General features: G+C 72.0%; 70 protein-coding genes and 4 pseudogenes (1 of these 74 only partly in view). 38 read left to right on the forward strand and 36 right to left on the reverse strand.

Annotated features, from left to right (window positions below):
• Positions 1–207: 207 nt before the first annotated feature.
• From ABGA99_RS10825 to ABGA99_RS10840, 4 genes are all read right to left on the reverse strand, one after another.
• Positions 208–726 (reverse strand): transposase family protein, encoded by a 519-nt coding sequence (locus ABGA99_RS10825; RefSeq protein ID WP_347582536.1) that lies wholly within the window; start codon positions 724–726, stop codon positions 208–210.
• A 268-nt stretch (positions 727–994) separates the two neighbouring features.
• Positions 995–2,290 (reverse strand): BNR-4 repeat-containing protein, encoded by a 1,296-nt coding sequence (locus tag ABGA99_RS10830; protein ID WP_347577153.1) that lies wholly within the window; start codon positions 2,288–2,290, stop codon positions 995–997.
• Positions 2,291–2,887: 597 nt separating this feature from the next.
• Positions 2,888–3,862 (reverse strand): NADP-dependent oxidoreductase, encoded by a 975-nt coding sequence (locus ABGA99_RS10835; RefSeq protein WP_347577154.1) that lies wholly within the window; start codon positions 3,860–3,862, stop codon positions 2,888–2,890.
• Positions 3,859–4,116 (reverse strand): ester cyclase, encoded by a 258-nt coding sequence (locus tag ABGA99_RS10840; protein ID WP_347577155.1) that lies wholly within the window; start codon positions 4,114–4,116, stop codon positions 3,859–3,861. The genes ABGA99_RS10835 and ABGA99_RS10840 overlap by 4 nt, the downstream gene beginning before the upstream one ends.
• Positions 4,117–5,289: 1,173 nt before the next feature.
• Between ABGA99_RS10840 and ABGA99_RS10845 the strand changes: the two genes are divergently transcribed.
• Positions 5,290–6,534, forward strand: coding sequence for a SpoIIE family protein phosphatase (locus ABGA99_RS10845; RefSeq protein ID WP_347577156.1), 1,245 nt, complete (start codon positions 5,290–5,292; stop codon positions 6,532–6,534).
• A gap of 956 nt (positions 6,535–7,490) precedes the next feature.
• Positions 7,491–7,549: pseudogene (locus ABGA99_RS10850) on the forward strand (hypothetical protein); the annotation flags it as partial.
• A 292-nt stretch (positions 7,550–7,841) separates the two neighbouring features.
• Here ABGA99_RS10850 and ABGA99_RS10855 read toward each other — a convergent pair.
• The 10 genes from ABGA99_RS10855 to ABGA99_RS10900 all read right to left on the reverse strand — a co-directional run bounded on the left by ABGA99_RS10855 (position 7,842) and on the right by ABGA99_RS10900 (position 43,014).
• Positions 7,842–9,113, reverse strand: a complete 1,272-nt coding sequence (locus tag ABGA99_RS10855) for an MFS transporter (protein WP_347577158.1) — start codon at positions 9,111–9,113, stop codon at positions 7,842–7,844.
• A 43-nt stretch (positions 9,114–9,156) separates the two neighbouring features.
• On the reverse strand, positions 9,157–10,350 hold the full coding sequence (locus ABGA99_RS10860; protein WP_347577159.1) for a cytochrome P450: 1,194 nt from the start codon (positions 10,348–10,350) through the stop codon (positions 9,157–9,159).
• Positions 10,351–10,417: 67 nt separating this feature from the next.
• Entirely contained in the window at positions 10,418–19,729 is a 9,312-nt protein-coding gene (locus tag ABGA99_RS10865) for an amino acid adenylation domain-containing protein (protein WP_347582537.1), read from the reverse strand.
• A gap of 309 nt (positions 19,730–20,038) precedes the next feature.
• Positions 20,039–20,797, reverse strand: a complete 759-nt coding sequence (locus ABGA99_RS10870) for an alpha/beta fold hydrolase (RefSeq protein WP_347582538.1) — start codon at positions 20,795–20,797, stop codon at positions 20,039–20,041.
• 49 nt (positions 20,798–20,846) lie between these two features.
• A complete protein-coding gene (locus ABGA99_RS10875; protein WP_347577162.1) occupies positions 20,847–21,041 on the reverse strand; it encodes a ferredoxin in 195 nt (64 codons plus the stop codon).
• Positions 21,042–21,093: 52 nt separating this feature from the next.
• Positions 21,094–21,843, reverse strand: coding sequence for a 3-oxoacyl-ACP reductase FabG (gene fabG, locus ABGA99_RS10880; RefSeq protein WP_347582539.1), 750 nt, complete (start codon positions 21,841–21,843; stop codon positions 21,094–21,096).
• Positions 21,844–21,906: 63 nt separating this feature from the next.
• Complete coding sequence (locus ABGA99_RS10885; protein WP_347582540.1) at positions 21,907–27,681, reverse strand: SDR family NAD(P)-dependent oxidoreductase; 5,775 nt, start codon at positions 27,679–27,681, stop codon at positions 21,907–21,909.
• Between the two features lie 5 nt (positions 27,682–27,686).
• Entirely contained in the window at positions 27,687–31,019 is a 3,333-nt protein-coding gene (locus ABGA99_RS10890; RefSeq protein ID WP_347582541.1) for an amino acid adenylation domain-containing protein, read from the reverse strand.
• On the reverse strand, positions 31,016–34,321 hold the full coding sequence (locus tag ABGA99_RS10895) for a beta-ketoacyl synthase N-terminal-like domain-containing protein (RefSeq protein ID WP_347577166.1): 3,306 nt from the start codon (positions 34,319–34,321) through the stop codon (positions 31,016–31,018). Before ABGA99_RS10895 ends, ABGA99_RS10890 begins: the two co-directional genes overlap by 4 nt.
• A complete protein-coding gene (locus ABGA99_RS10900) occupies positions 34,318–43,014 on the reverse strand; it encodes an SDR family NAD(P)-dependent oxidoreductase (RefSeq protein ID WP_347582542.1) in 8,697 nt (2,898 codons plus the stop codon). The genes ABGA99_RS10895 and ABGA99_RS10900 overlap by 4 nt, the downstream gene beginning before the upstream one ends.
• A gap of 539 nt (positions 43,015–43,553) precedes the next feature.
• Here ABGA99_RS10900 and ccrA point away from each other — a divergent pair.
• Positions 43,554–44,903, forward strand: a complete 1,350-nt coding sequence (gene ccrA / locus ABGA99_RS10905; protein WP_347577168.1) for a crotonyl-CoA carboxylase/reductase — start codon at positions 43,554–43,556, stop codon at positions 44,901–44,903.
• Positions 44,904–44,969: 66 nt separating this feature from the next.
• Here the strand turns inward: ccrA and ABGA99_RS10910 are convergent, their stop codons facing one another.
• The 3 genes from ABGA99_RS10910 to ABGA99_RS10920 form a co-directional block, all read right to left on the reverse strand.
• Positions 44,970–45,191 (reverse strand): MbtH family protein, encoded by a 222-nt coding sequence (locus tag ABGA99_RS10910; RefSeq protein WP_347577169.1) that lies wholly within the window; start codon positions 45,189–45,191, stop codon positions 44,970–44,972.
• A gap of 47 nt (positions 45,192–45,238) precedes the next feature.
• The gene (locus ABGA99_RS10915; protein ID WP_347582543.1) at positions 45,239–46,132 is read right to left on the reverse strand and encodes a hypothetical protein; all 894 of its coding nucleotides are present in this window, start codon (positions 46,130–46,132) and stop codon (positions 45,239–45,241) included.
• 783 nt (positions 46,133–46,915) lie between these two features.
• Positions 46,916–47,155 carry a hypothetical protein gene (locus tag ABGA99_RS10920; protein WP_347577171.1) on the reverse strand — a complete coding sequence of 80 codons (240 nt, stop codon included), beginning with the start codon at positions 47,153–47,155 and terminating at the stop codon, positions 46,916–46,918.
• A gap of 230 nt (positions 47,156–47,385) precedes the next feature.
• Here ABGA99_RS10920 and ABGA99_RS10925 point away from each other — a divergent pair, with 230 nt between their 5' ends.
• Entirely contained in the window at positions 47,386–47,616 is a 231-nt protein-coding gene (locus ABGA99_RS10925) for a hypothetical protein (protein WP_347582544.1), read from the forward strand.
• Positions 47,617–47,674: 58 nt separating this feature from the next.
• Here ABGA99_RS10925 and ABGA99_RS10930 read toward each other — a convergent pair whose 3' ends face one another.
• Positions 47,675–48,856, reverse strand: coding sequence for a zinc-dependent alcohol dehydrogenase (locus tag ABGA99_RS10930; protein WP_347582545.1), 1,182 nt, complete (start codon positions 48,854–48,856; stop codon positions 47,675–47,677).
• A 54-nt stretch (positions 48,857–48,910) separates the two neighbouring features.
• On the reverse strand, positions 48,911–49,285 hold the full coding sequence (locus ABGA99_RS10935; RefSeq protein ID WP_347577174.1) for a VOC family protein: 375 nt from the start codon (positions 49,283–49,285) through the stop codon (positions 48,911–48,913).
• A gap of 171 nt (positions 49,286–49,456) precedes the next feature.
• On the opposite strand from ABGA99_RS10935, the gene ABGA99_RS10940 reads away from it, so the two are divergent.
• Positions 49,457–49,978: a GAF domain-containing protein gene (locus tag ABGA99_RS10940; RefSeq protein ID WP_347577175.1), complete on the forward strand. Its 522-nt coding sequence runs from the start codon at positions 49,457–49,459 to the stop codon at positions 49,976–49,978.
• 16 nt (positions 49,979–49,994) lie between these two features.
• Here the strand turns inward: ABGA99_RS10940 and ABGA99_RS10945 are convergent, their stop codons facing one another.
• From ABGA99_RS10945 to ABGA99_RS10965, 5 genes are all read right to left on the reverse strand, one after another.
• Positions 49,995–50,159: a hypothetical protein gene (locus tag ABGA99_RS10945; protein ID WP_347582546.1), complete on the reverse strand. Its 165-nt coding sequence runs from the start codon at positions 50,157–50,159 to the stop codon at positions 49,995–49,997.
• Complete coding sequence (locus tag ABGA99_RS10950; protein WP_347582547.1) at positions 50,152–50,652, reverse strand: hypothetical protein; 501 nt, start codon at positions 50,650–50,652, stop codon at positions 50,152–50,154. The genes ABGA99_RS10945 and ABGA99_RS10950 overlap by 8 nt, the downstream gene beginning before the upstream one ends.
• Positions 50,649–51,164 carry a hypothetical protein gene (locus tag ABGA99_RS10955; RefSeq protein ID WP_347582548.1) on the reverse strand — a complete coding sequence of 172 codons (516 nt, stop codon included), beginning with the start codon at positions 51,162–51,164 and terminating at the stop codon, positions 50,649–50,651. Before ABGA99_RS10955 ends, ABGA99_RS10950 begins: the two co-directional genes overlap by 4 nt.
• 211 nt (positions 51,165–51,375) lie before the next feature.
• Entirely contained in the window at positions 51,376–51,579 is a 204-nt protein-coding gene (locus ABGA99_RS10960) for a CDGSH iron-sulfur domain-containing protein (RefSeq protein WP_347577178.1), read from the reverse strand.
• A 107-nt stretch (positions 51,580–51,686) separates the two neighbouring features.
• On the reverse strand, positions 51,687–52,679 hold the full coding sequence (locus tag ABGA99_RS10965; protein WP_347577179.1) for an iron-containing redox enzyme family protein: 993 nt from the start codon (positions 52,677–52,679) through the stop codon (positions 51,687–51,689).
• A gap of 179 nt (positions 52,680–52,858) precedes the next feature.
• Here ABGA99_RS10965 and ABGA99_RS10970 point away from each other — a divergent pair, with 179 nt between their 5' ends.
• The 3 genes from ABGA99_RS10970 to ABGA99_RS10980 all read left to right on the forward strand — a co-directional run bounded on the left by ABGA99_RS10970 (position 52,859) and on the right by ABGA99_RS10980 (position 56,029).
• Positions 52,859–53,269 carry a DUF2795 domain-containing protein gene (locus tag ABGA99_RS10970; protein ID WP_347577180.1) on the forward strand — a complete coding sequence of 137 codons (411 nt, stop codon included), beginning with the start codon at positions 52,859–52,861 and terminating at the stop codon, positions 53,267–53,269.
• 694 nt (positions 53,270–53,963) lie between these two features.
• Positions 53,964–55,481 (forward strand): FAD-dependent oxidoreductase, encoded by a 1,518-nt coding sequence (locus ABGA99_RS10975; RefSeq protein ID WP_347582585.1) that lies wholly within the window; start codon positions 53,964–53,966, stop codon positions 55,479–55,481.
• Positions 55,482–55,681: 200 nt separating this feature from the next.
• On the forward strand, positions 55,682–56,029 hold the full coding sequence (locus tag ABGA99_RS10980) for an aromatic acid exporter family protein (RefSeq protein WP_347582549.1): 348 nt from the start codon (positions 55,682–55,684) through the stop codon (positions 56,027–56,029).
• A 371-nt stretch (positions 56,030–56,400) separates the two neighbouring features.
• Here the strand turns inward: ABGA99_RS10980 and ABGA99_RS10985 are convergent, their stop codons facing one another.
• Entirely contained in the window at positions 56,401–56,634 is a 234-nt protein-coding gene (locus ABGA99_RS10985) for a DUF6480 family protein (RefSeq protein WP_347577182.1), read from the reverse strand.
• A 554-nt stretch (positions 56,635–57,188) separates the two neighbouring features.
• Between ABGA99_RS10985 and ABGA99_RS10990 the strand changes: the two genes are divergently transcribed.
• The 5 genes from ABGA99_RS10990 (at position 57,189) to ABGA99_RS11010 (ending at position 62,606) form a co-directional block, all read left to right on the forward strand.
• Complete coding sequence (locus tag ABGA99_RS10990) at positions 57,189–57,995, forward strand: SigB/SigF/SigG family RNA polymerase sigma factor (RefSeq protein WP_347582550.1); 807 nt, start codon at positions 57,189–57,191, stop codon at positions 57,993–57,995.
• Between the two features lie 594 nt (positions 57,996–58,589).
• Positions 58,590–59,087 carry an SRPBCC family protein gene (locus ABGA99_RS10995; protein WP_347582551.1) on the forward strand — a complete coding sequence of 166 codons (498 nt, stop codon included), beginning with the start codon at positions 58,590–58,592 and terminating at the stop codon, positions 59,085–59,087.
• On the forward strand, positions 59,080–60,726 hold the full coding sequence (locus tag ABGA99_RS11000; RefSeq protein ID WP_347582552.1) for an NAD(P)/FAD-dependent oxidoreductase: 1,647 nt from the start codon (positions 59,080–59,082) through the stop codon (positions 60,724–60,726). Before ABGA99_RS10995 ends, ABGA99_RS11000 begins: the two co-directional genes overlap by 8 nt.
• 10 nt (positions 60,727–60,736) lie before the next feature.
• A complete protein-coding gene (locus tag ABGA99_RS11005; protein ID WP_347582553.1) occupies positions 60,737–61,642 on the forward strand; it encodes a short-chain dehydrogenase/reductase in 906 nt (301 codons plus the stop codon).
• A 601-nt stretch (positions 61,643–62,243) separates the two neighbouring features.
• Positions 62,244–62,606 (forward strand): ANTAR domain-containing protein, encoded by a 363-nt coding sequence (locus ABGA99_RS11010; RefSeq protein WP_347582586.1) that lies wholly within the window; start codon positions 62,244–62,246, stop codon positions 62,604–62,606.
• Positions 62,607–63,081: 475 nt separating this feature from the next.
• Here the strand turns inward: ABGA99_RS11010 and ABGA99_RS11015 are convergent, their stop codons facing one another.
• On the reverse strand, positions 63,082–64,287 hold the full coding sequence (locus tag ABGA99_RS11015; protein ID WP_347582554.1) for an aromatic ring-hydroxylating dioxygenase subunit alpha: 1,206 nt from the start codon (positions 64,285–64,287) through the stop codon (positions 63,082–63,084).
• Between the two features lie 506 nt (positions 64,288–64,793).
• Between ABGA99_RS11015 and ABGA99_RS11020 the strand changes: the two are divergent.
• From ABGA99_RS11020 to ABGA99_RS11040, 5 genes and pseudogenes are all read left to right on the forward strand, one after another.
• Positions 64,794–65,020: pseudogene (locus tag ABGA99_RS11020) on the forward strand (transposase); the annotation flags it as partial.
• A gap of 731 nt (positions 65,021–65,751) precedes the next feature.
• Positions 65,752–67,002, forward strand: a complete 1,251-nt coding sequence (locus ABGA99_RS11025; protein WP_347582555.1) for a SpoIIE family protein phosphatase — start codon at positions 65,752–65,754, stop codon at positions 67,000–67,002.
• A 194-nt stretch (positions 67,003–67,196) separates the two neighbouring features.
• Positions 67,197–67,604 carry a hypothetical protein gene (locus tag ABGA99_RS11030; protein ID WP_347582556.1) on the forward strand — a complete coding sequence of 136 codons (408 nt, stop codon included), beginning with the start codon at positions 67,197–67,199 and terminating at the stop codon, positions 67,602–67,604.
• A gap of 466 nt (positions 67,605–68,070) precedes the next feature.
• Positions 68,071–69,150, forward strand: a complete 1,080-nt coding sequence (locus ABGA99_RS11035) for an acyl-CoA dehydrogenase family protein (RefSeq protein WP_347577190.1) — start codon at positions 68,071–68,073, stop codon at positions 69,148–69,150.
• Entirely contained in the window at positions 69,147–70,670 is a 1,524-nt protein-coding gene (locus ABGA99_RS11040) for an amino acid adenylation domain-containing protein (protein ID WP_347577191.1), read from the forward strand. Before ABGA99_RS11035 ends, ABGA99_RS11040 begins: the two co-directional genes overlap by 4 nt.
• A 43-nt stretch (positions 70,671–70,713) precedes the next feature.
• Here ABGA99_RS11040 and ABGA99_RS11045 read toward each other — a convergent pair whose 3' ends face one another.
• The 5 genes and pseudogenes from ABGA99_RS11045 to ABGA99_RS11065 form a co-directional block, all read right to left on the reverse strand.
• Positions 70,714–71,403, reverse strand: a complete 690-nt coding sequence (locus tag ABGA99_RS11045) for a response regulator transcription factor (protein WP_347577192.1) — start codon at positions 71,401–71,403, stop codon at positions 70,714–70,716.
• A 239-nt stretch (positions 71,404–71,642) separates the two neighbouring features.
• Positions 71,643–72,227, reverse strand: a complete 585-nt coding sequence (locus ABGA99_RS11050; protein ID WP_347577193.1) for a TetR family transcriptional regulator — start codon at positions 72,225–72,227, stop codon at positions 71,643–71,645.
• A gap of 118 nt (positions 72,228–72,345) precedes the next feature.
• Positions 72,346–73,471: pseudogene (locus ABGA99_RS11055) on the reverse strand (IS630 family transposase).
• A gap of 41 nt (positions 73,472–73,512) precedes the next feature.
• Positions 73,513–74,247, reverse strand: coding sequence for an ABC transporter permease (locus tag ABGA99_RS11060; protein ID WP_347577194.1), 735 nt, complete (start codon positions 74,245–74,247; stop codon positions 73,513–73,515).
• Complete coding sequence (locus tag ABGA99_RS11065) at positions 74,248–74,988, reverse strand: ABC transporter ATP-binding protein (protein ID WP_347582557.1); 741 nt, start codon at positions 74,986–74,988, stop codon at positions 74,248–74,250.
• Between the two features lie 348 nt (positions 74,989–75,336).
• Between ABGA99_RS11065 and ABGA99_RS11070 the strand changes: the two genes are divergently transcribed.
• The 7 genes from ABGA99_RS11070 (at position 75,337) to ABGA99_RS11100 (ending at position 91,241) form a co-directional block, all read left to right on the forward strand.
• Positions 75,337–75,642, forward strand: a complete 306-nt coding sequence (locus ABGA99_RS11070) for an acyl carrier protein (protein WP_347577196.1) — start codon at positions 75,337–75,339, stop codon at positions 75,640–75,642.
• A gap of 36 nt (positions 75,643–75,678) precedes the next feature.
• A complete protein-coding gene (locus tag ABGA99_RS11075) occupies positions 75,679–77,025 on the forward strand; it encodes an NAD(P)/FAD-dependent oxidoreductase (protein WP_347577197.1) in 1,347 nt (448 codons plus the stop codon).
• Entirely contained in the window at positions 77,022–85,730 is an 8,709-nt protein-coding gene (locus tag ABGA99_RS11080) for a beta-ketoacyl synthase N-terminal-like domain-containing protein (protein ID WP_347582558.1), read from the forward strand. The genes ABGA99_RS11075 and ABGA99_RS11080 overlap by 4 nt, the downstream gene beginning before the upstream one ends.
• 113 nt (positions 85,731–85,843) lie before the next feature.
• Positions 85,844–87,595: a fatty acyl-AMP ligase gene (locus tag ABGA99_RS11085; protein WP_347577199.1), complete on the forward strand. Its 1,752-nt coding sequence runs from the start codon at positions 85,844–85,846 to the stop codon at positions 87,593–87,595.
• Between the two features lie 43 nt (positions 87,596–87,638).
• Positions 87,639–89,213: an acyl-CoA carboxylase subunit beta gene (locus ABGA99_RS11090; RefSeq protein WP_347577200.1), complete on the forward strand. Its 1,575-nt coding sequence runs from the start codon at positions 87,639–87,641 to the stop codon at positions 89,211–89,213.
• Positions 89,210–89,428, forward strand: coding sequence for an acyl-CoA carboxylase epsilon subunit (locus tag ABGA99_RS11095; protein ID WP_347582559.1), 219 nt, complete (start codon positions 89,210–89,212; stop codon positions 89,426–89,428). Before ABGA99_RS11090 ends, ABGA99_RS11095 begins: the two co-directional genes overlap by 4 nt.
• Before the next feature lie 22 nt (positions 89,429–89,450).
• Positions 89,451–91,241, forward strand: coding sequence for a biotin carboxylase N-terminal domain-containing protein (locus ABGA99_RS11100; RefSeq protein WP_347577202.1), 1,791 nt, complete (start codon positions 89,451–89,453; stop codon positions 91,239–91,241).
• Here the strand turns inward: ABGA99_RS11100 and ABGA99_RS11105 are convergent.
• Positions 91,231–91,989: an alpha/beta fold hydrolase gene (locus tag ABGA99_RS11105; RefSeq protein ID WP_347582560.1), complete on the reverse strand. Its 759-nt coding sequence runs from the start codon at positions 91,987–91,989 to the stop codon at positions 91,231–91,233. The two genes, ABGA99_RS11100 and ABGA99_RS11105, sit on opposite strands and share 11 nt — an antisense overlap.
• Before the next feature lie 267 nt (positions 91,990–92,256).
• Between ABGA99_RS11105 and ABGA99_RS11110 the strand changes: the two genes are divergently transcribed.
• From ABGA99_RS11110 to ABGA99_RS11130, 5 genes and pseudogenes are all read left to right on the forward strand, one after another.
• Positions 92,257–93,516 (forward strand): cytochrome P450, encoded by a 1,260-nt coding sequence (locus tag ABGA99_RS11110; protein ID WP_347582561.1) that lies wholly within the window; start codon positions 92,257–92,259, stop codon positions 93,514–93,516.
• Between the two features lie 38 nt (positions 93,517–93,554).
• Entirely contained in the window at positions 93,555–93,950 is a 396-nt protein-coding gene (locus ABGA99_RS11115) for an SCP2 sterol-binding domain-containing protein (protein ID WP_347577205.1), read from the forward strand.
• Positions 93,951–93,959: 9 nt separating this feature from the next.
• Complete coding sequence (locus ABGA99_RS11120) at positions 93,960–98,681, forward strand: type I polyketide synthase (protein WP_347582562.1); 4,722 nt, start codon at positions 93,960–93,962, stop codon at positions 98,679–98,681.
• Positions 98,668–100,317: a hypothetical protein gene (locus ABGA99_RS11125; RefSeq protein ID WP_347577207.1), complete on the forward strand. Its 1,650-nt coding sequence runs from the start codon at positions 98,668–98,670 to the stop codon at positions 100,315–100,317. The genes ABGA99_RS11120 and ABGA99_RS11125 overlap by 14 nt, the downstream gene beginning before the upstream one ends.
• Positions 100,318–100,601: 284 nt before the next feature.
• Positions 100,602–101,249 (forward strand): annotated as a pseudogene (locus ABGA99_RS11130) (transposase); the annotation flags it as partial.
• A gap of 281 nt (positions 101,250–101,530) precedes the next feature.
• Here ABGA99_RS11130 and ABGA99_RS11135 read toward each other — a convergent pair.
• The 3 genes from ABGA99_RS11135 to ABGA99_RS11145 all read right to left on the reverse strand — a co-directional run bounded on the left by ABGA99_RS11135 (position 101,531) and on the right by ABGA99_RS11145 (position 105,136).
• Complete coding sequence (locus ABGA99_RS11135; protein ID WP_347577208.1) at positions 101,531–101,845, reverse strand: 4'-phosphopantetheinyl transferase superfamily protein; 315 nt, start codon at positions 101,843–101,845, stop codon at positions 101,531–101,533.
• 355 nt (positions 101,846–102,200) lie between these two features.
• Positions 102,201–103,538 carry a cation:proton antiporter gene (locus tag ABGA99_RS11140; protein ID WP_347582563.1) on the reverse strand — a complete coding sequence of 446 codons (1,338 nt, stop codon included), beginning with the start codon at positions 103,536–103,538 and terminating at the stop codon, positions 102,201–102,203.
• 833 nt (positions 103,539–104,371) lie between these two features.
• Positions 104,372–105,136, reverse strand: a complete 765-nt coding sequence (locus tag ABGA99_RS11145) for an FCD domain-containing protein (protein ID WP_347582564.1) — start codon at positions 105,134–105,136, stop codon at positions 104,372–104,374.
• 271 nt (positions 105,137–105,407) lie between these two features.
• Here ABGA99_RS11145 and ABGA99_RS11150 point away from each other — a divergent pair, with 271 nt between their 5' ends.
• The 7 genes from ABGA99_RS11150 to ABGA99_RS11180 all read left to right on the forward strand — a co-directional run bounded on the left by ABGA99_RS11150 (position 105,408) and on the right by ABGA99_RS11180 (position 113,670).
• Positions 105,408–107,198 (forward strand): L-lactate permease, encoded by a 1,791-nt coding sequence (locus tag ABGA99_RS11150; protein ID WP_347582565.1) that lies wholly within the window; start codon positions 105,408–105,410, stop codon positions 107,196–107,198.
• 562 nt (positions 107,199–107,760) lie between these two features.
• Entirely contained in the window at positions 107,761–108,576 is an 816-nt protein-coding gene (locus ABGA99_RS11155) for a CoA-transferase (protein ID WP_347577212.1), read from the forward strand.
• Entirely contained in the window at positions 108,573–109,337 is a 765-nt protein-coding gene (locus ABGA99_RS11160) for a CoA-transferase subunit beta (RefSeq protein WP_347582566.1), read from the forward strand. Before ABGA99_RS11155 ends, ABGA99_RS11160 begins: the two co-directional genes overlap by 4 nt.
• 325 nt (positions 109,338–109,662) lie before the next feature.
• Entirely contained in the window at positions 109,663–110,433 is a 771-nt protein-coding gene (gene pcaH, locus ABGA99_RS11165) for a protocatechuate 3,4-dioxygenase subunit beta (RefSeq protein ID WP_347582567.1), read from the forward strand.
• The gene (pcaG, locus tag ABGA99_RS11170) at positions 110,433–110,984 is read left to right on the forward strand and encodes a protocatechuate 3,4-dioxygenase subunit alpha (RefSeq protein WP_347577215.1); all 552 of its coding nucleotides are present in this window, start codon (positions 110,433–110,435) and stop codon (positions 110,982–110,984) included. Before pcaH ends, pcaG begins: the two co-directional genes overlap by 1 nt.
• A 143-nt stretch (positions 110,985–111,127) precedes the next feature.
• The gene (pcaC, locus tag ABGA99_RS11175; protein WP_347582568.1) at positions 111,128–112,495 is read left to right on the forward strand and encodes a 4-carboxymuconolactone decarboxylase; all 1,368 of its coding nucleotides are present in this window, start codon (positions 111,128–111,130) and stop codon (positions 112,493–112,495) included.
• Positions 112,495–113,670 (forward strand): 4-hydroxybenzoate 3-monooxygenase, encoded by a 1,176-nt coding sequence (locus ABGA99_RS11180; RefSeq protein ID WP_347582569.1) that lies wholly within the window; start codon positions 112,495–112,497, stop codon positions 113,668–113,670. Before pcaC ends, ABGA99_RS11180 begins: the two co-directional genes overlap by 1 nt.
• 17 nt (positions 113,671–113,687) lie before the next feature.
• On the opposite strand, the gene ABGA99_RS11185 is transcribed toward ABGA99_RS11180, so the two are convergent.
• On the reverse strand, positions 113,688–114,557 hold the full coding sequence (locus tag ABGA99_RS11185) for a PaaX family transcriptional regulator C-terminal domain-containing protein (RefSeq protein ID WP_347577218.1): 870 nt from the start codon (positions 114,555–114,557) through the stop codon (positions 113,688–113,690).
• A gap of 227 nt (positions 114,558–114,784) precedes the next feature.
• Here ABGA99_RS11185 and ABGA99_RS11190 point away from each other — a divergent pair, with 227 nt between their 5' ends.
• A protein-coding gene (locus tag ABGA99_RS11190; RefSeq protein ID WP_347582570.1) for an ABC transporter substrate-binding protein crosses the window boundary here: on the forward strand, positions 114,785–115,343 show its 5' end (the start). The gene runs 629 nt beyond the window's last position; only the first 559 of its 1,188 coding nucleotides appear in the window; the start codon lies at positions 114,785–114,787; its stop codon lies beyond the right edge, outside the window.

Genomic DNA, 115,343 nt, shown 5'->3' on the forward strand with positions numbered 1-115,343 from the left:
CCAGGACCTGGCCGGGCCGGTCCGCCTTCCCTGGCGCCCCCGTTCCGCATGCGGGTATCCCGCGGGGCGGGGGCGCCGCGTGCGTTTCGCTGCGGTGGCCACCCGTGGTGGCCGGCCCTGATCATCGCGATCACCCGGGATGTGCCGATCCGTCGGGTGGATGCTCCTGAGCTTGTTCCGCTTTGACGGACACCATCGGTGTGGTGGTCAGGCTGGGAGCTTGACCAGCCCTGACTGGCGGGCGTGGGTGATGTCCGCCTGGCAGGCGGGTCTGGTCGGGCTGCAGAACAGCATCCGGCCGTCCGCGTCGGTGAGCACCATGGTCTTGACGGCCTTCTGCTTGCTCTTGCCGGAGATGAACTTGTCCCGGTCCTTGTGTCCGACGGCCGACCGCCGGACCCGGATCTCGGTGCCGTCGACGATCCCGGTCCTTTTGCTGCCACCGAGGTGGTCAACGACCTCGGCCAGAGTGCGCAGTCGAAGGCCAGGGCTCACCGTGCGTCCTCGTTCGGCGAGCAGCGGTCGTACCTCGCCGATGGCGCGGGTGACGGTGGCGCGGTCCACGTCGAACCAGCAGGTCAGCACGTCGTGCGCGACCCCGTGTCGCAGCTGTACGAGAGTGGCCAGGAGCCGGTCGACGAAGACCGGCCGGTGCTTCGCGCCGGCACCCGGGGTGCACTTCCGCGGCCTGGACGCAAGCCTGGCCTGGTGCCGTTCGTGCCACAACGGGCCCAACGCAGAATGGAGTTCAGCGACCACGTCAGCCGACAGGCCCGTGATCCTCCGGTCGCTGAAGATCGCTGCACGAGACGCGTTCCCCACCACACGACCGTGATCGACGATCAGGACCCGACGCCTCACCGCCAACCATGCACGAGCTCGTGAGGTGTGCCGGGCCGGGTCGAAGCCCTGCTCCGTGATCTCAGCGGCCCACCACAGGTCGCGTACTTCTTCCGTCCTGCCCTGCCCGGAAAGGCACGGAGGCGGAGCGGGTCTAGTCGTTGCGGCCGTAGAAGAGCCGCCCGCCCGCCGTGTCCACCAGGTACAGCACGTCCTGCCCGCTCGCGTTGCGGCGGACCGCGAGGCGGTCGACCGGCAGGCCGGGGGCGACGGTCGCGGCGGTCCATGCGCCGCCCGACTCGGTGGCGACGAACGCGCGGTCGGCGCCGGACTCGGTGACGTAGTAGACACGCTTGCCCTCGTCCGCGTCCCAGGTGATGCCGAGCGCCGCACGGGTCCCGGATCCGCGGTGCACTGTCTGGCGGGCCCATGCGGTGCCCTGGGGGTAGGCGTAGCGGACCTGGAAGCTGCCCCCGTCCGTCGGCCGGTAGCGGTACGCGACCCTGGGCGCCGCGCCGTTGAGGGTGAGCTTCGCGCTCTGCACGGCCGGCCCGGTGTAGGTGTTGTCGCTGCTGTAGACCTCGCCGGGGCCGAGGGGCTGGAGCACGTCGGCGGTGGCTGGGGAGACGGGCGCGGTGACGGCGGCACCCCGGGAGTCGGTGAACGCGCCGGTGGCCGGGGTGTACTTCAGGTACGACAGCTCGTGCCGGAACGCCGAGGACGGGAAGCGGCTCCACTCGAAGAGCAGGTGTACGTTCCCGGCCGTGTCGAACTGCAGGTCGTCCGGGTAGACGGCGCGGTCCGCTGCGCCGGCGAAGAGCGCGGCCCTGCTCCACCGCGACTCGGCGTCGTGCCACCGGTAGAGCCTGCCGGTGCGGCGGTCCGCCTCGTCGATCCGGGCGATCAGCCACACGTCGCCGTCGGGGGCCGTCGCCACCACCGGATACGTGACTCCGGCGCCCTGGTCGGGCAGGTCGGCGGAGTGGTCGACGGGGGCGGAGCCGGTGGTGTCCGAGCGGAAGTACCGCCAGGGGTTGTTGTGCATCGAGGCGAAGACGTGGAACCTGCCGCTGCCGTCCCGGGCGATCGACGGCTGGTTGTGGCCGACGTCGTCCGTGAACTCGGCCTGTGCGCCGCCCCGCATGACCGGGATGCGGGTCCACTGCCCCGCCGGGTCGCGGCGGGCGATCGCGACCTTGTGCGTGCCCGCGGAGGAGCCCGGCTCGTCGAAGGCGAGGTACGTGTACTCACCGGCACCGCGGTAGGTGGCGACCGGCGTCCACCAGGCGGCCTGGTTGGAGGAGTCCATCGGATACGGCACCAGGACCGGGGCGGTGGGGGCTGCGGGGGCGGCCTGCGCGCGGGCCGCAGGGCCGAGGAGCGCGGCGGCCGGGGCAAGCGCAGCGGCGGTCAGCAGGCGGCGTCGGCCCGCGATGAATGAGGCATCCATATTGCGGGAGGGTCACGCACAGAGTGGATGCCGTCAAGGGTCAGGGCCGGGGGGAGCGCGATCGACCGATTGCGGGCCGGTGGTGGCCGAGTCCATGGCCAGCCCCCTCCTCTCGCTGCTTACAGAAGCCCCGCACATTCCAGCATCGCTAACTCGAACCACTATTCGATACGATAGGCAACTTCTGATGGACTTTCGTGGCGCCTTCCTCCGTATCTACTGCCCTGGGTTCAGCGGCGCGGCCGGGTGCTGTCGCGTATCACGCGCTCCGGCACGTAGATCAGGTGTCTGGCCCGTCCTTCGTCCCGGACATCGGCCTTCCCCGGATGAGCAGATCCATCGTCATATTGCTGATCGGCACGGGCGGGTGGCGCGCGGTAGTCGGAGGGACCGCCGTCGTCTCCACGAGCGGGTCGTCCTCACCGACGGCCGCGGTGTCCCGCGGTGCGCGGAGACCGAAGGGGACAGCAGCTCGTGCAGGATGCCCCCTGCGATCATGTGGTTTCCCACGTGACGGCGTCGCGAGGGTCTTGTGGTGCGGTTGAGCGCCCTGGGCACGGTGGCTGTGGACGCCCGGGACACGATCGGCGCGAGGCATCAGGGGGAAACGCGCAGGACGAGCTTGCCGCGGGTGCGGCCTGTTTCGGCGCGGCGGTGTGCCTCGGCGGCCTGCGCCAGTGGCATGACGTCCTCGACCTCGACCGATACCTCTCCGGTGTCGATGAGCCCGCCGATCCGGCCCATCGCGTGGCCGTCTGGCTCGACCAGGAACCCGGTGGCGCGCAGGCCGCGGGATTGCGCCTGTGCCAGCAGCCCGGGGTCAACGCCGGAGGGCACGGCGACGAGCAGGCCGCCGGGCCGCAGTACCGGCAGGGAGCGGGTGCTGGTTGCGTCGTGGCCGTCACCGACAAGGTCGATGACGACATCGACGCTGTCGTGGTCGATGGCGTCCTCGAAGCGCTCCCGGGTGTAGTCCACCAGTTCATCCGCGCCGAGGCTGCGCAGCCAGTCGTGCTTGGCAGCGCTCGCGGTGCCGACGACGTAGGCGCCCAGGTGCCTGGCGAACTGCACGGCGAAGTGCCCGACGCCGCCGGCCGCGGCATGGATGAGTACTCGCTGCCCGGCCTGCACATCGGCGGTGTCGACCAGGGTCTGCCAGGCCGTCAGGGCCGCGAGCGGGACGGCCGCGGCCGTGTCGTGGCTGAGTGTGGTCGGCTTGCGGGCGAACTGCCGCGACGGGGCGGTGACGTACTCCGCGTAGGCGCCTGCCTGCCGCGGGAACCACGGCATTCCGTACACCTCGTCGCCCACGGCCAGGGTGGTGACGCCGAAACCGGTCTCCTCCACGATGCCGGACACGTCCCAGCCCAGGATCACGGGCGGCGGACCCAGCGTTCCCGGCATCCCGCCGTTTGCGCGGGTCTTGTAGTCCACCGGATTCACTCCGGCCGACGCGACGCGCACCAGCACTTCGGTGGGCAGCGGCTGCGGCCGCGCGATCTCCACGGTGTGCAGCACCTCGGGTCCGCCGAACTCGTCCAGCCCGATCGCACGCATGGTGGGGGTGGTCATACTGCTTCTCCTGTTCCCGGGCCGTTCACGGCGCCGATCTGCTGCTGGAAAGTCAGGTTGTCCTCAAGGTGCCAGTCCTCGGTGATCCTTTCGGTGCCGACGCGCTGGACGTCCATGGCGATGAAGCCGGCCTCCCGGCCCCGGCCGCGCACTCCGTCGTAGCCGCCGGTGAAGTGGCCCTTGAACTCCAGCCGGACGGTGACCTGTCGCCGACGACGAGCATGTCGTGGTGGGGCGGAGAACCTCTGCCCCACCCGGCCGCTTCGAGCATGCGCACGTGACTCGCCGAACTCCCGGCATCCGCAGGCAACGCCCCGCCCCCACAGGCGCGGAAGCGGCCGATCCGCACAGCCGCCTGGTGGACGGCTGTGCGGATCGACTGGTGCCGAAGGCGGTCGTCATGCGGGTCCTTGCCAGCCGTCAGCGTCGTTGGCGCGGGGGAAGACGATGTTCGCAGCGGCGGAGTCGGCGGTGTTACCGGGCCGTGCGGTCCTCGTCGCGAGCCGCGGGGGTCGTGGACGGGCGCAGCGTGGGCTGCGGAGGCGGGCGTGGGATTCTGCGGGCGCGGATGCGCCATCTCAAGGCGCGGGTGGGACTTCCGTAGCGTCGAAGAGGAAGGTTCCCCTGGCGCCGTGGGGTCGAGACGCAATCTGTCCCGGACACCGGCCCTAGGTGTGCTGTCCCGGGACGTTGGTGACGGGCGACGGGGTGGCCCGCGCCCCTGAGCGGTGGTCATCGCGATGAGGAGCACGCTCCACCGGGCAGCCGGTCCAGCCGTCAGTCCACTGCGCGGGCCGCCCCACGCCGGTTTCGCCGGCAGTCGCCTCCGCCGTCCCCGCGGTGACCGCCCGGGCTCCGGCGGCCACTGCGGCCGCGCCGGTGGTACGCAGCAGACCCGGACGGCTGACGCGCCGGGGCGCGGTGTGCTCCACGGTGACCCATATCCGAGCCGGTCAAGTTAGATGTACGCACATAGGCTAGGAGGCAGGCCACGCCGGGCTGTCCCCTCCACGGCACATGCCGGAACAACCGAAACGAGGCCTTCAAGAGTCCGCAACAGTCGTCTACGGTGAGCGGCCATCATGCCGATGACGGCAACCCGGCTGTGTCATACAGACGGGAGGAAACTCGGCGTAGTTCACCGTTATCCAAGCGCCGGTGAAGCGGCGCATTTCCCTGGTCGGAGCCTTTCCGATGGAGAAGCGAGCCCGTGCGGGCCGCAGCGATGCGTTGGAGACGGCCAGACCCGGAGAGGTGAAAGAGAGGTCGGTGGCCGTGTCGTGCGGGCCGCCGAGGTGGTCGTTGCGCTCGCGGACGCACACGTTGACCGCCGGTTGGCGGGTCACGACGGGGGCGGACACTGTGCCTGGTTTAGATTTGCGGCAGGGCGGCAGTCCCCGGTGATCGGAAAGGGCTGGCACGGACCTGTGACCTCGCAGATCGATTACAAGGCGCTGTTCATGGCCACGCCCAGTCCGAACCTGGTGCTGGGCCCGGATCTGGTGATCGTCGACGTCAACGAGGCGTACTTGCAGACGACCGGCCGGAGCCGGGAAGACCTGATCGGCCAGTACCTGTTCGACGCCTTCCCGCGCAATCCGGCGGACCCGCACTCCTCCGGGATGCAGGACCTGGACGCCTCGCTGCACCGTGCCCTGCGCACGAAGGAACCGGACACGATGCCGCTGCTGAAGTACGACATCCCCCGCCCCGGCCGGCCAGGGGCCTTCGAGGAGCGGTGGTGGTCTCCGATCAACACGCCCGTCCTCGGGCCGGACGGACAGGTCGCCTGGATCATCCACCGGGTGGAGGACGTGACCGCGTTCATCCTGGCCCGCGCGGGCCAGCCGGCCGAAAGCGGCGGCGGGCCGCTCAGCAAACGCGAAGCGATGGACGCCGAGCTGTACGTGCGGGCGCGAGAGCTGCAGCGGCTGAACGAGGAACTGCGCCGTGCCCACGCCAGGGAACGGCAGGTCGCCTTGACCTTGCAGGAGGCCATGCTCCACTCACCGGATCTGGCACACCACCAGCACATCACGGTGCGCTACCTACCCGCCGCGGGGTCCCTGAACGTCTGCGGCGACTGGTACGACGTGGTCGACCTTCCGGACAACGGCTTCGCCGTCGCCGTCGGCGACGTCGTCGGGCACGGCCTTCAAGCCGCAGCCGCCATGGGCATGCTGCGCAGCGCACTGTCCGCCGCCGTCCGGGCGCTACACGAACCGGCCAGGGCGCTGGATGTCCTGGACCTGTACTCCCACGCCGTGAACGGGGCGCTGGCCACCACCGCCGCCAAGGCCGTCATCGACCCCGCCGGCCGACGGATCACCTACAGCAGCGCCGGCCACCCCCCGCCGATCCTGCTGCACCCCGACGGCACCTGCGACCTGCTGGACAAGGCCACCGACCCGCCGCTGGGCGCACGCCCCCGACACCTCGCGCGGCCCCAGGCCAGCCTGCCCTACCGCACCGGCGACACCCTCGTCCTGTACACCGACGGCCTCATCGAGCGACGCGGCGAAGACATCGACGCCGGCCTGCACCGGCTGACAGACACACTCGCCCGCTACAGCACCTTCGGCACCGAACGCCTCGCCGACACCTTGCTCGCCCGCCTCGGCGTAGCCGGTGGCGCCCGCGACGACATCGCCCTCATCATCGTGCGCCTGTGAACCCGTCCGGGCTCAGTACGCGCCAGCGTCGACGCCACCAACGCGCGCGCGTCGGCGACGCGCTGGTCGGGCCCGAGCTGCGAGGCGGCCTCGTACTCCGCCCCTGCGAAGGCCCGCAGGGCGGAGAGCGCCAGGGGTGGCCCGCCCCAAAAGGTGGCCAAGACCTTTTGCGCCGTCAGTGCGAGGATGTCGGCGCCCCGCTCCATCCGGTCCCGGTCGCCGTCGGCCGACGCCGCGTCGGACTCGGCAGGCGCCAGCACCAGCAGCGCAGAGGAGGACTTCGGGTGCTCTTCCCCGAAGAGTGCGCCCACCTGCCGTGCGAGGGCCTCCAGTTCGTCGAGGAGTAAGACGCCGTTTCGTCTGGTGCTGACGGTGCCCGATGGGTGGGGGCATGGAGGCCAGGCGCCGGCCGCGATCGCATGGGGTACAGGCAGCGCGGTTGAGGGCCGCACTCCGCGCTGGGGCGCGGCCCTCGGTGCGTGTGGCTACGAGGTCCAGCCGCCGAAGTGCTCGGCCTTACGTTCGTAGGGGCGGTGCAAGCGGCGGCATCCGGCCAGCCAGGCGGTTGGGCCGGCCGCGCGGCGAGGTGCTCGCCGAGAGGCGAGTCCTGTTCCGCGCGGCCTCCCGCCGAACCGGACATGACGGTTTCCCTGTCATCCGGCTCTCCCGTGACTACTGCGTGAGTGGTCTGGCCGGCCGTTCCGTGGCCCCGGGCCGGCCGCGCTGGAGACCGTGCTGACCCTCCATGACGCCGCGCGCATCGCGAGCCCCCGGGCGACCTGGGGGTCGTCCACGGCAACCCCGTCCACGACGACGTACGCGCGATCGCCGAGGCCACCGGCGTGACGTACGTCCTGGACGTCGTCCTCAACCGGGACCAGGAGATCGTGTCGGCCTTCGGCGGGGACCTGCTGCCCATGCACGCCGCGGCCACCGCCACCGCCGGACGGCTGGCCATGCGGCCGGTGCCGCGGCCCTTCGACGTCGTGGTGACCACCAACTCCGGCTTCCGGCTGGACCAGAACCTCTACCAGGCGGTGAAGGGGCATGTCGGCGGCGTACCAGGTGATCTGCCCCGGCGGCACCATCGTGTGCGCCGCCGAGTGCCGCGACGGCTTCCCCGACCACGGCTCGTACCGGGCCGTCCTCGCCTCCGAGCCCTCCCCGCAACGCTGCTGGAGACGATCGAGGCCCGATCGGCCGGGGAGACGGTGCCGGACCAGTGGCAGCTCCGGATCCAGGCCCGCATCGAGGCGCGCGTGCCGGCCTTCCGCCGCTTCCGCTCACAGGTCGCCGCGCTGGGCACATCACCGGGTACGTCCGTTCGCCGAACCGTCGAACGCTCCCCCGCCGGGGGCCCGGCGCGGGTCGGCCGCCGGGTGGCGGACCAGGCTCAGCAGTACCAGCGCGCACAGGGTCGCTCCCACCGCGACCGCCGCGAGTACGGTGCCCACCGCGAGGTGCTCGAAGAGCACGCCCGCCGTCCCGTAGGCGATCGGGCTGGCCACGAAGACGGCGGCGCCGAACAGAGGAATCACGTGCGGGCGCAGGTCTTCCGGTGGTCGCAGCGTCAGCAGCGCGACGGCGGGTGCGGTCACTCCGGGCAGGAACATGCAGCCTGCTCCGATCGTGAGGGCCGCCGTCACGGCCGGCTGGTCCCACGGCAGCAGCCACAGCATGACTGCGGCGCCCACGCCGCCGCACGCCGCGAAGTGCACCGGTGGGATCCGGCCTGCCAGCCGGGCGACGACGACGGTGCCCACCGCGGTTCCCCCGCCCCATGCGGCCATCAGCCAGCCGACGACGTGCGGATCGGAGTCGTAGCGGCTCTTGGCCATCACCGGCAGTGCGAGCAGCACCACGGGCATGAGCAGGCCGTATCCGAACGCGGCGAGTGACATCCGCCTCAGCACCGGGTCCCGGAGGACGAAGGACAGGCCCTCCCCCATCTTGCTCACCGACATCGGCTCCGGAGTCCGCTTGCGGCGCGGCAGCCCGAGCAGGAGCACCGCCGAGACCGCGAACGTGGCGGCGTCCACCCACAGCACGTGGAGCGGGCCGAACCCGGCGATCAGGAAACCGGCGACCGCCGGGCCGACCAGCCGCGCCGTCGAGGTCGCCGTCTCGAACAGGGCGTTGGCCGCGGTGACGACCCGCTCGTCCGACCCGAGGGTCTCGACCAGCAGCATCCGCTGGGAAGGCAGGTAGGCCGACGCGACGCAGCCGAGGAGGGCCACGATGACCAGCAATGCCCAGAACGGCAGCGCCCCCGCCATGTACAGCGTGGGCACCGCCGCGATCAGAACCGCGCCGACGGCGTCGCCCACGATGGACACGCGGCGGGCACCCCACCGGGCCACCAGCAGACCGGCAGGCATGCTCAGCAGCGGCACCGGCAGGATCTGGATGACGAACACCAGCCCCATCCGCGCCGGCGAGCCGGTGGTCGTCAAGACGAACCACGGCAGCGCCAGTGTCGTCATCTGGGTGCCGATCGAGGAGACGAACTCCGCGACGATGACCCTGCGGAACTGCCCGCTCCGCATGGGCGAGCGCTTCGCCGGCGCGGTCGTGGTCACCGGGCGGCCCGTACCGGGCCGCCGGGGCCGCCGCGGCCGGCCGTCACCACGCCACCGGCAGCCGGTGCACGCCGTAGACGGTCATGTCCGAGCGCGTCGGGATCTCGTCCGGCTCCGCGGCCAGCCGCAGGCCCGGGAACCGCCGGAGCAGCGTGGTGTAGCCGATGCGCAGCTCCAGGCGGGCCAGTTGCTGCCCGAGGCACTGGTGGATGCCGTGGCTGAAGGTGAGGTGGCCGATCTCGCCCTGAGTGACGTCGAGGCGGTCCGGGTCCGGGAACTGGTGGGGATCGCGGTTCACGCTGGGCAGATGGATCAGCACCGTGTCCCCCTTGCGCAGGCTCAGCCCGTCGAGTTCGACGTCCTCGGTGGCGGTGCGCTGCACGCCCACGTGCACGACGGTGAGGTAGCGGAGCAGTTCCTCGACCGCACCCTCCATCAGCGACTCGTCAGCGCGCAGCATTTCCGTCTGGTCCGGATTGCTCAGCAGCGCGTACGTGCCGAGCGACAGCATGTTCGCGGTGGTCTCGTGCCCGGCGACGAGCAGCAGCAGTGTGGCGCCGACCGACTCCGGCAGGCTGATCTCCTCCCCCGACACCAGCACGCTCAGCACGTCGTCCGCCGGCTCGGCCTTCTTCCGTGCGAGCAGCTCACCGGTCAGCTCGACGAGGTCGCCCAATGCCTGCTGCACCTCCTGCGGCTCGACGTCGAGACTCAGCAGCTTCTCCGAGTCGGCCTCGAAGCGGTCCCGGTCGGCGACCGGCACACCCAGCAGTTCGCAGATCACCTGCGAGGACACCGGCACCGCGTAGTCCGCGACCAGGTCCGCGGGCGCCCCCTTGGCGAGCATCGCGTCGGCGTAGTGAGCGGCGATCTCCTCGATCCGCGGCGTGAGCAGGCGCATCCGGCGAAGGGTGAACTGACCGGCGAGCTGCCGCCGGAAGCGGGTGTGGTCCGGCGGGTCCATGTGCTCGAACAGGCCGGGGATATCGGCCTCCAGGTCCGCCGCGCGGTTGGACGGGAACGCCAGGTGCTTGTTCGTCGGGGCCGAGCTGAACCGCTTGTCGGAGAGGATCGACCGGCCCAGCTTGTAGCTGGTGACGAGCCAGCCCTCGTACCCGTCGGGGAAGGTCATCCGGGAGACCGGGGCTTGGGCGCGCAGCGCCTCCGGCGGGTCGAACGGCCGCTCCCGGAGCGTGGGCAGCCCGTTGGAGAGGGGGCACGTCGCGTCGTCAGTCATCTCTGCCTTCAATCCGCCGTCGGTCTGACGGCTCCGATGGATGGGTGTCGAGCCGGTCGGATGGCACCTACCGGTCGCCGGACCCCTCGCTCTCGCCGGCCCGCACCCGGTCGCGGAGCTGCGAGACGGTGAGCTCCGGGTGCCGCGTGACGAGCTCCAGTACCCGTGGCCACTGCCGCACCAGCGCGCCCATGACCGGCGGCGCGATGCAGTCCGGCGAGTACACCCACAGGCCACGCAGTTCGCCGTCCACCTCGCGGGCCACGAGGTAGAGGTCGACGTTGTGCGGCTCGATGGCGGCTATCAGCTCGGGAAGCGGGGTTTCGTCGCCGATCCGCACGTCCAGCGGTGTCACGTCGAGTCCGTCCAGAGCCAGTGTGGTGCTGGGTACGCCGAGCAGGTTGAGCATCACGCGCAGGGGCAACTGGTTGCCGTCCCCGATGACGCCGTCGTGGATCAGCGCACGCATCGGCACGTTCTGGTGCGCGTACGCGTCGAGCTCGGCCTGCAGGACCTGCTGGGCCAGCTCGCGGAAGGTCGGGTCGTCCGCCATCCGGGACCTGTTGAGGATGACGTTGATGAACGGGCCGACCATCGACTTGGTCTCCGGTCGTTCTCGGCCGGCGAGGGGGTGGCTGACCGCGATGTCCGTCGCGTCCGAGTAGCTGTGCAGCAGTACGTGGAACGCGGACATCAGCATCATGAACAGGGTCACGCCCTCGCGGCGGGCGGCCTCCCGCACCGCCGCCATGGCCTCCGCGCCGATCACGGTGGTGTGGGTGTAACCCTCGACGGGGTCGTCGAGTTGCTGCGTCGGCGCGTCGAAGACGAACCTGCGCGCCACGCCGTCAAGTTCCCTTCGCCAGTGCTCGATGTGCTCGCCGAGTGCGCCGGAGGCCAGCAGGTCCTGCTCCCACGCCGCGTAGTCCAGGTGCTGGACGACCACCTCGGGGAGTTTCGGCTGCCGCCCGGAGGTGTGGGCCGCGTACAGCTCCGACAGCTCGTCGACGATCACGATGAAGCCCCAGTGGTCCACCAGGATGTGGTGGGCCACGAGTACCAGCGCGTGCTCCCGGTCGGTCAGGCGCACGAGCAGACCGCGGACGAGGTTCCCGCCGTCGATACGGAAGGGCCGCTCCGTCTCCGCGGTGAGCAGTTCGCGGAGCTTCTCGTCCTGGGCCTTCCCCCGGTGCGCACGCAGGTCGACGCTGTCGATGGGCCACGCGGGCGTGCCGTCGGCGAACTGCCGCGTCGCCGTGCCCTGCCGGACGTACCGGGTGCGCAGGATGTCGTGCCGCCGCACCAGGTCGTCGAGACCGCGCCGCAGCGCGGCGACGTCCAGCTCGCCGCGTACCCGCCATGCGGTGATGACGCCGTGATGCGGGTGGTCGGGACCCACCGGCTGGAGCAGGAACTCCAGTTGCCCGAAGGACAGTCCGGCACCATCGCCGCGGTCTGCCCTGGGAATGGGCGCGTAGAGCAGGTCGGCCGCGTCGGCGGCGGTGGCGCGTTCTCCGTCCTCCAGGACCGGCTCGACCGCGCCGTCCGCGACCGCACGGGCGCACCGGGCGACGGCGCGTAGTGCGTCGAACCAGGTGTCCGCCAGTTCGCGTACCTCGTCCTCGGTGAGGAGCGAACCCGCCCAGCTCCAGTCGGCCACCAGCTCGGGGCCGTCCGGGCCGTCCTGCGTGACGGCGTTGACCTCCAGGGGATGGAGCAGCGGCCGGACGGCGGTGGTGGTACCGCCCGTGCTGTCCTCGCGCAGCGGCATCCACGGCTTCGGCTCGTCGGTGACGGGCACGCGGCCGAGGTAGTTGAAGAGCACCTGCGGCGCAGGCAGTCCGGCAAGTGCCGGCGCGGTGTCCGCGTCGAGATAGCGCAGCAGCCCGTAGCCGAGGCCGCTGTCCGGGATCGATCTCAACTGCCTGCCGGCTTCCGCGACCGCGGCCGCCAGCCCGCTGCCCGCCTCGGTCGCCTCAGCCCAGGTCAGCCGGCCGAAGTCGAGACGGACGGGGTGGACGCTGGTGAACCAGCCCACCGTACGGGACAGGTCGGTGCCCTCGACGAGGTGCTCGTGCCTGCCGTGGCTCTCCACGTCCAGCACCACCGGACCGTCGCCCGCGTCCGTCCTGCGGGCGCGCCACCGCCGGAGGGCGAGCCCGAAGGCGGTCAGCAGCACGTCCTGGATGCCGCGGCGGAACACCGCGGGCGCCTGACCGACCAGCGTCGCGGTGTCCTCGGCCGGCAGGGTCACCGACAGCCGCCCCTCCGTGCCGGTGACGTCGCGGTCCGCGTCCAGATCCCCGGCCACCAGCGGCGCGGCGTCCCGCAGGACGCCCTCCCACACGGGGAGCTCGGCACGGTGCCGTGTCGTGCTCGCGGTGGAGACGACCCGGGCCGCCCAGCCGCGCAGCGACGTCGCCACGGGAGCGAGGTCCGGCTCGCGGCCTGCGGCCACTGCGTTCCAGGCCGCGGCGAGGTCGGTCAGCAGGATCCGCCACGACACTCCGTCGACCGCGAAGTGGTGCACGGCGAGCAGGAGCCGGCCCGGTCGATCGGCTCCGGCGTCGAACCACACGGGCTGGAGCATGGCGCCCGCGGCGGGGTCGAGCCGGCGTCTGGCGGCGGCGGTCTCCTCGGCGATGAGCGCATGGGCCTCGGCGTCCGTCAGCCCGCCGGTGCCGACGCGGCGCAGCACGTCCGCGACCCGTACGGCGCCGGGTTCGTCCGCGTACAGGGACCATTGCCCGTCGGGGCCGGTCACCAGCCGGGTGCGCAACGCGTCGTGCCGGTCGACGACCGCCTGCAGCACCGCGGTCAGCCGCTCCTCGTCCACGTCCACCGGCAGGCCGACGGTTGCGGACAGGTCGAAGCCGGCCACCGAGCCGCCGAGTTGCCGCTGCCGTTCCATCACGGGCAGCAGCGGGACGTCGCCGGTGCCGACGTCCGCGGCGCTCACGCCGGCGTCCTCGCCGACCGGCCGGGCCACCTGCGCGATGCCGGCCACCGTCTGGTGCACGAACACGTCCCGGACGGTGAACACCAGTCCGGCCGTGCGGGCCTGCGCGACCAGTTGGGTGGCCTGGATGCTGTCCCCGCCCAGGTCGAAGAAGCCGGCTTCGGCGCCGACCCCGGGAACTCCCAGGACCTCGGCGTACACCGAGGCGAGCGTCCGCTCGACCGGCGTCTCCGCCGCTCGGGATCCGCTGCGCGCGCCGAGGTCCGGTGCGGGCAGCGCGCGGCGGTCGAGCTTGCCGTTGCTCGTCATCGGGAAGGCGTCGAGGACCACTACCGCGACAGGCACCATGTACTGGGGCAGCCGCTCGGCCACGAACGCCCGCAACTCGGCGGGCTCGGCGCGGGTCCCCCGGGCGGGTACGACGTAGCCGACCAGGTCCTTTCCCCCGGCGGGCTTCTCCCGTACGACCACCGCTGCGCCCGCCACGGCGGGGTGCGCGTCGAGGGCCTGCTCGATCTCGCCCGGTTCGATGCGGAAGCCGCGGATCTTCACCTGGTCGTCGGTCCGGCCGAGGTACACGATCCGCCCGTCCGCGTCACGGCGGACCAGGTCACCGGTCCGGTACATGCGAGAGCCCGGTGCGCCATACGGGCAGGCGACGAAGCGCACGGCCGTCAGCCCGGGTTGTCCGAGGTAGCCGCGGGCCAGGCCCGTTCCGGCGAGGTACAACTCGCCGGGGACGCCGGGCGGCACCGGCCGGAGCCGTTCGTCGAGCACGTACGCCCGGGTGTCGTCCATCGGCGTGCCGATCGGCACGATGCCGTCGACCACCTCGCGGGTGGTCTGCCGGACGGCGAAGGTCGTCGCTTCCGTGGGCCCGTACACGTGCGTGAGCGAGGTCCGCGGCCAGGCCGCCAGCGCCTTCGTGAACGCAAGGGGCGAGTGGGCCTCGCCGCCGGTCCACACCTCTGCCACGCCGGCCAGCGCAGCGGGATCGCGTTCTACCAGCAGGTTGAAGAGCGCGGTCGTGAGGAACACGGCGGTGACGCGGCGTTCGCCGATGGTACGCACCAGGGTGTCGGGATCGAGTTCACCGGCCGGTGCGACGACCACCTCACCGCCGGACAGCAGCGGCACCCACAGCTCGTAGGTGGAGGCGTCGAACGCGGCCGGGGAATGCATCAGAACGCGCGAGTGGTTGCCGCCGCGCCACGCGCGGTCGGCGGCCAGGCTCGCCACGTTCCGGTGGGTGACCGCCACGCCCTTCGGCCGCCCGGTGGACCCGGAGGTGTACATCACGTAGGCCACCCGGTCGGGACCGCCCGCGGGCACGAGGCCGACGGCGCCCCGCGCACCGCCCTCCCCGGCGGGCGGTTCTGCGGCCACGTCGACCACACGCACCCCGGCGGGGACGTCGTGTTCCGGCCCCTCCCCGTCCACGAGGAGCACACGTGCCCCGGTGTCGGCCATGATCAGCCGCATGCGCGACCCGGGAAAGCGGGGGTCCAGCGGCACGTACACGCCGCCGGCCTTGACCACGGCGAGGATCGCCACGGGCAGCCGCACGGAGCGCTCCATCAGCAGGCACACCGCGTCCTCTGCGCCGCCGGCGCCGATCCCCAGCTCGCGCAACCGCACGGCGAGCCGGTCCGCGGCGGCGGCCAGTTCCGCGTAGGTCAGCCGCTCCTCGCCGTGGCGGACCGCGACGGCGTTCGGAGTACGGGCCACCTGCGCCTCGAACAGCTCGGGCAGGGTGGCCACGGGCTCCTCGCCGACCGGGCCGTTCCACTCTTCGAGCACGCGGTGCCGCTCGGCCGGGGTGAGCACGTCGACATCGCCGATCGGCCGGTCCGGGTCGCCGATCATGGCCACCAGCACCTGGCGCAGCCGGTGCGCCATGGTGCGTATCGTCTCCTGGTCGAAGACGTCGGCGTTGTACTCGATGCCGCCGTCGATGCCGTCCGGCTTCCCGTCGGCCGCGAGGCGCTCGTGCAGCAGGAAGACCAGGTCCATCCTCGCCGTGCCGGTGCCCCTCACCATCGGCGTCACCTCGACCCCGGGCAGCCCGGGGCCCTCACCGGTCACGCTCTGCCAGGAGAGCATGACCTGCACGAGCGGGTGGTGGGCCATCGACCGGGCCGGCCGCAGACTGTCGACGAGGGCCTCGAACGGGATGTCCCGGTGCGCGAGCGCGTCGAGGGTCCGTTCCCGTACCGCACCGAGCAGTTCCCGGAAGGTCTGGCGGTCGGAGAGCTGTGTGCGCAGCACGAGGGTGTTGGCGAAGAAGCCGACGAGGTTCTCGGTGGCCTGGTCGTCCCTGCCCGCGGTGGCCACGCCGACGGGGATGTCCGCCCCGGCGCCGAGGCGGCGGAGGAGCACCGCCAGCGCCGCGTTGAGGACCATGAACATGCTGACGTCGCAGCCGCGCGCCAGACGGGCCAGGCCCTCGTGCAGGTCCACGTCCCACCGAAAGGTGAGCGTGTCCCCGTCGTGCGACGCCTCGGCCGGGTGCGGCCGGTCGACCGGGAGGGCGATCCGCTCGGGCAGGCCGTCCAGTGCACCGCGCCAGTGGTCGAGCTGGTTCGACCACGTGCTCCCGGGATCGTCATGCGCGCCCAGGTACTCACGCTGCCACAGGGTGTAGTCGGCGTACTGCACGGGCAGCGGCGCCCATTCGGGCGCGTGACCGGCCAGCCGCGCGCGGTAGGCGACTGCCAGGTCGTACCGCAGCGGCGCCAGCGACCAGCCGTCGGCCGCGATGTGGTGGACGACGACGACCAGCACGTGCGTGCCCGTGCCGGCGGTGAACAGCTCGGCGTGCAGCGGGATCTCCGCCGTCAGGTCGAACGGATGCCGTACCGCCGCCGCCACCGCGTCGTTCAGGTCCCCGGCGTCGACCTCGGTCACCGGCAGCGCGGGCCGCGCCTGTTCGGGAGCCAGGACGTGCTGGCACGGCACCGCTCCCTCGTCCGGGAAGACGGTGCGCAGTGACTCGTGGCGCGCGACCACGTCGGCGAGCGCGGCCCGCAGGCAGTCCACGTCCAGCGTGCCGGTGAGGCGCAGCACCACCGGAAGGTTGTACGTAGGTGAAGGGCCTTCCATCTGGTGCAGGAACCACAGCCGGCGCTGGGCGAACGACTGCGGCAGCGGGTCGGGCCGTGTCATGGGGACCAGCGCAGGCCGCGCGTCGGCGCCGCCCTGCCGCAGTACCTCGGCCAGCCGGGCCACGGTCGGCTTCTCGAAGAGGCCGCGCACCGGCACTTCGACGCCGAGCACCCCGCGGATCCTCGCCACCAGGCGGGTGGCCAGCAGCGAGTGCCCGCCGAGGTCGAAGAAGTTGTCGTCGATGCCGACCTCGGACAGGTTCAGCACCTGGGCGAACAGCGCGCACAGAGCCTTCTCCTCGGCGTCGCGGGGCGCCGCGTACGCGGTGGCCGCGCGGGCCCGGCCCGGCTCGGGTGCGGGGAGCGCGCCGCGGTCGGTCTTGCCGCTGGGGGTGCGCGGCAGCGCGTCGAGGAACACGAACGCGGACGGAACCATGTAGGCGGGCAGCTTGTCGTTCAGCGCGCCCCGCAGACGGCGGGTCAGCTCCTCGACGGGGCCGGCCGCCGGGTCCGCAACCAGGTAGGCGACCAGGCGCTGGTCACCGGGCCGGTCCTCGCGGACCACCACCACCGATTCCTTCACCTGCCCCTGCCACATCAGCACGGTCTCGATCTCGCCGAGTTCGATCCGGTAGCCGCGCAGCTTGACCTGATGGTCCAGCCTGCCGAGGTAGTCGACTCTGCCGTCCACCCGGCGCCGCACCAGATCACCGGTCCGGTACAGGCGGTCATCGGGGCCGGACGAGAACGGGTTGCGGACGAACTGCTTCGCCGTCAGCTCCGGCCGGTCGAGATATCCACGCGCCAGCCCGTCCCCGCCGATGCACAGCTCGCCGGGGACCCCCGGCGGCACCGGGCGGCCTTCGGGGTCGAGGATGTGCACCTCGGTGTTGGCGATCGGCCCGCCGATGGTGATCGTGTCGTCCACGATCCGGGTGCCCAGCGAGTAGATGGTGGTCTCGCTCGGCCCGTACATGTTCCACAGGTCCACGCCCTTGGCCAGCAGCCGGCGCGCCAGGTCCGGCGGCAGCGCCTCGCCGCAGATCAGCCCGCGCAGCCCCGGTCTGCCCGGCCAGCCGGCGTCGACCAGCATCCGCCACGTGGAGGGGGTCGCCTGCATCATGGTCGCGCCGGTGGTGGCCATCTCCTCGGCCAGCAGCCTGCCGTCGGTGGCCACCTCCCGGGTGGCGAGCACCACCCGGGCGCCTTCGACCAGTGGGAGCAGCAGTTCCAGGGTCGCGATGTCGAACGACAGCGTGGTGACCGCCAGCAGGCTGTCGCCGGCGTCGATTCCCGGCCACTGCTTCATGGCCCAGAAGAGGTTGCGCAACGCGCGGTGCGGGAGTTGGACGCCTTTGGGGCGGCCGGTCGAGCCGGAGGTGTAGATCACGTAGGCGAGGTCCGCGCCCGCGACCGGCTCGCCGAGCACCTCGGCGGGCTCGGCGGCGATCTCGTCGCGCAGTTCGTCCAGGCACAGTGTGACGGCTCCGGACTCCGGCAGGGCCGGTACCACGGAGCGCTGGGTGATCAGGACGGGCAGCCCGGCGTCCTCGATCACGAACGCGATGCGGTCGCGGGGCAGCTCCGGGTCGATCGGCACGTAGGCGCCGCCGGCCTTGAGCACGGCCAGCACCGCGACGACCATGTCGAGGGAGCGCTCCAGACAGATCCCCACCCTCACGTCGCGCCCGACACCGAGGCGTTTCAGCCTGCGGGCGAGCTGGTTCGCGGACGCATCGAGCTGGGCGTAGGTGAGGGTCTCGCCCCGGCAGTACACCGCCTCGGCGTGCGGCCGCAGCGCCGCCTGCTGCTCGATGCGCTGGTGGGTGAGCAGTCGGTCGGGCCACTCGCTGCGGGTGTCCGCCCGCTCCCTGCGCTGCTCGCGTTCCTCCTCCCCGGTCAGCAGCGCGACGTCCAGGACCGGCTGCTCCGGGTCGGCGAGCAGGTTGTCCAGCAGCACCTTCAGATGGCCGGCCATGCGGTCGATGGTGGCGGCGTCGAACAACTCGGTGTTGTACTCGAACCAGCCGGTGAGCGCGTCTCCCTGCTCGAACACCTGCAGTTCGAGGTCGAACCGCGCGGTGGAGCCGGGCACCTCCATCAGCTCCAGGCGCAGCCCGCCGGCCTCGAACTCGGGCATCGGGATGTTCTGGAAGACGAACGACACCTGGAAGACCGGCGACCGGGACAGGTCCCGCTCCGGCTGCAACTCCTCCACCAGCCGCTCGAACGGCACCTCCTGGTGGGCGAAGGCACCGAGAGCCGCGCCTCGGACCCGGCCGAGCAACTCGGTGAAGGACGGGTTTCCAGAGACGTCGCTGCGGATCGCGAGCGTGTTGACGAAGTAGCCGATGAGCCGCTCGACCTCAGGCTGCCCACGGTTGGCCACGGGCACACCGACGACGACGTCCTCCTGCCTGCTGTACCGGTGCAGCAGTACGACGTAGGCCGCGAGCAGGGTCATGAACGGGGTCACGCCGGCGCTGCGGCTGAGTTCGCGCACGCCGTTCATCACGGCGGCGGACAGGTGGAAGGGCCGGGAGCCGCCGGCCGTGCCCAGCACGGCGGGCCGCGGCCGGTCGGTGGGGAGCTCCAGGATCGGTGCGGCTCCCTGGAGCTCCCCCTTCCAGTACGCCAAGTCGGCGGCCGTACCGGAGCCCGCCAGCTTCTTGCGCTGCCAGGCCGCGTAGTCGGCGTACTGGACGGGCAGCTCCGGCAGTTTCGCTTCTGTGCCGGTGAGATAGCCCTGGTAGAGGGCGACCAGTTCCCCGAAGAGCACCGAGGTCGACCACAGGTCGGCGACGATGTGGTGCATCGTGAGCAGCAGGATGTGCTCGTCCGCGGACAGCCGCAGGAACCTCATCCGCATGAGCGGCCCGCTGCCGAGGTCGAAGGGCCGGGCGAACTCCTGGCGCGCCAGCTCCTCGATGCCCGCCTCGCCGCCGGGGCCGCGCAGGCGTCCGCACTCCTCGACGGTCAGTTCCAGCTCACCGGCGTCGTGCACGACCTGCACCGGCTCGCCGTCGACCTCGTCGAAGGTGGTGCGCAACGACTCGTGCCTGCGGACGATCTCGGCCAGGCAACGACGCCAGATCTCCACGTCCAGCGGGCCGTGCACGCGCACCGCCGCCGGGATGTTGTAGGCGGCGCTGCCCGGGTTGAGCTGGTCCAGGAACCACATCCGCTGCTGGGGGAACGATGCGGCGAAGCGCCGCGGCCGCGGCGACGGGCGACCGCCGTCCTTGCGGCGCAGCCGCTCCGCCAGGAGTTTGCGCTTCTGCTCCGCCGTGAGGCTGGTCAGGTCGATCTCGGTCATGCGCGAATCTCCTGATCGTTGGTCTCGGCGGCGGAACAGTCGAATGCGAAGTACCGGTGGGGGGGGAATCGCGTGCTCAGGGTTTTTCCTGTTCTGCGATCGCCTCGCCGCGTAAGGGAATTGCGAGCGCGCGATGCATGCTGGCACCAGGTGAAGCGGCCAGTCCACCGTCGTCATACACCGCGGTCCGAGCGAAGACCGGGTGTTCAACTGTCCGCTGCGGCCAGTTGAACGCGTTTCTGCCGCCACCGGCGGACGGTGGGTTGTTCTCTGCCGTTCCGGATCCCTCGGCCGGGAGGAATTACCGGGTCAGGGAGTTCGGGTGGCAGGCACGGGAATGCCGACCACTTCTGCAATGACGGCCATGACGTCGCCGGCGGGTCGAAGGAAGAAATGTCCCCCCGGCAGGAGGCGCAGGCCGGCATCCCCGTCGGTCTGACGGCGCCAGCCCTCCAGATCGGGTACGGGCACGAGCGGGTCGTCGGCGCCGCCGAGCACGGTGAGGGGGACCGGCAGCGGCGGCTCGGGACTGTACCGGTAGTTCTCCAGCACCGAGAAGTCGGCCCGGATCGTGGGCAGCATCAGCCTCATCAGCTCCTCGTCTTCGAGCAGCTCGCGCGGGGTGCCGCCGAGTGTGCGCAGTTCGACGACGACATCGGCGTCGGACGCCTGGTGCACCGAGGGCCGGGTGCGGGGGACGTCGGGCGCGGCGGTGGCGGACACGAACAGGTGGGCGGGCAGCGGCCGTCTGCGGCGGCGCAGGGTCCTGGTCAGTTCGAAGGCGAGCAGGCCGCCCATGCTGTGGCCGAACACCGCGAAGGGCCGGTCCAGGTGGGGGGCCAGTACTTCGGCCAATGCCCCGGCGAGCTGGGGCAGCCTGGTCATGGGCGGCTCAAGGATGCGGCCGCCGCGGCCGGGCAGTTCAAGCGGACAGATCTGGATGCCGCGGGGCGCCAGGTCGTGCCAGTCACGGTAGGCGGCGGCGCTGCCGCCTGCGTAGGGCAGACAGAACAGCCGGACCGCGGCCTCCTGTCCGGGCTCGCTGCGGCCGAACCACGGGTTGCGCACCTTTCCGTCCTCCTTCGTCTCGCGGCCGGGGGGCCGGGCGGACCGCCGTTCAGTCCGTCAGGCTCAGGGCGCCCGAAGGACAGCGACGCACCGCGTCCTCGGCGTCCTTCAACTGCACGTCCGTCGGTACGGAGTTCAGCAGCACGACTGTTCCGTCCCTGTCCGACTGGTCGAACAGCTCGGGTGTGGTCAGGGCGCACATACCCGAGCCGACACAGGTGTCGGTGTCGGCTTCGATGCGCATGGTCGGCATCCTCCGATTCACGAGGGGCGGGGGGCGGCGCCGGGGCGGCGGGTCAGGTTGCCATGCCGCCGTCGATGGTGAAGGTGGCGCCCGTGAGGTAGCCGGCCCGCTCCGAGATCAGGAACGACACGAGGTCGGCGACCTCTTCCGGGCGGCCGAGCCGGCCGAGAGCGATGCGCTGCGCGAACCGCTCGCGGATGTCGGGTTCGAGGGCGAGGACGGGGTCGGTGGCGATGAAGCCCGGGGCGACCGTGTTGGCCCGGATGCCGTACCGGCCGACCTCGCGGGCCAGGGACTTGGTGAAGCCGACGATCCCGGCCTTGGAGGCGGCGTAGTTGGTCTGTCCCGCGTTGCCGTGCAGACCGGCGACGGAGGAGAGGGTGACGATCGCCCCGCGACGGCGTTCGACCATGTCCCCGACGACGGCGCGGCAGACGTGGAACACGCCGTCGAGATTGGTGCGCAGCACGTCGTGCCAGTCCTCGTCCTCCATCAGCTTCAGGGGCTGGTCGCGCAGCACGGCCGCGGAGGTGACGGCGGCACGCACGGGCCCGAGGGTGTCCTCGACGGCGTCGACGAACGCCTCGACGGCGTCGGGGTCGGCGACGTCGGTGCGCCGGACGAGGGCACGGCGGCCGGTGGCGGAGATCTCCTTCTCCACCTCGCGGGCGGCGGAGTCGTCGGACGCGTAGCAGACGGCGACGTCGTAGCCGTCCTGGGCGAGTCGCAGGGCGACGGCCCGTCCGATGCCGCGTGAGCCTCCCGCCACCAGTGCGACGGGGGGCGGGGAACGGTCACTCATTCGCGCTCTTCCGGGTCGGGGCGCCGGTGACGCCGTCGTGTCGGTCGGGGGCACGGGATCCGCTCACGCCTCGCCCCCCTCCGCGGCGAGCAGTTCGCGCAGCCGGGCCTCCACCTCGTCGTCGGTGAGGTGTCCGAGCTCGTCGAGGTCCGCGCCGTCGGCGTCGTCCCGGGCCAGGACTTCGATCGCGTCGTCCGGGCCGCCGGTCGGGACGTCCGCGCGGGAGTCCAGGACCTCGACCGTGTGGGCGACGGTGGGCCGTTCGAAGAAGGCCCGCAGGTCGAGTTCGGTGCCGAGACGGGACTTCAGCCGGGTGCCGATCTGCACGGCGGCCAGGGAGTGGCCGCCCAGGGCGAAGAAGTCGTCGTCGACGCCGACCCGGTCCAGGCCCAGCACCTCCTGCCACACGTCGGCGACGGCCTGTTCACGGGGCGTGCGGGGGGCCGCGTAGGGGGTCGGCAGGTGGGGGCGCGGATGGGTGGCGCCCGGCAGCGCCAGCTCGTCCATCTCCCGGGCCAGCAGCGCGGGGGTCAGGGAGCGGGCCAGGTCGCGGACGGCGGTGAAGTCGCGGTGGGAGACGACGAGGTGGCCGGGCAGGTCCGGGGCGGCGAGGATGCGGGCGAAGGCGTCCTTGCCCTGCTGCTCGGTGATGCCCTCGGCCAGGGTGCGCAGGACGCCGGCGCCGGCCGGCTCGTCGGCGCCGTCCCCGTCGGTGCCGTGGCCGGGTGCGGACGGCTCGGCGGCACGGGCGATCTGGTCGCGCAGACCGTCCAGGTCGTTGATGCGCTTGATGGTGAAGTCGCCGATGCGGACGAGGACCCGGCCGTCGGGGTCGAGGATCTCGATGTCGCACGTGCTGGTCTCGCCCATGGCGTCGGCGGACTCCTTCAGCTCGACATGGGCGTGGACGGTGCCGGTCAGGCCGTGATGAAAGCGCAGGCTCCGGTAGCTGAACGGCAGATAGTAGGTGTCGGGCGCGTGCACGCGGGCGGTGCCGCCGGCCGCGTCGAGCAGCGCCGGGTGCAGGAGGTAGCGGTCGAGGTCGCCGTGGAACTCCTCGTCCAGTCGCAGCGTGGCCATGACCCGCCGCGGGCCGACCTGGATCTCGCGCATGCAGTTCCAGCGCGGCCCGAAGGAGAACTCGATGGGCCCGCCCTTCTGGAACCGGTCCAGGCCGAGGCCGAGAGTGATCGACTCCTGGGTGTCGAGGACCTCCTTCACCTCGCAGGCGGCGCGGAGTTCGGCGAGGTCGCGCACGGTGTCGGGTACGCGGTCCGGGAAGCGGACGGTGCCGCTGGCATGATCGTGCCAGGCTGCGGCCCCTGGCTCGCCGGTCCGGCTGCGTACGAGGAAGTGCCAGTGGCCGTCGCGCTCCTCGACGGTGGTGAAGACCTCGCGGGTCTGCCCGTCCGGCACGACGACGGGGATCGTGTACTGCACGTCGCCGATCTCGATGTCTCTCCCGGCGGCCTGCTCGGCCACGGCGGCCCGGACCAGTTCCAGGTAGGCGGTGCCCGGAACGAGCCCGTGTTCCTGGATGCGGTGGTCCCGGACGATCCAGCTGTCGGCGGTGCTGAAGACCGTGGCGTATGTACGGGACGTGGGGGTGCTGCGGACCAGGCGCTGGATCAGTGGGTGGCCGCCGGCCGAGGCGCCGGGTCCGGCGCCGAAGCGGGCGCCGAGGTCGGCGGCCATACCGACCTCGTGCCAGGTGTCCCAGCCGATGGCCGTGACCGGGACGGCGGTCTCGCGGCGCTTCCACTGGGCGAACGCGTCGAGGAAGGCGTTGGCCGCGGCGTAGTCGCTCTGGCCGGGCCCGCCGAGGACGCCGGTCACCGAAGAGCACAGCAGCATGAAGTCCAGGTCGTCGTCGCGGCAGACACTGTCCAGCACGAGCAGGCCGTGGGTCTTGGCTGCGAGCACGTGGTCGGCGTCGGCCGGGGACTTCGTGACGATGACCCCCCGGGAGGGGCTGCCGGCGGCGTGCACGACGCCGTTCAGCGGTCCCGAGGCCGCGCGGAGTTCGCGTACGGCTCGCTGAGTCTGCTCCTCGTCGGTGATGTCGGCGCGGAGGAGGTGCACGCGGGCACCGAGGTCCTGGATGCGGCGCAGTCGCAGGATGCGCAGGCTGACGGGGTCGTTCTCGCCGTGGGCGGCGAGGTGGGCGTCCCAGTCGCCGGGCGCGGGGAATGCGGACCGGCCGAGCAGGGCGAGTACGGGCTGGTCGGCGGTGGCGGCGATGTGTTCGGCCATGGCCAGGCCGAGGCCGCCGAGCCCGCCGGTGATCAGATAGACGCCGCCGTCGCGCAGGCCGGTGCCCTCGGCCCTGAGGGGGGCGGCGGCGAAGGTACGGCGCCACCAGTGACGGCCGCGCAGGGCGAGTTCGGGTTCCTCCGCCGTCCAGGTCAGGGCCGTGAGCAGGGCGCGTACAGCTGCGTCATGGGGGGCGCGGGGGTCGGTGCCGGTGACGTCCAGGACACGGCAGGCGGTGTCGGCGGTCTCCTGGGGGATGACGGTGGCGGCGCCGAGCAGCAGGGCGTGCTCGGGCCGCAGCGTCTCCTCGCCGGTGACGTCGTACACGCCGCGGCAGACCACGTCGACGGTGACGGGCACGGCGGGGCGCTCGCCGGACGACAGTGCCTGCGCGAGTGCCAGGAGGCTGTCGAAGCCGGTGCGGCGGGCGGCCTCCAGCCGCTCGGGGGTGGGCGGCTCCCCCGGCGGCGGATCGCCGGCGGGGTCTGCCGCGGTGCTCCACAGGTGGACGAAGCGCAGGCGGGCCTCGTCTTTGGCTGCGGCGAGCCGCCCGGCGAGGGAGGAGACGAGCGCGGTCAGGTCGTCCCTGTCGGCCGGGTCCACGGTCCACGCGTCGCCGGCTCCTGCCAGGCCCCCGCCAGCGGTGACCCGGACGACGTGGTCGCCGGCGGCGGCCAGGCGGTCGGCGAGGGCGTCGCCGAGAGCGAGGCCGGCGCCGAGTACCACCCAGACGTCGCCGCTGGGCCCGGTCGCGCGCCGGGCGGGCAGGGTGAGCCGCTGCCAGCCGGGGGCGTGGAACCAGTCGTCCGCGGTGGTGGCAGCAGGTTGGCTGCCGCGGGATGTCCCGGCGGGTTCGACCCAGAACCGGCGGCGCTGGAAGGCGTAGCCGGGCAGCCGGAGCGCGGGGTGCCGGTCGTCTCCCTGGACAGCGGCCCAGTCCACTGCGGCCCCCGCGCTCCACACGGCGCCGAGGTTCGTCATCAGGTGCTCGTCGTCACGGGTGTCCTGCCCGGGGTGCCGCAGTGACCCGGCGGCGGTACGGCCAGGAGTCCAGGACCGGTGGGCACGCGCGAAGTCGGCGAGGGTCCGGCCCGGTCCGGCCTCCAGCAGCACCAGCGCGGGGTCGGCGAGCAGGACGTCGAGGGCGTCCCGGAACCGTACCGGCTGCCGCAGGTGGCCGCCCCAGTAGTCGGGGCTGGTGGCCTGCTCGTCGGTGATCCAGGTCCCGGTGACGTCGGAGACGAACGGAATCGCCGGGGGATGCAGGGGGACGCGGCGCACCTCGTCGGTGAAGGGCTGCACGGCCGGATCCATCGCCGGTGAGTGGAAGGCGTGTGAGGTGTGCAGTCGGCGGCACCCCACGCCTTCGGCCGTGAGCCGTCGTTCGAGGTCGTCGACGGCCTCGGGGATCCCGGCGACCACGCAGAGCGCGGTGGAGTTGACGGCGGCGAGGGACAGGCCGTCGCCGAGCCGGGCCGTGGTCTCCCGCTCGGGCAGGAAGACGCTGAGCATGGCGCCGCCCGGCGTCTTCTGGACGAGCCGGCCGCGGGCGGCGACGAGGCGTACGGCGTCCTCCAGCGAGAACACCCCCGCGAGGCAGGCGGCGACGTACTCGCCGACGCTGTGTCCTGCCATGGCGCGCGGCTGGACGCCCCAGGACTGCCACAGCCGGGCGAGGGCGTACTCGACGCAGAACAGCGCGGGCTGGGCGAAGCCGGTCAGCCGCAACCGTTCGCCGGCGTCCTGCTCGGTCCGCGGGCCGTCGTCCGGGGCGAGGACGAGGGCGCGCAAGTCCTCCTCCAGGTACGGGGCGAACAGGGCCGCACAGCGGTCGAACTCGGCGGCGAAGACCGGTTCGCGGTCGTGGAGACCGCGGGCCATGCCGGGGTACTGGGCGCCCTGCCCGGGGAAGAGAAACGCCACCGGGGCGCTGTCGGGCGCGGCGACGGCGGAGTCCGCATCGACCGCGAGCAGCCGCAGCGCGGTGACGGCCTCCTCGGTGGTGCGGGCGACGGCGGCGGTGCGGTGGGGAAAGCGGGCACGGCGGCGGGCCAGGGTGTGGGCCACGGCGTCGAGCGGGGTGCCGGGGTGGGCTTCGAGATGGTCGGCCAGGCGTCCCGCGGCTTCGGCGAGCGCGGGCGCGGACTTCGCGGACAGCGGCAGCAGTCGCGCCGGGGGCTCGGCGGTGGCGGGGCCGGTCGGCCGGTTGCCGTCGGCGTCGCCGGCCGGCCGGTCGACAGGGGCCTCTTCGAGGACGACGTGGACGTTGGTGCCACCGATACCGAAGGAGCTGACGCCGGCCCGCCGCGGCTCGGCCCGGCGCGGCCAGGCCCGCAGGTCGGTGTTGACGTAGAAGGGGCTGGTCTCCAGTTCCAGGGCGGGGTTGGGCCGCTGGTAGTGCGGAGTCGGCGGGATGGCCTCGTGTTTGAGGGCGAGTACGGTCTTGATCAGGCCGGTGACGCCGGCGGCGGCGTCGAGGTGGCCGACGTTGCTCTTGACCGAGCCGATGGCGCAGAAGCCCCGGTCCTGCGTGCCGGGGCGGAAGGCGCGCGTGAGGGCGGCGATCTCGATGGGGTCGCCGAGCGGGGTGCCGGTGCCGTGTGCCTCCACGAAGCCGACGGTGGCCGGGTCGATATCGGCCAGCGCCAGCGCCTCGGCCACGACGTCGGCCTGGCCGTCGACGCTCGGCGCGGTGTATCCGGCCTTCAGGGAGCCGTCATTGTTCACCGCGGTGGCCAGGATCACCGCGTCGACGCCGTCGCCGTCGGCGCGCGCGTCCGTGAGCCGGCGCAGGACGACGATGCCGGCGCCGTTGCCGGCGACGGTTCCGGAGGCGTCGGCGTCGAAGGCGCGGCACGTGCCGTCCGGGGACAGGATGCCGCCGGGCTCGTAGGCGTAACCGGCGCGCAGGGGCGCCGAGACCGAGACGCCGCCGGCCAGCGCGATGTCGCACTCGCCGTTGACCAGGCTCTGGCAGGCCAGATGTACCGCGGTCAGCGAGGTGGAGCAGGCGGTCTGGACGGTGACGGCCGGCCCGGTGAGATCCAGTTTGTACGCCACTCGGGTGGCCAGGAAGTCCTTGTCGGAGGCGAGCAGCACCTGGTACATGCCGGCCGCGTCGCGGACCTGCTCGTTGTTCATGAGGTTGAACAGCAGGTACGAATTGAGTCCGGCGCCGGCGAACACGCCGATGCGGCCGTCGAATCCGCCGGGGTCGACCCCGGCGGATTCCAGGGCCTGCCAGGCGCATTCGAGGAAGACCCGGTGCTGGGGGTCGAGGAGTTCGGCCTCGCGGGGGCTGTATCCGAAGAATCCCTCGTCGAACAGGTCCGCATCCTCCAGCACCCCCTTCGCCTTGACATAGCCGTCCTGGGCCAGAAGCGCCGGGTCGACGCCGGAAGCGGCCAGTTCCTCGTCCGAGAAGGCGGTGATGCCCACCCGGCCCTGGGCGAGGTCGGCCCAGAACGTCTCCACGTCGCCGGCGCCCGGGAAGCGGCCGGCCATACCGATGACGGCGACGCGGTCGAGGTCCTGACCCCGGTCCCCGCCGGGTGCGCGGGTCGGGTCCTGCTGTGGCTGTGACACTTCGATCACCTGTCTCCGCGGGAGGAAGCCCGGCGCTCGGCCGCCTGTTGCCGCCGGCTGCGGGACTGACGACGGTTTTCCGCACGCTGCCTGGCTCCGTGCCCGGCGCTCTCGGACCCGGTGCGGGGGCCGCCGAGGTACGCGGCCAGAGATCCGACGGTGGGGTGCTGGAACAGCTCGACCATCGTCAGCTCGTGATCGAGGGTGGCCAGCAGGCGGGTGCGGAACTCGGCCATGAGCAGGGAGTGGCCGCCCAGATCGAAGAAGTTGTCCCGCGCTCCGACACGCTCGACGCCGAGCAGGCCGCGCCACATCTCGGCGAGCGCGTGCTCCAGGCCGTCCTCGGGTGCGACGAACCGGGCTTCGAGGTCGGGGCGGCCGGTACGCGGCTCGGGGAGGGCCTTGCGGTCGGCCTTGCCGCTGGCGGTGAGGGGCAGTGCGTCGAGCACGGTGAAGGAGGCCGGGACCATGTACTCGGGCAGATACTCCCGCAGGTGGGCGGCGAGATCACCGGGGGTGGGCACCGCAGCGCCCGCGGCGGTGACGTAGGCGGCGAGGCGGACGTCACCGGAGGCGTGCTCGCGGGCGACCACGACGGCTTCGCGTACGGTGCCGTGCCGGGCCAGGACCGCCTCGATCTCACCGAGCTCGATGCGCTGGCCACGGAGCTTGACCTGGTGGTCGAGGCGGCCGAGGAACTCCAGCGCGCCGTCGGCGCGGTGCCGGGCGAGGTCGCCGGTGCGGTAGATGCGGGCGCCGGGCACGAAGGGATCGTCGGTGAAGCGCTCGGCGGTCAGGTCCGGTCGGTTGAGGTAGCCGCGGGCCAGACCCCGGCCGCCGATGCACAGTTCGCCGGGCACCCCGGCCGGGACGGGACGGCCCCGGCGGTCCAGGACGTACATGCGGGTGTTGGCGATGGGGTGGCCGATGGGCACCGGCCGGGGATCCGCTCCCGGACGGCAGTGCCAGGCGGTGACGTCGATGGCGGCCTCGGTCGGTCCGTACAGGTTGTGCAGCTCGGCCCGGTGGAGGCTCAGGAAGCGGTCGTGCAGGGCGCGGGGCAGTTCCTCGCCGCTGCAGAAGACGCGGCGCAGCCCGGCGGACTTCTCCGGGGGCTCCGTGAGGAAGAGCTGGAGCATGGACGGCACGAAGTGGACGGTGGTGATCCGGTCGGCGGCGATGGTGTCGGCGAGGTAGGCGCTGTCACGGTGCCCGCCGGGCCGGGCCACGACGAGGGTCGCGCCGGCCATCAGCGGCCAGAAGAACTCCCACACCGACACGTCGAAGGAGAACGGCGTCTTCTGCAGCACCCGGTCGGTGGCGTCCAGGCCGTAGGCGTCCTGCATCCACAGCAGCCGGTTGCGCAGGGCGGCGTGGACGTTCATCACGCCCTTGGGGCGGCCCGTCGAGCCGGAGGTGAAGATGACGTACGCCAGATCCTCGCCGTCCACCGCGACACCGGGGTCGTCCGGGGACTGCGCGGCCAGTTCCGCGGCGAGATCCTCCATGCGCAGCACGGGGCAGTCGAGCGCGGGCAGCCGGTCCGCGAGGGCACCTTGGGTGAGGACCACGGGCGGCCGGGCGTCGTCGGCGATGGCGGCGAGCCGGGCGGGCGGCAACTCGGTGTCGAACGGCACGTACGCGGCACCGGCCTTGAGGACGGCGAGCAGCGCGACGACGAGGTCGAGGGAGCGCTCCATGGCGACGCCGACCAGGGCGTCGCGGCCCACACCGCGGGCCCGCAGGAAGTGCGCGAGGCGGTTGGCGCGCCGGTTCAGCTCCGCGTACGTGAGGGAGGCGCCGGCGTACCGGACGGCCTCGGCTTCGGGGGTCCTGCGCGCCTGCTCCTCGACACACTCGTGGACCAGGCCGTGGGGCCATGTCCTGTCGGTGGCGTTCCACTCGGTGAGGAGGCGATGTCGTTCCCTCTCGTCGAGGAGGTCCAGGTCGTCGACGGGAGTACCGGGCCGGGCGACGACCTGCTCGACCAGGCGGTGGAAATGGCCGGCGAGGCGGACGATGGTGGACTCGTCGAACAGGTCGCGGTCGTACTCGAACCAGCCGGTGACCCCGCCGTCGGTGTCGAACGCCTGCAACTCCAGGTCGAAGCGGGCGCCTTCGCTCCTGACCTGGAGCCGGGTGAGGCGGGCACCGGCCATCGCGAGGGTGGGCACGGGCTCTCGGCCGTAGCTGAAGCTGACCTGATAGACGGGGGGCCGGCTGAGGTCGCGGGGGATGTTGAGATCGGCGACGATCAGCTCGAAGGGAACGTCCTGGTGGGCGTACGCGCCCAGGCACGCGTCCCGGACGCGGGTGAGGACCCGCGTGAAGCCGGGGTTACCGGACAGGTCGGCCCTGAGGGGCAGGGTGTTGACGAAGTAGCCGATCAGCGGCTCGACTTCGGCGCGACCGCGCAGGGCGGTGGGCACACCGACCACGATGTCCTCCTGGCCGGTGTAGCGGTGCAGCAGGATGTGGAAGACGGCCAGGAGCGCCATGTACGGGGTGGCGCCGTGCCGGCCGGCCAGCGCGGCCAGTTCGCGGATCAGGGCCGGCGGCAGGTCGACGGGGACGGAGCCCCCGTTGAAGCCCTGGGCGGCGGGCCGGGGGCGGTCGGTGGGCAGGTCGAGCACGGTGGGCGCGCCGGCCAGGGCCCCGCGCCAGTACGCCAGATCCTGCTGCCAACCGCCGCCGTCGAGCTGCTGGTGCTGCCAGGCGGCGAAGTCCCCGTACTGGATGGCGAGGTCGGGCAGCGGCGAAGGCGCGCCGGCGGCGAACGCCTCGTACAGCTCGGACAGTTCGGCGAGGAAGACCTCGGTGGACCAGCGGTCGGAGACGAGGTGGTGCATCGCGACGACGAGCACGGACCGCTCAGGTCCTGTGCGCAGCAGCCGGACGCGCAGCAGCGGGCCGGTGTCGATGTCGAAGGGTTCGGCGAGGGCGTCGTCGATCCACTTCCGGCGGTCGGCGTCGGTGTACCCGGTGCCGCCGAGGTCGGTGTCCGGGATGTCGACGGCCGGACCGGGGTGGACGACCTGGACGGGGGTGCCGTTGCGGAGCTGGAAGGTGGTGCGCAGGGCCTCGTGGCGGCGGACGATCTCGTCGACCGCCGCGCGCAGCACGCCGGTGTCGAGGTGGCCCTCGATACGGACCGCGCCGGGCACGATGTAACCCGGGTTGCGGGGCCGGAGCTGTTCGAGGAACCAGGTGCCGCGCTGCAGGACCGCGAGGGGGAAGGTGTCCTCGGCAGGTGTCCGCTCGGCGAGCAGGGCGTCGAAGCGGGCGCGCTGCTCGGGAGTGAGGGCGGCCAGCTTCCGGGTCAGCTCGTCGTCGGTCACTGCCGTCCCTCCGGGCCGGAGTTCTGTGCGGCGGAACCCTGGGGCGGACCGGTGAACTCGGCGAGCAGGGCGGCGGCCGTGTCGGCCGCCCGGGGCACGCGCCGGATCGCGGTCGGTGCCCCGGAGCGGTCGTGCGGTGTATCCGTCTCGGAGTCGCCGCCGGTCGCAGCCAGCTCCTTGACCAGGCGCTCGGCGACGCTGCGGATGGTCGCGCCGCCGAGGAAGTCGGTGATCTGCAGGGTGAGGCCGAGCCTGTCCTGGATCTCGTTGCGCAGTTCGACGGCCATCAGGGAGTCCAGGCCGAACCCGGTCAGCGGCTCGTCCAGGCCGACGTCGCCGGAGGCGGAGCCGAGGACGTCCTTGACGCTCAGCACGAACCGGGCGGCCAGGGTGTCCAGTTGCTCGGGCTCGGCCAGTCCCCGGAGTTCGGTGGCGGTGGGGATACGGCTCGGGCGGCGCCGGTTGCGCGAGCGCCGGGAGGACCGGGCGGGGCGGGTGTGGGAGTCGTCCCCCGCCTCGGCGGTGCTCCCGGTGGCGGGCGCGGCCGGCCGGTCGCCGTGCCAGGGCCGGGCCGGCTCCCAGCAGCGGGTCGGTTCGAAGGGGTAGGTGGGCAGCGCGGCCCTGGCGCGGGTGTAGTCGCCGTCGAACCCGTGCCAGTCGATGTCGACACCGGCCGCGTACAGCTCGGCGACCGTCTCCAGCAGCACCTCCCAGTCGTCGTGCTTGGGGCGCAGGCTGGGCAGCAGCAGGTCGTCATGGCCGGGCGGCAGGGCGTCGCTGACGACGCCGAGCAGGGTCGGAGCGGGGCCGACCTCGACGAAGGTGTGGTGGCCCAGGTCGCGCAGGGTCTGTACGCCGTTCGCGAAGCGCACCGTGTCCCGGACGTGCCGGCCCCAGTAGTCGGCGCCGGGGACCTGCTCCCATGGCCACAGCTCGCCGCTGACGTTGGAGACGAGGGGGATGCGGGGAGCGGCGAACGCGATCTTGTCCGCTGCGCGGCGCAGCGGCTCGACGGCGGGCTCCATCAGCGGCGAGTGGCCGGCGGAGGCGATGTGCAGGGGCTTGGCCTTGACGCCGCGGGCGGCGAAGGCGGCGCAGACGGTCTCGACCAGGTCGCGTTCGCCGGAGATGGTGGTGCTGGCCGGACCGTTGACCGCGGCGACGGCGATCCGGTCCGGGTGCGCGGCGATCTCGGCGGCCACTTCTTCCTCGGGAGCGAAGACCGCGGCCATGGTGCCCGGCAGCGAGTGCTCCTGGATGACGCGGGCGCGTTGCACCGTGAACGCCAGGCCGTCCGCCGGCGACATCACGCCCGCGACGCATGCGGCGACGCACTCGCCGAAGCTGTGGCCGAGTACCGCCGCGGGGGTCACCCCCCAGGAGCGCCACAGCTCGGCCATCGCGTACTCCACCGCGAAGGTCGCGGGCTGGGCGTACGCCGTCTCGTTGATCTGCCGGTCCTCGGGGTCGCCGGGGAAGAGCACCGACAGCAGCGGGCGGTCGAGCAGCGGTTCGAGGATCCGCGCGCACTCGTCGATGCTGCGCCGGAAAGTGGGCTGGGTGTCGTAGAGGACACGGGCCATGCCGGGGCGCTGGGCGCCCTGCCCGGTGAACAGGAACACCACGTCGGAACCGCGGGCCTCGCCCAGCGCCAGGCCGGGTCCGGTCTCGCCGCGGAGGAAGCCGGCGAGGTGGCCGGCGACTTCCTTGCGGGTGGCGCCGACGGCGGCGAGGCGGTGACGGAAGTGGGTGCGGCCGGTGGCGGCGGAGTGGCACAGGTCGGCCAGCGGCGTGCCGTCGCCGTCGGCGAGCCGGTCGGCGTACCGGCGGGCGAGAGCGGTCAGCGCCGTCTCGGTACGGGCGGACAGGGCCAGGACGTCGGCCGGACGCCGGTGGTCCGCGGGCACCGGCGCGGCCGACGGCGCCTGTTCCAGGATCATGTGCACGTTCGTCCCGCTGAGGCCGAAGCTGCTCACGGCGGCGGTGCGCGGGCCCTCGGTCTCCGGCCAGGGGGTGACGCGGGTGGGTACGTCGAAGGTGGTGCCCTCGAAGGAGATGTTGGAGTTAAGCCGGGTGAAGTGCAGGTTGGGCGGGATGGCTCCGTGCGAGACGCACAGCGCGGCCTTGATCAGCCCGGCGATACCCGCCGCGGCCTCCAGGTGGCCGATGTTGGTCTTGACGGCGCCGAGGTATACGGGCGCGCCGTGGTCGCGCCCGTACACCTCGGCGAGGGCCCCCGCCTCGATCGGGTCGCCGAGGCGGGTGCCGGTGCCGTGTGTCTCGATGTACCCGACGTGCTCGGGCCGGACCCCGCCGGCTGCCAGGGCGCGGCGGTACACCCCCACCTGCGCCGCGCCGTTGGGCGCGGTGATGCCGGCGCTGCGCCCGTCCTGGTTGACCGCGCCGCCGCGTACGACGGCGAGGATCCGGTCCCGGTCGCGTACGGCGTCCGAGAGCCGCTTGAGCACGACGACACCGCAGCCCTCGCCACGTACGTAGCCGTCGGCGGCGTCGGAGAAGGTCATCGCCCGCCCCTGCCGGGACACCGAGCCGAACTGCGACTGGGAGATCAGCAGGACCGGGGACAGCACCACGTTGACGCCACCGGCCAGCGCCATGTCGCATTCACCCGTACGCAGGCTCTGGCATGCCTGGTGGACGGCGAGCAGGGAGGAGGAGCACGCCGTGTCGACGGCGAGGTTGGGGCCGCGCAGGTCGAGGAGGTAGGAGATGCGGGCCGGGACGAAGCTGGCAGCGGCGCCCGAGCTGGTGTACGCGGTGACGTCCTCGGGGCGGCGGATCCGGGAGGTGACGTGGTCCGAGCTGGCGGTGCCCATGAACACGCCGGTGTCGCTGCCGGCCAGACCGGAGGGCGCCTGGCCGGCATCCTCCAGGGCCTCCCAGCACACTTCGAGGGTCAGGCGCTGGTGGGGGTCCATCGCCAGCGCCTCGCGCCGGGAGATCCCGAAGAAGTCGTGGTCGAACCGGTCGAGACCGTCGATGAACGCGCCGGAGCGGGTGTAGATCTTGCCCGGCTTGCCGGCCTCCTCGTCGTAGAAGGCGTCGTGGTCCCACCGGTCGGCGGGGATGTCGCCGACGGCGTCGACGCCGTCGGTGAGCATCCGCCAGTACGTGGCGGTGTCGGTGACGCCGCCGGGGAAGCGGCAGCCGACGCCGACGACGGCGACGGGCTCGGTGCGCGCCCGCTCGTACTCCTCGATCCGGCCCTGCAGGCGCTCCATCGCCAGGTAGGCGTTCTTGAGCGTGTCGGCCGACACCAGGGTGCGTTCCGGTGACGTCATCGCCGATCCCCTTCGTCGATCTGCTTCGTCTTGGCCAGCAGGAGCGCCTCGAGGTCGGTGGTGGACATCGCGTCGAGGTCGGGCGGGGCGCTCGTCAGGAGCGCGCCGGCGCTCCCCTGGTCACCGGGGAGCGGAGCGGGTGGATCGGACACGACCTTCCCGGCGGTGCGTTCGGGGGCCGTTCGGCCAGGTTCCAGCTGGACGTCCATGCGCTCGGCCAGATACGGCACCAGGGCGTCGATGGTCGGAAAGCGCCAGGCGATGGTCGAGGGCAGCTCCACCCGGAGTGAGGAGACCAGCGAGTTGCGCAGTTCCAGGGAGAGCAGCGAGTCGAACCCCATGCTGTTCATGGGGGCGCTGGTGTCGATCCTGCCGGGCTCGGCGCCCACCACGCGGGCCGCGACGGCCCGGCAGTGCTCGGTCAGGAGGGCCCGGCGGCGGCGACCCGGCTCGACGGCGAGGAGCCGGCGGCGCACCTCGCTCGTGGCCGGCCTGCTGGCCGGGGACTCCCCGTGCGCGTCCCCGAGCAGGGTGCCGAGGAGACCGCCTCCGGGGTGGTCGCGCAGCTTGTCCCGGTCCAGGGGCAGGACGCAGACCTGGGCGGCGTCGGTGCGCAGCAGCCGGTCGAGGGTCGCTATGCCGTCGCCGGGGCTGATGCTCTGGATGCCGCGGGCGGCGAGGACACCGCCGCGGTCGGGGCGGGCGGCGAGGCCGATGTCCGACCAAGGGCCCCAGTCGATGCTGAGCGCGGGCAGTCCGCGGGCACGCCGGTGGTGGGCGAGGGTGTCGAGGAGGGCGCTGGCGGCGGCGTAGTTGCCCTGGCTGGCCGAGCCGAGCACGGCGGCGGCCGAGGAGTACAGCACGAAGAAGTCCAGTTCGCGGTCCGAGGTGGCGTGGTGCAGGTGCCAGGCGGCGGTGGCCTTGGGTGCGGCGACCGAGCGGAACCGCTCCCGGTCCAGGCCGGTCAGCAGGCCGTCGTCGAGGACTCCGGCGGCGTGCACGACGCCGGCCAGCGGCGGCATGGTGGCGTCGATGCGGGCGAGGACCTGGTCGAGGCCGGCACGCTGGGACACGTCGGCACTGACGACGGATACCTCCGCGCGGTCGCGCAGCTCGGCGACGGCCCGTTCGGCGGCGGCCGAGGGGGCGTTGCGGCCGGCCAGCACTAGGTGGCGGGCGCCCTCCCCGGCCAGGTAGCGGGCGGTCTCCAGGCCCAGCGCGCCGAGCCCGCCGGTGATCAGGTAGGTGCCGTCCGGCCGTACGGGAGCCGCGTCCGGAGCGGTGGTGACCCGCTCGTGGGGATCGGGCCGCAGCACCAGCTTGCCGGTGTGACGCGCCTGCGCCATGGCGCTGAAGGCGGCCGGCGCGTCGGAGAAGGGGTGGGTGGAGACCGGCAGAGCGGTGAACTCGCCGCCGTCGAAGCCCTGGACGATGTCGGCGAGCAGCTCGGCGATTTCCTCGGGCCGCTCGCGGATGGTGCGTTCGAGGTCCACGGCGAAGAAGGCGCGGTTGTCCTTGAAGAGTTCCAGCCCGACATGGCTGTTTCCGTAGACGTCCCGCTTGCCGATCTCGACGAACCGGCCGCCCGGCGCCAGCAGCCGCAGGCTGCGCACCAGGGCCTCGCCCGTGGCGGAGTTGAGCACGACGTCGACGCCACGCCCGCCGGTGCGTTCGGTGATCTCGTCGGCGAAGGCGAGAGTGCGCGAGTCCATGGCGTGCTCCACGCCGAGGCCGCGCAGCAGTTCGCGCTTCTCCTCCGTACCGGCCGTGGCGTAGACGCGGGCGCCGTGGCGCCGGGCGACCTGCAGCGCGGCCAGTCCGACCCCGCCGGTCGCGGAGTGGACGAGCACGGTCTCGCCCCGGCGAAGCCGGGCCAGGCGCTCCAGGGCGTGGACGGCGGTGAGGAAGGCGACGGGCACGGCGGCGGCCTCGTCCTCGCCGAGGGAGAGCGGCGCGGGGGCCACCAGTTCCTCGACGACTGTGGTGAACGCCGCCATGCTGTGCGCGCCGACCGCGATCACCCGGTCGCCGACGCGGTGACGGGTCACACCCTCGCCGACGGCGACGACGCGGCCGGCGCACTCGGCGCCGAGCGGGACGACGCCCTTCGCACCGGGGTAGGTCTCCAGGGCCTTCAGGACGTCGCTGAAGTTCAGGCCGGCGGCGGCGACCTCGATCTCCACCTGGCCGGGTCCCGGCGGCGTACGGTGCCACCAGGTGGCTCCGACGCTGGTGAGGCGGCCGGGGTGGGCCGCGAGCAGCCGGTGGTTGCCGTCGCGCCCCGCGTCGAAGACCCAGGCGGGCTTGGCCTCCGGGGCCGCTTCGGCGGGCGTCCACCGCTGGAGTGCGGGCGTCAGGCGCTCGCCGTGGCGCAGGGCGACCTGGTCGTCGTCGCCTGCGCGCAGCACCTCGGCCAGGAGCAGGTCCGCTTCGCCGGCGGGGCGGGCGGGGTCCAGGTCGACGACGGTGGGGCGCAGTTCGGCGTGCTCGGCGCCGATCACGCGGGCCAGTCCCCACAGCGGCGCCTGGCCGACCGACAGTTCGTCGCCCGCGGCGGCCCGCTGGGCGCCGCGGGTGAGCAGCACCAGTCGAGGTGCGGGGTCCTGTCCGGTGCGGGCGATCTCCTGGACCAGGTGCAGGGCGGGCACGGTGGCGGCGTCCTGGACGGCGAGCAGTCGTGCGGGGCTGTCGTCCTCGGCGAGCGCGGCGTCGAGGGCCCAGGCGTGCACGATGCCGTCGGGGCGGACGCCGCCAGCGGTCAGGCCGGCCAGAAGCCTGGCGACGTCCTCGCGCCGCGCGGGGTCCAGCACGTAGTGGTCCGGGGCCGGTTCGGCGTAGCCGGGGCCGGGGGTGACGGTGACGCAGGTGCCGCCGCGGGCACGCAGTCCAGTGACGAGCGCGTCGCAGGTGCCGCCGGCGTCGGCGAACACCAGCCAGGTGCCGGGCTCCGCACCGGCCTCGGCCTCGGCGGGGGTCTGCCGCCAGTCGATGTCGTACAGGGCCTCCGCGAGCGGGTCGGCGGAGGTGTCGTCGTCCAGGCGTTTGAGGGCGATGCCCGTGACCTCGCCGACCGGTGCGCCGGATGCGTCGTAGAGCAGGACGGTGGCGCCGGTGATCTCCTCGGCACCGGGTTCCGGTGCGGTGGCCGCGGCGTACGCCCAGCAGGGTTCGGCCCGCTCGGCGTAGAGGGCGAATCCGCCGACGCGTACCGGCAGATAGGTGCTCGTGACGGCGTCGACCGGGCCGGTGGGCGGCGCCAGGGCGGCCATGAGTGTCTGCAGCGCGCTGTCGAGCACGGCCGGGTGCACCGGGTGCTCGCCGCGGTCCGATGTCAGGGCGGCCCGATCGCGCAGCCGGGCCACGGCCTCGCCGGGGCCGCACCACAGCTCCTCGACGCCCTGGAAGGCCGGCCCGTACGCCAGCCCCGCCCGGTGCAGCGCGGCGTAGTGGGCGTCGGTGTCGACCGGGGTGGCGCAGCGTTCGCGTACGGCGGCCAGCGGTTCGCCGCCGGGGTCGGGCGTGCCGCGGCGGAAGGCGCCGTGGGCGGCCTCGGCCCATTCGTCGTCGCCCGTGGCTCGGGTGAACAGCCGCAGCGAGCCGGTATCGGCGGTCTCGGGGACGAGGACGAGTTGCAGCGTGGCGTCCTCGGCGTGCTCGGGTACCACGGTCAGCCGGGTGAAGTGGACGTCCGCGAGAGCGGCCGGGCCGCCGAGGTACTCGCGCGCCGCCGCGAGGCCGGCGTCCAGGACGAGCGCGCCGGGCAGGGTGGGGCTGCCGCCGACCTGGTGGTCAATCAGATAGCCGAAGTCGTCCAGGGCGACCGGCGCGGACCAGTGGGCGGCGTACGGGGGCAGGGCGGAGCGCACGGCGGTGCGGAGGACGGGGTGCCCGCGGGGCTCGGGCCGGTAGCGGGTGTGCTCGGCGAACCAGAAGCGGGAGCGCTGCCAGGGGTAGGTGGGAAGGTCGGCCATGGGCGCGGCCGGGCCGTACACCCGGGCCCAGTCGACGTGGAAACCGGCGGTATAGAGCCGGCCGAGTTCCGCACGGACGGTGGCGCGACCCGGCCGGTCACTGCGCAGGGACGAGACGGCTACCGTGTGGCCGTACGACGAGAGGCGCTCGGTGACGGCGTCGGTGAGCATCGGGTGCGGCGACATCTCGACGAAGACGTCGTGGCCGGACTCGGCCAGCGCGCCGACCGCGGTGTCGAACAGCACCGGCCGGGTGAGGTTGGACGCCCAGTACTCGGCGTCCAACCGGGCGCCGTCGACGGGCTGTCCGGTGACGGTGGAGATCATGGGGAGGGTGCCGGCACGCGGACGCAGGTCCGACAGCAACCCCCACAGTTCCTGTGCGACGGGCTCCATCAGCGGGCAGTGGGAGGCGAATTCGACCGACTCCAGGACGCGACAGTACAGGCCCTCTTTCTGAAGGGCCTCGGCGAGCGTCTCCAGGGCGGTGGTCTCCCCCGAGTAGACGGTGGATCCGGGGCTGTTGCCCGCCGCGATCCACACCTGTCCGGGACGTCGTTCGGCGAGGATCTCCCCCGCCCGTTCCAGACCGACGCCGACGACCGCCATCCTGCCCCTGCCGATGGCGCTGTGCAGGGCGGTGCCCCGGTGCAGCGCGATGGCGAGGGCGTCCTCCAGCGCGATCGCACCCGACAGGTGTGCCGCGGCGATCTCACCGACGCTGTGGCCGACGACGGCGGCCGGTTCGACGCCCCAGGAACGCCAGAGGGCGGCGAGCGCGATCTGCACGGCGGTGAGGGCGGGCTGGCCGACGGCGGTGTCCTGCAGGCGGGATCCGGCGGGGTCGGCGGTGAGCTGGTCCAGCAGTGACCAGTCGGTGTGCCGGCGCAGCAGGGCGTCGCCACGTTCGACGACCGCGCGGAACACCGGCTCCCCGTCGAGCAGGTCTGCCGCCAGGGGCCACCACCGCGGCCCCTGGCCGGAGAAGACGAACACGGGCTTGGGGTGCCAGCCCACCCGCCGGACGCCGCTGGACAGGCCGGGGGCGTCCTCGCCGCGGCCGAACGCGAAGAGAGAGGTGCGCAGTTCGTCCGCCGACGAGCCGGTGCAGGCCAGCCGGTGTTCGTGGTGGGTGCGGCGGACCGCCGCGGCGGCGGCGAAGCCGCCCAGGTCGAGGCCGGGCGCGGCGAGCTTGTCGGCGTAGTCAGCGGCGAGGTCGCGCAGGGCGTGTTCGTCGCGGGCCGAGACGGTCAGCAGGACGGTGTCGTCCGCCGGGTCCTGCCGGGGCGCGGGGCCGGCGGCCGGGGGTTGCTCCAGCACCAGGTGGGCGTTGGTGCCGCCGAAGCCGAACGAACTCACTCCGGCCCGTGCGACGCCGTCCTCGCCGGCCGGCCAGGGCTGGAGGGTGTGGGCGACCCGAAGGGCGAGAGCGTCGAAGGGAATGTGCGGATTCGGCTCGCGGTAGTGCATGGTCGCCGGCACGGTGCGGTGGCGGACCGCCAGTGCCGCCTTGATCAGCCCGCCGATCCCCGCGGCGGCCTCCATGTGCCCCAGGTTGGACTTCACCGAGCCGATCAGGCACGGCCGGCCGGGATCACGGCCCTCCCCGAGGACGGCACCGAGCGCCTTGGCCTCGATCGGGTCGCCGAGCGCCGTACCGGTGCCGTGGGCCTCGACGTACCCGATGTCCGCGCCCCGCACGCCGGCGTTGCGGAAGGCGGCACGCAGTACCCCTTCCTGGGCCTGCGGATTGGGCGCCATGAGGCCGTTGCTGGCGCCGTCCTGGTTGACGGCGCCGCCGCGGATCACGGCGTACACGGGGTCTTTGTCGGCCAGCGCGCGGCTGAGCGGTTTGAGTACGACGACACCGGCGCCCTCGGAGCGCACGTATCCGTCGGCTCGGGAGTCGAACGGCTTGCACCGGCCGTCCGCGGACATCGCGCCGGCCTTGCTGAAGTTGATGGCGAAGGCCGGAGAGAGTACGAGGTTGACACCGCCGGCGAGGGCCAGTTCGCAGTCACCACGCTCCAGGCTCGCGCAGGCCTGGAGGACCGCGACGAGCGAGGAGGAGCACGCGGTGTCCACCGCGAGGCTGGGGCCGCGCAGGTCCAGCAGATACGACAGGCGGTTCGCGGCGATGCTCAGGGCGCTGCCGGTGCCGGTGTAGGGGTCGATGGCGTCGAGGTCACGCAACTGGCCGGTGGCGTAGTCGAAGGTGGAGATGCCGACGAACACGCCGGTGGGCGATCCGGCCAGCCGGTCGGAGGGCATCCCGGCGTTCTCCAGCGCCTCGAACGCCACTTCGGCGAGGAGACGCTGTTGCGGGTCCATGCGGGTGGCTTCCTGCCGCGAGATGCCGAAGAAGCCTGCGTCGAACCGGTCGACGCCGTCGAGGAATCCACCCCAGCGGCTGGTGGTACGGCCGGGGGCGGCGGGGTCGTCGGAGGTGTACTGCTCGGCGTCCCAGCGGTCCGCGGGCACCTCCGTCACCGCGTCCCGGCCCTCGGTCAGCAGCCGCCAGAAGTCATCCGGGCCGTCCACGCCGCCGGGAAAGCGGCAGCCGATGCCGACGATCGCGACGGGGTCGGGCGCGGTGGCGGGGCGGGCGCCGGGCTCGGTGCGGCCGGCGGGCCGCTCGTCCGTTGCGGCCGGCGGCGCGGAAGGCGCCGCCGGGACACCGCCGGCCAGGTGGTCGGCGAGCTTGGCGGGGGTGGGATGCTCCCATACCACGGTCGGCGCGAGCGGCACTCCGAGCCGTTGCTCGAGGTCGCCGACCATGGTGACCATGTCGACCGACCGCAGTCCGTATCCGGCGAACGGAAGCCCGGGGTCGACGGCTTCGGCCCGGCCGCCGGTCGTGGCGGCGAGCATCTCCCGCAGCCACCGCTCGATCTCGGCCGCCCCCGGGGCGGGCCGCCCGGTGCCGTTCGCACCGGCCGGACCGTCCGGAGACCCGGGAGCGCCCGCCCGGCCGTCCCGGTCCGCTTCGTCCGCCCGCCACTGGGCCAGCGGCTTCAGGGTCCCGCCGAGCACCGCGTCCAGGCACGCCTGGCGCTGGAGCTTCCCGCTGGAGGTCTTCGGTACGGTCCCGGGGCGTGCCAGCGCGACAAGGAACGCCTCCAGGCCGTGCTCGCGGGCGATCTCCGCCCGGATGCCGGCGATGATCCGGGCGCGGTCCTCCGGCGAACGGCTCCCCCGGTACTCCTGGACGACGATCAGCCGCTCCTCGCCGTCGAGGTCACGGGCGCCCGCCACACCGCAGCCCGACCGCAGGCCGTCGTCGACGGCCTCGACGGTGCGCTCGATGTCGTGCGGGTAGTGGTTGCGGCCCTCCATGATGATGACGTCCTTGATACGGCCGGTGACGTAGATCTCGTCGCCGTCGGTGAAGCCCAGGTCGCCGGTGCGCAGGAACGGGCCATCGCCGCTGCCGGTGAGCCGGGCGCCGAAGGTCTCTTCGGTCTCCCGCGTACGCCGCCAGTAGCCGCCGGCGACGCTCCGCCCGGCTACCCACAGCTCCCCGATCCGGCCGTCGGGCAGCGCGGCGCAGGTCTCCGGGTCCACTGCGACGACCCGCTGGTCGGGCAGCGAGGTGCCGCAGCCCGGCAGTGTCCGCGCGGCCTCGCCGCGTCCGGCGTCCTCGGCGGCGCCGGACAGCAGTCCGCTCACCCGTAGCGTTCTGCTGGGCGGTTCGGCGCGGGGGTCGCCGGTGGAGACCAGCAGGGTGCCCTCTGCCAGGCCGTAGGAGGGGGCGTGCGCCGACGGCCGGAAGCCGCAGTCGGCGAACGTGCGGGAGAAGCGCTCCATGGTCTGCTGCCGGACCGGCTCGGCGCCGTTCGCGGCAACGCGCCAGGTGCTCAGGTCCAGGGTGCGCCGCTCCTCCTCGGTCACCTTCCGGACGGCGAGGTCGTAGGCGAAGTTGGGCGCCGCGCACGCGGTGCCGCCGGCTTCCGAGATCGCCCGCAGCCAGCGCAGCGGGCGCTTGAGGAAGGAGAACGGCGACATGAACGTTACCGGGAAGCCGGCGTAGGCGGGGGTGAGCAGGCCGAAGATCAGCCCCATGTCGTGGAACGGCGGCAGCCAGCTCACCATGTGCTGTTCCGGATCGTCGGCGAAGAACCGGCGGTTCATCCCCGCGATGTTGTGCAGCAGGTTGCCGTGGCTGACCATGACGCCCTTGGGGCGGCTGGTCGAACCCGAGGTGTACTGCAGGAAGGCAACGTCGTCGCGGACCGATCCGGGGTGGCGCCAGTCGTCGGCGGCGGCCGGGTCGAGATCGTCGACGGTCAGCCAGGCGATGTCCCGCAGCGCGGGGGCGTGTTCGGCGAAGCGGTCGGCCAGGGCGACGGTCTCGGCCGGGGCGAGGATCACTCCGGGATCGGCGTCCTCGATGACCCCGGTCAGCCTCGGCAGGGTACGCATCAGGAAGGCCGGGTCGGGCGGGTAGACGGGCACGGCGAGGACACCGGCGTACAGGCAGGCGAAGAAGGAGGTCACGTAGTCCAGGCCCGCCGGGCACATGATCAACGCCCGCGCACCGGCGGGAACGCGCTCACGGAGCGCCGCGGCGATCGCCCGGACCCGTAGGTCGAACGCGCCGTTGGCCAGGGACTCCGGCTCGCCCTCGCCATCCACGAGGAACCGGAAGATCCGTTGCTCCGGGTTCTCCTCGAAGACCGTCCGGAAATGGTCGACAAGCGACTCGGAATCGCGTCTCAGCATCCGACTGCCCTCTCACATGCTCGACTCAGGCGCGCCTGCCCGCGGAGCGAGTACGGGCCTGCGGCGCGAAATCACCGTGCTCCCGCATGGTCGTTCCGAAAAGAGCGAGCACGATCCAAAGCATCACAGCCGCCGCTTACTCAGCGGCTGATGAATAAATCCGGCCGGACGGCCGGTACATTTCCCAGGGGGCTCCCATGACTGGCGATTCAGCTTCCAGGAAGCCTCTGGGCCCGTCAAGAAATGGCGAGCATGGGTCTACGCGCGGAGCGTTCAACTGCCATAGCCGGTCAGTTGAACACCTCGTCGGCCGCCTCGGGATCCATGGACGCACCGGTTCCGGACGCCGGTCCGGCGACCTGGGCGGCTGGACTGCCCCGACCGCCGGATGCCAGCATGAACCGCGCACTTGCCCTGACAATTCGGCAGGGCCACAGCGAAACGGACATCCGTAGCGGCTCGAATATTTCCCCACGGGCACCTCGCCTCACCCGCGTTCTGCGGTACTGGTGGAGCAAGCCGGAAAGAGGGCTGGAGTCATGCAGGAGATTCTCGACGCGATCACCGTGGGCGCATCCGGTGAAGTAGGGCGCCTGCCGGTGCCCGACTTCTACCGGGGCGTCACCCTCCACGCCGACGAAGTGACGATGTTCGACGGGGTCGCGAGCGGCGACAAGGATCCGCGCAAGTCCCTGCACCTGGAGGAGGTGCCGACGCCGCAGCCGGCCCCCGGTGAGGTCCTGGTCGCGGTGCTGGCCAGCGGAATCAACCACAACACGGTGTGGTCGTCGATCTTCGAACCGCTGCCGACATTCCGGTTCCTGTCCCGCTACGGCAAGGCTTCACCGCACGGCGCGCGGCACGACCTGCCCTACCACGTCCTCGGCTCGGACCTCGCGGGGGTGGTGCTGCGCTGCGGCGAGGGAGTGACGCCGTGGCGGCCGGGGGACGAGGTGGTGGCCCACTGCCTGTCGGTCGAGTTGTCGCACCCCGACGGGCACGCGGACACCATGCTCGATCCGGAGCAACGGATCTGGGGGTTCGAGACGAACTTCGGCGGCCTGGCCGAGCTGGCGCTGGTCAAGGCCAACCAGCTCATGCCCAAGCCCGGGCATCTGACCTGGGAGGAGGCCGCCGCCTCCGGGCTGGTGAACTCCACCGCGTACCGCCAGCTCGTGTCGGCCAACGGCGCCCGGCTCAAGCAGGGTGACACCGTGCTGATCTGGGGTGCGTCCGGCGGCCTCGGCTCGTATGCCACGCAGCTTGTGCTCAACGGCGGGGCGACCCCGGTGTGCGTCGTATCCAGCCCCGAGAAGGCCGAGGCGTGCCGCAGGATGGGCGCGGAGCTGATCATCGACCGGAACGCGGAGGGCTACCGGTTCTGGAAGGACGAGCACACGCAGGACCAGCGCGAGTGGCGGCGGTTCGGCACCCGGCTCAGGGAACTGACCGGTGGCGAGGACCCGGACATCGTGTTCGAGCACCCGGGGCGGGAGACCTTCGGCGCCAGCGTGTACGTGGCCCGCCGCGGCGGCACGATCGTCAGCTGCGCTTCCACCTCGGGCTTCGAGCACACCTACGACAACCGCTACCTCTGGATGCACCTCAAGCGGATCGTCGGAACGCACTTCGCCAACTACCGCGAGGCGTGGGAGGCCAACCGGCTCATCGCCCAGGGACGGATCCACCCCACGTTGTCGGAGGTGGTGCCGCTGGAGCAGACGGCGCAGGCCGTGCACATCGTCCACCGCAACCTGCACCAGGGCAAGGTCGGCGTCCTGTGCCTGGCGCCCCGTGAGGGGCTCGGGGTCAGGGACCCGGAGCTGCGCGCGCGCCACGAGACGGCGATCAACCGGTTCCGCGCCGGGCTGATGCCGGCGGTCGGGTGAGTGCGGCTACGGCGGGGCGGGCCCCGCCGCACGCGGACCCGCCCCCGCCGACCTGTCCCTACCAGGTCACACCCCGTCGAGGGCGACTGCCGGCGTGCGGGGCCGCATGTCGGTCCAGTTGCTCTCGACGTAGTCCACGCACTGCGCCCGTCCCGCCGGGCCGTGCACCGGCTCCCATCCGGCCGGCACATCGGTGCGCGCCGGCCACAGTGAGTACTGGCCCTCCCGGTTGACCAGCACGTGGTAGCGCGCGTCGGGAACGTCGAACGCGTTGACCGTATCCGTCATGGCCTCATGTCCTCTCATGGTTTGCGGACTGACCGGGCGCATCGGGTTCAGGCGCCCGGCGACAGCCGCCGGAGGCCGCCGGCCTCCGGCGCCGCCTCCTCGGACTGGGCCCGGCGCACCCGGACTTCGGCGGCGAACTTCAGCCACCTGTCGGCGCACAACTGGGCTGCGTGCGCCACGTCGACCGCGCGGTGGGCGGGGACACCCGCCACCAGCTCGCGCCATTTCTCGTCCGGCAGTTGGTGCGAGCCCAGCAGGCGTAACAGCGCCCGGCCGGTCTGCGACATGCGCAGCGACGGATCCCGGCGCATCCGGGCCAGCACGTTCTCGAAGCTCACCCCGGACTGGTCGGGCACGGGCGCGGTCCCCGGATCCGCCGGCCCGGGCGCGGCCGCCGGGGCGCAGTCCTCCTCGGCGGCCCGCAGCTTGGGAGGCACCGGGTCCAGGCCCATGCGCATGCGGTTGCGTACGTCGCGGGCGGTGGCGAGGGCGACCCCGGCCCTGCTGGCGATCTCCCGCAACGACGCGGTGGGGAACTCGGCGATGACCTGGCTCGCGGCGATACGGCCGGACGCGCTGTTGAGCGGGCGGACGCGGCCGTCCCGGCCGACGCGCAGGGACAGGTGGGCCACCGGCACGTCGACGGCGCCGCGCAGCGCCCCGACCGCGCCGGGGGACAGGCCCGTCACGGACGCTATCCGCCGGTCCGACCAGTGCGGGTGACTCTCGATGATGCGCCGCGCGGCCGCGTTGCGGTCCTTCCGGGACAACGGTAGTCCGTGCTTGGCGTTGAGCTCCACGGCGAGCACGAAGACGTCTTCCGCCGCGCCCTCCACGAACCAGCCTTCGATGCGCTGCTCACCGCGCAGACTCGCGGCGCGCACCCGGTGCATACCGTCCACGACCTGCATGGTGGAGCGGTTGACGACGATAGGGGGCAAGGGTGCATCCGACTCGGCAAGTATCCGCGCGTGTTCTTCGATCTCGCCCGCCAGGCGAGGTGAGTCGGCGGGCAACAAGGAACTGATGAGAAAAGAGTGAGTATCGCGGGAGACAAGTTGCTCATGGAGCATTTCGGACACGTAGCCTCTCTTGGCACTTCCGTGAGCACGACAGCAAGAACCTTCCCGGGCGCGCCCATGAACCGGCAGAGAATCCATACCACTGACGAAGTCCCTGAATCCCTCCTCTGCCCTGACGGCATATGCATTCAGCGCGCAACGCCGCCATGTGATCGATGAGCGTGTCAACAAGCCGACCTACGCACCCATCCCGACACGGACCCGCCCGTCCACGTGCCGCCTCCGAGCGCTCCGCCGAGCCTCCGCAGGCTACATCGGGAAGGCAACGCGCGACGGAATGCCGTGAGGTTCGAGATCTTGTTCCGTTTACGAGCGTTTACATGGCTTGATATCGAGAGGCGCCGGAGACGTCAAGCGGGCAGGCAAACGCTTCGGCCAGAACACCCGCACAATCATGAGCCGTCACCGCGAAAAGCGGTACGCGGGGTACGCAGGACAAATTTCTGCCATCCACGACCGACGTTCTTTGTAAAATTCTTGCAATGTTCACGACAGATGAAGATCAGGCTGGGCCACCGGTGCCTCACGGCGCCGCACGTGGCGTACAGCGGGGGCGCGCCCTGCTGGGGAGACCGTGACCGTCGGCTGAGCACCGCTGACGCATGGTCCGTCTGAAGACCTGGCAAATCTTCCGTCACGCGCCTACAGCCCGAACCGCATGACGTCAATCAGCAAAGCATCCATACCCTTGAGCGACTTCGCGAGCCGCGCACCGTTGCCGCTCCGCCACCGCGGTTCGACAGGCATGTCACCACAGCCCGCGAGCGCTACACCGCACTCGCCGAGGGCAGCCGACGCGACCACCACCACGCCCCGGACGAGTGGCCCCTGTACGGCGGGCCGCTCACCGACGCGTACCGCATCGTCGAGGAACTGGACCACGCGCTCGCCCACCACTGACCCCGGGCCCGCAGAAACACAGGCCCTCCACCCCGCCCGGGCCGCCCCTCAGGACGCGCGGTCCCGGCGAGGGACACGCAGGGCTCGTCGGCCCTCCCCCTGGCCACCACAAGGGCCCGCCGCCCCGCTGAGACCGGGAGCGAAGCGGCGTCAGCGGGTGAGTGCAAGCACCCTGGGCGGCGCCGTCTTCAGGGCACGGCTCAGGTCCGGTCGTGTGCCGGCTGATCCAGATGCTCTCCGAGGCGTTCCGGCACGCCAAGCCGCTCGGCGGCCCGGCAGACAGCACCCGCACGCTCGACGCGGTCGGCTGCCCGCCGGACGCACCGGGAGTCGTGCTCGCCGAAGACCCGCAGGCGGTGCTCGACGACATCGCCGAACTGCTGACGCGGCACCGGGTGTGGAACCGCTTCCCGCCCGGCGGCACGGCGGCACGGCACGCGTGAGGAGGCGTCCGCGCTCCCGCCCGGAGAGCGGGAGCGCGGACTCCGGCTGTGCGCCGGCTCAGGGTTCGAGCACGACCTTCACCGCGCCATCCGCCTTCTTCTGGAACATCTCGTACGCGTCGGGCGTGCGCTCCAGCGGCAGGTGGTGGGTGGCGAAGGAGTCGACACCGAGGACGTCCTCGCCCTCCAGCAGCGGCAGGATGTCCGGCACCCAGCGGCGGACGTTGGCCTGGCCGAAGCGGAGCTGGATCTGCTTGTCGAAGACGGTCAGCAGCGGCAGCGGGGCGGCCGCGCCGCCGTAGACGCCGGTCACCGAGACCGTACCGCCGCGGCGCACCATGTCGAGCGCGGTGTACAGCGCGGACATCCGGTCCACGCCTGCCTTGCCCGCCACCTGTTCCGCGAGCTTGCCGGGCAGCAGCCCGCCGATGGTCTGCATCAGCTTGCCGGCCGGACTGCCGTGCGCCTCCGCGCCGACCGCGTCGATGACGGCATCGGGGCCGCGCCCCTGGGTGCGGTCGCGGACCGCGGCGGCCACATCCTTCTCCGCGCGCAGGTCGATCGCCTCGGCGCCGCGCTCACGGACGCGCCGCAGCCGCTCGTCGACGAGGTCCACGCCGATGACCTGCCCGGCTCCCCGGTGCAGCGCGATGCGGCAGCACATGTCGCCGATCGGGCCGAGCCCGATGACCGCGACGCTGCCACCCTCGGGGACACCGGCGTACTCCACCGCCTGCCACGCGGTGGGCAGCACGTCGGACAGGAACAGGTAGCGGTCGTCCGCCGGTCCCTCGGGCACCTTCACGGGGCCGTAGTGCGCCTGCGGCACGCGCAGGTACTCGGCCTGCGCCCCGGGGACGGCACCGTAGAGCTTGGTGTATCCGAAGAGCCGGGCGCCCATGCCGTGCTCGCGCACCTGGGTCGTCTCGCACTGGGTCTGCAGACCTTGCCGGCACATGTGGCAGTCGCCGCAGGCGATCTGGAAGGGCACGACGACGCGGTCTCCCGGAGAGATATGCGTGACCTCGTCGCCGACCTCCTCGACCACGCCCATCGGCTCGTGCCCCAGGATGTCCCCGGGCGTCATGAACGGTGTCAGGATCTCGTACAGGTGCAGATCCGAGCCGCACAGTCCGGACGAGGTGATCCGCACCACCGCGTCGGTGGGGTGCTTCAGCGACGGATCGGGGACCTCCTCGACGCGTACGTCCCGCTTGCCATGCCATACGGCGGCCTTCATCGACTCACCTCCGGGGTCGGTACGTGTGCCACGCCCGGGTACCCGCCCCGATGCTCACGACCCGTGGACGAAGCAGAACGGGTGCCCCGCCGGATCCGCGTACACGCGGAATTCGCGCCTGCCACCGTCGTCGTCCGTGTCCAGCGGCCGGGCGCCCAGCTCCAGGGCGTGCCGCTCCGCCGCCTCGACATCCGTGACCCGCAGGTCGAGGTGCAGTTGCTGCGAGTTCTGGTCGGCGCGCGGCCAGTCCGGCGGGCGCAGGCCGGGTGCGCGCTGGAAGGCGAGCCGGGTCCCGTCCGGCGCGAAGAGGTCGTACCAGTCTTCGCTGTACGCCTTCACCTCGCCCCCGAGCAGCCCGCGGTAGAACTCGGCCAACCGGCGCGGCGCCGGGCAGTCCACCGCGACCAGGCAGAACGTGGCGACGGGCATGGCGACCTCCTCGACGTCGACGAGACACACCCCGAGTGCCCCGCACGGCACGCGCCAACCCCCGGGGCGTACGGAAGCCGGTATCCGAGGGAAAAGAGGGGTGACTGAATGCCGTACCGCGGGTACTCATGCCAGTGACCAGCAGATGTCGTCTCGTATCGAGTAAGAGGAATGGACGACCGCTTCACCGTCCGGCAGTCGGTATTCGACACCGCGGCCGGCGGCGGACCGGGCGGGCTGCCCGGTCGGCTGTGCCGGCTGCTTCGCGGCGATCTCGCCATGGACGCCGTGACGATCTCGCTGCTCGGCCACGGCCCGTACCAGCACGTGTGCTACGCCTCCGACGCCGCTGCGCTGGACCTGGAGGCGCTGCACTTCGCGCCGGGCGAGGGACCGTCCGTACGCGCGACCACCCTGGGCCGCCCCGTCGCCGCCGACCTGCGCCGCCACCGGGGGCTCTGGCCGGCGCTCCGGCCTCCGGGGCGGACACAGCCTCCGGACGCCGGCGCTCTGTACGCCTTCCCGCTGAGGTTCCGCGGCCGCGTCCTCGGGTCGATCGGCCTGATCAGGCACACGCCCGGCGCCCTGTCGGAGGAGGAGTACGAGCGGTGCGCCGCCGCGGCCGACGCCGTGGCCGTCGTGCTGGTGGACGACTTCCACCACCTGGGCGACGACTCCCCGCCGTCCCCGTGAAGACGTCGCCGTGTCCCTACGCGAGCAGCACCGCGTTCCGCACCGACCAGATCGCGGCCAGCCCGAAGAACACCGCGACCAGGGCAGCGGTGCCCGCGCTGAGGGGACAGGCGCCCTCCCAGCTTCCCTCGGTGCTCAGTTCACGGTCCGTGGGGGGCCGCGGCAGACCGTACTCAGTCACCCACCGGGGCGCTACGCGGGAAGGCATCGCGCCGGTTCACGTCCGGCACCCAGCACCGGGTGCGGGCCGACGCCGCGACGCCCGCGAGGCGGCAGGGCTCACCGGCCGGCCGGGCCGCCCGGCCCGGCCGCGGCCCCGGGGCTGGCCTTGTCGACGCGGACTGCGGCAGTCTTGAACATTCGACCCACACGTCCGGTGCGGCCGCGTTCAGTTCGGGGACGCGGGCGGTCTTGGTACGGGTGTGCCAGTGGTGGACGCTGCGGCCGGTGGTCAGCCGCAGCGGGTAGTCGTCGTCCACGTCCTCCTCCGGCGGGACGTAGTCCGCCGCCTTGAGGAACGCGCGGCCCGCGGGATCGCCGGCGGCGTGGGCGCCGGGGCCGTGCCGCGAACCGGTGGCCAGGTCGTGGCCGTAGTCCTCGCAGACGTCGGTCCGCGTCGGGAAGCGGTGGTCGGCGTACAGCCGCTCGGTGCCGCCGGGTGCCTTCGCGCTCACCGGCCACTGGATGCCCTCGGCGCCGCGGAGCCGCTCGTATGTGAGCGCGCAGCGGCGGAAGATGTCCATCGCGTGGGTGGGCGGCGCGTCGTGCGGGATCTTCTCCGCGTCGAGGTTCCATGCTTCGGCGATGCGGCGGACGTGGGCCTCGTTCTCGCGGTCAGCTCGCCCGTCCGCCGCCGTACGTCGGACTCCGCCAGCGGCACGCCCGACCAGGCGCAGACTGCACGGGTGAGGAGTTCGCGGACCTCGTCGTAGAGTACGACGCGACCGGCGGCGGCCCGGTCGGCCGTACGGTCTCGCAGGTGCGCGGCCAGCAGCGCCGACAGGTCGTCCACGCGCTCGGCGGCCTTCAGGGACAGGAGCATCGCCTTGCGGTGACGGTGCGCCCTGCCGTCCGGCCCGGCGCCGCGCCAGGACGGCTGCTCAAGACCCTGTTCGGCGAGGGCGGGGTGCAGCCGGGCCGCCGACCGGGAGGGCTCGACCACCACCCGCCTGTTCTCCCCGGCCATGTCGCGGACCACCGCCGGCACGTCGGGGCCGGCGCAGACACGGCCGTGCGGCAGTCGCCGCCCAGGTCATGGGGGACCGTGCGGAAGCCGGACTTGATGTTGAGCGGTTCGACGGCCGCGAGGCCCCCGGCGTCCGGCCCCGGGCGGTGGTGGTCGCAGGGGTGGACGGGAGGCCCAGCCCGCCGGCGACCGCGATCGTGCCACGGCCGGGTCAGTCCGCGGTTCGGCGGCGGTGGCTGGTGTCGCACCAGGGGTAGGTGCGGCTGCGCCGGCAGGTGCAGACGGCGACGGCGAAGCGGTCGGAGACAGCGACGGTGCCGTCGTCGAGCGTGACCTCCACCGGGCCCTCGACGAGCAGGGGGCCCGTGCGCTGGACGCGCAGCCGGCGCGGGGATTCGTCTCGGGCGCTGTGCACGGATCACCACCAGCCTTTCTGTCCTGTTCAGGCCCGTCGCGGGCGGAGAGCCACACCTCGGGTACCCGAACATTCCGGATGAAACGCCCGGTTTGCATAAAGGTGCCTCACAGAGGGAGACGCAGTGACGAGCGCTCGGCGCGCCACGATCCCAGGACGTGCCCGCTGAACCGGTCCTCGACCAGGCCGGTGGCAGCGATCCCGAACGCCACGTCGGCGGCGAGCTGCGGCTCCGCCTCCAGCAGCCCGGCCACCACCTCGTGCCGTACGACCTGCTCGTGGACGGCGTCGGCCTCCACGTGCTCGCGGTGGAAGTGCTCCGCGGCCGGGCCCGCGCCCAGCCGCTCGATGGCCTGTACGAGTCGGCGGGAGCTTGGGGAGGAGGTGATTTCGACCGTGGCGAAGTGGCCGACCAGCGCACCGCGCAGGCTGCGATGGAGGCCGAGCAGCGACATGAGGTTCACGACGGCAAGCATCTGAGGGCAGGCGGCGTCCAGATAACGCCCGTAGCCGGTGTCGAGCGAAAGGTCCCGCATGAGATCGGCGAACAGCCGGGCGTGTACCCGTTCGCCGCGGCCGGCACCGAACTCGTCGTACTCCACCGCCGCCATGCCCGCCTTGGCCCGCCCGTGCAGGCGCGGGAGCACCCAGGCGTGCGGGTCGGCCTCCTTGAGGTGGTAGAGGGAGCGCTGCACCGCATACTCCCGTAGCTGCCACATCGTGCCGTCGTCCCGCAGGTGGTGCGAGATGGAGTCGCCCTTCACGGGTTCGACCAGCAGCGCCGCGAGGGCGGTGTCGACATCCACGGGCAGCGGCGCGTCCTCTCGCAGCGCCGCCAGGAAGCGGTCCTCCAGCGTACGGCGGAAGGCCAGCAGGGCGGCGTCCCACTCCATCTCGTCGTCTACGCCTGCGAATCCCCGGTAGTGAAGTTCGTAGCAGAGGTAGAGGGCCAGTTGCAGGTCGTCGCCGTACGGGTCGCTGCGCGCAGGGCCGTCCGCGTGGGGCAGCGAGGCCGAGTCGCGTCGCAGGTAGGCGAGCGTCGCCGCGGACAAGTCTCCGCGGCCGACCGGCAGGGTCGGCTCGTATGGCACGGTATGCATGGATTTAGGGTATCCAGCCGGAGTCCGGTCATGCAGGGATCCCGTGGGCGTCCCGGCCCCGCGGTCGTCGTCGTTTCCGCGCGGCCGTCCGCGTCCGGGGATTTCCGGTTCTTCCGTGCACTTCTGGGAACCCGGCTCGTATGGCTAACGCCTCAAGCACGCAGGGAGGCGAGGCAGACATGCCCGAGCATGGCAGGAACAAGACCAGCGCGATACGCGACGACGTGATCGCCAAGGAGATGAGCGGCGAGCTGCGCGCGAACCGGTACACACGCGCGGAGGAGGAGCGCGAGCTGCAGCCACCGGGAGAAGACCAGCCGGAGATGGACCGCGCGCCCGGCACCACGCTCGTCGGTGGCACGCCCCCGGGGATCACCGCGGAGGGCGTCGAGGTGCGCAGCGAGCTGGGCCGGAACCTCGGTCGCGCCGTCTATCCCGCCGACCGCGAAGCGGTGCTGGAGACGCTGCGCAGCAACCACGCCCCGGACCGGCTGATGGAGCTGGCCGGGCGCCTCCCCGACGGGGAGTACGGCAACCTCCAGGCGATCGCCGACGCCCTCGGCCTCGGCGGGGAGGACCGCCGCACGTGAAGTGAGCGGCCCGGAAGGGACACAACGATCATGCTGATGCTCGCGGTGCTGCTGCCGCTTCTCATGCTGGGCGTGGTCGTGGCGCTGGGCCGCTACGAAGAGCACATGCTCTCCCCCGGCGGCGACTTCCGTCCGCAACCGCGGAGGACCGCGGGCGGGCCCAGGAGTCGAGCTGACACCCGGAAGGACGTGGTCCTGCCCCGGTCGGAGCGGGAGGTCCGGGCCCGCCGAGGTGCGGATGGCGGCGCTCATGTTGCGTTCCCTCATGCCCGGCGCGGCGTCGGCGAGATCGGGGCGGACGTGCGCGACGGCATCCTTGACCACCGTGATGTCGAGGTGTCCGACGAACGGCCGCGACCCGCGGACACCGGCTGCAAAGGAGTGACCATGCGTGCGCCACGCCACACGGCAGGCGACGATGGGCCGGACGGCAGGTGCCACGGACGGTCGGCGGGGTACCCGACGAACGGACCGGAATCTGGTGCAGATCCACGACGCGGGCACCGGGCACGTCGGCTTCCGCGCGGAGGTCGACGGCGACAAGCGAAAGGCGGACGGTGCCGTTCGCCAGGCCCTCGCCGAGGGCAGGGCCGTCGTCGAACTGCACGGCCGGGATGCCGCACCGTCGGCGGGCGACCGCCCCCTCGCGCTCCGGCGGACGCAGCGCCCGGGATCGGAAAGGTGTGCAACGAGTATGACGAGTCACTGGATCGAGACGGCGCCCGGTGAGCCCCGGCCTCCCCTGTGCGGCGGGGTCGACGTCGACCTCGCGGTGATCGGCGGCGGCGTGGCGGGGCTCTCCACCGCCTGGGAGGCGGCCGCGGCCGGTCTTTCCGTCGCCGTGGTGGAGGCCGGGCGGATCGCCGCCGGGGTCACCGGGCACACCACGGCAAAGCTGTCGGCGCTGCACGGACAGGCGTACCGGAACGTACGCGCCGCGCGCGGCCGCACCGCTGCCCGGCACTTCGCCGAGTCGCAGACGGACGCGGTCCGCCGCGTCGCCGACCTCTGTGCGGAGCTGGGCATGGACAGCGACCTGGAGCGGGTGCCCGCTTTCACGTACGCGCAGAGCGACGAGACTGTGGACGACGTACGCGCAGAGGCCGAGGCAGCGGCCGAGGCCGGGCTGAACGCGGAGCTGGTCGACAGCGACGGCACGACAGGCCCGCCGTTTCCGGTCACTACCGCCGTCCGGCTCGACGACCAGATCCAGTTCCATCCACGCAAGTACCTGCTGGGTCTGGCGGGCGACCTGGTGGCGAGGGGCGGGCTGCTCTTCGAGAACTCGCGGGTCACCGGCGTCTCGGAAGCCGACCCGTGTGTCCTGACCACGGCGGACGGTACCGAGCTGCGGGCCCGCGACATCGTCGTCGCCACCCACTACCCGACCCTGGACCGGGCGCTGCTTTTCACCCGGCTCAAGCCTCAGCGCGAGCTGGTCGTCACCCGGGTGATTCCCGAGGCCCACGACCCGGGCGGCATGTACATCACGCAGGAGCAGCGCACCCGCTCGGTGCGCACCGCACCGTACGACGCGGGCCGACGGCTGCTGATCGTCACCGGGGAGAAGTTCACCCCCGGCGCCAAGGAGGTCTCCGCGCGGCGGCAGCGGTTGAACCGCTGGGTGGACGAGTACTTCCCCGGCTCGGAGCCCGCAGCGGGCTGGGCCGCCCAGGACAACTGGCCCAGCGACCACGTTCCCTTCGTCGGCCCGCTGCGGCCTGGCGCACGCCACCTGTACGTCGCCACCGGCTTCGCCGGCTGGGGCATCAGCGGCGGAGTGATGGCCGGCCGGCTTCTCACCGGGCTGCTCACCGGCGACGAGCCGGCATGGGCCGGCCTGTACGACCCGCGCCGGCTCCATCCGCTCCGAGAGGCCCCGCAGTTGCTGGGCAACCAGGCACTTGTGGCCCGGCACTTCGCCGGCGACCGGCTCCCTGCCGCCTCGGCGTCCTCCGCCGACGACGTACCGCCAGGCGGCGGCGCCGTGGTCCGCCACGGCACCGGCCACCTCGCCGTTCACCGCGACGCCGACGGCAAGCTGCACCGCGTCCGGGCCCGCTGCACGCACCTGGGCTGCCTGGTGCGCTTCAACGACGACGAGACGGCCTGGGAGTGCCCCTGCCACGGATCGCGCTTCGACGTCGACGGCAACGTGCTGCAGGGGCCTGCGACCCGGCCGCTTCGGGCCGCCGACAGCCGGGAGCCGTAACCGCACCGCACCGGCCCGCCACTTCCCGGCGGCGGGCGGAACCCGAAGGCCGGTCGGCCCTGGCGACGGTCCCGGGAACGCCGCCCGCGGCGCCCCCGGGGACCGGCAGCGCTCCGACCCCACGGCCGTCTTCGTTTCCGCACGGCCGTCGGGGACACCCGTACCGGGTGCGGCGGAAGATCACTGGTGTTCTGGAATTCGTGCACGCTGCGGTGGGTCGCCCGGGGTACGAGCGGGATGACGTTCTGCTCCTGGGTAAGTCGGTGGCGGCGGTCGTGGCCGCGTGGACACTGGCGTCGTGGCTGTTGCCGCCGCAGGTGACCACCTTCGCCCTGTTCACCACGCTGCTGGCATTGCAGGCCACCGCTTACCGGTCGGTGTGGCACTCGGTGCGGTACGTGGCCGCGGTCGGCGTGGGTGTGGTGCCGGCGACCGGCTTCGGCGCCGTCGCCGGCGTGCACGCCTGGAACCTGGCTCTGATGGTGCTGGTCGCGTTCGCCGCCGGCCGGCTGGAGCTGTTCGGGCGCTGCGGCTGCAGGTCCCCGTGACCGCGCTGTTCGCTTTCGCCGCCGGCGCGCCCGGCTCACCGTCGAGGAGGAAGAGATCCGCGGCCGCTTCAACCCCCGGCGCACGCTTGCCGGCGACAGGCCCGCCACCCTGCCCGGCCTGCACCAGGTGGTCACAGCTTTGGAACGGGTCACCGTCCAGGCCGGGTCGATCCGCCGCGGCCTCGCTACGCCGCCCCAAGTGAGCGATATCGGGATCTCGCCGCCGACTTCCCCGGCCTATACGGCGAGCTGCCGGCGGAGACCGCTCAGGCCGTCGCCACCCCCGGCGAGGGGCACGCAGGGCTCGTCGGCCCTCCCCCCTGGCCACCACGGGGGCCCGCCGCCCCGCTGAGACCAAAAGCGAAGCAGCGTCAGCGGGTGAGTGCAAGCACAAACCCAACGTAACCGACGGCGAACAACATGACCACGAGCGCGATCAGGAACAGCGGCCCCTTCGCCCAGCCCTTTGTCGGGTTGTGCGACTCGTCCGGTCCCGCACCGGGCGTGCTGCCCTCGGCAGGCGGAGTCTCACCCGGCGGCACCGACCCACCGGGCTCCAGGCCGGTAGTGCGGTCGGGGTCGGGATCAGGACTAGAAGCAGGCATGGCACCCGGGTACCCGGTCCGGGGGCTCGTGAACAATCCCGCAGGAGCGGCCGGGCCTCCCGGGCGTCTCCAAGCGCGGCGGCGTCATAAGGTGCAGGCCGCACCTCGGTGGACCGGGCTGAAGGCAACAGACATTCCTCGCCCTCACTGCGGCAGACAGTGCACGGACGCCGCCGCTGCGTGAGGGACGTCACGGTCGGGGTGCCCGTAAGGGCCGGGTTGAGGCGAATCGAGCGAGGCCGGGCAGGAGCGTGGCCACTGGGCGCAGCGTCGTCCTCAGGAGGACGGCTCCGGTTCCGGTCGTGCGACGCGTGGCGTGGCCCTAGGCTGGGAGAGTCCGCGTTTGGACAGGCTGGCGGCGGGCAGGCGGACAGACGTGCTTCGGACCAAGAGGCACGCCGCGGGAGCGAATGGTTTGTCAGCCGTCTGCGCTCCGGCCGCGTGGGGTTCCGGAGCGTTGTTGTGTCCGGGGCCGTCACCGCTGGCGCGGCACGGCACTGCCGCCCGTGCTTCCGCGAGATCCAAACGCTTGCGACTCGCCCGAGGGAGGCCCCGTGGCGTACATCCGGGCAAGGACCAGCAAACACCCCCACGACGACGCACCCGACACCTCCGCGCACTTCCGCCGGCTGGCCGGCATGCCGGAAGGGCCGGAGAAGAAGGCGCTACGTCAGGATGTCGTACGCGCCTGGATGCCGATGGCCCAGCGGCTCGCCCGCCAGTTCCGCAACCGCGGCGAAGCGCTGGAAGACCTCGAACAGGTCGCCCACCTCGGCCTGGTCAAGGCCGTCCGGCGATACGACCCGGCACGCGGCAACGCCTTCGAGAGCTACGCCGTGCCGACGATCGTCGGTGAACTCAAGCGCCATTTCCGTGACCACATGTGGGGCGTGCACGTGCCCCGCCGGGTCCAGGAACTGCGCAACCGCGTCCGCAGCGCGAGCATGGCGCTTGCCACCACCGCCGACGACCGCTTCCCGCCGACCGCGGACATCGCCGAAGAGGCCGGCCTGACCGAGGACGAGGTACGCACGGGCCTGGAGGCCCTGGAGAGCTACGCCGCCCTCTCCCTCGACGCCACCCTGACCGACACCGGCGACGGCTACTCGCTCGCCGACACCGTCGCCAGCACCGAACCCGGCTTCGACCAGGCCGTCGACCGCGAAGCCGCACGACCCCACCTGAGCCGGCTGCCGGAACGCGAACGCGAAATCCTCTACCTGCGCTTCTTCTGCGACATGACCCAAAGCAGCATCGCCGACCACCTCGGCATCTCCCAGATGCACGTCTCCCGCCTGATCAGCCGCACCTGCACACACATCCGCGAACGCGTCCAGGCCGACCGGGCCGCAGCCGCGTAGGCCCCCGAAGAAGCGCCCGTCGCCCCCACAGGCCGGGGCCCTCAGGAGTGTGCGCCGCATCCGCTGGCGCGGCGGCGGTTCGTGCCTCACGCGCGCCGGCGCGGGAACGTTCTGGTCCTCCACACGCTGCACTGGGCGGATGAGGTGCGCGAGCCGTCCGAGGTCCTCGACCGTCTGCCCAGCGGCGCCAAGTCCACCGGCAAGGAACTCAGGGCGGCCGAGCAACTGATCGACACCAGGGCCATCGACTTCGCCCCCGAGGACTACCACGACCGCAAAGAGGCGGTGGGCGAGCTGTGTGAGCGACACGGCATCGCGCGTGCCGACCGGCCCCGACCTCGGCCCCTGGGCGGCCTCATCGATGACGTCGGCCCTCGCCGAGCCCTGCCGCCGCCGTACCCCTCGGCGGCAGGGCCCTACCCGGCCCTCGATACTCGCCGGGACGGTCCCCCGCCCCTGACGCCCGCGGTCCGCCGGCCCCGGGGCGGTGGCCGGGCCGGGTGGCTTCCCCGGAGCGATGTTGAGTCGCGCGGATCGGGGAACCCGGAAGTGACGACGGCCCCCGCTGGGGGCCCGGCATCGGGAGGTAGGGGCATGGCGCGGCGGCATAGATTGATCAAGGTGGACCCGGGACGGGTCTGGGACGTGCTTGCCGACGGCTGGCGGTATGCCGAGTGGGTGGTGGGCACGGCGTGGTCCGAGCCTGTACGCGGGCAGTGGCCGGAGGTCGGTGCGGCGATCGGCTACGAGGTGCGCCTCGGCCCGCTGCGATTCGCCAACGAGACCGTCGTCCGCCGCTGCGTAGAGGGCTCCGTGCTGGAGCTGGAGGCGCACGCCGGTGGGCTGGGCACGGCCCGGATCGCGCTGGAGGTACACCCGTGGGGCGAGAACACGCTGGTGACAGTGGACGAGCACCCGCTGCGCGGCACGGCCGGGGCGCTGCACAACGCAGGTGCCGAAGCGCTGATCCAGCTACGCCACCGTACGATGCTCGCGCGCCTGGCCCGCATCTGCGAGGCCGAGCCTGAGGCCCCGGCCGAGGCGGCCTTCGGCCCCGCGCGGTCGAGCGGTGGGTCGCAGACCCGTGTCTGACGCGGTGGTAGTCGGAGCCGGCCCCAACGGGCTGGTGGCAGCCAACGTGCTGGCGGATGCCGGCTGGAGCGTGACGGTGCTGGAGGAGCAGCCCGTGCCCGGCGGGGCGGTGCGTCACGACCGGGGCGTGCACCCGGACTTCGTCAGCGATGTCTTCAGCTCCTTCTACCCGCTCGCCGCCGCGTCCCCGGTGCTGCGCCGGCTCGGGCTGGAGGAGTACGGCCTGCGCTGGAGCCACGCGCCCGGCGTGATGGCCCACCCCCTCACCGACGGCCGGTGCGCCGTGCTCGACCGGAGCGCCGACGTCACCGCCGACTCGCTCGAAGCCTTCGGCCCGGGCGATGGCGCAGCGTGGCGGCACTTGTACGACGTGTGGCAGGACGTCCGCCCGGATGTCCTGGAGGCGCTGTTCACCCCCTTCCCTCCCGTCCGGTCCGCGGTCCGGCTCGGACGCCGGCACGGTGTGGCAGGTGCGCTGCGCCTGGCCCGCACACTGACGCTCCCCGTGCGACGGCTCGGCGAGGAGGAGTTCGCCGGCGAGGGCGGGCGGATCCTGCTGGCGGGCAACGCGCTGCACGCCGATCTCCCGCCCGAGGCGGCGGGCAGTGGCGGGTTCGGCTGGCTGATGGCGATGCTCGGGCAGTCATACGGCTTCCCCGTCCCGGTCGGCGGCTCGGGGGAGCTTGTCCGCGCACTGGTCGCGCGGCTTGAGGTGCGCGGCGGCACGGTGCTGTGTGGTCAGAGCGTGACGGAGGTCGTGGTCCGCGGCGGGCGGGCGGTCGGGGCCCGTACCGCGGACGGCGAGACAGTGGCGGCTTCCCACGCCGTGCTCGCCGACGTGTCGGTGCCCGCGCTGTACGGCGAGCTCGTCGCCGCGGAGCACGTGCCCCGGCAGGTACTGGCGGACGTCCGCCGTTTCCAGTGGGACTTCGGCACGTTCAAGGTGGACTGGGCACTTGACCAGCGGGTGCCCTGGCAGTGTGCCGGTGCTGCGGGCGCGGGCACCGTTCACCTGGCCGACGGCGTGGACGAGCTGACCCGGTTCGCCGCCCAGCTCGCCATGGGCCAGGTGCCCGACCGGCCCTTCCTGCTCTTCGGCCAGATGACGACCGCAGATGCCACCCGCTCCCCCGCCGGCTCCGAGTCCGCCTGGGCGTACACCCACCTTCCGCAACGCATCCGGTCCGACTCGGGCGAGGAGGGCATCCGCGGCACGTGGAGCCGGCACGAACAGGAGGTCATGGCCGACCGGGTCGAGAGGCAGGTCGAGCGCTTCGCGCCGGGCTTCCGTTCCCTCGTACGGGCCCGGCGCGTCCTGGCGCCGCCGACCCTTCAGTCGCTCGACCGCAACCTGCACGGCGGTGCGATCAACGGCGGCACGGCGTCCATGCACCAGCAGCTCTTCTTCAGGCCCGGCCCGGGCACCGGTCGGTCCGAGACCCCGGTGCCCGGGCTGTTCCTCGCCTCCGCCGGCGCCCACCCCGGCGGCGGCGTCCACGGCGCCCCAGGCGCCAACGCAGCGCGCGCCGCGCTGCGTTGCCGGACGCCCAGAGCGCTCACGGCACTACAGCGCTACCTCGCGGGCCGCGACGGCACGCGAGGCAAGGGGCGGCGCGCACAGCAGACACGGCAGCGATGAGGAGGCATCGATGAGGCCGACCTCCGCAGGCAGGCCGGGCGGGCCGCGTGGGCGGAGTCCGCTGGCAGGCCGTACCGTCGTGATCACCGGGGCGGCCCGGGGCGTGGGCGCGGCCCTGGCCCGGGAACTGGCCGGCCGCGGTGCCCGCATCGCCCTGCTGGGCCACGAGGGCACGGCTCTGGACGCCGTGGCGAACACCCTGCCGACACCGTCGCTCGCCCTCGACGTGGACGTCACAGATGCGGACGCGCTACGGGACGCGGCGCGGGCGGTACGGCGCGGGCTGGGCCGGCCGTCGGTCGTCGTCGCCAACGCGGGCATCGCTCAGGCCGGGCCCTTCGAGACGGCGGACCTCCGGTCGTGGCGCCGGGTGATCGACGTGAACCTCACCGGCAGCGCGCACACGGCGCGCGCCTTCCAGCCGGATCTACTGCTCACCCGCGGTTACTACCTGCAGATCGCGTCCACCGCCGCACTCACGGGCATGCCCCTGATGAGTGCCTACTGTGCCGCCAAGGCGGGAGTCGAGACGTTCGCGCACGCCCTGCGCGCCGAGACGGCACACCGCGGGATGGCGGTGGGTATCGCCTATCTCCACTGGATCGGCACCGACTTGATCAATCAGCCTGACCGGGTGCCCGCTCTGCGCGAAGTGCGTGCACTCCTCCCACCCCCCGCACGCCACGTCTCGTCTGCCCATGCCGCTGCGTCCCGTCTCGCGCAGGCCGTCGAGGACCGCCGCACAGCGGTATACGTCCCCTCCTGGACCCGTGTCGTCCAGGTCGGGCGGATCGCATGGCCGGGCATGGTCGCACGCCGGGCACGGCTCCGTTTCAGCGGACCGGGGGGCCGGCGGATCGAGCAGACGGGCCCGCTGGGTCACGGCGGCGCCGCCGACCTGGCCGGTGGCCGGTGACCGGCGCCGCTCCCGTGCTTGCGGCGAGACGTGGATGATTGCCGCAAGAAGCATAGTTTTTTTGCTCTTTTATGGCGTGTGTGGGCGCTCTGTGTAAGGGCACCCGGCACACGGGAGAAAACAGGCACGGCGCCACGCTCCGGCCCGCCGCCACCATCCTTGCGAAGGGAGGAGCCGTGGGGCCAGGAGAAGGAATCCGCACCTCAGACGGTCTCCGAGCCGAGCCCGCCCTACGACTCGGACAAGCAGGAGCAGCCTGGCCCGGACAGAGGCCCTCCTCCGGCGGGCTCGGCGGCGCCTCGGTGGCCCCGCCCCCGCAGGGCACCTCGCCCGTCACCCCGGACACGGCCGCCCCACCGATCCACCCCCCGCGCCACGGCACCCCGCAGCAACCCGGGCGCCCGCAAGGCGACCGCCTCTGAGCGCAGCGCGGTGGCAGAGCGCGCATGCCCGGCGCACCGCGCCTGGGTAAAGAAGCGACGTTCATGGCCGCGCCTGCGGCCATGAACGCGCCAGGCCGGGGAAGGGGAGCACTATGCAGCCTCCCCGGTCTCCCGGTGGGCGCCCCGACGGGCCGCCTACCCACCGCCTTGCCGTGGAAATGGAAAACGCCGTCGATGACAACGAGATCTCTTCTGATCTGCTTGTCCACGTCGCTCGCCGGCTGATCGACCTGAGCGAGGAGAACGCGCAGCTCAAAAAGGCTATCGAGAACCGGCCCGTGATCGACCAGGCACGCGGCATGCTGATCGCCGTGCTCGGGGCGCACGAAGACGAAGCCTGGCACGTACTGCTGGAGACCTCCCAGCACGCCAACGTCCCGCTACGGCACGTGGCAGAAGCCCTCATCGCCTCCGCAGCCGGCCGGCCGATCCCCGAAGACGTCAGGATTCCCCTGCGCAACACCATGAACAAAGTCCGTCGGCACGGGCAAGCCGGCGACACAGACGAGCGCGGCAGGTGAGCGGTCCGCCCACCACGGGCAACGGGTTCGGGGCGGCAAGAGGGCGGACGTGTCCCGCGGGGTCCTCGTGGGCCCTCGCCGCATGGAGCCGGCTGAGCGGGAGGCGGGCCGCAGCGGGCAGGTCGGCCAGTGCGGTGAGCTGTCCGGCCGTTGTGGCCGATGACCGTGCCAGGGTCCTTGGGGTGCACCCAGACCTCCCCGCCGGCCGAAGCGCGCGACCACCTGGCGGCTGACCGGCGCGGCCGAGACGACGCGACGGTTTTTGTCGCTCCTCGAAGGGGTGGTGTACGCCGATGGTGTGGTGCTTCTCCTCCTGATACGGGCGCTGGTCGCCGACACCGGGGGCCTGGCCATGGGGGACGTCACCGACCGGCGAACTTCGTCGGCGCGGTCGTCGACGGCAGCCGTTGCTGTCCCGTCCTGGTCTGCGAGACCGAGACCGGCGGGCATCCGGAGAAATGGCGACGACGGCAGATCAGTACTGGGAGGTTGTCGGCGAGGTGCCCGCAGGAGCGGGTCCTTCTCGGACGAGGGACTCGGGCGCCATGCTGTCGCACGCCTGGGGGATGCCGCAGGCGGCAGCCCGTGGACGGAGAGGGACGCCGTTCGCACGCAGTACCTCACGGACGTTCAGGATCAGGGGGAAGACTTCGTGGTTGCGGTCCTCGCCCTGTTCCTCCCAGGCGCGCTGCTCGGCTTCGACAGCCATGCGGTCCTCAGCGAACACGCGCTCGGTGAACCGTCTGATCAGCGGCCAGGCCAGCTGAAGGGCGCCGGGGATCCGGGGCTTTTCCATCATGAGCAGGCCATAGGCGTGGCAGGTGCGCTGCTCGGCGTCTTCGGGCACGTACGCGGCCCACAGGCGGAAGGCCGGGTGATCGGCGCCCTCCGGGATGAGGTCGAGTGTCTGGTACGGGTATTGGGTGCGGATGGTCATGACGTCGCGCGAGCTTCCGCCCCGGAGGCCCTCACCCGCGAGCAGGCCGGCGACCCGGTTCTGTTTCCCGCCTGTGTGGGTGAATAGGTACCTGGCCTCCACCGACGCCGGCCCGGTCCGGTATCCCAGCAACTGCGGGCGGAGCCTGCCGAGGACGCCCCTGTGGAGGAACTGGTGGTTCATGTCAAGCAGGTTCTCGTGCATGAACGAGTAGTGGCAGCGCACGGTCCGGGAGAAGGTCATGGTCTTGCACCTCGCCGAGCCCAGGGCCGGCACCTCAGGCAAGGCGGTGACCTCCGCCTTCTCCGGATCGCCCGGGAAGATGAATACCAGGCCGTACGCTTCGCGGACCGGATACCCACGCACCCCGCGCGGCGGCCGGCCATCGCCCTTGGACAGGTAGGGGATCTGCGAAATGCGGCCGTCGCCGCGATAGGCCCAGGCGTGATAGCAACAGCGGAGCGTCTCACCCTCCACGACGCCCATGCTCAGCGGCACCTGCCGGTGGGCGCACCGGTCCTCCAGCGCGTGCACGGCACCGCTCACTCCGCGGTAGAGCGCAATACGCTCGCCGGCGAACGACGTTGCGGCCACCCGCAGTGTGCGCACGTCCCCGGACAGCGCGACCGGATACCAGAAATCCGGGTTCACCCCGACACGCCGAAGGTCGACCGTGCCGGAGAGCGGATTGTGGCGCTCCGGGGGCCGACCGCTCCCCACGTCGTCGGCGTCGATCTCGGTCACATCTCTCCCTCGTACACGAACAGCGTCCCCTTCATCCTGCTGCCGCCCCGCCGCCCACGCCCTACCTGATACGGCCGGACGAGCGAGCAGCCCGTGAGCATCGTCTGTTCGATACAGGAATCTGCTTCGCCGTACTGGAGATCTCGTCGCAGTCGGTACGCGCGGCGGCCGCTCGATCCCGTCCCGACTCGCCGTGCCCCATGCGCGGTGACCCGCCGCTCGAACTGCGGATACACGGCCCTCTTGATCGAGGTCACAGCCCTCCGCCCCAGGCGAAGACGTGACGTCACCACCAGCGACGCTGGGCCGAATGCGTGACGGGCGTGCGGACGCCCCACCGACCGGGGTGGAGCGCGAGTACATCCGGGAGACGGCGTCATCCGCCCCGAAGCGCCGAGCAGGGGTGTCGCCGGTGGACCCGCCCGTGCCGCGCTGCAGGCGAGGAGGGTGGGAGTGCAGCCACGCATGGTCGACGCACGAGACCGCCTCAGCGTAGCTCGCAACCGGCGGACCGGTGGACATGGCTGGTCATCGCCGCCCACACCCACCCCGCTCCGGCTCGCTCTGCCCCTCGTCGTCGACCTGCGCCGGCCCTGGGAGCGGAAGTCTGAGCGGACAAGCTCACCCAAGCCCGTGTCCCTCGCGGGTTCCGGAACCTCCGCCGGGAGGTACTCGTTCCGGCGCGTGCACCACGCCGACACGCCCCGACCCCGGACGGGCCGGGCCCCCTGGCCAGGCCTCGGGCACGCCTATCAGCTCGCCGATGTCCTTCAAGGACATCGGCGCCCCACGGCCTGCCCCCCGTCACATCGTGGGAGGACCTCCGGGAGACCAAGCTCACCGAGCTATCCGCCCGACGCGGCAACGCCGCTTGAATGGCCCGGCACTCCCACGACCGCGCCCGCGTCTTCTTCAGCGACTCCACCGCCTGGCAGATCGAAGCCATCACCGACGAGACAGCCGTCCACGCTCTGGACCGGACGCTGACCGCCCTGCCCGTCGACCCCGCACTCGGCACCCCGATCCGCGGCTCCCCCTCCGAACTGCGCGAGTACGCCGACGGCGTCGGGACGTCCGCGTCATCTACTACGTCACCGCCCTGCGCACCGTCATCGTCATCGCCTACATCGAGTACTGACCACGTGCCAGTTGCGTGCCCCTGAAGGAGTGCCCACGCCGCCTGGAGGAAAGTAGCCGGGGAAGGGGCCCCGGCCATCGCGGGGCACGCCTTGAGCACCTGCAGGATCTGACCGACGCCCTGCTGCCACGGCACAGGGCGGCGGCTACGTTCTGCGCGCCGCCGAAGCGGGATCGCCGCCGGTCTTCGGGGGAGCCCAGCGGCCCGCCTCGCAGACCGCGTCCGTTTGGCGGATTACGGCGGTAGCGATCACCGCGCCCGGTCTAGATTGGCGGCAGGGTGGCAGGCTGGCGATCTACGGGGGTGGAAAGGGCTGGTACGGACCTGTGACCTCGCAGATCGACTACAAAGCGCTGTTCATGGCCGCGCCCAGTCCGAACCTGGTGCTGGGCCCTGATCTGGTGATCGTCGATGTCAACGAGGCGTACCTGCAGGCGACCGGCCGGGCCCGGGGAGACCTGATCGGCCAATACATGTTCGACGCCTTCCCCCGCAATCCGACGGACCCGCACGCCACCGGGATGCAGGACCTGGAAGCCTCGCTTCACCGGGCCCTGCGCACGAAAATGCAGGACACCATGGCGCTGACGAAGTACGACATCCCCCGCCCCGACCGGCCAGGGACGTTCGAGGAGCGGTGGTGGTCTCCCATCAACACCCCCGTACTCGGGCCGGACGGACAGGTCGCCTGGATCATCCACCGGGTCGAGGACGTGACCCCGTTCATCCTGGCCCGCGCAGCTCAGCCGGCCGACAACGGCAGCCAGACCCGGGCCCTCAGCGAACGGGAAGCGATGGACGCCGAGCTGTACGTGCGGGCGCGAGAGCTGCAGCGGCTCAACGAGGAACTGCGCCGTGCCCACGCCCGGGAACAGCAGGTCGCCGTGACCTTGCAGGAGACCATGCTCCGCTCACCAGACCTGGCACACCACCAGCACATCACGGTGCGCTACCTACCCGCCGCAGGGTCCCTGAACGTCTGCGGCGACTGGTACGACGTGATCGACCTCCCGGACAACGGCTTCGCCGTCGCCGTCGGCGACGTCGTCGGGCACGGCCTTCAAGCCGCAGCCACCATGGGCATGCTGCGCAGCGCACTGTCCGCCGGGGTCCGGGCACTGCGCGAACCGGGCAAGGCACTGGATCTCCTGGACCTGTACTCCTACGCCGTGGAAGGGGCGCTGGCCACCACCGCCGTCAAGGCCGTCATCGACCCCGCCGGCCGACGGATCACCTACAGCAGCGCCGGCCACCTCCCGCCGATCCTGCTCCACCCCGACGGCACCTGCGACCTGCTGGACAAATCCACCGACCCACCGCTGGGCACACGCCCCAAACACGTCCCCCGCCCCCACGCCAGCCTGCCCTACCGCACCGGCGACACCCTGGTCCTGTACACCGACGGCCTCATCGAGCGACGCGGCGAAGACATCGACGCCGGCCTGCACCGGCTGACAGACACACTCGCCCGCTACAGCACCTTCGGCACCGAACGCCTCGCCGACACCTTGCTCACCCGCCTCGGCGTAGCCAGCGGCGCCCGCGACGACATCGCCCTGATCATCGTCCGCCTGTGAAGGCGCGAATTGTCAATAGGGCTTCACCCGAAGAGATGATTGCCGGTTCCCTCGGGTGTGTCCAATGCCCTGACCGGGAAGGTTCGCCGAGTTGGGGAGCGGTTGGATAGACCGTGATGTTCGTTGACGTCTGCTGGAGGTGTAGGCGGCCGAGCCAGTGCGGGCGCGCGGACTGACCGATCGACGGCCGCCGGGTGAGCCTGCCCAACGTCATCGACACCCGCAGCCTGCGCGCGCATCGCGAGGTGGAGGCGATGCGCGAGGTCTGGGAGCGCGGACGCGGCGCGGAGTGGGCCCCGCGGCCGGAGGTCGCCGCGGCCGCACGGGCCGAGGCCGGCGCCTCCGAGCGCAACCAGAACTGGCTGGTCGAGGTCATGGGTGAGGCCGCACCGCGGTCCGCGCGCTGGTCACGGCGCCGCACGGCATGGTCAGGTCGAAGGCGAACGCCGCGAAAGTGGCGTGGATGGCCGATCCAGGGCGTGCGTACGAGGAGAAAAGTCTTCAGGCCGGCACCGGGCCCCGCTATCGGCCAAGAGGACGAATCCTCAGGGGCCAGCGGCTGGCCGTTGGCCCCTGAGGATGAGGTGGAGCAGAAGGGATGAGCGCCGGTGCGTCGTCCTTGCCCATCTGGGAGGGATCACTCCATGTGTTCAGCGGGCGGGTCCGGAGCGCCTCTCAGCCGTGTCGTGGGAGGCCAGCGCCGTTTTCGCGGAGTCACCCGCGGTGTGACCCCACGTGTCCGGCGGCGCGGGAACGCGCCGCCGAGCCAAGGCGGCAGCGGGCACGTTCCTGCTGGTGGCCGGGCATGCGACGGGTCGCTGTACGCCGCCCCGCTGGCACTTGGGACGGAGTTCTGCCACGGCGGCGGCGCGGGTGCACATCTTCTTGCGCAGCGCGCGGAGCGATGCGAAATTGGTGCCCGCCTAATTCACTGGTGAAAGAGAATCGGCCTGACCGGGGCACACGGCATGCCGGATGGACCGCTCGGGCGAGACGACACGGGGGTGTCCCTTGGAGTTCGGCTGGACCGCTGACCAGCACAGCCGTTATGTGAGGACCCGTCAGGCCGTGCAGAACGAGTTCCCCCCGTGCGGCCGGCCGCGCGAGCCGTTCGACCGTGCCGACTGGCGGGCGCTGGGGAGGCTCAGACTTCTCGGCGCCTGCGTCGGCGAGGAGCACGGGGGCCTCGGACTCGGGGCCCTGGACACCGCCCGCCTGTTCGAGGCGCTGGGCGAGGGATGCGCCGACACCGGGCTCGTCTTCGCTGCCAGCGCCCACCTCTTCGCCTGCGTCGTGCCCATCCGCGACCACGGTCAGGCGTCCCTCGCCGCCCGCTACCTGCCGGGCCTGTGCTCGGGTGAGCTGATCGCGGGAAACGCCATGACCGAGCCCGAGGCGGGCTCGGACGTCTCCCGCCTCGCCGTCACCGCCACCGAGGTGCCCGGCGGCTACCGGTTGCACGGCGTCAAGAGCTTCGTGAGCAACGCCTCGGCCGCCGACATCTTCGTCGCGTACGCCACCACCGACCCGGACTGCGGCCACCTCGGCCAGACGGCGTTCGTGGTGCCCGCCGACGCGGAAGGGGTCACGGTGGGCGAGCCGTTCAACAAGATGGGCCTTCGCTCGACGCCGGCCGGCAGGGTGACGTTCGATGACTGCTTCGTCCCCGCCGATCACGTGCTGGGCGTGCCCGGGATGGGCTCGGCCGTCTTCCAGCACTCGATGGGCTGGGAGCGGGCCTGCCTGTTCGCCGGATACGTCGGGATGATGGCCCGTCTGGTCGAGCGCTGTGTGGCGCACGCCCGGGAACGCCGCCAGTTCGGGCGACGGCTGGCCGACTTCCAGGCCGTCTCCCACCGGATCGTGGACATGGCGGCCCGGCTGGAATCCGCCCGGCTGCTGCTCTACCGGGCCTGCTGGGAGATGGACGAGGGGCAGCCCGCCCGCATGTCCGTGGCGTTATCGAAGCTCGCCGCTTCCGAGGGGGCGGTGGCCTCCGCGCTGGACGCGGTGCGCGTCTTCGGCGCGCGGGGATACCTCGCGGAGGACGGCATTGAGGCCGAGCTGCGGGACGCCGTTCCGAGCGTGCTGTTCTCCGGCACCTCCGAGATCCAGAAGGAACTGGTCGCCAGGGAGCTGGGATTGTGAGGGGCAGCGAGACGACGCCCCCGGGCGAGGCGGTCCTGCTGCACGAGCTGGTGACCAGGGCGGCGCGCCGCTCGCCGGAGGCGTTGGCCGTCCGGGCTCCCGACGGGGAGCTGAGCTACCGCCGGCTCGACGAAGCGGCCGGGCGGTACGCCGACGCGCTCGCCGCGCGGGGGGTCGCGCCGGGCGACCGGGTGGTCCTGTGGGCCGGCAAGAGCCTCCAGCTCGTGGCCGCGATGCAGGGCTGCCTGCGGCTGGGAGCGGTGTACGTCCCGGTGACGGAGTCCAACCCGCCCTCGCGGCTGGCCCTGATCTGCGACGGCTGTACGCCGGCCCTCGTTCTCGCGGACGCCGACGGGGCCCGGCGGGCGGCCGACGCGAGCTTTGGGGCCGCGCCTGTGGTCACCTTCGAGGCGCTGTTGGCCGACGCGCCCGCACACGACGCCGGGGCACCCGCGCCCCTGACCCCCGACGACCCGGCGTACATCCTCTACACCTCCGGCTCGACCGGGGAACCGAAGGGCGTGTGCCTGAGCCACCGCAACGCCCTGGCTTTCGTCGTCTGGGCCGTCGAACTGCTGCGGATCGGCCCGCACGACCGGCTGTCCAACCACGCCCCCTTCAACTTCGACCTGTCGGTCTTCGACCTGTACGCCGCCTTCCACGCGGGCGCCTCGGTGCACCTGATCTCGCAGCAGATGGCCTACGCCCCCGAGCAGTTGGTGCGCTTCCTGCGGGAGCAGGAGCTGACCGTGTGGTACTCGGTGCCGTCGGCGCTCACGCTGATGGTGGCCAAGGGCGGGCTGCTGGAGGAGAAGACGCCGCCCGGGCTTCGGGTGTGCCTCGTCGCGGGCGAGCCGTTCCCGCTGCCGCTGGCGCAGCGACTGCGCCGTCATTGGCCGGGCGTGCAGATCTTCAACTGGTACGGCCCGACTGAGACGAACGTGTGCACCTCCTACGAGGTGACCGGCGCCGACCTGGAGCGCACCACCCCCCTTCCGATCGGGACGATGGCGTCCGGCGACGAGATGGAGCTGGCACCGCTGGAGCGGGACGGCGGCCCCGGAGAGGCGTACGAGCTGCGGATCACCGGGCCGTCCGTGATGCTGGGCTACTGGGGCCGTCCGGCGCAGACCAGGGCATATGCCACCGGGGACCTCGTGCGCCTCGACCCGGAGGGCAACCTGGAGTATCTGGGCCGGCGCGATGAGATGGTGAAGATCCGGGGCCAGCGGGTCGAACTGGGCGAGATCGAGGCCGTGATCGGCTCCCATCCGGACATCGAGGACATCGCCGCCGTCGTCGTCGGCACCGGCCTCGAAGCCGCGCTGCACGCGGTGGCGGTGGCCGTACCGGGCCAGACGCCGACGCTGCTGGGGCTCAAGCTGTGGTCGGCCGAGCGACTGCCGTCCTACATGGTGCTGGACGTGCTGCACCTGGTCGAAGACCTGCCGCGCACGCCGAACGGGAAGAAGGACAAGCGCCGGATAGCGAGCGGCATATCCTCCGGGTGTGACGGATAAGCAAGCGTCCCTCTTCTCAGGCCGGGAGAAGAAGGACGCTGATTCAGCTGTCAGCCTGAATTGATTGGGATTCGGACCGGACGAGGCCGGCCTGATACGCGTAGATCACGGCGTGCACTCGGTTTCTTAGTTTCAGCTTGCCGAGCATGCGCTGCACATGGGACTTCACAGTGCTTTCGCTGACGAACAGTGCGGCCGAGATTTCCGCATTGCTCAGCCCTCGGGCGATCAGTCGAAGTACGTCCGCCTCACGCCGTGTCAGGTGTTCCAGGCAGAACGCTCCCGGGTCCTCCTGGCAGCCGTCCGGTGCCGCGACGGCTTGGTCAATACCGGTTCGTACGATCGTGGGGAGGGCAAGCATGTATCCCGCGGCGACGAGGCGCACTGCCGCGATGATCTCCGCCGGACTGGCCTGGCTGAGCAGCAGGCCACGTGCACCGACCCTCAGCAGACCATGGACACGCTCGTCGAGCTGGTCGATCAGGACCAGGACGGGAGCGATGTCGCTCTTCGTCGCTGACACCAGGCAGCGTACCGTCTCGACGACGTCGAACGAGTGTGGAGGGAGGTCTACGACCACGACATCGGGCTCTGCAGAGGTCATTCCGGCGATCGCGTTTTCCAGGTCGCGTGCGCCTTCGGTTATCTCGAAATCAACATACTTGTCGAAGAGTGACTCATAGCCAGCTCTCGTTACCGTCCGATCATTTACGATCATGACGCGCGTGATCACGCCCTGCGTCATAGTGACGCCCCCCTGGTTGATAGATCACTGCCGGAGCCACCCAGCATATGCCTGCCACGCAGAGAGTAAACTCACAATCACCTGGGATGTGCTAGTTGACAATAAACTGGGATGCGATAGCAGCCAATATGATCAGGGGTGATCAACGCTGAGCCCTGATGGGTGAACGGCGGCAAAGTGGAAGGCGGTGGACAGGCAGGTATCTAAATCCGGATCTACGGATTCCGTTAAAATCCGGAATTCCCGGCTTCGAGTTCTGCCGTAATGTCACCGGTGAGGTAGCGGGCGATGGTTGGTGCGACTGCGGTGACCACGGTGTCCTGGTGAGCGCTGGCCAGCGGCTCGAACTTCAGGACGTACCGGGTCAAAGCCAGCCCGAAGAGTTGGCTGGCGACCAGCGAGGTGCGCAGCGGCAGGTAGGACGGATCGCCGATGTCCTCCCGTTTGTCCAGCACCCGGCGCACGATCTGCGTGGTGAAGAAGTCCCTCAGCAGCAGCCCTTGCCAGCGGTGGGAGGTGCCGCCGCGCAGCATGCCGAGGAACGCCGGCCCGGTTACCGGGCCCTCGCAGGTCTGGAGGAACGTCCTCACGATGCGCGTCGGCACCGCTTCCGGCCCTTCCGCCAGGACCTGCGGAATGAGGAGGGCGGGGTCGATGGGCGGCCGCACGACCGCCAGGAAGAGCTTCTCCTTGGTTCCGAAGTAGTGGTGGACCAGCGCCGCGTCGACCCCGGCGCTGGTCGCGATCTGTTTGATGGAGGTCCCGTCGTAGCCGCGCTGCGAGAACGCCTCACGAGCCGCGGTCAGAATCACGCCGCGAGTGTCCTGGTTTCCAGGTCTGCGACCGGTACGCCCTCTTGCCATGGTCCGTCCATCTTCCCATCCCCCCGTTTCCCACGTTCACCGGCCCGGGACGGGTGGGGGAAGCGCGTCAGCCCGACCGAAACGGCGAGGCTGGGGCCTGTGCCCTAGTGTCTGAGTCGTTAATTTTTGTGCAGTATGCGGCGAGGGTGTCGAGGATCTCGTCGGCGGTCTTGGTCCACACGAACGGCTTGGGGTCCTCGTTCCACTCGTTGATCCAGCCGCGGATGTCGCGTTCCAGCTCGATGACGCTGCGGTGGGCCGAGCGGCGGAGTTTGCGGCGGGTCAGCTCGGCGAACCAGCGCTCGACGAGGTTCAGCCAGGAGGCGGAGGTCGGGGTGAAGTGCAGGTGGAAGCGGGGGTGGCTGAGCAGCCACTTCTTGACCGCTTCGGTCTTGTGGGTGGCGTAGTTGTCCAGGACCAGGTGCAGGTCCAGCTCCTTCGGGACGGCCGCGTTGATGGTCTTCAAAAAGCGCAGGAACTCGGTGTGGCGGTGACGCCGGTAGTGCTGGGCTATGACCGACCCGGAAGCGATGTCCAGGGCGGCGAACAGGCTGGTGGTGCCGTGCCGGACATAGTCCTGTGTCATCCTCGCCGGCGTCGTCGGCGCCAGGGGCAGCACTGGCTGGGTGCGGTCCAGGGCCTGGATCTGCGACTTCTCATCCACGGCCAGGACCAGGGCGTTCTCCGGCGGGCAGAGGTAGATCCCGACGACATCGCGGACCTTGGTGACGAACTCCGGGTCCGTGGACGGCTTCCACGTCTGCACCGTGTGGGGCTGTGAGCCCGAACGCCCGCCAGATCCTCGAGACCGCGGACTGCGACATGCCGGTGGCCTCGGCCATCGACCGCGTCGACCAACGCGAATCCCCCGACGAAGGCTTCTCGTCCAGAGTCTTGGTCACCAGTGCCTCGACCTGCTCGTCCGTGATCCTCCGCGGCGGCCCCGGACGCGGCCTGTCCGTCAGACCCTCCAGCCGGTCCTTGACGAACCTCGCCCGCCACTTGCGCACCGTCTCCCGCGAAATCCCCAGGTCATCCGCGACCTGCGCGTTCGACAAGCCCTCCGCACACGCCAACACAATCCGGGACCTCAGCACCAGAGCCTGAGAAGCCGTCTGCTTCCTCAACCAGCGCCGCAACACACGGAGTTCATCATCGGACAGCACCACCGGCAACGGCTTCGGACCAGGCATCACCACACCCTACAACCGCCCGCGAACTCACGACTCAGACACTAGGGTGTGCGCCTGCGCAGGGTGCCGGCGGCGAGCGCGAGGGCGAGGACCACGGCGCCGACGACGATGCCGAAGCCCCGCCACATCACGGCGGTGGGATCGTCCTGGAGGCCGACCTCCTGAAGCGCCTCGACGCCGTGGGAGAGGGGCAGCGCGTTGCTCACGACTTCCAGCCACCCGGCCATCTGGTCGCGCGGCACGAACAGCCCGCACAGCAGGATCTGCGGAATCACCACGACCGGGAGGAACTGTACCGCCTGGAACTCGGTGCGTGCGAAGGCGCTGCACAGCAGCCCGAGTCCGACGCCGAGCAGTCCGTTGGCCACCGCGATCAGCACGACGAACCAGGGGCTGCCAACCGTGTCCAGGTCGAGGAACAGGTACGCGACGGTGGCACCGACGGTTGCCTGCACGGCCGCGGCCAGGCCGAAGGCCAGCCCGTAGGCGAAGAGGAGGTCGAGCTTGCCCACCGGGGTGGTGAACAGCCGTTCCAGGGTGCCCGAGGTGCGCTCACGCAGCATCGCGATGCTGGTGACGAGGAACATCAGCAGGAACGGGAAGAGCCCCAGCACGATGACGACGACCTCGTCGAACATCCCTCCGTCCTCGAACATGAAGTACAGCAGGGTCATCAGCAGCACGGGGGCGCCGATGAGGAGTCCGACGGACCGGCGGTCGTGCCGCAGCTGACGCAGGATGCGGCCGGTGGTGCCGGCCATGATCGCGACGGACACTCAGGCCACCTCCTTCCCGCGCTCGCCCTCGGCGTCCTGCGCGCGCACCAGCCGCAGGAACGCCTGGTCGAGGTCGTCCGTGCCCGTCCGGGACTTGATCTCCTCGGGGCCTCCCTCGGCGACGATCGACCCTTCCCGGATGAGGATCAGCCCGTCGCAGCGGTTAGCCTCGTCCATGATGTGGCTGGACACCACCAGCGTGGCGCCCCGGCCGGCCAGATCACGGAAGCGTTCCCACAACTCCTCGCGCAGCACCGGGTCCTGGCCCACGGTCGGCTCGTCGAGCACCAGCACCTCGGGCTCGGTGACCAGGGCGCAGGCGAGCGAGGCCCGGCTGTGCTGGCCGCCCGAGAGAGTGCGGACCACCTGCCCGGCCTGCTCGGCGAGGCCGACCTCGCGTATCACGCTCTCCGCCTCCCTCGCGCCGAGGCCGTGGAGGCTGGCGAAGTACCGCACGTTCTCCCGTACCGTTAAGTCGGTGTACACGCTGGGTGACTGCGTGAAGTAGCCGACCTTCCGCCGGAGTTCGGCCGAGCCGGCGGGCTTCCCCAGGACAGTCACGGTGCCGGAGCTGACGATCTGCACGCCCACGATGGCGCGGAAGAGCGTGGTCTTGCCGCTGCCGCTCGGCCCGAGCAGCCCGGTGATGACGCCGCGCGGCACGTCGGTGCTGATGGCGTGCAGCACCTCGCGCGCGCCGCGCACGACTGTGAGGTCGCGGACCTCGATGGCGGTCTCCATGTTGCCCTTCTTGTGACTCAGAGTGACTCGGCTGGAAGGAATTCAATGCTAAGTGAATTCCGACGACAGGGCCAGAGACCTGACGTCATCACTGGACTCCGGTGCGGTGCCGGACGCGCCAGACAGGATCTTCCAGGCAGGGAGGCTCCAACTGCCCCGGCGGTGCAGCGACCGGTCCAACAGGAGGACCGCGCCCTAGTTCTTTGTGACGAAGCCTCCTTCGCAGGGGGGCGACCGCGGCAGTCCGGCCGGGGACCAATTCATCACCGGGACCGAAGAACTCCAAGATGTGGATTGCTAACCTCGGTTTGCCATGAAAACAGTCCAGGCGAAGTCCGGGGCAGACCTATGACACAGCAGAATCGGCTATCCGGCGGATACGAGGAAGTGCTGAAGGAGCTTACCGTCTACGTGGAGGAGCGTTTTCTTCCGGCGGGCGAGAGCGGTATCGAACCCACCGCGCCACTCCTCGAACTGGGCATCCTCACCTCACTCAACACCACTGAGCTGATCAGCCACATCCAGTCTCACTACGGGGTCTTCGTGCCTCCGGAAAAGATCGTCGGATCGAACTTCAAGAACCTGGATGTCATCACCAGGTTCGTTCTCTCCATACGAGAAGAGTCATCAGGCCAGTCCTGTCCGATCAAGTGATCCGACAAGGCCGTCAAACGAGAGGAACGGGTTTCCATGCCGGAGGTCGACTACGACATCGGGATCATCGGCGGCGGGCCGGCGGGGTCAACTGCGGCCTCCTACCTTGCCCGCGCCGGGCTGTCCGTGGCGGTGTTCGAGGCTGAGAACTTCCCCAGGGAACACGTCGGTGAGTCCCTTGTCCCGGCGACGACTCCCGTGCTGCGCGACATCGGCGCGATCGACCTGATCGACAAGGCTGGATTTCCCCGGAAGTTCGGCGCAGCCTGGACCTCGGCCGCCTCAGACGACATCCCGAAGCTGGGATTCCAGGGGCTCTCCCACGGCTTGGGGGCGGCCGAGATCGAGTTCAACGAGCGCGACCAGCCCGGAGTGCTTCAAGATTACACCTACCACGTCGACCGGGGAAAGTTCGACCTGCTTCTTCTCCACCACGCCATGGCGCAGGGCGCCAAGGTCTTCGAGGGGATGCGCGTCCGCCGCGTCGACTTCTCCGGCGACCAGCCGGTCATTCATCTGCCGCTGGGGAAGAAGGACGCCACCGTCACGGTGAACATGGTGGTGGACGCCAGCGGCCGGGGCACCTTCCTCGGCCGGCAGGAGAAGATCAAGGTTCCGGATCCCGTATTCAATCAGTACGCGATCCACACGTGGTTCGACGACCTCGACCGCACGGCCCTCGCCCACGACAAGGAAAAGGCCGACTACATCTTCATCCACTTCCTTCCCATCACCGACACCTGGGTCTGGCAGATCCCCATCACGGATAGCATCACCAGCGTCGGCGTGGTGACGCAGAAGAAGCACGTGCGCGCCGCGAAGGGCGACCTCGATGGGTTCTTCTGGGACTGCCTGGGAAGCCGGCCGGCGCTCCGCAAGGCCCTGGAGCAGGCCACACAGGTCCGGCCGCTGAAGACCGAGGGCGACTACAGCTACGGCATGAAGGAGATCGTCGGCGACGGCTTCGTCCTCGTCGGTGACGCCGCGCGCTTCGTCGACCCGATCTTCTCCAGTGGGGTGAGCGTCGCGCTCAACAGCGCCCGACTGGCGTGCAAGGACATCATCGCCGCGGCCGAGGCGGGCGACTTCAGCAAGCCCAGGTTCGCCACGTACGAGCAGACGCTGCGTCGCGGCGTGCGGAACTGGTACGAGTTCATCTCCATCTACTACCGCCTCAACATCCTGTTCACGGCATTCGTGCAGGACCCGAGGTACCGGCTCGACGTGCTGAAGATGCTGCAGGGCGACGTCTACGACGACCAGGAGCCCAAGGCGCTGACGGCCATGCGGGAGTTCGTCAGCGTCGTCGAGAACAACCCCGACCACCTGTGGCACCAGCACCTGGGGAACCTGTCCGCGCCGAGCATGGCCGCGATGTTGTGAGGGGGCGCCAGCAGTCCACCAAGGCACCGGCGGGCGGCCGCACCGACGATGACGCGATCGCCATCGTCGGTGCGGGATGCCGATTCCCCGGCGGCATCTCCGGTCCTGACGACTTCTGGCGGGCCCTCACCTCCGGCACCGACGTCATCACCGAGGTTCCGCCGACCCGGTGGGACGTCGACCGGTACTACAGCCCCGACGCCGGAACCACCGGCAGGATGTACTCGCGCTGGGGCGGATTCATCGAGGGCGAGACCCGTTTCGACACAGCCTTCTTCGGTATCTCGCCCCGGGAGAGCCGCCAGATCGACCCCCAGCACCGCATGATGCTCGAAGTCGCCTGGGAGGCCCTGGAGAACGCCGGCCTCGTTCCGGAGGAACTGGCAGGCAGCCGCACCGCCGTCTACGTCGGCGGTCTGGGGATGGACTACACACTGCTCCACTCCCGGCAGGCAGGCATGGGCGGGATCGACCCGTGGTACGCCTTGGGCAAGGAGCCCAGCTTCCACTCCGGCCGGCTGTCCTACCTGCTCCAGTTCCACGGCCCGAGTCTGTCGCTGAGCACCGCGTGCTCCTCCTCACTCGTCGCCGTGCACCTCGCGCGCCAGAGCCTGCTGGCCGGTGAGTGCGACGCCGCGCTGGCCGGCGGGGTGAACCTGCTGCTGTCCCCGGACCTGAACGTCTTCATGTGCCAGATCGGCGCCATGTCCAAGGACGGCAGATGCAAGACGTTCGACGCTTCGGCCGACGGCATCGTGCGCGGCGACGGTGCCGTCGTCCTGGTCCTCAAACGTCTGTCCGACGCTCTCGCAGAGGGCGACGACGTGATCGCCGTCATCCGCGGCTCCGCCGTCAATCACGACGGCGCCAGCGCCGGCCTCACCGCGCCCAACGGCGCGGCCCAACAGGCGTTGTTGCGCCAGGCGCTCGCCGTCGCCGGTCTCGAACCTCGCCAGGTGGGATACGTCGAGGCCCACGGCACCGGCACGCCTCTCGGCGATCCGATCGAGATGTCCGCGCTCGCCTCCGTGCTGGGCGAGGGCCGGTCCGGGCATGACCCCTTGCTCGTCGGCTCGGTGAAGACCAACTTCGGACACACCGACGGAGCGGCCGGCGCCGCCGGGCTGCTCAAAGCGGCCCTGTCGGTGCGCCACGGCCAGATCCCGCCGCACCTCCACCTGCGCAACCCGAGCCCGGCGATCCCCTGGGACCGCTGGCCGGTGCGCGTGCCCGTGGAGCTCACCGACTTTCCCGGCGACCCCCGGAACCGGGTGGCCGGAGCCAGCGCGTTCGGCCTCAGCGGCACCAACGCCCACGTGGTGGTCGAGTCGCCGCCGCAGCCCGAGCCGGCCCGGGCGGGCCGCGAGGAAGACCCCTTCCGCGAGGGCGGATCCTTCCTGCTGCCTGTGTCGGCCCGCTCCGGTGAGGCGTTGCGCCAGCTCGCCGCCCAGCACCGGGACCGGCTGCGAGGGCCGGCCGCCGGCACGGACGCCGAGGTCGCGGCGTACGTGCACACCGCCGCTGTGCGCCGCTCCCACCACGCGCGGCACCGCCTGGCGGTGACCGGCCGGACAACCGGGGAACTGGCCGCCGGACTCACCTCCTTTCTTGAGGACGAGCCCGCCCCGGGCGTGGCGCACGGCGGCCGCGACGACCCGGACTCCCCGGTTCCCGGCGTGTGCTTCCTCTTCTCCGGCCAAGGCAGCCAGTGGCCCGGCATGGGGAGAGAGCTGTTGGCGCGGGAGGCGGCGTTCGGCGCCGCGCTGCGCGAGTGCGATGATGTCGTGCGCGAACTCGCCGGATGGTCGGTCATCGACGAGCTCCTCCGTGACGAGCCGGACTCCCGGCTCGCGGACACCGAGATCGCCCAGCCCGTGATCTTCTCCGTCCAGGCCGCCGCCGCCGTGCTGTGGCGGTCCTGGGGGATCGTGCCCACGGCCGTCGTCGGCCACAGCATGGGCGAGATCGCCGCCGCCCACGTCGCCGGAGCGCTGACGCTGCCGGATGCGGCCCGCGTCATCGTGCACCGCGGCCGGTTGCTGGCACCGTCCGCCGGTCAGGGGCTGATGGCCGCCGTGGCGCTGGGCGAGGCCGACGTCGTCGGGCTGCTCGAACCCTACGGCGACCGGCTGGCGTTGGCCGCCGTGAACAGCCCCGGCTCCGTGGTGGTGTCCGGAGTCCCCGCGGCGGTCGAGGAGTTCCGCGAGGAACTGGATCGCCGCGGGGTGACGACCCGGCTGCTGCCGGGCACGCACCCCTTCCACAGCCCTCAGATGGCGGACCACGCGTCTCAGCTCGCCGCCGAACTCGCCGGCCTGCCCTGGCGCACGCCCGGCATCCCCGTGCTGACGACCACCGGGAACACACCGCCCGGCCCCGTGCCCTTCGACGCGGAGCAGTGGGGGCGCAACGTCCGTCAGCCGGTCCGCTTCGCCGAGGCCATCGCCGAGGCCATCGACTCCGGCCATCGGCTGTTCGTCGAGCTGGGGCCGCACCCTGTCCTCGCCCAGCCCGTCACCCAGTGCCTGCGCGCGGCCGGCGTCGAGGGCGCGGTCGTGCCGACGCTGCGCCGTGACACGGACGACGTGCTCACCGCCAAGGGCGCGCTGGCCACCCTCTACACGCACGGAGTCCCGCCCGACTGGACGTCGGCGAGCGGCGGCGCGGGCCGCAGCCGCGCACTGCCGACGTACCCCTGGCAGGGAGAACCCCTGTGGTTCGAGCGCGCCGACGGCGCGACCGAGGCTGCCACCGAGGCCGACACAGTCCCCGCCGCCGGCCTGCCCCGGGCCACCGGACTCCGGGGTGAGCTGCGACTGTACGACGCCGAGGGCCGGCTCGTCGCGGAGACCGAACCCCTGCGGCTGCTCACCCCCGGCACCGCGAACAGCGAGCCGCCGGCCACCATCCCTGCCCCGGCCGCGCCCGCGACCGATGGGGCCACCACCGGCCTGACCGACACGGTGGCAGCGGCGGTGGCCGGCGTCCTGGGCCTCGGCAGCGGCGCCGTACGACGGCGCGAGGGCTTCGCCTCCCTGGGCATGGACAGCCTCGGCTCGGTGGAGCTGGCCAGGTCGCTGGAGCGGTCGCTGGGAGTCGCACTGCCGCGCACCGTCGCCTTCGACCACCCGAGCGTCGAACGGCTGGCGGCGCACCTCTCCACGCTCGTACCCGGGGCGCACGACCGGGCCTCCACCCCCGTGCGCCCGCGGGCCACGGCAGCCACGACCGGCCCCGAGCCCATCGCGGTGATCGGCGTGGGCTGCCGGCTCCCGGGCGGCGTACGAGGCCCCGAGGACTACTGGCGGCTGCTGACCGAAGGCATCGACGCCGTGGGACCGGCGCCCGAGGACCGCCTGGCGGGGCCCGAAGTGTGGCGAGGCGGCTTCCTCGCCGACGATGTGGCCGGCTTCGACGCCTCCTTCTTCCGCATCTCCCCGGTCGAAGCCCGCGCCATGGACCCCCAGCAGCGGTTCTTCCTGGAGGTCGCCTGGGAAGCGCTGGAGCACGCCGGCACCCCGGCCCGCGACCTCGCCGGCACCCGGACGGGCGTGTTTCTCGGCATGAACTCCTACGACTACGGGCAGCTGATCACCCATCACCCCGACAACCTGGATATCTACTACGGGATCGGGAACTCCTTCTCCGCGGCGGCGGGGCGGCTGTCCTACCTGCTGGGACTCAACGGCCCCAGCCTCGCCGTCGACACGGCCTGCTCCTCCTCGCTCGTCGCCGTGCACCTGGCGGTGCGCAGCCTCCGCTCGGGCGAGAGCGACATGGCCGTGGCCGCCGGTGTCAACCTCGTCCTCAGCTCCACGATCCATCGGGTCAGCGCGGCGGGCGGAGCCCTTGCGCCGGACGGCCGCTGCAAGACCTTCGACGCCTCCGCCGACGGCTACAGCCGAGGCGAGGGCTGCGGGGCCGTGATCCTCAAGCCCCTGTCGCGCGCCGAGGCCGACGGCGACGAGGTGATGGCGGTGATCCTCGGCTCGGCGATCAACCAGGACGGCGCCAGCAGCGGTCTGACGGTGCCCAACGGCCCGGCCCAGGAAGCGCTGATCCGCGCGGCCCTGGCGGACGGCCGCGTCGCCGCGGACGAGGTCGGCTACGTGGAGGCGCACGGCACCGGCACACCGCTCGGCGACCCGATCGAGTTGCGCGCCCTGGGAGCCGTGCTGGGGCGGCGCGACGGCGCGGACAACTGCCTGGTCGGATCGGTGAAGACGAACCTGGGCCACCTGGAGGCCGCCTCCGGCATCGCCGGTCTGATCAAGACCGTGCTCGCGCTGCGGCACCGGGCCATCCCCCGGCATCTGCACTTCCGCGAGCCGAACCCCGACATTCCCTGGCAGGAGCTGCCGCTGCGCGTTCCCACCGAGCTGGTGCCCTGGACCAGCCGCGGCCCCCGGACCGCGGGAGTGAGCGCGTTCGGCTTCAGCGGCACCAACGCCCACGTGGTGCTCGCCGAGGCGCCCCGGCCGCGTGGGCAGGGCGATGCCGACAGCGCCCCGGCCGTGCCGGCGTTCGTGCTGCCGCTGTCGGCCGCGACCGCCACGGCCCTGCCCGACCAGGCCCGCGCCTACCACGCAGCTCTCGCCACCGGCACCGGCATCGCCGAGGAGGACCTCTCCGGCGCCGAAGACCGGCCGGCCGGCGATGGTCTCGCCCGGCTGTGCGCGACGGCGGCGTTGCGGCGTAGCCACCTGGACCATCGTCTCGTCGTCGTCGGGCGGGACCGGCACGAGCTGGCCGACCGGCTGGCGGCGTTCGCCGACGACCCCGGGGGCCGGCACGGGCCGGGCATCGTGGTGGGCAGGGCGGACCGCGACCGGGCGCGCGGACCGGTCTTCGTCTTCTCCGGCCACGGCTCCCACTGGGCCGGCATGGCCCAGGACCTCGCGAGCAACGACCCGGTGTGCCGCGCCGCCCTGAGCCGCTGCGACCAGGCGCTGGCACCTCACATCGACTGGTCCGTGCGAGAGGTGCTGGAGTCCGGGCGGGAGCCCGCCCTGGAGTCCGACCAGCAGATCCTCGTCTTCGCTCTGCAGTACGCCCTGAGCGAGATGTGGCGCACGGCGGGCGTGACCCCCGGGGCCGTCGTCGGGCACAGCATGGGCGAGGTGTCGGCCGCCCTCTGCGCGGGTGCCCTCACACTGGAGCAGGCCGCCGAGATCATGGTCCGCCGCAGCGAACTGCTCAAGCAGCTGGCCAACCAGGGCGGCATGGCCGTCGTCGGCATGGACGCTACGCGCACCGAGGAGGCCATCCGCGGCTACGGGGAGCAGCTCAGCGTCGCGGTGATCAACAGCCGCAGCTCCACCGTGGTCGCGGGCACCCACGAGGCGCTGGCCGACTTCGGCGCGCGCATGAAGGAGAGCAAGGTCTTCTTCAAGGCGGTCAGGGCCGGCGGACCGGGGCACAGCGCGCTGGTGGAGCCGTTGCGTCACCAGCTGGAAAGCGAGCTGGCCGGGCTCACCCCGGCCGCGCCGAGGCTGCTGATGTACTCCACCGCCGATTCCCGCCCCGTCGAGGGCGCGACCCTCGACGCCGCCTACTGGGGGCGGAACATGCGCCTTCCCGTGCGCTTCGCCGACGCGGTACGCCACCTGGTGGCCGAGGGCTACGACACCTTCGTCGAGCTCTCCCCGCACCCCCTCCAACTGGCCCCTGTCGAGCAGGAGCTGAGTGCTGCGGGCGTCGAGGGTCTGCTCGTGCCCTCGCTGCTGCGGAAGACCGACTCCCGGCTGGCGCTGCTGAGCGCGTTCGGCACGCTCCACGCCGGGGGGCAGTTGGTCGACTGGCGGTGGCTGTACCCCGCCACGGTGCGTCCCACGGCCACGCCCCCGTACGTGTGGCAGCACAAGCGCTACTGGATGCGCAACACGGCCGCGCCCGCCTCGTCCGGGACCCCGCTCCGCTGGGCGGGCGGCCCCGGCCACCCGCTGATCGCCCAGGACGTCCGGCTGCTGGGGCCCGGCGCCGCCCGCGTCCTCCAGGCGGCCATCCCTCCGGAACTCGCCGCGAGCTGCGGCTCTCAGCCGGTGGCCCCCGGGCACCAGGCCGTGCGCCTGCCCGGCGCCCTGTGGCTGGAGATGGCCCTGGCGGCGGCGGACGAGGGCAGCGGGGGCGGGCCGGTGACGCTGGAGAACGTCGAACTCTCCCACGCTCCCGTCGTAGAGCCCGGCACCACCAGCCTTGCCCAGCTCTCGCTGACCCCCGCCGCGGACGGCACCTCCGCCTTCACGGTGCGGGCGACGGCCGGGGCGGCGGCAGAGCCGGACCACGACGAACGCCCCGGCGGTGACCGCAAGACTGCCACCGGCCGTATCCGGCCGGCCGCCGCCCAGGGCACTGTGGACGGCGACCGCCCCGGACCGAGCGCCGACCGCGCCCGCGGCGAGGTGCCCGCGGCGGTGCAGGACTGGTTCCGGGCGTTCCAGGGCAGCGGGGTGGCGCCGGTCCCCGAGTCGGCGTGGTCGGCGCCCGGGCAGGGCACCGGCAACGCGCCCGAGTTCGTGATCGCCGTCCGCTGCCGCCCTGCCGCCCTGCGCTGGCACCTGCCGCCCGAACTGCTCGACCTCGCCCTCAGGCTGCCCGTCCTGGCGGGCGCCCCGGACGCGGCCGGCTGGGTGCCCCGGCACCTACGGTCCCTTACGGTGTACGGCGCCCCCGGCGAGCGCGTACGGATCGGGGCCCGGGTCACGCGGGACGACCAGCACGGGATGCTCGCCGACGTGTGGATCACCGACGAGACCGGCCACCCGGTCGCCGACGCCCGCGGCGTGCGGCTGGCCCCGCCTCCGGGGCGCGTGCTCGCCGAGGAGGAGCGCGACCGCGTGGCCGACCGGCTCTACCACACGGCCTGGCGCGAGCGGTCCCTGGCACCGTCGCCGCCCGGCAGCGATGGCACCGATCCCCAGGACGTCCGGGCGGCCCACCCGCGCGACGGCGAACTGCTCGTGCTGGCCGACCGCACGGGTGTCGCCGCCACCCTGGCGCGGCGGCTCGACGAACGCGGCCTGCCCTACCGGCTCCTGCCCGCGACCGGCACCGACGGGCCGGTGGCGGACGACGCGCGCCGCGCCGAGGCGGCCTGGCGGGACCTGGCGAAGGGGCCGGGCTGCCGCGCCGTGATCCACCTGTGGCCGCTCGACCTGCCCACCGGCACGCCTGGGGAGCGGGAGGCCGACGCGGCGGCGCGGGTCTGCGCCGGGATGCACCCCCTCGCCGCCGCCGGCACGTCACCGGTCTGGCACGTCACACGCGGCGCGGTGGCGGTCGACGCGACGGACCGGCCCGCGCCGCTGCACGCCGCCGTGCGGCAGACGGCCACCGTGATCGGCGTCCGCCGCCCCGGTGCCTGGGGTGGCACCCTGGACCTCGACCCGGTCCGTCCGGGTGCCGACGCCGGGACCGGCACCGACGACGCTGACGCGATCCTGGCCGAGGTGCTGTCCGGCGACGGCGAGGACCACGTAGCGCTGCGCGGCGGAACGCGGCTGGTGGCGCGCGTCACCCGTGGCACCGCACCACCCCCGGTGCTCGATCCGGTCCGGCTGGACGCCGGGCGCACCTACCTCGTGGCGGGCGCCGAGCACCGACTTGCCGTCCACGTCCGCGACTGGCTCTGCGCGCGCGGTGCGAGGGAGGTGCTGATGGTGAGCGCCCGGGCCGACGCCGCCCACGTGCGTGATGTTCTCGACAAGGCCGCCGACAGCGGACGTCCGGTGGCGGGGCTGGTCTGGCTGGGCGCCGAGTGGGAGCCGTGGAGCGGCGGCGAGCCGGATGCCGAGGCGCTGTCGCGCGCGCTCCACGACCGGGCCAGGGGAGCCTGGGTGTGGCACGAGGCGTGCGCGGACGCCGGGGCGGAACTCGACCTCTTCGTGGCGTTCGGCTCGGCGGCCTCGCACTGGGGGGCGCTCGGCGCCGAGGTCCAGGCGCCGGTGGACGGGATGCTCACGGCCCTCGCCGGTCGGCGCCGCGCGCTCGGCCGCCCGGTGACCGCCATCGCCTGGACGCCATGGGACGGGCTGGACCTGCTGAGTGCCGACGCCCGGGCGCGGCTGGTACGCGGCGGCCTTGAGCCGCTCGATCCCGCCGCCGCCACCGAGCTGCTGGACGCCTCCGTGGACCTCGGTTTCCACGATGTCCTCGCCGCGTCCGCGGACTGGAGCCTGCTGCTTCCCCTCTACCGGCAGACCATGCGGTGGCCGCTGTTCGACGAGATGGACGCCTCGGCGTCCCCGGCCCGGGCCGGGGACGGGGAACTGGTCGCGCACCTGTCGACGCTGTCGCCCACCGCCCGCGCGGAGCGGCTGCTGGAGTGCGTGCTGGACGAGGTGATCGTGGTGCTCGGGATGGACGGCGGCGATGAACCGGACACCCGGCAGGGCTTCTTCGAGATGGGCGTGAACTCCGTGACGGCGCTGGAGCTGAAGGTCAGGCTGGAACGCCGCCTCGGCGTCCCGCTTCCCGCCACCCTCGTGTTCGAGTACCCCACCTGTGAGGCGGTCGCGGACTACCTGGCGGCCGGGTTGCCGGGCGGCCAGGAGCGGCCGGCCGCACCGGAGCCCGCACCCGGGCGCGCGCCGGAGCCCGCCGCCGCTCCGCCCGCCGCCACCACCGCACCCGATGACGAAGACCTGCTGGCACGGCTGGCACGGGAGACCGAGGCGGTCGAGGCCCTGATCCGGCAGAGGCCGTGAGGACCCGCACCGGACCAGGCCCGTGCCGTGCGCGACGGCACCCGCAGCTAGGAAGCACTGTCGCGTGGCCATCGCGCAGCCGTCGAGAATCGCATCCACTTCCGGAGGAGTCGATGACCACAGTTCAGACCGCCGAAGCGGCCGGAGTGGGCACGTCCGCGCAGACCCTGCCCGGGCTTCTCCACCACCGTGCCGTGACCCGGCCCGATCAGGTCGCGTACGTCTTCCTCGCCAACGGAGAGGAACCGGCGGAGACCGTGACGTACGCCGAACTCCACGCGGCGGCGGCCGAACGGGCCGGCCTGCTCGCCCGGACGACGGAACGGGGCTCGCCCGTGGTCCTGCTGTACCCGTCGGGGCTGGAGTTCATCCGCACCCTCCTCGGCTGCATGTACGCGGGAGTGCCCGCCGCGCCCGTGCAGGTCCCCCGGCGCGTGACCGGCGTGGAGCGCATGCGCAGGATCGCGGACGACGCGGGCACCGGCATCGTCCTCACCACCGCCGCGGTGCGCGACGACCTGATGACACGCTTCGGGGACGTGCCCGCGATGAAGGGCCTCACCATCGTCGCCACCGACGTCTCTCCGCCCGCCGGGGCGGACCCGGCGCCCCGCCCCCTGCCCGTCGACATCGCGCTCCTGCAGTACACCTCCGGTTCCACCGGTGATCCCAAGGGGGTGATGGTCAGCCACGCCAACTTCCTCGGCAACGCCCGCGAGATCGACGTCCTGTGGCCCTGCCGGCCGGACGGCGCCGTCGTCTCCTGGCTGCCGTTCTTCCACGACATGGGCATGGTGAAGGGCATCGTGCTGCCGCTGTGGGCCGGGATTCCCTCGTACGTGATGGCCCCGGAGGCGTTCGTCCGTGACCCGCTGCGCTGGCTGCGGGCCATCTCCCGGTTCCGGGGCACGCACTCGGCGGGCCCCAACTTCGCGTTCGAGCTGTGCGTCCGCGCGGCGCGGGCGGGCCGGGACCTCAGCGGCATCGACCTGTCGTCGTGGCGGCTGGCAGGCAACGGCGCCGAGCGGGTACGGGAGCCCACGGTCCGCGCGTTCGCGGAGGCGTTCGGCCCCCTCGGCTTCGATCCGCGCGCCATGTGCCCCTGCTACGGCCTGGCCGAGAACACCCTGAAGGCCACGGGGAGCCGCCCGGACCAGGAGCCCTTCGTGCTGCGGGTGCGTGCCGGAGCCCTGACCGAGAACCGGGTGGAGATGGTGATCGGCGAAGGGGAGCCCGGCAACGTCGTGGATCTGGTGAGCACGGGGATACCCGTCCAGGGGACCCGGGTGCGCATCGTGGACCCGGACACCGGACACCTGTGCCCCCACGGTCGCGTCGGGGAGATATGGCTCAGCGGCCCGTCCGTGGCCCAGGGCTACTGGCGCCGGCCCGCCGAGACCGGCACGGTGTTCCACGCCTGGATCGCGGGCGCGGAACACGAGGGCCCCCACCTGCGAACCGGGGATCTGGGCTTCCTCCACGACGGGGAACTGTACGTCGCCGGGCGCCAGAAGGACCTCGTTGTCTACCAGGGACGGAACTTCTATCCCCAGGACATCGAACTCTCCGTCGAGCGATGCGACCCCGGGCTGCACCCCAACTCCTGCGCCGCCTTCGCGGTGGACGACGGTGAGGCCGAGAGGCTGGTCGTCGTTGTCGAGGCCAGCGGCAGGACGCTGCGCGTGACCGGAGCAGGGACGCTGCGCGCGCGTGTCAGGGCCGCCGTCCACGAGGGGCAGCGGCTCGCAGTGGACGACGTGGTGGTGGTGCGGCGCGGCTCACTGCCCGTGACGTCCAGCGGCAAGGTGCAGCGGCGGCTGTGCCGCCAGCTGTACCTGGACGGCCGGTTGACCCCGGCGAAGTAGCCCCAGGCAGTCACACCCCTTCACGGACTTACGGGAGACGCACGTGGCGACAACCACAACCGGGCGTACCGCGCGGCAGTTGGCAGAACTCGGTCAGCGCAGGGAGGCGCTCTCCGCCCAGTCGGCGGGAGCGGCCCGCGACAAGCAGCACGCCCGGGGGAAACTGACCGCTCGCGAACGCATCGACCTGCTCCTCGACCCGGGCACTTTCGTCGAACTCGACGCGCTGGCCAGACACCGCTGCCACGACTTCGGAATGGAGCAGAACCGTCCCTACGGCGACGGCGTGGTGACCGGCTCCGGGATGATCGACGGCCGCAAGGTCTGTGTCTTCGCCCAGGACGCGACCGTGCTCGGCGGCAGCCTCGGCGAGGTGTTCGGCGAGAAGGTCATCAAGGTGTTGGACCTGGCCATCGAGACGGGCTGCCCCATCATCTGCATCAACGACTCGGGCGGGGCGCGTATCCAGGAGGGGGTCGTGGCCCTTGCCTACTACGCGAAGTTCGCCAAGCGACACGTGGACGCCTCGGGCGTCATCCCGCAGATCTCGCTCATGATGGGGTCGTGCGCCGGGGGCGCGGTGTACGCCTCGGCGGTGACCGACATCATCATCATGGTCGAAGGCACCTCGCACATGTTCGTGACCGGCCCCGAGGTCCTCCAGACCGTCACCGGGCAACGCGTCGACCGGGAGGAGTTGGGCGGCGCGCGGCTCCACAACGCGGTCACGGGGTCGGCTCACCACCTCGCCCAGGAAGAGAAGGACGCGCTGGAGTACGCCCGGCAGGTGCTGAGCTACCTGCCGTCGAACAACATGACCGAGCCTCCCAGATTCCCGGCCGATGCCCCGTCCGCCCCCACCCAGGAGGACCTCGACCTGGACACGCTCGTCCCGGACAATGTCAACCAGCCCTACGACATGTTCCGCGTGCTGCACACCGTGCTGGACGACAGCGAGCTGCTGGAGATCCAGCCGCTGTACGCTCCCAACATCATCTGCGGCTTCGGGCGGATCGAGGGCCAGTCGGTGGGGGTCGTGGCGAACCAGCCCTCACACCTGGCCGGCGCGCTCGACCTGGAGGCCAGCGAGAAGGCGGCCCGCTTCATCCGCATGTGTGACGCCTTCCACATCCCGATCGTCACGTTCGCCGACGTACCCGGGTACCTGCCCTCGCAGGACCAGGAGCGTAACGGCATCATCCGGCGGGGGGCCAAGCTGGGGTGCGCCTACGCCGAGGCCACAACGCCGATGGTCACCGTGATCACCCGCAAGGCGTACGGCGGCGGCTACGCGGTGATGGGCTCCAAACACCTCGGCGTGGACGTCAGCCTGGCCTGGCCGACCGCCGAGATCGCCGTCATGGGTGGCGACAGCGCGGTCAGCGTTCTCTACCGGCGCGCGATCGAGGAGTCCGACGACCCGGAGCAGGCCCGCACGACGATCCGGGAGGAGTACGAACGCACACTGTGCCACCCGTACATCGCGGCGGAACGCGGCTACGTGGACGCGGTCATCATGCCCCACGAGACCAGGCGGCAGGTGGCCCTGGCTCTGGAGATGATGCGGGACAAGCGCAAGACGCGGCTACCGCGCAAGCACGGGAACCTGCCGCTGTGACCGACGTCGCGCTCATCCACGTCTCCGGCGAGCCCACGCCCGAGGAGGTGGCCGCCGTCGTGCTCGCCCTGGCGGCCGTGGCCCGCACCGCCGGGGTCGGCGCCGGCCCTGTGGTGGACGACAGGCATCGGCGCCGATGGAGCCGCCGGGGCGAGCTGATGACCGGTCAGCCGACGCTTCGCGGCGTCGGGGTGTGGCGCGATAGTGCCTGGTAAACGGGGAGAAGAGGGAGTCATCGTGCGCAAGGTGCTCATCGCCAACCGTGGCGAAATCGCCGTTCGCATAGCCCGGGCATGCCGGGACGCGGGTCTCGCCAGCGTCGCCGTGTACGCGGAGCCGGACCGCGACGCCGTGCACGTCCGTGTCGCGGACGAGGCGTTCGCGCTGGGCGGTGACACGCCGGCGGCCAGCTATCTGGAAATGGAGAAGGTGCTGAAGGCGGCGGCTGACTCGGGCGCCGACGCCATCCACCCCGGCTACGGATTCCTGTCGGAGAACGCCGACTTCGCCCAGGCGGTGAGCGACGCGGGCCTGACCTGGATCGGGCCGCCGCCGGATGCGATCCGCGCGCTGGGCGACAAGGTGGCCGCCCGGCGCATCGCGCAGCGGGCCGGGGCGCCGCTGGTGGCCGGCACCAGGGAGCCGGTGGGCGGGTCCGGTGAGGTGGTGGCGTTCGCCGAGGAGAACGGCCTGCCGATCGCGATCAAGGCGGCGTTCGGCGGCGGCGGGCGCGGCCTGAAGGTGGCCTGGACGCTGGCGGAGATCCCCGAGCTGTTCGACTCGGCGGTGCGCGAGGCCCAGGCGTCCTTCGGGCGCGGCGAGTGCTTCGTGGAGCGGTACCTGGACCGGCCGCGGCACGTGGAGACTCAGTGCCTGGCCGACCGGCACGGGAACGTGGTGGTGGTCTCCACCCGCGACTGCTCGCTGCAGCGGCGGCACCAGAAGCTGGTCGAGGAGGCCCCCGCGCCGTACCTGACGCCGGAGCAGAACGCCGAGCTGTACCGTGCCTCCAAGGCGATCCTGAAGGAGGCCGGCTACGTCGGTGCCGGCACCTGCGAGTTCCTGGTGGGGCAGGACGGCACGATCTCCTTCCTGGAGGTCAACACCCGCCTGCAGGTGGAGCACCCGGTGACGGAGGAGGTCACCGGCATCGACCTGGTGGGGGAGATGTTCCGGATCGTGGCGGGCGAGGAACTCGGGTACGACGACCCGCCGGTGCGCGGGCACTCCTTCGAGTTCCGGATCAACGGCGAGGACCCCGGGCGCAACTTCCTGCCGGCGCCCGGCACCGTGACCACCTTCGCGCCGCCGACCGGCCCCGGCGTGCGGCTGGACGCGGGCGTGGAGAGCGGCTCGGTGATCGGCCCGGCATGGGACTCGCTGCTGGCGAAGCTGATCGTGACCGGCGCGGACCGGACGCAGGCGCTGCGGCGGGCGGCGCGGGCGCTGCACGAGTTCCGGGTGGAGGGGATGGCGACGGCGCTGCCGTTCCACCGCGCCGTGGTGACAGAATCGGCGTTCGCGCCCGAGGTCAGCGGCCGGGAGGGCGAACCGTTCGACGTCCACACCCGGTGGATCGAGACGGAGTTCGCGAACGCCATCGAGCCGTTCGGCGGCACGGGCAGGGGGGCCGGAGCCGAGGGCGAGGAGGTCGTGACGCGTGAGACGGTCGTGGTCGAGGTCGGCGGCAAGCGGGTCGAGGTCTCGCTGCCTGCCACGCTGGCGATGCCTCTGGCACGCGCCGGCCTCACAGGTGGCGCGGCACCCGCACGACGCCGTCGCACCACCCGACGCGGCGCGGCGGCCCCTCCGGGCGACACCCTGACCTCACCCATGCAGGGCACCGTCGTCAAGGTCGCCGTGGTCGAAGGCCGAGAGGTCACGGAGGGCGAGCTGGTCGTGGTCCTCGAAGCCATGAAGATGGAGCAGCCGATCTACGCCCACCGCACCGGTACGGTCGCCAACCTGAAGGCCGAAGCCGGCGGCTCCCTCTCCTCCGGCGCCGTCATCTGCCAGATCAAGGAGTGAGATCGCCCCCTGCCCCGTTCCCTTCAGCCACCCGGTGGCGGGGACGGAGGGACGTCAACCGCCACAGGAACGCGCGTATCTCCGCCACGAACGCCGGCTGGTGCAGCGGCATGTGCCCGCCCGGGACGGTCGTCATGGTGAAGCCGGCGTTCGTCTCCCCGGCCCATGCGCGCAGCCCCACCGGATCCGCGAGGGGGTCGTCGTCGCCCGCCGCCGCCCAGACGGGGCAGTCCAGCGGCCCCACCCCGGGCCGCTCGTAGTCCTCGGCGATCTTCAGATCCGCGCGGATCGCCGGCAGGAACAGGTCCGTGACCTCGGGCGTGTTGAGCAGCTCCCGGGGAACGCCGCCCAGGGTGTACAGATGTCGCAGCAGCTCGTCGGCGGGGAGCCGGTGGACGGGAGCCACCGGGTGCGGCAGGGCCGGTCCGTTGCGGCCGGAGACCAGCAGCGCGCGCGGACCCGCCGGGCCGGCCAGCGCGTGGGCCGCCTCGAAGGCGAGCAGGGCGCCGAGGCTGTGGCCGAACAGCGCGTAGCGGCCTGGCTGTTCCCCGCGTATCCGATCGGCGATGTCCTTGACGAGGGTGTCCTTGTCCGCCAGCAACGCCTCCGCCCTGCGTTCGCCGTGGCCGGGCAGTTCCAGGGGGCGGACCCGAGCCGTGCCGGACAGGTCAGGAATCCACGACAGGTAGGCCGCGGCTCTGCCCCCCGCGTACGGCAGGCAGTACAGCGTCAAGCCAGACTGCTTCACGGGAAACTCCCTCGGATTTCTTGGCAGGGCCCATCCGCCTGGATCCTAAAGGCGCGGCCTGCTCCGCGCACCGGCCGGCCCGAGGCGCCGCGCCGATTTCCGCTATGAGTACCGGTCGGTATAGGCCGCAGGTGCCAGGGTGGCAAAAAGGATGAGACACAGTTCATCCATCGGACCGAAGACGGGTGTTGCGGGCCTGACTACTGTCAGGGGGGAACACGGACTCAACAACATTCTCCCAGGCCGCACGTCGCTCCAGGAGCGCCCATGGCAGACATGAAAGATGGCGGTACGCTTTCCGCCGACGAGAAGCTGACGGAAGAGGCCGACACCCTCTTGGCGCAGCTACTGCTCAGCCCGGAGGGTCACAAGGACCCGTATCCGCTCTACGCGGAATTGCGGGAGAAGGCGCCCGTTTACAAGAGCCAGATGGGCTTTTGGATCGTCACCCCCTACGAGCTGGTGAACGAGGTGCTACGGAACCAGAAGGTCGGCCGGGACGCGGAGCTCTTCATGGGCGGCCGGTTCGGCGGTGAGTGGAACGAGCACGCCTCCCTGCGCCGCATGGCCTCCGGTCTGCTCTGGTACAACCCTCCCGAGCACACCAGGCTGCGCCAGGCGGTCAACCACGCCTTCACGCCGCGCCGCGTGGAGGCCATGGACCAGACCATGAGGGACCTGGTCGACGAGTACCTGGAGCCGCTGGCCACCGCCGGCGGCGGCGACCTCCTCAACGAGTTCGCCTTCCCCCTGCCGCTGGCGACCGTCACCACCCTGCTCGGCGTGCCCCGCGACGAGGCACCGGCGCTGCGCGAGCCCATGCAGGCGTTCCAGAGGACGTTCGAGATCGGCCTGACGGCCGACGAACTCCTCGACGCCGACGAGGGCATGGAGTTCACGCAGAAGTACTTCGCCGAGCTCATCGCCAAGAAGCGCGCCGACCCGCAGGACGACCTGATCTCCGCACTCGTCGAACTCGAAGAGGCCGGCCAGCTGAGCGCTGACGAGCTGATGACCTTCTGCAACATGCTCGTCTCCGCGGGATTCGAGACCTCGACCAACACCATCACCGGCATGGTGCTCCAGCTGACCCGCCACCCGGATCAGATGGAACTGGTGCGGGAGAACCGTGACCTGGTCCACAACACCGTGGAAGAGGTACTCCGCTACGACCCTCCGATCCAGATCAACGCTCGCATGACGTTCGAGCCGCTGGAGCTGGGCGGCGCCATGATTCAGCCGCACGAGACGATCATCGCGATCCTGGGCAGCGCCAACCGCGACCCGGAGCAGTTCCCCGACCCGGACCGCTTCGACATCACGCGGCCGAACATCGCTCACCTCTCCTTCGGCGCCGGAATCCATCACTGCGTGGGATGGGCCATGGCTCACAAGCAGATCGGCATCGCGCTCAACGCCATGCTCGACCGCTTCTCCTCGATCGAGGTCATCGAGGAGCCCGTCCACCAGCCGCGCGTGACGATGCGAGGTTTCGAGTCACTCAAGGTCGCCCTGACCACCAAGTGACCCTACCGCCGGAATTTACACCGAAGAGGAGCACTTTCTTGTCCAAGGTACAGTTCCTGACCCCGGAGTTCTTCACGGAGGTGGAGAAGCGGGGGCAGTTGCTTCCGGAACGCGAGAAGATCAACATCACCGTGCAGTACGTCATCCGGGACACACCCGTGGGCGACGAGGTTCGGTATTACTTCCGCATCGTGCGCGGGCGCATCGAGGAGGCCCGGCTGGGAGACGCCGACATTCCCACCTTCACGATTTCCGCCGCCTACAAGAACAGCGTCCGCGTGCAGCAGGGAAAGCTGCACCCGTCTGCCGGGTTCATGACGGGCAGGCTGCGGGCCAGCGGGAACATCGGGAAGCTGATGTCGATGCTGCCGCTCATGCAGTCCGGCGAATTCCAGGGCCTGATGGCGGAGCTACGGACCATCACCGAGTACTGAGAGGGCTTCATGACGTCATTGGTACCCACCGTCGGCACCCCGGACTATCGCGAGGAGCTGGCAAGGGCCCTCGGCACCATCTCGGTGCTCCGGAACGCGCTGGAGGAACGGCAGCGGGCCGCCAGGGAACCGGTGGCGATCGTCGGTGCCGGATGCCGCTTCCCGGGGCGGGTGTCCGACCCGGAGAGCATGTGGCGCCTGCTGACCGACGGCGTTGACGCCATCAGTCCCTTCCCCGCGGAGCGAGGGGACGCGGCACCGTACTACGACCCCAACCCCGAGGCCGCCGCAAAGGCATACGTGCTCGATGCAGGCTATCTGCCGGACGTCACCGGATTCGACGCCCAGCTCTTCGGCATCTCACCGCCCGAGGCGGCGGGCATGGATCCGCAGCAGCGACTCGCGCTGGAGGTCGCCTGGGAAGCGCTGGAACGGGCCGGCATCCCCCCCGGCTCCCTCGGCGGCAGCCGCACCGGCGTCTACATGGGCGCGAGCACCAACGACTACGTGCGGCTGCGCCAGGAGTTCGGCACACCCGAGTCCATCGACCCCTACCAGCTCCTGGGCGAGTCCAGCTTCATCGCGGGACGCATCGCCCACACCTTCGACCTGCGCGGGCCGGTTCAGGTCATCGACACCGCCTGCTCCTCCTCGCTCGTCGCGGTCCACCAGGCGGCTTCGGCGCTGCGCTCCGGGGACATCGACCTGGCCCTGGCCGGCGGCGTCAACGTCATCCTCTCCCCCTACGGCTTCGTCCTGGTGAGCAAGGCCAGGGCGGTGTCGCCGGACGGGCGCTGCAAGACCTTCGACGCCTCCGCCGACGGCTACGCCCGGGGCGAGGGCTGCGGCGTCGTGGTCCTCAAGAGGCTGTCGGACGCCGAGCGCGACGGCGACGACATCCTGGCCGTCATCCGCGGCACCGCCGTCAACCACGACGGGCGCGCCAGCGGCATCTCCGTCCCCAGCGGCCCAGCCCAGCAGGACGTCATCCGCGACGCCCTGCGGGACGCCGGCGTCGCACCCGGCCGGATCGGGTACGTCGAGGCCCACGGCACCGGGACACCGCTGGGAGACCCCATCGAACTCCGTGCCCTGGACACGGTTCTGGCGGACAGCGGCTCCCCCGCCGGGGCCGACCCCGTGTACATCGGCTCGGTGAAAACGAACATCGGCCACTTGGAGGCCGCCGCGGGTATCGCCGGCCTCATCAAGGTACTGCTGGCCGTCCGTCACGGCCGAGTCCCGCCCAGCCTGCACTTCACCCGCCCCAACCCCAACGTCGACTGGCGCGCCATGCGGCTCAGGGTGGCCACCGAGCTCACCGACTGGCCGTCGCGCCAGGGGCCGCGCGTCGCCGGGCTCAGCTCCTTCGGCGCCAGCGGCACCAACGCCCACCTGGTGATCGAGCAGGCCCCGGCCCGCGAGGGCGGCGAGGTCCACGAGGTCCACCAGCGCCACCAGGACGAGCCGGCCCAGGAACCCGCCCCGGCCACGGACGCCCGCCCGGCCCATCTGCTCCCGCTGTCCGCCCACTCCGAGGTCGCCCTGCGCGACCTGGCCGACCGGTGGGCCGCCTTCATCAAGGGCCGGCCCGAGGTCCCGCCCGAGACGCTGACACGCGCCGCCACCCTCCACCGTGACCACCACCGTGTGCGGACCGCCCTCGTCGCCGGCGACACCGCCGGGCTCGCCCGGGGGCTCGGAGAGCTGGCTCAGGGCGTCGGCGGACAGCGGGCCCGCCGTGCCCTGCCCGGACACCGTGCCAAGGTGGCGTTCCTGTTCACGGGGCAGGGAGCCCAGTACACCGGCATGGGCCTGGAACTCCACCGCGGCGAACCGGTGTTCCGCAAGGCGCTGGAGAGCTGCGCCGAGCTGCTGGGCACCCGCCCCGAGGAGCTGCTGTCTTCGCCGCACTCGGCCGAGGACACCGCCTGGGCGCAGCCCGCGCTCTTCGCCGTGGAGTACGCCCTCGCCCAGCTGTGGCTGTCCTGGGGCATCAAGCCGGCCGCCGTGATGGGCCACAGCGTCGGCGAGTATGTGGCGGCCTGCGTGTCCGGCGTCCTGTCGCTGGAGGATGCCGTCCGCCTGATCGCGTTGCGTGGCAGGCTCATGGCGTCGGTGACCACGCCGGGCGCCATGGTGGCCGTGCCGCTGAGCGAGGAAGCGGCCGCGCAGGTCATCCACGCCGCCGAGGGGCGCGCCGACCGCGTGTCGATCGCCGCGGTCAACGGCCCCGAGTCGACGGTGCTGTCGGGCGCGGCCGACGCCGTAGACGAGATTGTGACGGAACTCACCGAGCGGGGTGTCGCCCCCAGGCGGCTGAAGGTCTCCCACGCCTTCCACTCACCGCTGCTCGACGCCGTGCTGGGCGAGCTGAACCAGGCGACGGCCACCACGCCCCACGCCGCGCCGGCCATCCCCTTGGTGTCGAACCTCACCGGAGAACTCGCGACGTCCGAGACCCTGGCCGCGCCCGGCTACTGGTCCCGCCACGCCAGGGAGGCCGTCCGCTTCGCCCCCGGCATGCGTGCCCTGTACGACAGCGGCGTCACCGCGTTCGTCGAGGCCGGCCCGGGCCGGACCCTGCTCGGCCTGGGCGCCACCGCGCTGGGTGACCCCGATCTGATGTGGGTGCCGTCGATCCGCCAGGGCCGCCCGGAAGTGGCCGGGATGCTGACGGGCCTGGGCCGCCTCTACGAGCACGGCGCCGCCGTGGACTGGCCCGCGCTCCACGGCACGGGCCCGGCCTCCTGCGCCGACCTGCCCACCTACCCGTTCCAGCACGAGGCGTACGACGTCGTCGTGGACCGGAGCGGCGGGCCCCGGCCGGGCCGGGCCGCCGCTCCGGCCGGCGATTCCGTGCGCTTCGAGATCCGCTGGGAGGCCACCCGACCGGCAACGGCACCGGCGTCGGGCGACCCCGCCCCGGGCCGGACGCTTCTGCTGGCCGACGGATCAGGGCTGGCGGGCCGGCTCGCAGAGAGGCTGACCCGGCTGGGCGGCGAGTGCCATCTCGCGGTGCCCGCCGACACTCCGGACGCCGCCCAGGCCGGCGCCACCGGAACCGTCCACCGTGTTCCGCCGGGTGACGGGAAAGCGCTGCGTGCACTGCTGCGCTCGCTCGGCCCGCTGGACCGCGTCATCCACCTCTGGGCGCTGGACGTGCCGCCCGCCGGCCAGGCGACCGCACGAGATCTGGAGAACGCCCAGCGGCTGGGCGCCGAGAGCGTGCTGCACCTCGTCCAGGAGATCACCGACGGCTCCGCCGGAACGTCGCGGCTGTGGCTGGTCACCCGGGGAGCGCGCAGCACGGCCGCGGCCGACCGCCCCGAGGGACTGGCCGCCGCCCCCCTGGACGGCCTCGGCAAGGTCATCGCGCTGGAGCACAGCGAGCTGTGGGGCGGAAGCGTCGATCTCGACCCGGCCGGGGGCGACGCGGAGCATGAGGCGGACCGCCTCACCGCCGAGATCCTCAGCCCCGGCCACGACGACGCGGTGGCTCTGCGCAGCGGTGCTCGGCTGGTCCCGCGCCTCGTCCCGGCCGCGGCCTCGCCCACGCCCACCCCGCCGGTGGTCCGCGAGGACGCCTCCTACCTCATCACGGGCGGCCTGGGCGGCCTGGGGCTCACCATCGCGGACTGGCTTACCGGCCTCGGCGCACGCCACCTCGTGCTGACCGGCCGCGCCGGGCTGCCCGACCGCGCCACCTGGGAGGACCCCGGGCTGCCGACCGCGGTGCGCGACCGCGTCGAGTGCGTCCGCGCCCTGGAGCGGCGCGGCGTCACGGTGACCGCCGTCGCCGCCGACGTCTGCGACGCCGCCGCCATGACCGACGTCCTGCGGGGCATCGAGGAGACCGGAAGGACGCTGCGCGGCGTGATCCACGCCGCGGGTACGGCCGGCGCCGCCCTGCTGCGGGAGCTCACCCCCGCCGGGCTGCACGACGTGATGCGCTCCAAGGTCACCGGGGCCTGGACGCTGCACCGCCTTCTCGGCGACGCCCCTCTCGACTTCTTCGTCGGCATGTCGTCGATCGCCTCGGTGTGGGGCTCGGCGGACCTCGGCGCGTACGCCGCGGCCAACCAGTTCCTCGACGCTCTGGCCGCCTACCGCCGAAGCCAGGGGCTGGCCGGCCTGAGCGTCAACTGGGGCCCGTGGCACGTCGCCAGCGGACTGGGCGGCGACGAACTGCTCCGGCGGCTGGAGGCGAACGGGCTGCGCACCCTGGCCCCCGACGTGGCGCTGGGGCACCTCGCGGACCTGCTGGCGCAGGGCACGACGCAGGCCGTGGTCTGCGACGCGGTGTGGCCGACGCTCAAACCCCTGCTGGAATCCCGGCGGCCGCGTCCGCTGCTGGACAGGATCAGCGACGACCTCGCCGACGCTGGCGACGGCGGTCGGTACCTGGCCGGGCTGCTGGCCGCCGAGCCGGACGAGCGCGAGCGGTCGCTGGGCCACTACCTCCGCGAACGACTGGCCGAGCAGCTGGGCGTACCGGCGGAGGAGTTCACGCAGGACGCCAGCCTCGTCGAGCTGGGCTTGGACTCGCTCGGCGTCGTACAGCTGCTGAACCGCTTCCGCGGCGATCTGGGAGTCCGCCTGGACGCCAGGGTCTTCTTCGAGGAGCCCGCGCCCCGGTGGCCACGCTTGCTGGCCACCGAGATCGCCCGGCAGCACAAGAGCGACACGGCCACCGACGCGCCAGGGGAGACTCGCCATGACGCCGCCTGACACAGCCAACGCCATCGAAACCCATGCTGATGCCGGCGTTGACGTCGCCATCATCGGCACCAGCATCACCGCGGGCATGCTGGCCGCGGCCCTGGCGCGGGGCGGCGTGAGCGTCCTGGTGCTCGGCCCGGACGGCCCCGTCCGTCCGCACTCGGGGGAACTGAGCGTCCCCGGTACGTCCTTCTTCTACGAGCTGATCGCCGAACGCTTCCAGGTTCCCGAGATCAGGGCCCTCGCCGTCGCCCAGCGGGTCCGCGAGGAGGTCTCCGAGGGCAGCGGCGCACAGCGCACCTTCGGCTTCGCCCACCACACGGCCGGCCGGCCGCACGAACGGACACAGGCCCTGCAGTTCAATGTGCCGTCCGAGCACGGCGACAGCGTGTACTACCGGCCGGAGGTCGACGCCTGGACGCTGGCCATCGCGGAGCGCTGCGGCGCGCGGGTCCACGGCTCGGACCGGGTGGTGAAGGTCGCCGACGAGGGTGACCGGGTCCGGCTGGTGCTGGCGTCAGGGGAGGAACGCCGGGCCCGCTGCGTCGTCGCCACCGACGGGCCGGAACCCGCGGTGGTCGAGGCTCTGGGGGTCACCGGGGAGCCCGGTCGGGCGCCGACCCGGATCATCGGCGCGCACGCGCGCGACGTGCGGCCGTACGACGACGTCGTCCGCTGCCTGGATCGCTCACGCCCCTGGTACCAGGGCACCCTGCACCACCTCTTCGACGGGGGGTGGCTTCGCGTCACGCCGCTGCGCAATCACGACAACCAGCCGGAGCCCGGAGCGTTGACCAGTGTGGAGCTGTGCCTCGACGCCCGGCGTCATCCGGCGGGTGACGGCGACTGGGCGGAGTTCATGTCGCACGTGGCGCGCTTTCCCTCCATAGCCAGCCAGTTCGAGTCGGCCTCGCCGGTGCGCGAGTGGCATGCGGAGAACGTTCCCTGGCAGGCATCGGCCATGGCCGCGGACCGGATGCTCCTGCTGGACCGGGCCGCCGCGGACAGCGCACCGCTGCTGGGCCACGATCTGTACACCTCGGCACAGGTGGTCTTCACCGCCGCGAACGACCTGCTGGAGATGGTGCGGGACGGGGACTTCACCGCCGCGCGGTACGCCTACCTCGAACGGCTCCAGCGGGGGATCGCCCGCCGGCAGAGCCGTCTGACCGCCATGGCCTTCGCCGCCTCCACGGACTTCATGCTGTGGAACGCCGTCTCCCGGGTCTGGCTCCTGGGCACGATGGTGGACGCGCTGACCGTCAAGCGGGGCACCAAGTACCTGCGCGCCGGGGACCGCCGGACCGCGGACGAGGACCTGCGCAGCCGGGAGCCCGAGGCCGGGCGGTCACACCAGCCCCTCGCGCTCTACGACGCGCTGCTGGACCGGACCGCCGCGGAGTGCGAGGCCGCCCGCGATGGCCGGCTGACACCGGCCCAGGCCGCCGCCCGGATCTTCGAGCACATTCGCGCGGAGTCCTTCATTCCGCCGGTCTATGGCTTCGGGAACCCCTGGGACCGGGAGTACGCCCTCAGGTTCCGCAACCGGCTGCGTACGCTGCGCTGGGTCAGGAAGGCCCCGCCAGAGGTCCGGCGCCTGGTGCTGTCGTACGGCGTCCGCGGCAAGGGAAAGCCCCGCGACTGAGGGGGGCCGAGCGGGTCTCAGGAGGCGGGCCGCGCAGTCCGGCCGCCCGCTGGCGCCGCGAGCCGGCCGAGTTCCCGGAGCCGGTCCAGCGGGAGATCTACGACGCCCCGCAGCTCCGGGTCGAGTATCGCAGCCGTGCCTGCTGGGTCTACGACGGGGTCTCGATCAACGCGATGCGCCGGCCCGCCCGGCAGCGCGAGACGGTCCGCTTCGAGGCGATCTACAAGCACCACCTGCTTCTTCGCCGGCCCGCGGTCCGGCGCGTCCCACGTCTGGACAGAGCGCGGGGCCGACGGCTGTTCTACTCGGTCGGCATGGTGATCACCGAGCAGGTTCACAGCCACGTCCTCAACATCCCGGCACCGGCCCGGACCCCGGCCATCGAAGGGGACGGCGAGATCCGGGACGGCCCCCGGGGCCGCCGAACTCACCGGCGACCTCATCGCGGGCCGGCCGAAGGGCATGCGGCTGATCGCCATGCGGAGAACGGCCCCGTCCCGGAGCCCAGTTGAGGATCAACGACGCGTACGGCATGCGGATCACGTGCTTTGCCACCAACACCGCCGACCGGACCACCGCCGAACTCGAACTCGAACTCCGCCACCGACTGCGAGCCCGGGCCGAGGGCCGCATCGGGCCGCCCGCGCGACCGGACTGCGCAACCTCCCCCTGCACCACACCGCCCAGAGCGGGGTCTGAATGGAGATCGTCCAGATCACGCTCGACCTGCTGGCCTGGATGCCCATACCTGCCCTGACGGCAAGGCCGGACTCCGGGAGCCCCGGCGCCTGCGGCTGCGCCTGTTCACCGCGGCCGGACGGTTCGTCACCACCGGCCGTCGGCGGATTCTCCGCCTCGCCCGGCACTGGCCCTGGACCGGCCACATCACCGCAGCCCTTGACCGGCTCACCCAACTGCCCGACCCTGGCTGACCAGCGGATTCCGCATCCCTCCGACAGCACCCCCACACCCGGAGCAGTGGAACCCGCCGCCCGATCGAGACGACCCTCGAGCCATCGGCCTGCCCACCCTCAGCCCACGGCACGAAAACCGTCCACCGACTCCATCGGCGGACCGCCACGAAACATCGAGGTGGGCCTTGGGCATGAGCGACTTCGTGAGGTGTTCACGGTGGCCGGGATCCGCGAGGATCAGTTACCGCCGGGTGGTGCAGCCGGTATCGGCCGAGGCGACTCGGCCGGTGACCAGGAAGTCAACGGTGCCGAAGCAGATCGCCCAGGGCGGGGCGCAGCACACGGTATCGAGCGGGGCCTGGGGCGTCCGGAGCGACGACCGCGCCGCCTCTCTCGGCCGGCCACACCTCAAGCCGTGCCAGGCCGCCCGCGAGGCCGGTGCCGACCGCCTGGAGCACCGCCTCCTTCCGCGCCCGGCACCGGTAGAAGCGACTTCGGCGCTCCGGCTCGCCGGCACCGCCGGTGACGTAGGAACGCTCCGCCGGCGTCAGGCAGGAGCCGACCATCGAGTTGAACGCCCTGATGGCTCTGACCTGTTCGATCTCCGCACCCACCCGCCGTCCCTCGGGATCGATCGCCAGCAGCCAGGCGGAGCGACTGCGCGATTGACTGAAGCGGAGCGCGGCGGCGGGGGCCAGGACGCAGGGCGGGCCGTGCCGGAGGTCGCCGCAGCCGGGGCAGGGTTTCGCGGCCGAGGCGGAGGGATGTCGGCGCGCACCCGAGGACGTCCGCGAGGGCTCGGCGTACGGCGGCGTGGGCGCAGACGTAGCGGTCGCACCCGGCTGGGTCCAGGAAAACGCCGCGCCCGGTCGCGTTCCTCACGCGACAGCACCGTCCAGTCGGTCTTCGACGGCCTCCCCGCGACACCGCGCCAGAGCAGGAGCGGGCCGATCCGGCCAGGTGCCGGGGTCACGCGGGCGGTTTCGCGAGTGCGGCCGACTCGGTGGCGCTCCCGACGGGCTCCGTGGGGGCCGCGGGCTCCGTGGGAGCCGCGGGTTGCGCGGGCGCAACGGTCCGGGTGATCTCCAGCCGGTGCAGCACCGGTCCCGCCATGGCCGTGGTGAACAGCGCCATGACCACCATCATGGTGAACATCTCGGTGTTGATGATGCCCAGTTGGTGCCCGACGTCGAGAATGATGATCTCGGTGAGCCCGCGGGTGTTCATCAGCGTCGCAAACGCCCCGGCCTCCCTCCACGACATTCCCGCCACCCGCGCCGGCACCAACGTCCCGGCGTACTTGCCGAGGACGGCGACGAAGAGGATGAACCCGAGGTAGGCCGCCCCGCCGAAGCCGAGCGTGGTCACATCCACCGACATCCCAGTGACGATGAAGAAGACGGGCAGCATCAGTGTCATGGTGCCGGTGAAAGGTATCTCCAGGCGCCCGTGCAGGTCGTGCCGGCTGTCGCCGCCGCGCGGCATGACGAGGCCGAAGGCGAATGCCCCGAAGATGGCGTGAATCCCGATCCAGGAGGTCAGCCACGCGGAGAGGTAAACCCCGGAGGCGGTCAGGACGAGCAGGCTGGTCCCGTGCGAGGCACCGCCGTAGCGGTCGGCGACGTACTTCAGCAGTGGCCGCACCCCGACGGCCATCACCAGCGCGTACGCCGCCGTGAGGCCGATGACGAAGAAGAAGTCGCCGGTGCCGCCCGACCCGGCGACCGCGATCACGATCGCCAGTAACGCCCAGGCCAGCACATCCCCGATGGCGGCACAGACCATCGCCGTCGACCCCACACGCGTCCTGCCGAGCCCGCCGTCCTGGATGATCCTGGCCAGCACGGGGAAAGCGGTGATGGCGAAGGCCGTGCTCACGAACAGGACGAAGGCGACGGTGTGCTGTCCGCTCCCGGCATAGGGTCCGGCGAGCACGAGAGCCGCTCCGGCTCCGATCACCAGGGGCACGGACATGGAAAGCAGCGCCAGCGTGCCGATCGACCGGCTGCGGCCGCGCAGCCGGCCGAGGTCCATCTCCCAGCCGGCCATGAACATGAACAGCAACAGGCCCACGTGGGCGACGGCGGAAAGCATGGGCAGGGCGCCACCGGGGAAGATCCGCTCGGGCAGGTTCCCGGGCAGGAGGCCGAGGAGGCTCGGCCCGAGCATGATGCCGGTGGCGATCTCGGCTACGACCGGCGGCTGGCGGAACCTCCTGCTCATCCTGGCGACCACATGGCCTGCGAGCAGCACGATGGCCACGTCGGCCATCGTCACGACTTCCAGCGGGAGGTCATCCGCTGCCATCCGTCCTCCAGACATCCGTCCCGGTGCGGTCTCCCATAGACCCTGGGGGAGGATTCTGCCCGCGATCCCGAAACGGGCACATTGGCAATGAGACGGAATCCCGTTCTCACATATCAGCATTCATGAGGGCTCCGGCGGTGCGGCACACGGCAGAAGTGATGAATTCTCGCCCCGCGCCTTCTCGGTGGCGCCAGGGCATGGCAAACTTTCTTCCCGGTCGCCGTCGGTGCCTTTCTGTTGTTGACAAGCCCAAGTACCCGTCGGCACCCACTGTGCGTCGGCCGCGTACGAGCACGCCATACTGGAACTTCTGAAGAACTACGGGGCGGGGAACTTCGTGGATTCGCCCGGAGCGAGGACCAGGACGGACGCCGTCGTCGACGCTCTTCTCGCCGACTGATGCGCCTCCGTGCCGATTCCATCGGCTCGCCGGATAAAGGCAACGACAACCAGTCACCCGCACAGGGCGACTGCAGGTCGTCGCGTCGCCAAGCGCCGGGGTGAGCGGGCACACCACGGGCACCCGCGGTTCTCGTGACGGCACCGACGGACGCAGCCGACGCCGGTGCGATGCCGGTGCCGGCATCCGGGCGGATCAGCTCGTCGACCCGGTGGGCGCACAGGCGCCACCGCATGCTGCGTGGCAGCCTCCTCCTCGCCGCAACCCGGCGAACGCAGCTCCACGCTCTGCCACGGCCAACGCGGCCGCGTCGCACTCGCCCGCGCTCTGCGCAGCGGTCTGCTGTCGGACTTTCTCGTGCGGGTTCGCCCCGTGTGCCAGACGCCGTGAACGTGTTCGTGCGCCCCGACCCGAGGCGCGGTCGGCGCCCCCTTCAGCACGCAGGCGGGGTGCGGGGCATGGACCGGTTGAGGGTCTGGGATGCGATGCGGTGGAAGCCGCGGATGTGCCGGTCGACTTCGTCGGCGGCCCGGTCGGCGTCACCTTGCGCGATGGCCTCGTAAAGCGAGCGGTGCTGGCGGCGCAGCGCGTTCAGCACGGCGTCCGCATCGGCCAACTGCTCGAAAGCGTGGAGGAGAGTGTGCCGGATCGCCCCGCGGATCGCGGTGGTGAGGGCGGTCACGAGCCGGTTGTCCGCCGCCTCGGCCAGCGCCATGTGAAAGTCGGTGTCCAGGTCGTTGAACCGGTCCAGCGGCAGGGTCTCGTCGTCCATGCGGTCGAGGAGTTCGCGCATGCGGGCGAGATCGCTCTCCGTTGCCTGCGAGGCGGCCAGGGAGGCGCTCGCCCGCTCCAGCGCGACGCGGGCCTCCGTGATCTCGTCCAGGTCGAAGTTCGACAGCGCGACATGGACGCGAAGCAGCCTGGAGAGGCCGGTCGTCGGAGTGCCGGCGATGACGCTGCCGGAGTCGCGACCGGTGCCGACCCGAGGCCGGTGCAGGACACCGTGTGCCTCCAGCACACGGAGCGCCTCGCGCACGGCCGCCCTGCTCACCCCGAGCATCGAGGCGAGGTCCCGCTCGGGCGGGAGGCGGTCGCCGATGCGCAGATCGCCGGAGAGGATCTTCTCCTCCACGCGGTCGACGACCTGCTCCCACGCGCGAGAACGGACCAGTGGCTGCCAGCCGGTGGCCTCGGGCACTGCCTCCCCCTCCCTCGGAAGAAGCCAAAGGCGGCCGTCACCCGCCCTATTGACACCTGATGAGGGCAATCCTACGGTCCCACCGATGCTTGGTCCGACCAAGGTCACCCACGAGCCGCGCGACCGAACCGGGACGTGAGCCGGGAACCGGTCGAACGGCTGTCGCCCCCGCAAGGGAGGTAGCCATGGAGAACAGTCCCCCGCCCCACAGTTCTGCCCGGTGGATGACCGGCACCTGGATCGCCACCGGCGGCGCCGGAAGGCGCACCCCGTGCTGACCGATAACCTCGCCGTTCTGAGCCTCCTTGCCCTGGCCCCGGTCCTCCTCGTGGGGGTACTGCTCGTCGGGCTGCGCTGGCCCGCCACCCATGCCATGCCCGCCGGCTACGTCCTCGTCGTCGTGATCGCCATGGTGGCCTGGGAGGTCGGGGCCACCGAGGTGGTCGCCTCCTCGGTCCAGGGGCTGATCATCGCCCTCACCCTGCTGTACATCGTCTTCGGTGCCCTGTTGCTCCTGGCGACGCTCGACGCCAGCGGGGCCCTGCGGACGATCCGTTCCGCGTTCACCCGGATCAGCCCCGACCGCCGGGTGCAGGCGATCATCGTGGGCTGGCTGTTCGGCAGTTTCATCGAGGGCGCCTCCGGGTTCGGTACGCCCGCGGCGGTGGTGGCCCCGTTGCTGCTTGCCCTGGGTTTCCCGGCGATGGCCGCCGTGATGGTGGGGCTGATCATCCAGAGCACGCCGGTGAGCTTCGGGGCCGTGGGCACGCCGATGCTCGTCGGTGTCAACGACGGGCTGAGCGGTTCCCCGGCCGTTGAGGCCCACCTGGAGCGTGAGGGTACCGTCCTGGCCGATTACGTGCCGGAGGTCGCCGTCCAGGTCGCGCTACTGCACGCGATCATCGGTACTCTTGTGCCGCTGTTCGTCGTCTGCCTGCTGACCCGCTACTTCGGTACCCGCCGCAGCTTCGGGGAGGGCCTGGCGATCGCGCCTTTCGCGTTGTTCGCCGCGCTCGCCATGACCGTTCCCTATGTGGCGGTCGCGGTGCTGTTCGGTCCGGAGTTCCCCTCGCTCCTCGGCGGGCTCGTCGGCCTGTTCATCGTCATGATCGCGACCCGGCGCGGCTTCCTGCAACCCGCACGGCCCTGGGACTTCCCTCCGCGGGAGCGCTGGCTGCCCGAGTGGACGGGCACCGTGCAGCCCGACATGCGCGAGGCCACCGCAACGGACATGCCCGTGGCCAAAGCATGGCTGCCCTATCTGGTGGTGGCCTCGCTGCTCGTGCTCACCCGGCTTCCCCAATTGCCGCTCAAGGAATGGCTGTCGGGGATGTCGATCGAGTGGAACGGCGTCCTCGGCACGGGGGTCTCCCAGGCAGTGGAGCCGCTCTTCCTACCGGGGTTCATGTTCCTGGCGACCATCGGGTTCACCTACCTGGTGTTCCGCATGAAGCGCCGCGAGATCGCTGAGTCGTGGCGAGTGGCGGGTCGCCAGATCGTCGCCGCGGGGGTGGCGCTCCTGTTCGCCGTTCCTCTCGTCCGGGTGTTCATCAACTCCGGCCCCGACTTCAACACCACGGGGCTGGACAGCATGCCCCTGACCCTCGCCACCGGAGCGGCGGACCTCGCCGGCTCGGCCTGGCCGATGTTCGCGCCCTGGGTCGGCGCGCTCGGCGCATTCGTGGCGGGCAGCAACACGGTGAGCAACCTGATGTTCTCGCTCTTCCAGTTCTCGACGGCAGAGCAGATCGACGTCAGTCCGACGGTTGTTGTGGCCACGCAAGCGGTCGGCGGCGCGGCAGGGAACATGGTCACGGTCCACAATGTCGTCGCCGCGTGTGCCACCGTAGGGCTCATCGGCAAAGAGGGCCACCTCATCCGCAAGACGGTCGTGCCGATGATCTACTACTGCGTCGCCGCGGGCATGCTCTCCTATGTCTTCATCCACGGCGTCGGCCTCAACGCGGGAACTCTCGGCCTCGCCCTGCTGCTCGCCGTGCTCACCGCGCTGGCCATGCGCGCCCGGCGACACGCGACTGCCGACGGACTCGCGGACAGCTGATGCCGATCAGTGGGCGACGCACGCTCAGGAGGCGTTCGCGGAGCCGGGGCTGGTGGAGTCGTGGTCGACGCCCCCTGCGGCCGGCGGTGCCGGAGTACCGGCGCCGGACTCCAGCCGAGGTAGCACCTACCGAGGTGCAGCCGCGAACCTGACGGCCAGCCAGTTGCCGACGGCCAACGGATGCCCCCACCGAAGCCGAGACCTGCCCCACCGGCTCCAGCACCACCAGTTACGCCTACGACGCGGACGCAACCAAACCCAGGCCGGCGCCCGACCCTACGCCCCGCACGACTGCGGGCCCAGAACGTGGAAGACCAGCCTGGGGCCGCCACCGACGGGGCCGGTACCGCATCGGCCCGTACCGCACCGCCCGTGAGGCGCTTGTCGAAGCCGGTGATGATCGTCTCCCCCTGGACGGTCATCGGCTTCGCGTGAATGTCCCATTCAACCGGTTCCCCCCTGTTGACCGGGACTTGCGGGCGGGGGCAGACTGACTGACCTACCGCTATTGAAATAAACTTCACTGGACGAACATGACGTGAGTGCGGGGAAGTGAGGGGACATGGCCGAGGTCCGGACGCTGCGGGATGCGGTCGGCGAGTTGATCCACGACGGCGACACCGTCGCGATGGAGGGCTTCACCCACCTCATCCCCTTCGCCGCCGCCCACGAGGTCATCCGGCAGGGCATCACCGACCTCACCCTCGTGCGCATGACCCCGGACGTGATTTACGACCAGCTGATCGGCGCCGGGCTCGTCCGCAAGCTCATGTTCTCCTGGGGAGGGAACCCCGGGGTCGGCTCGCTGCACCGGTTCCGGGACGCGGTCGAGAACGGCTGGCCGCGGCCGCTCGAGCTGGACGAGCACAGCCACGCCGGGATGGCGAACCGCTACGTCGCAGGAGCGTCGGGGCTGCCGTTCGCGGTACTGCGCGGCTACGCGGGGACGGGGCTGCCGGACCGCACCGGGACCGTCTCGACCGTGCGGTGCCCCTTCACCGGTGAGGAGCTGGCGGCCGTCGCCGCCGTCAATCCGGACGTGACCGTGATCCACGCCCAGCAGGCAGATCGAGACGGCAACGTCCAGATGTGGGGGCTCATCGGGGTGCAGAAGGAGGCGGCGCTGGCCGCACGGTGCGTGCTGGTCACCGTCGAGGAGATCGTCGACAGGCTCGAACCCAGACCCGGTGCCGTGGTGCTGCCGGGCTGGACGGTGACCGCCGTCGCCGAGATGCCGGACGGCGCCCACCCCTCGTACGCCGCGGGTTACTCGCAGCGCGACAACGACAGCTACCGGGACTGGGACCGCATCGCGCGCGACCGCGACGCCTTCACCGCCTGGCTGGACACGCACGTACGGGAGAGAGCCGTCCGATGAGCGGCTGGACGAGCGACGAGCTGATGACCGTCAACGCCGCGCGCGCCCTCGCGGACGCCAGGACCTGCTTCGTCGGCATCGGCCTGCCGAGCGCCGCGGCGAACCTCGCCCGGCGGACCGCCCGTCCGGACCTGGTGCTCATCTACGAGTCCGGCACGATCGGATCGAGGCCGACCCGGCTGCCGCTGTCCATCGGCGACGGCGAGCTCGCCGACACCGCCGACGCCGTGGTGTCGGTGCCGGAGATGTTCAACTACTGGCTCCAGGGCGGACGGATCGACGTCGGCTTCCTCGGCGCCGCCCAGCTCGACCGGTACGCGAACATCAACACCACCGTCGTCGACCGCGGCCCGGGCCGGCCGCAGGGCCGGCTGCCCGGCGCGGGCGGGGCGCCGGAGATCGCCGCGAGCTGCGGCGAGGTCCTCATCGTGCTGCGGCACTCGCCCCGCAGCTTCGTCGAGCGGCTGGACTTCGTCACCTCCGTGGGCCACGGCTCGGGGCCGGGGGACCGCCGCCGGCTCGGGCTGCGCGGCAAGGGCCCCACCGCCGTCATCACCGACCTGGGCGTGCTGCGCCCCGACCCGGCCACCGCCGAGCTGGTCCTGACCGAGCTGCACCCCGGCGTGACCGCGGAGCAGGTGCGGGCGGCCACCGGGTGGGAGCTGAGGACCGCCGACACCGTCGGCACCACGGTGCCGCCCACGGCACAGGAGCTGAGCGCGCTGCGGGCGCTCAAGACCGCGGGGAGGGCAGCGGCATGAAGACCGACGGCCTCAACGACGTCGACATCGTCGGCGCCGTCCGCACCCCGGCCGTCACGTGCGGCGGCGCCCTGTCCGGCATCCGCCCGGACGACCTCGCCGCCCGGGCCGTACGGGCCCCGGTCGACCGGACGCCGCGGCTCGGCCCTGTCGATGCCGTGGGGAAGGCACCGGCGCGGGCCGGGCGGGACTTCGGCCATCGCCTCCGGCGCCCGGCTCGCCGTTGCGGTCGCCCACCGGCTCGCCGCCGGCACCGGGCTCGCCGTCCTGTGCACCGGCGTCGGCCAGGGCCTCGCCCTCGTCCCGGAAAGGCAGGTGACCGCACATGACGGAACCGTTGACCCAGGCCGACATCGGCGCCGAGATCGCGCAGGCGCACGACGCCTACGCCAAGGCCGTGGCCGGCGGCGCCCCCGTCCGGCACCACCCCGACCGCGGCTACGCTCCGTACCGCAGCGGCGCCTTGCGGCACCCCCGGCACCCGCTCGTCGGCCTGGACGATCCGGAGGCCGTCGAGCTGTCCGGGCCGGTGTTCGGCGTCACCGACGTCACCGAGCTGGACAGCGACCTGACCCGGCAGCACCAGGGTGCGCCGCTCGGCGAGCGCATCACCGTCACCGGCCGCGTCCTCGACCGGGCGGGCCGTCCCGTACGCCACCAGCTCGTGGAGCTCTGGCAGGCCAACGCCTCCGGCCGCTACGCGCACCAGCGCGACCAGCACCCCGCCCCGCTGGACCCGAACTTCACCGGCGTCGGCCGCTGTCTGACCGACGACCGCGGCGAGTACGCGTTCACCACCGTCAGGCCCGGCGCCTATCCGTGGCGTAACCACACCAACGCCTGGCGGCCCGCCCACATCCACTTCTCGCTCTTCGGAACCGCGTTCAGCCAGCGCCTGGTCACCCAGATGTACTTCCCGGGAGATCCGCTCTTCCCGCACGACCCGATCCTGCAGTCCGTCACCGACGACGCGGCCCGCGAGCGCCTGGTCGCCGCGTACGACCACGAGCTGTCCACGCCGGAGTGGTCCCTCGGCTACCGCTGGGACATCGTCCTGGACGGCCCCGCCGCCACCTGGATCGAGGAAGGCCGCTGATGTCCCTCCCCCCGACCCCGTCGCAGACCGTCGGCCCCTTCCACGGCTACGCCCTCCCCTTCGCGGGCGGCGGCGACCTCGCCCCCGCGGGACATCCCGACGCCATCGCCGTCCACGGCTGCGTCCGCGACGGCACCGGGGCCCCCGTGCCCGACGCCTTGGTGGAGATCTGGCAGCCCGCCCCCGACGGCTCACGGCGCGGGGCGCCGGGGTCGCTGCGCCGGGACCAGGTCACCGGTGCCGTCATCGGCCGCGACGGCGTGCGCTTCACCGGTTTCGGGCGCATACCGACGGACGCCGACGGGCACTACGCCGCCCGCACGCTGCCGCCGGGCGGAGTCCCGTACCTCTCGGTCGCGGTCTTCGCCCGCGGCCTGCTGCACCACCTCTACACCCGGATGTACCTCGACGACGCGGCCGACGGACTGCTGTCCTCGCTCCCGCCGGACCGACGCGCGACGCTGATCGCGGCCCGGGAGCCGAACCGTACGTACCGCTTCGACATCCGCCTGCAGGGCGAAGGGGAGACGGTGTTCCTTGACCTCTCCTGACCACGCGGCGACACCACCCGGCGCCGGCGCGAGCCGCGCCGGCCACGCGGGTGCCACGGTCCACCGGCGCCCTGCCGGGTCGCCCCTGCGACCCGGACCGCCCTCGGTAGCGCCGACCCGCGTCCCCCGTCCGGAGGTTCCCCATGACTCCGCCGCCACGTCCCCGGCTGCTGCACCACCGCGTCGACGGTCCTGCCGCCGCTCCCCCGCTTATCCTCGGGCCCTCCCTGGGCACCTCGCTCGCCGTCTGGGACCCGCAGTTCCCCGCACTCGCACGCGGCCACCGCGTCGTCCGGTGGGATCTGCCGGGCCATGGCGTCCGTCCCGACGGCCCGCTGCCCGGGGCCGGGCGGGAGGCGGCGACCCGCGTCGGGACGGGCGCGGTGCCCCGGACCGGGTCGACAGCGGCCATTGTCGCCGGGACGGCCGCAGCCGCCGAGCCGGGCGCAGGTGCCGCGCAGGGTGCGGGCGGCGTCGGTGAACTCGCCGGTCTGGTGCTCGAGCTCGCCGACCACCTGGGCATCGACCGCTTCCGGTACGCCGGAATCTCCCTCGGCGGCGCCGTCGGTGCGTGGCTCGCCGTGCACCACCCCGACCGGGTCGACAGCCTCGCCCTGGTCTGCTCCTCCGCCCGCTTCGGCGACCCCGGCCCGTGGCTCGAACGGGCCGCGCTCGTCCGGGAGAAGGGGACGGAGCCGGTGGCCGGGGCCGCGCCCGGCCGGTGGTTCACACCCGCGTTCGCCGGGGAGCCGGCGGCCCGCGCCCTCGTCGGCGACCTGCGCCGCGCGGACCCGTACGCGTACGCCGCCCTCTGCGAGGCGCTGGCCGGCTACGACCTCCGCGCGGACCTGCCGCGGATCACCGCGCCCACCCTCGTCGTCGCCGGCCGCGACGACCCGGCCACCCCGCCCGCGCGCGCCCGCGAGCTGGCCGACGGCATCCCGGGCGCGGGCCTGACCGAGGTGGCGCACGCCGCCCACCTCGCGAACGTCGAACGGCCAGGCCCCGTACTGGCCGCGCTGCTCGCCCACTTCACCGGGCTGGGGACGCCCGCAGAGAGCGACACGGAGCGGCGTGCGGCCGGCACGGCCGTCCGGCGCTCCGTCCTCGGCGACGCCCACGTCGACCGGGCCGCCGCCCGCACGACCGGCTTCACCGCCGACTTCCAGGACTTCATCACCCGCTACGCGTGGGGCGAGATCTGGACGCGTCCGGGCCTGAGCCGCGCGACCCGCAGTTGCATCACGCTCACCGCGCTGGTGGCCGGCGGCCACCTCGAGGAGCTGGCGATGCATGTGCGGGCCGCGCTGCGCAACGGCCTCACACCCGACGAGATCCAGGAAGTCCTGCTCCAGTCGGCGGTCTACTGCGGGGTGCCCGCCGCCAACGCCGCGTTCGCCGTCGCCGACCGAACGCTGGCGCAGCCCGGACAGCCCGGACAGCAGCCCGGACAGCCCGGCACTTCCGGAGAGCCCGATGAGCCCGATGAGCCCGAAGGGGGGGTCACCTGATGCACATCACCGTCGGCATCGTCGGCGGCGGCCCGGCCGGTCTGCTCCTGGCCCGGTTGCTGCGCAGGGCCGGCGTCGACTGCGTGGTCCTGGAGAGCCGCGACCGCGCGTACGCCGAGCAGCGCCAGCGTGCGGGCATCCTCGAGCAGAGCACGGTGGACGCGCTGCGGTCCTGCGGGGCCGGCGAGCGGCTGGACCGCGAGGGGCTCGTCCACGACGGCATCGAGCTGCGCTTCGACCGCCGCTCGCACCGGATCGACTTCCCGTCGCTGACCGGCGGGCGCCGGGTGTGGGTGTATGCGCAGACCGAGGTGGTCAAGGACCTCATCGCCCTGCAGCTCGAGGACGGCGCGCCGCTGTTCTTCGAGGCCGAGGTGCGGGCGGTCGAGGGCGCGGACACCGACCGGCCGACGATCCGCTACCTGCACCGGGGCCGGGAGCAGGCCCTGACCTGTGACTACGTGGTCGGCTGCGACGGCTTCCACGGGGTGGCCAGGTCGGCGTTCCCGGACGGGGTGCAGCGTGTGTACGAGCGGACGTACCCGTACTCCTGGCTCGGCATACTGGCGGACGTCGCCCCGTCCTGCGACGAGCTGATCTACGCGCACTCGCCGCGCGGCTTCGCGCTGCACAGCATGCGCTCCCCCTTCGTCAGCCGCCTCTACCTGCAGGTGCCGAACGGCGCAGAGCCCGCCGACTGGCCGGACGAGCGGATCTGGGACGAGCTCGACGCGCGGTTCGCCGTCGACGGCGACTGGAGGCTCGCCCGCGGCCCGGTCACGGCGAAGTCGGTGCTTCCGATGCGCAGCCACGTCCTGGAGCCCATGCGGCACGGCCGGGTGTTCCTCGCGGGCGACGCGGCCCATATCGTGCCGCCGACCGGGGCCAAGGGCCTGAACCTGGCGGCGGCGGACGTCATCGTGCTGGCGCGGGCCTTCGCCCGCCTCCACGAGAGCGGTTCCGCCGACCTGCTCGACGCCTACTCGGACACGTGTCTGCGCCGGGTGTGGCGCGCCGAGCACTTCTCGTACTTCATGACCACGACCCTGCACGCCGACCCGGAGCAGAGCCCTTTCGACAGCCGGCTGCAGCTCTCCCAGTTGGACCGCATCGCGACGTCCCCGCATGCGGCCGCCGAACTCGCCGAGAACTACGCGGGGTTGCCGCTGGGATGAGTGCTCCGCGCCGGGTGTCAGCCCAGCTCGACGATCTCGCAGGTGCGGTCCGCGATCTCCCGGGCGGGGCCCTCGTAGCGGCTGCGCAGCCGGTGCACGACGTCCTGGGCACGGGCGGCCGGCCAGTCCGCCGGCAGGTGCTGCACCGGCAGCCGCGGATCCATCCGCACCAGTTGCAGCCACTCGGTGAGCAGGCGCAGGTAGCGGGCCAAGTCGTCGGGCGCGTCGGGGAACGGGTCCGGAATGTCCCAGCGCAGCAGGAAGTCGCTGTAGCCGGCGACGAGCCCGTCCAGGTCGAAGGCCTGCCGTACCATCTGCCCGACGTCGGTGGGCGGCTGGGCGGCGCCGGAGAAGACCTTGACCCGGCCCGCCAGCTCCGGGCTGCTGACGATGCGGCTGACGTCCACACCGGACGGGGCGATCCACATGCCGTTCCCGAGGGTGCCGAAGCCGGCCCAGACCAGCCGGGCGCGCAGGTCGTGCCGCTGCCGCTGCCAGGACTCGGGGAGCGAGAAGGCCAGGACGGTCCAGGTGCCGTCCCAGTCGGCGTTGACCGCGCCGCGCTGCCACACCCGCGTCTCCCCGTCGCGCAGGATCTCCGCCGAGCGCTCGGTGAGGCCGAAGTACATCCGGCGGCCCCGGCGGTGCCGGGCGAGCAGGTCACGGCGGACCATGCGCGTGAGCGTCGAGCGGAGGGCGTGCTCGCCCACGCCGAGGCGGGCGAAGACGTCGATGAAGCTGCCCGAGAAGACGGCGATATCGCGTCCGAGCACGTAGTTGCCGAGGAACGTCAGCATCACCGACTGCGGGCGCAGGCCCGCGGACGTGCCTGCGCGACTGGTCAGAGGGCCCTCGTCCACACCAGGGTTCACCGATTCTGCTCCCATGCGGTCAGCGTAATGACAGCGCGCGGCGGGACGGCCCGACGGGCCGCGAACCGCGGCTGATTGATATTGGGCAAAATATTGACGGCAGTCAAGTTTGCGCCTATCTTCGCACTGCATTCCCGGCACAGCAGCCGGCGACCTCGTGGGTCCTGCCTGACCGCTCCACTCATCCCGCCGGCCCGGGACATCCGTCAGCGGCCCGGGCGCGGCAATCTCCGGAGGTTCACATGCGCAGACTCCTGCCCCTGCTCGCCGCGGTCGCCCTGCTCACCACCGCCTGCGGCGACGACGCCGGCTCGGACGGCGAAGGGCCGATCCACATCGGCTTCATCGAATCGCTCACCGGCAACTACGCCCCGCTGGGCACCGAGGCGGCGAAGACGGTGGAGCTGGCGATCGACCAGATCAACAAGGAGGGCGGGATCGGGGGGCGCAAGATCGAGCTGACCACGCTCGACGACAAGACCGCCCCCGACCAGGCCGTCGTGCACTTCAACAAGCTCAAGGAGGACGGGGTCGACGCCATCATCGGCTCGACCTTCTCCAACTGCGCACTGGCGGTCGAGCCGCTGGCCGAGCGGGAGCAGATCCCGTACATCTCACTCGCACCCGCCGACGAGCAGGTCGACCCGATCCAGCCGCACACCTTCGTCGTGCCGGCGACCTCCTCGAAGTACGCCGAGTCGATGCTGCGGTACTTCGAGGCGGAGGGGATCACCAAGATCGCCGTGGCGTATGACACCAAGTCGGCGTACGCGGTGGCCGGGTACGAGGGGATGGAGAAGT

It is taken from the genome of Streptomyces sp. B5E4, from assembly GCF_039871555.1.
Lineage (GTDB): Bacteria > Actinomycetota > Actinomycetes > Streptomycetales > Streptomycetaceae > Streptomyces.

Excerpts from the sequence above, each read along its gene's own strand:
- ABGA99_RS10865 (WP_347582537.1), bottom strand. The coding sequence starts at position 19,729 with ATGACCGAGATCGACCTGACCAGCCTCACGGCGGAGCAGAAGCGCAAA.
- pcaG (WP_347577215.1), top strand. The coding sequence starts at position 110,433 with ATGTCCCTCCCCCCGACCCCGTCGCAGACCGTCGGCCCCTTCCACGGC.
- ABGA99_RS10995 (WP_347582551.1), top strand. The coding sequence starts at position 58,590 with ATGGCGCGGCGGCATAGATTGATCAAGGTGGACCCGGGACGGGTCTGG.
- ABGA99_RS10900 (WP_347582542.1), bottom strand. The coding sequence starts at position 43,014 with ATGCTGAGACGCGATTCCGAGTCGCTTGTCGACCATTTCCGGACGGTC.
- ABGA99_RS10965 (WP_347577179.1), bottom strand. The coding sequence starts at position 52,679 with ATGCATACCGTGCCATACGAGCCGACCCTGCCGGTCGGCCGCGGAGAC.
- ccrA (WP_347577168.1), top strand. The coding sequence starts at position 43,554 with ATGCAGGAGATTCTCGACGCGATCACCGTGGGCGCATCCGGTGAAGTA.
- ABGA99_RS10940 (WP_347577175.1), top strand. The coding sequence starts at position 49,457 with ATGGACGACCGCTTCACCGTCCGGCAGTCGGTATTCGACACCGCGGCC.
- ABGA99_RS10930 (WP_347582545.1), bottom strand. The coding sequence starts at position 48,856 with ATGAAGGCCGCCGTATGGCATGGCAAGCGGGACGTACGCGTCGAGGAG.
- ABGA99_RS10860 (WP_347577159.1), bottom strand. The coding sequence starts at position 10,350 with ATGACTGACGACGCGACGTGCCCCCTCTCCAACGGGCTGCCCACGCTC.
- ABGA99_RS11065 (WP_347582557.1), bottom strand. The coding sequence starts at position 74,988 with ATGGAGACCGCCATCGAGGTCCGCGACCTCACAGTCGTGCGCGGCGCG.
- ABGA99_RS10830 (WP_347577153.1), bottom strand. The coding sequence starts at position 2,290 with ATGGATGCCTCATTCATCGCGGGCCGACGCCGCCTGCTGACCGCCGCT.
- ABGA99_RS10875 (WP_347577162.1), bottom strand. The coding sequence starts at position 21,041 with ATGCGCATCGAAGCCGACACCGACACCTGTGTCGGCTCGGGTATGTGC.
- ABGA99_RS10910 (WP_347577169.1), bottom strand. The coding sequence starts at position 45,191 with ATGACGGATACGGTCAACGCGTTCGACGTTCCCGACGCGCGCTACCAC.
- ABGA99_RS11010 (WP_347582586.1), top strand. The coding sequence starts at position 62,244 with ATGGAAAACGCCGTCGATGACAACGAGATCTCTTCTGATCTGCTTGTC.
- ABGA99_RS11140 (WP_347582563.1), bottom strand. The coding sequence starts at position 103,538 with ATGGCAGCGGATGACCTCCCGCTGGAAGTCGTGACGATGGCCGACGTG.
- pcaH (WP_347582567.1), top strand. The coding sequence starts at position 109,663 with ATGACGGAACCGTTGACCCAGGCCGACATCGGCGCCGAGATCGCGCAG.
- ABGA99_RS10985 (WP_347577182.1), bottom strand. The coding sequence starts at position 56,634 with ATGCCTGCTTCTAGTCCTGATCCCGACCCCGACCGCACTACCGGCCTG.
- ABGA99_RS11075 (WP_347577197.1), top strand. The coding sequence starts at position 75,679 with ATGCCGGAGGTCGACTACGACATCGGGATCATCGGCGGCGGGCCGGCG.
- pcaC (WP_347582568.1), top strand. The coding sequence starts at position 111,128 with ATGACTCCGCCGCCACGTCCCCGGCTGCTGCACCACCGCGTCGACGGT.
- ABGA99_RS11155 (WP_347577212.1), top strand. The coding sequence starts at position 107,761 with ATGGCCGAGGTCCGGACGCTGCGGGATGCGGTCGGCGAGTTGATCCAC.
- ABGA99_RS11120 (WP_347582562.1), top strand. The coding sequence starts at position 93,960 with ATGACGTCATTGGTACCCACCGTCGGCACCCCGGACTATCGCGAGGAG.
- ABGA99_RS10955 (WP_347582548.1), bottom strand. The coding sequence starts at position 51,164 with ATGGCCGGGGAGAACAGGCGGGTGGTGGTCGAGCCCTCCCGGTCGGCG.
- ABGA99_RS10895 (WP_347577166.1), bottom strand. The coding sequence starts at position 34,321 with ATGACGTCACCGGAACGCACCCTGGTGTCGGCCGACACGCTCAAGAAC.
- ABGA99_RS10975 (WP_347582585.1), top strand. The coding sequence starts at position 53,964 with ATGACGAGTCACTGGATCGAGACGGCGCCCGGTGAGCCCCGGCCTCCC.
- fabG (WP_347582539.1), bottom strand. The coding sequence starts at position 21,843 with ATGAGTGACCGTTCCCCGCCCCCCGTCGCACTGGTGGCGGGAGGCTCA.
- ABGA99_RS10970 (WP_347577180.1), top strand. The coding sequence starts at position 52,859 with ATGCCCGAGCATGGCAGGAACAAGACCAGCGCGATACGCGACGACGTG.
- ABGA99_RS11110 (WP_347582561.1), top strand. The coding sequence starts at position 92,257 with ATGGCAGACATGAAAGATGGCGGTACGCTTTCCGCCGACGAGAAGCTG.
- ABGA99_RS10935 (WP_347577174.1), bottom strand. The coding sequence starts at position 49,285 with ATGCCCGTCGCCACGTTCTGCCTGGTCGCGGTGGACTGCCCGGCGCCG.
- ABGA99_RS11005 (WP_347582553.1), top strand. The coding sequence starts at position 60,737 with ATGAGGCCGACCTCCGCAGGCAGGCCGGGCGGGCCGCGTGGGCGGAGT.
- ABGA99_RS11070 (WP_347577196.1), top strand. The coding sequence starts at position 75,337 with ATGACACAGCAGAATCGGCTATCCGGCGGATACGAGGAAGTGCTGAAG.
- ABGA99_RS11180 (WP_347582569.1), top strand. The coding sequence starts at position 112,495 with ATGCACATCACCGTCGGCATCGTCGGCGGCGGCCCGGCCGGTCTGCTC.
- ABGA99_RS11185 (WP_347577218.1), bottom strand. The coding sequence starts at position 114,557 with ATGGGAGCAGAATCGGTGAACCCTGGTGTGGACGAGGGCCCTCTGACC.
- ABGA99_RS11125 (WP_347577207.1), top strand. The coding sequence starts at position 98,668 with ATGACGCCGCCTGACACAGCCAACGCCATCGAAACCCATGCTGATGCC.
- ABGA99_RS11160 (WP_347582566.1), top strand. The coding sequence starts at position 108,573 with ATGAGCGGCTGGACGAGCGACGAGCTGATGACCGTCAACGCCGCGCGC.
- ABGA99_RS11085 (WP_347577199.1), top strand. The coding sequence starts at position 85,844 with ATGACCACAGTTCAGACCGCCGAAGCGGCCGGAGTGGGCACGTCCGCG.
- ABGA99_RS10835 (WP_347577154.1), bottom strand. The coding sequence starts at position 3,862 with ATGACCACCCCCACCATGCGTGCGATCGGGCTGGACGAGTTCGGCGGA.